The sequence below is a fragment of the Saccharothrix sp. ALI-22-I genome (assembly GCF_001984175.1).
GTDB lineage: Bacteria > Actinomycetota > Actinomycetes > Mycobacteriales > Pseudonocardiaceae > Actinosynnema.
Map to the genome: position 1 here is coordinate 1 of NZ_MTQP01000038.1, position 89,775 is coordinate 89,775.

Genomic DNA, 89,775 nt, shown 5'->3' on the forward strand with positions numbered 1-89,775 from the left:
GTCTTCCCCGCGCGAGCGGGGGTGGTCTGTGAGCTGCACCAGCGCATGCTCGCCGGAGAGACACCGGGGCCGGACGACAAGACCTCGCCTGCGAGCGTTCCTGCTCAGTTGCCCGTGGATGTGCGTGGATTCGTTGGCAGGGACGCCGAACTCGCGGAGCTCGACAACCTGTTGTCCACCGGGGAGGCCGCGGTGATCTCGGCTGTGGCCGGAACCGCCGGCGTGGGCAAGACGGCGCTGGCCGTGCGGTGGGCGCACCGGGTGCGAGAACGGTTCCCCGACGGCCAGCTGTATGTCGACCTGCGCGGATATGGTCCCGACCAGCCGGTCTCGCCGGAAGACGCGCTGGCCGGGTTTCTGCGCGCGCTGGACTTGGAGGGCGCGGCGATTCCGCAGGACCTCGCCGAACGCGCCGCGCGGTTTCGCACACTGGTCGCCCGAAGCCGGATGTTGATCCTGCTGGACAACGCCCGCACGGTGGAGCAACTGCGGCCCTTGTTGCCCGGTGGCTCGTCGTGCTTCGTGGTGGTGACCAGCCGGGACGCGTTGGCCGGCCTCGTCGCTCGTGAGGGCGCCCACCGGCTCGACCTCGATCGGCTGCCGAGCGAGGACGCCCACCGTCTGCTCCGCGAGCTGCTCGGCGACCGGGTGGACGCCGAGCCGGGAGCCGCCCGGGCGCTGGTGGAGCGGTGCGCCCGGCTACCCCTGGCCTTGCGGATCACTGCCGAGCTGATCCGGTCACGGCCCACCCGCGGCCTCAGCGAGTTCGTCGACGAGCTTTCCGGCCAGCAGGGTGCGCTCGATCTGCTGGATGCCGACGGTGATCCGCATACCGCCGTGCGCGCAGTGTTCTCCTGGTCGTATCGGCGGCTGGACGCTGTGGCTGCCAGGGTGTTCCGGCTGCTCGGCCTGCACCCCGGGCACGACGCGGACGACCACGCGGCTGCGGCCCTGGCGGGGGTCAGCCTGCGAGAGACGCGCCGGGCGTTGGACATGCTGCGGCGGGCGCATCTCGTCGATCAGATTTCCGACGGCCGTTACCAGCCCCACGACCTGCTGCGGGCGTATACGGGCGCGGTGAACCGCTAGGTGAACACGGTGAACCACAACGCGCCACGCGAGGCGACCGCGGACATGACGTTGACCCGCAGCCGTTTCCCGGTCACCCGCACGATCGGCGGCCTGCCCTCGGGCGCCCACGAACGACCGGGCGGGGGCGGTGTCGGAGCGCAGTCCGCATTGGTCGACCCACGCGATCACCGCACCCTCGGACCTCGTCCGGGCCTCGATCGCCGGATAGTCCTCGTCCAGCCAGGCCCGCACCGCGGCGGGCTGCTGCTCGTAGGCCCGCCGCGCGGGGCGCTGCGGGGTGAACCCGTGCCGACGCAGCCACAACCCGACGCCCTGCTCGGTCATGACGACCCCGACGAGCAGCCGGATCAGTTGGACCACGGCTGGCGGGTCCACAACGGGCCGCCGATCGGCAGTCCTCCGGGGTGTGGTCGGCTATCGCCGCGAACAGGGTGCCCCGATCCTCTCCGCTGATCAGTTCGGCAGGGCCGGGGCGTCCCGTGCGGGTCGCCAGGCCGTCGCGACCGTCCCGTCGGTAGGCGCGCCATCAGGTGCCCACCGAGCGTTCGGAGACCCCGAACACCTCCGCGGCCTGCCGGTAGCCCTCGACCCGACCGGCCTCCAACGCCGCCACCACCCGCAACCGCAGCACCTCGCGCTCCGCAGGCGACAACCGGTGCGCACCCCCGACCTCGATCACGAGTGATCAACCTATAGGAAGACGATCACTTTCGACTCAATAACAAAGTCCTAGTAGTGCTTCAGTACCATCTGTGCGGGACTCCTGTCGACCCGGACCAGGATCGAAGTGGCTGGTGCCCAACGTCCGGGGGGCAAGTCCCAGGGGCCGCATTTCTGCGTATTGTGGTTACGGCATTCGGGTCTGATGCGCACTTCATTGGGTGTCGGACGGTCGTGGTGAAGGCAGGATCGCCCCGTGGCCCAGGAACCACCTTTCGCTCCGGAGAGCGGGAAGTCCGTCGACGGCTCGGTCGATCCGAGTGGCGCCGCCCTCGGCCGGAACCGTGCCGATGCCGCTGACGGGCAGCGCGACGTCGGGCAGTATGGGGTGGCCTCCGGCTCGGGAACGATCGTGCAGGCCGGTCGGGATGCCTGGGTGCATGTGGGTGATGTGAATCTGCAGACCGGTGTGCCAGTGCGGACCCGGTACCGGTTCCAGGTGAAGCAGGTGGCTCCGCCGGAATTGATCGGACGGGAAGCGGAGTTGGCTGAGCTGACGACGTTCTGTACGGATCCGTCGACGGCCGGTTCCTACCTGTGGTTGCGTGCGGGGCCGTGGGCGGGCAAGTCAGCGTTGATGTCGTGGTTCGTGCTCCATCCGCCACCAGGGGTGCAGGTGGTGTCGTTCTTCGTCACCGCGAGCCTGGCAGACCAGTCCGATCGAACCGCGTTCATCGACAACGTCTTGGAGCAGCTGCTCGCCATGCTCGGCGAGGACTTGCCGCCGCTGTTGACCGCCGCGACGAGGGAGTCCCACCTACTCGGCCTGTTGGCACAGGCCGCCACCCTGTGCCAGGAACGCGGCGAGCATTTTGTGTTGGCGGTGGACGGGCTGGACGAGGACCGCGGTGTCGATGGATCACCCGATGCCCACAGCATCGCCGCACTGCTACCGCGAACCGGGGTTCGGGTCATCGTGGCCGGTCGCCCGGATCCGGATCTTCCCGACGACGTGCCACCTGATCACCCTCTGTACCGATCGTCGATCGTCAGACACCTGTCCACGTCCCCAAAGGCCAGAGCCGTGCGCGATGTCATGATCAGGGAACTGAAACACCTCATACGCGGTACCTCGACCCAGCAAGACCTGCTCGGGTTCATGACCGCCGCCGCCGGTGGTCTGGCCGTGCGTGATCTCGCAGAGTTGGCCGCCACGTCGGACTGGCATGTGGAGGACGAACTTCGTACTACCGCCGGACGTAGTTTTTCACGTCGACCGGGTACACCCCCGGTGTATGTCCTGGCCCATGACCAGCTCTACTCCGTCGCCTCCGAGATGCTCGGCCCGCGACTGGACCACTACCGTGAACGCCTCCACATCTGGGCCGACAGCTACCGTGTGCGCCAGTGGCCGTCGGACACCCCGCGTTACCTCGTCCACGGTTATGCCGCGACCCTCACCGCGATCGGTGACGTGCCCCGCGCCCTCGAATACGTCACCGATCCTCGCCGGCACGACCTCGTCTCGGCTTCGACCGGTCACGACCACATCGTGCTGGACGAGATCAAGGCCGTCCAGAGAGTACTGCTGCGTCAGCAGGAGCCGGATCTGGTGGCCTTGGCCAGACTCGCGGTTCACCGCACGAGCCTGTACTCGCGCAACGATTGGATCCCTGCTCACCTTCCGTCCGTATGGGCGATGGTTGGCCGGCTCGACCATGCAGAAGCGCTCCTGAACGTGATCGGTGACCTCGTTGTACGCAGCCGGGCGTTGACGGCCGCAGCTGTGGAATTCCACCGGGCGGGCGAGCAGCAACGAGCGGCCCGCCTTCTGGACGAGGCCGAGGACCTGGCCAAATCCTTCAACCAGTGGTGGGGTTCGTGGCCGTACGCCGAACTCGCGGAAGCCGCGATGCGGATCAAAGACTACGAACGAACCAGACGGGCCGTAGATGCCATCAAGCATCCGGAGGAACGTGCCGAGGCATGCGCGTCGCTCGCGCACGTGGCGCTCGACGACCTGGAACACGACGATGCCTCGAATTGGTACACCGAAGCAGAGGAGACGCTGAAACAGGTAGGCGGTCGTGCGGATGTGACCGCAATCGCCAAGGTGGCGGCCGCCGCGGCCAGTCTGGGGCACTCGTCGAGAGCGACGGACCTCGCCGACGGCATCCTCACCGAGGACTCGCCGGTCGCACCGGATATAGCAGATATCGCGGATCGGTTTCTTGACCTCCCGTCCGTCGACCGAACCGTGTCCGACCACGACAAGGCCAAGGCCGCCAATGCGCTCGCAGGTGCCGGACTCAGCGACGTAGCGCGCGCTGTCACTGCCACGATCAGCGATGTCGACGGCCAGGAGTACAGCCTGCTCGACGTCACCCGAGCCCTCGCCACCCTGGACCTCGACAAGGCAGAGGAATTGGCGCGGACCGCAAGCGATGTCAAGTACCTGTCAGCGCGGCTCGCGGCCGTCGCCGTCGCCGCGGGCAGAAACGGCGATCCGTCACGAGCCTCACGGTTGGTCGACGAGGTCGACGAGACGCTGGAAGAACTCCCTCAGGGCCAATGGCGAAGGTTCACCATCATGGCGATCGCCGTCGCCAAGGCAGATGCCGGCGCCATCGAAGAAGCCGAATCGATGGTGCGATCCCACATGTTGCCGTCCGAAGACATCACCGGGGCTCTCTCCGTCGCGGTCGCACTCGTTCGCCGCCACGAGATCGAGCGGGCGTCACATCTTGTCACGTTGACCGAGGATGCGGCACGACCGGCATCGACGAGCATCGACGAGAGGCGTTTGCTGCGATGGGTGCAAGTCATGGCCGACTTCGCGGAGTTCGATCGCGCCGAACGGTTGGTCCGGTCGTTCTCCACCGAGGAGGTGCGGTCGGCGGGATCGTCTATCATCACCGAAGGGCTTGCCGTCAACGGGGCCATCGACCGCGCCGAACAGACTCTTCACACGATCGCAGATCCTCGTCTGCAACGGCGCCCACGACTGGAACTAATCCGTATTCTGCTGGCGCAGGCACAAGACAACCGAGCGACCCAACTCGCCAGAACGGCCGAGACCTCAAACGACCGTGCCGCCGCACTCACCTTCATCGCCACGACGGCCAGAAAGGCAGACCTGCTCGATGAGGTAGTCGGCGTCGCCGACAATATCGCTGAACTCGAAGCACGCATCAAGATCCTGCTGTCCGCACTCCGAGCCGCAGCGGATCTGGGTGACCGCCCTCGGGTCACGGCTCTATGGCACCACATCCGGACAGTCGTCGGGCACACCGGGCGGCGACCGGTCAGAATCGACGGTTCCCGTCGGCTCTTCATGCCCTTGCCCGATCCGCTGCGCACCCTGACCGAAATCGCGGAGTCGGTGGATCGGGAGCCTCGGTTCCCTAATTACGACAACACGCCGGCAGGTCCCGTAGCCGGGCCCGGAGCGCTATGGCTGCAAGAGAATAGCCTCCCGGAACACAAGAAGTTGGCACACAACCTTGCGACCCACGACTGGTTCGACCTGGTCGACGAATTGGTCGAGGTCGAACCGGACGCTTTTCGGGCGATCCTTCTGGAGCTGGACCGACTCGGCGGCAGGGATGCGCTGCACCCATCTTGACCGGCGTAGCCCAAAGCGTGACCGCATGGGACTTCCATAAAGATTCGGACAGTGCTATCTCCGTGACCTGCTGGGGATGTAAAGCGCTCGCACGAACCGTCGCGACACGAACACCCGGACATGCTCTCAACACGCTGAAGCCCTCGTTCTACCAGCGACGATGACTTTTCGAGCGGCACAGGACCGGGCGAGCGTGCCAACGCCCAACTCAAGACCTGGCGCGTCCTGCGCAAGCTACGGTGCTGCCCGTACCGCGCCGGCCGCCTGGCCAAGGCCATCCACGTCCTTCAGAACTACGAGATCGCCGCAGGATGAAAAACGCTCACTGCTGCGCGAAGGGCCACGCACAAAAAAGCGCCCGGCGCCGAGGGGCCTTGATCTGTTTCCAGGACGAGAGCGGGTTCTCCCTACTTCCCGTGGTGAGGGCCACCTGGGCGCCGAGAGGCCGGACCCCGGTGCTGCGGCACCGGTTCTCCTGGAAGCGCATGTCGATGTCCGGCGCGCTCGCCTACCGGCCCGACCGGAGCGAGGCGGTGTTCGTGTTCCAGATCAAGCACGGCAGCTACGACACCGCGTCGCCGATCGGGTTCCCCACCGACCTGCACGACCACCTCGACGGACAGCCCGTGACACTGATCTGAGACGGGCTTCCCTCCCACCGCCCCAAGGCCATGAAGACCTGGCTGGCCACCAACGGCACTGGCTCGTGGTCGAACAACTGCCCGGCTACGCCCACGACCTCAACCCGATGGAACTGGTGTGGGGCAACGTCAAAGCCACCGAGCTGGCCAATCTTTGCCCCGACACCATCGATGAAGCCCACACCGCCGCACAGGCCAGCCTGGAACGCGTCGGCAGCAGCTACCAGCTGTGCTTCAACTTCCTCGACCACACCGGCCTCCGATTATGACAGTCCTCACTCAAATACCGAAAGATCTTTAAGCCAGATACTCACGCGCGGAGCGGATGAACTCGGACCGCGAGATGATGCCGTCGCTGTCGGTGTCCAGCGCGGAGAAGGCGTCCATCGCGTCGGGGGCCTGGATCCGCAAGACGTCCCGCAGGTAGCGGGAGAACTCGCCCTTGGTGATCTCGTCGTCGCCGTCGGCGTCGATGAAATCGAAGATCGCGTGGGCGCCGCCCTCGACCGCGTTGAGGCGGCTGGTGTCTATCGTGGCAAGGCGGGTCGCCGTGGTGAACTGCTCCTTGGTCAGGCTATCCCCGGAGACGCCCGAGTGCCGCAGCAGCTCCAGCCAGTACATCTGGTAGTACGCGCGGAGCGCCCTGGCACGCCGGTCGTCCTCGCTGACGTTGTAGGCCTGCAGGTAGCGGCTGATGAGGGCCTCATAGTCGGCCCACTCGAGCTGGCCGTTCCCGTTAAGGTTTAGCGCGTCGAACGCCATCGCGATCTTAGTCGAGACGAGGTCCTGCGTGGTGCTGTCCATTCGTGATCTCCCTGAGGTCGGTTGGGCACTGCCCAGACACAGACTCAAGGCACGCAGGAACAGCTGCAAGCGCAGTCATTCATCGGTGTTAGATGCTTCACCTGGGCGTGTGACCACCGCTCAAGCAATCGGGTTGGCGGAATCGGGTGATGTCGAGGGCACTCGCCGTGTGCTGGGCAGGACACGGCCGGGTAGACGGCGAGAATTGAGGTTCACCCCGAACGGTGGACAGGGAGCTTACCAGGTTCAGGCAGCCGCTCGGAGTGACTTCTCGTAGTCGCGGGACTAAGCATCCCGAGCACGGAGTGCCGCTGCACACTGTTGTAGAACATGACCCGATTGTCAATCCCGGCAACGAGTTCCGCTCTCGTGGCATAGGGCAGCGCACTTTGGTGATCTTGGCTGGTGAGGGACTTGGGGCCCGCTGATCACGAGGGCAGCCGCCTCGCGATGATCATGTTGTGACGCAAGAAAACCGCGAGGCGGCTGCGACTGCCATCACAGAGGGTGCCCTGGCGGTGTCGAATCTGGCCGGGTTACACGGGCGGTTGAAGCCGTGTTTCCGCAGGGTGGAGCCGTTCCGGCAGGCGGAGAAGTATGTCGCGGCACTGGTCAGCGACCTGCCGCGGAAGAACGGCTGGACCATCGCCGAGCACGCCGGGAACACCACTCCCGATCGCACCCAGCGGTTGGTCAACCACGCGGTCTGGGACCACGACACCGCGATGGGAGTGATCCGCGGATTCGTGGCCGAGCACCTGGCCGGTCAGCCGCTGGTGGTGGCGGCGCTGGACGAGTCCGGGCAGGAGAAAACCGGCGCCGCCACCGCCGGGGTCAAGCGGCAGTACATGGGCTGCGCGGGCCGGATCGCCAACGGGGTCGACACGTCTACTGCTCCTATGCCACTCCGGGCGGGCACGCGCTGGTCGGCGCCCGGATCTACGTTCCCGCCGACCAACTCGACGACCCAGGCCGCCGCGCCGCGCTCGGCATCGGCGACGGGATCGGGTTCCGGACCAAGCCACAGCCAGCCATCGACATCCTGGGCGACATGGTCACCGGCCGGTCGATGCCGTCCTGGTGCGCCGGTGACGAGGTCTACGGCCGCTCCGGCGAACTGCGCACCTTCTGCGAGGACAACGGGATCGGGTACGTACTGCGGGTGGGGTGCGCCTTCCGCGCCGAGTTGGCGGCGGGTGTCAGGCCGCGTGCCGACGCCGCGGTGACACGGTTTCTGACCGCTGCCCGCTCGTGGCAGATCCGCGCAGTTGCCGGGTCCAAGGGCGAACGCCGCTACGCCTGGGCGTGGGTCGCGACTACCGACCACCGACACTTCCTGTTGATCCGCAAGCACCTGGGCACCGGTGAGCTGGCCTATCACTACTACTACGTCCCGCCCAGGCGGCCGGTCACGCTGATGACCTTGGTGCGGGTGGCGTGCCTGCGCTGGCCGGTGGAGGAGGATTTCGGGTTCGGCAAGGACCACTTCGGGCTGGACCATTCCCAGGTCCGGCTCTACACCGCACTGTTGCGGCACATCGTGCTCACCATGGCAGCCCCCGCCGTCTGCGCCGTCACCGCCGGCCAAGCCAAAACCCGGGCACCACAACCAATCCTGCCCACCCGGCCCGATCAGGAACCACCGGTCGACACCGGCCTGATCGCACCGACCGTCGCCGAGATCAAACGGCTGTTCAACCTCGTCACCCGCAAACACCACCCCCAGGACCACCACCTGAAATGGGTCATGTGGAGACGACGCCACCAGGCACGCGCCAGGTGGTACCACTACCGAACCCGACTCCGCCGCAACCAACCAGCGTGATCAACTACAAGTGCGACTGCCCTAGTAGAAGGCAAACCGCAGTCCAAGATGGACGAACGGATCCTCCGACCGTTTGCGGCGCACAGCCGGCCCTTTGGCCCGCAGCCACGCACCGAGCAGATCCGGATCCTCCGGTCGTGAAACCATCACCATGACCACCTTCACATCGACGGACCGGGTATCAACAGGACGATCCACGGCAGAGGCTGTGACGGCGGTCGGGGTGTTCCCACCCGAAAGGACCATCAGATGTCGTTGTCCGCCATGACCACCGAGCAGGGATCACGACGTGCGGCGACCACCGCCGGCACGTGCTCCGGAACGTCCAGGAAGGTACTACGGGATCTGCCGGCGCCGCAGGCTCGACCCCGCCCTGCTGACCGACGCCGAACTCGCGGTAGGTCCGGCCGCGTGGCGCCGCATGGAGGACCCGTCGGCCGGTCGTCCGCGAGTTCCCGCCCAAAGCGTCGATATGCCCCTCTGCCCCCCGCTACCCGGCCACCATCGCCGCCGAGATGACCGACTCCGTGGATTCCTGACCCGGTGCAAACCCTCAACTCGCCGCGGCCATGGCGCGACCACACATCGTAGTGGTGCGAAACGCCGACTGCCAAAGCGACGGTGGAAACGGTTCATCATCGCTCGGCAGTCGCTCCAGCCGCGTCGTGAATATTTGCGCGTGATCGGGTCTCAGCTGGTCGGGCCAGTTCGCCCAGCCACGAACGGACCGCGTTGGCCGTCGAGGCGGCGTGGGTTTCCCCGATGGTGAAGTGGTTCCCAGGGACGTCGACGACCGAGTGCTTCAGGCACCAGGAGGTCCGCCATCGCTCATCGTCCGCGTGGTCCGTGAAACCGTCCATCGGTTCCGAGGCCCGCACGAGCAGCGTGGGAGCAGCGATCGGGCTGGGTCGCCACTCGGTGAACAGGCCCCCGTACCAGGCCATGGCTCCCAGCCTGGTGCCGTCGATGCGCACCAGGTCCCCGTCGCGCATGAACATCTCCCGGATCATGGTGCTCTGCATCGTGGGGTACCACCGGTGGTCGGGCAGGTAGGTGTCGAGCAGCACCACGCCGAGCGGGCCCGCTCCTCTCCTTTCCAGTTCGCTCGCGGTGGCGTGGGCGAGGAAGCCCCCGGACGACGAGCCCAGCACCACGTACGGGTCCGCCGTGGAGCGGCACACCACGTCAGCCAGGGATCGCAGCAGCACGTCCAGGTCGGCGGGCAGGGCCTCCTCTCCGTCGAAGCCCGGCAACGCGATCACGGAGAGGTCCTGTTGATCGCGGAACGGCGCGGCGAGCCGCAGGTACTGGTGAACGCCGCCCAGCGCGGAGAACGCCGCGAAGCAGAGCACGTGCGGGCCTCTCGGCCCGCTCGCGAGGCGGACCGGTTCGGCGATCTGGCCCCGTTCTCCGGGTTGTTCGAACGTCGGTCGCAGCATCGCGGCACCGCGCAGGAGCCCCACGCCGACCTCGATTTTGCCCTGCTCACAAGCCTGTTCGAACAACGCGCGGATCGGGTCAGTCGCAGCCTCACCGGTCACCGGCTCCGGCTCGTCGCCGTCCATCGAGACGATTTCCACGGCCAGGTGGGACGCCAGTGCCTCCGGGGTGCGGTGGTCGAAGGCCAACGTCGGTTGCAGGCGCAGGCCCGTCGCGGTCGCCAGGCGGTTGCGCAGGTCGATCGCCGTGAGCGAGTCCAGGCCGAGCGCGGAGAATGCCGCTCCCGGTGTGACCGCCTCGGCGTCCGCGTGGCCGAGAACGGCTGCGGCCTGGGTCCGAACCAGGTGCAGGAGCGTGGCGTTCCGCTGTTCCGGGTTCTGCTCCTTCAGCCGGGTCGCGATGTCCTCGTCGGGGGCCGGCGCGGTGGTGCGGTTGTCGCGTCGGGGCTGCGAAGTCGCCATGCGGATGGGAAGCACGCACGCCCGGTCCATCCCGCGTGCGGCGTCGAACAGCGCCAGCGCCTGCTGGTTGGACATCGGCAGGACGCCCGCTCGGCTCATCCGCCGCCGGTCGGCGTTGTCCAGATGGCCCGTCATGCCGCTGGCCTGCTCCCACAGGCCCCAGCCCAAGGACTGCGCGGGCAGTCCCCGCGCGCGGCGGTGGTGGGCGAGCGCGTCGAGGAACGCGTTGGCAGCGGCGTAGTTCGCCTGGCCGGCGCTGCCCAGCGCCGCTGCCGCCGAGGAGAACAGGATGAACTCGACCTCGCGGCGTTCCGCGGTCAGTTGGTGCAAGTTCCACGCGGCGTCCACCTTCGCGCGGAGGACGCCCTCGAACCGCTCCGGCGTCAAGGACGTCAGCACACCGTCGTCGAGCACACCCGCCGCGTGGATGACACAGGTCAGCGGCCGGTCGGCCGGTATCTGCCGAACCAGCTCGGAAAGCTGCTGGCGGTTGGCGGCGTCACACGCTGCCAACCGCACCCGCGCGCCCGATCCGGCGAATTCCGCGGCGAACTCCGCCGCGCCGGCGGCATCCGGGCCCTGCCTGCTGACCAGCAGCAGGTCCCGCACGCCGTGCTCGGCCACCAAGTGGCGCGCCACGGTCCTGCCCAACGTCCCCGTGCCACCCGTGATCAGCACGGTGCCCCGCGACAGACCTGCCGCCGAAGCCGCAGGGTCCGGGTCAACGCGCGTGAGTCGAGGTACGAGCACGGCGCCGGCGCGCACCACGAGTTCCGGTTCGTCCGCGCCCACGATCCGGCGCAGCTCCCGACGTGAGTCCTCGGTCGCGTCGATGTCCACCAATCGGAACCGGTCCGGGTGTTCAAGCATCGCCGAACGCACCAGTCCCCACACCGGTGCGTGCGCCAGGTCTGCCACGTCCTCGTCGGGGTGTGCCGCCACCGCGCCGCACGTCACAAACACAAGACGGGACGAGTCGGGGCGCCGCAGCCATGCGCGAACGAGCTCGAAGGCACGGTGCGTCGCTCTGCGCGCGGCCTCGACCACGTCCTCCGGCTCCTCTCCGACGAGGAACGCGACCACGACGTCAGGCGCGTCGGACTCCGGTGTGACGGTGTCGACACCGGACATCCCGGCGAGCAGTGCCACCGGGACCGGGTCGAGCGCGGCCCAGTGCCACGAATCGCGGGCGAGGCCGGTCGCCGGCTCCCATTCCACCAGATGCAGCGGCCGACGCCCGTTCCGGATCATCCCGGCACCAATCGGCCGCAGCACCAGCGAGTCCACGGAGAACACGGGCCTGCCACCCTCGTCCGTCGCGGTCAACGACGCGGAATCGCCGCTCGACGTCAACCGCACCCTCAGCACCGCCGTGTCGCTCGCCGCCAGCGAAACGCCCTGCCAGGAGAACGGCAGCCTCGGCGGGCCGGCCTCCACCCCGAGGGCGATGGCGTGCAGCGCGCCGTCCAGCAACGCCGGGTGCACCCGGAAACCGGTGGTGTCGTCCGCGAGCACCGCCTCGGCGCAGATCTCGTCGCCGCGCCGCCACGCCGCCCGCAAACCCTGGAACGACGCCCCGTACTCCAGACCCGACTCGGCCAGGCGGTCGTAGAGGTCCGCGAGGTCCACGGGTTCCGCACCGGGAGGCGGCCACGGCTCGGACGGGCCGACGGGGTCGACGCCCTCGGACAGGGTTCCCGAGGCATGGCACGTCCACGGCCCGTCGGCCCCGCACGAATGGAAGCGCACCGGGCGCAGGCCCGCGGCGTCGGGCGCGCCCACGGTCGCCTGGATCGCGACGTCGCCGTGCTCGTCCAGCATGAGCGGGGTGTGGACGGTCAGCTCCTCGACCCGGTGGCACCCGACTTCGCCGCCCGCCCGGACCGCCATCTCGAGGAACGCGGTTCCCGGCAGCAAGGTCACCCCGAACACGGCGTGATCGGCGAGCCATGGATGCGCGCGCAGGCTGAGCCGGCCGGTGAGCACGAACTCGTCGGAGCCGGCCACCGGCACGACGGCGGCCAGCAGGGGGTGGTTGGCAGCCGCCAAACCCGCCGACTCCACGTCCCGGGGGGTCGCCGGATCGTCCAGCCAGTAGCGCTGCCGCTGGAAGGCGTAGGTGGGCAGGTCCACGGTGTGGTTGCCGTTCCCCAGCACCGGCCCCCAGTCGACCGTCACACCGTGCACGTGGGCTTCGGCCAAGGACCGGTGGAAGCGGTCGAGACCACCGTCTTCGCGTCGCAGGGATCCGAGCGCGGCACCCTCGAAACCTCGCTCGACCATGCTCTCCTGGATTCCGTGCGTGAGGATCGGTTGCGGGCTGATCTCGGCGAACAACCGGTGGCCAGCGTCGAGCAGGGCGTCGGTGGCGTGCCGGAACCGCACCGTAGAGCGCAGGTTGCGGTACCAGTACTCGGCAGTCAGCTCCCCCGGGTCGATCCGGTCACCGGTCACCGCGGAGTAGAGCGGAATCCGCGCCTGCTGCGGTCGGACACCGGAGGCGGCGTCCAGCACCTGCTGCCGGATCAGCTCGACGTGGGGCGAGTGCGAGGCGTAGTCGACCGCCAGGCGAGTGGTCCGGATCCCCGCCGCGGATAGCTCGGTGAGCCACTCGTCTACGGTGTCGCCGTCTCCCGCAACCACCGTCGACGAAGGACCGTTCACCGCCGCCACCGAGAGCCGCGTGTCGCGCAACCGCGACAGGACTTCGGCGTGGGGCAGCGCGACCGAGGCCATCGCACCGCTCCCGGCCAACTGCCCCAGGGCGCGACTGCGCAGGGCGACGATCCTGGCGGCGTCGTCGAGCGACAGCGCCCCGGCCACGCACGCGGCGGCGAGCTCGCCCTGTGAGTGCCCGACGACGGCGGCGGGCTCCACACCACAGGACCGCCACAGGGCCGCCAATGACACCATCACCGCGAACAGCGCGGGTTGGACGACGTCGACCCGCTCCAGCGACGCGGCACCCGGCGCACCCCGCAGCACGTCGAGCAGGGACCACTCCACATGGGAGCACAGGGCGGCGGCGCAGTCCTGGACGCGCCGCGCGAAGGTTTCCGAACAGGCCAGGAGTTCCCGCGCCATCCCCGGCCACTGGGAACCCTGGCCGGGGAAGACGAAAACCACCTTGGCGTTCGTGGCCGCCACCCCCTGAACCACGTCTGCCGCCGGATCCCCCTGGGCGAGTGCGTCCAGGCCCTGGGCGAGGTCGTTCCCCGTTCCGGCCAGGACCACGGCGCGGTGGGCGAAGTTCGACCGCGTGGTCGCCAGCGACCACCCCACGTCGGACAGGGCGCGCGGCTTCCAGCTCAGGTGTTCCCGCAGCCGCTCCGCCTGCGCCCGCAGGGCCGCGCCTGTCTTCGCCGAGAGCGCGCACGGAACCGCACCGGTCCCCGTCGCCACCGCACTGTCCGGATCGGTCTCCTCGGGTGCCTGTTCCAGGACGAGATGGGCGTTCGTGCCGCTGATGCCGAACGACGACACACCCGCGCGCCGCGGCCGGCCGGTCCGAGGCCAGGGCTGACTGGTGGTCAGCAGCCGCAGGCCGCTCGCCGCCCAGTCCACGTGCGGTGACGGTTCGCCGATGTGCAGGGTTTCCGGCAGCAGGCCGTGCTCGAGTGCCCCCATCATCTTGATGACGCCGCCGACACCGGCCGCGGCCTGCGTATGCCCCAGGTTCGACTTCAGCGAACCGAGCCACAGCAGGCGGTCCTGAGTGCGTCCTCCGCCGTAGACCGCAGCCAGCGCCCGCGCCTCGACGGGATCGCCCAGCGGCGTGCCCGTGCCGTGCGCCTCCACCACGTCCACGTGTTCCGGGGCCAGCCCGGCGCGGGCCAGCGCGCTGCGGATGACCCGCTCTTGGGCGGGCCCGTTCGGCGCGGTCAGCCGGCTGCTCGCGCCGTCCTGGTTCACCGCGGTGCCGCGGATGAGTGCCCGGACGGGGTGCCCGTTGCGCCGGGCGTCGGAGAGCCGCTCCAGCAGGAGGACCCCGACGCCCTCACCCCACCCTGCGCCGTCGGCCGAAGCGGCGAAGGACTTGCAACGACCGTCCGGGGCCAGGCCCCCCTGCCGGCTGAACTCGATGAACACGTTCGGTGACGACATGACCGTGACACCACCGGCCAGCGCGAGCGAGCACTCCGAGCGGCGCAGGGATTCACAGGCCCAGTGGATCGCCACCAGCGAGGACGAGCACGCGGTGTCCACGGTCACCGCAGGCCCCTCCAAACCGAGGGTGAACGCCACGCGACCGGAGGCGAGGCTGCCCGCGCTGCCGTTCCCGAGGTACCCCTCATACCCCTCGGGGGTGCTGGTCAGCCGCGCCGAGTAGTCCTGGTACATGACTCCCGCGAACATCCCCGTCCGGCTGCCACGCAGCTCGGAGGGTGCGATGCGGGCGTGTTCGACCGCCTCCCAGGAGGTTTCCAGCAACAGGCGCTGCTGCGGGTCCATCGCGGTGGCCTCCCGGGGGCTGACGCCGAAGAACTCCGCGTCGAACCGGTCGACGTCGTGGAGGAACCCGCCGCAGTTGGTGTAGCAGGTCCCTTCCCTGTCCGGGTCGGGATCGTAGATCCGTTCCACGTCCCAGCCCCGGTTGACCGGGAACCCCGACACCGCGTCAACGCCCGAGGCGACCAGGTCCCACAGGTCGTCCGGGCACCGCACCTCCCCCGGGTAGCGGCAGGCCGTTCCGATGATGGCGATCGGTTCCCGGTCCCGCTCCTCGATCTCCGCGAGCCGGTGGCGGACCTGGCGCAGGTCGGTCGTGGCGCGCTTGAGGTAGTCCCGCAGCCGCTGTTCGTTGTGCATCCGTGGTGTCCCCGTGGTCCGCTGGTCAGCTTGGCGTTTCGAGTTCGTCGTCGAGAATCCGGAACAGTTCCTCATCGGTGGCGGTGGTGATGTCGGCGGAAGGCTGCTCGTTCGCCGTGCCGCTCCACTCGGCGGTCAGCAGTTGCAGCCGTGCGGTGATCTCGCGGCGCATCCCGTCGTCCGGGTCCGCCGCGGCGAGTGCGGACCGCAGGGCGTCGAGGCAGGCGAGCACCGGGTGCACCGCCTGGAGCCGCGGCACCAGTTCCGCGTGGAGGTGCTCGGTCAGCGCCGCGACCGTGGGGTGGTCGAACAGCACGGTGGGGGACAGTCGGATTCCGGTGGCCCGGGCGATCCGGTTCCGCAGCTCGATCACGGTGAGCGAGTCGAAACCGAGCTCCAGGAAGCCCGTGGCCGGGTCGAACTCCTCCGGTGTGGTGTGGCCGAGCACGGCCGCGGCGTGGTGGGACACGAGCCGCAGGAGCGCTTCCCGTTGCTCCGCCGGGGTTCGCGCACCGAAGTCGTGCCTCAGCCCGTCGTTCGCGGTGCCGCCCGCCCGGAGGGGGCCACCGCGTCCGAGACCCCGCAGCAAGCCGGGTGCCTCGGCCCGGCTCAGCGCCGCGGTGTCGATCCGGATCGGCACGAGGACCGGCTGTGCGCCGGCTCGCGCGTCGTCGAAGAGCTGCGTGCCCTGGTGGTCGGTCAGCGGCAGGACGCCGACGCGGGTGAACCGCCGGCGGTCGGCTTTCCCCAGGTTCCCCGCCATGCCGTCGACCCGTTCCCACCAGCCCCAGGCCAGCGACTGCGCAGGCAGTCCGCGCACGCGCCGGTATCGGGCCAACGCGTCCAGGAACGCGTTCGCCGCCGCGTAGTTGGCCTGTCCCGGACCGCCGAGAACGGCCGACGCGGAGGAGAAGAGCACGAACTCGGCGAGGTCCAGCCCGGCGGTGAGCTCGTGCAGGTGCCACGCGCCGTCGACCTTGGGCACCAGGACGCGTTCGAGTTGCGCCGGGGTGAGCGCTTCCACCACACCGTCCTCGACCACACCGGCGGCGTGCACGACCGCGGTCAACGGCGCGTCCTCCGGGACTCGGCGCAGCGCCTCGGCCAGTGCGTTCCGGTCCGAAACGTCGCAGGCGACGAACTCCACACGTACCCCGAGTGCGGTGAGCTCGTCCCTCAGCTCCGCAGCACCCGGTGCGTCCGCTCCGCGGCGGCCGACCAGCACCAGGCTGCGGACCCCGGACTCCCGGGCCAGGGAACGGACGATCTGCCCGCCGATACCTCCGGTGCCGCCGGTGACGAGCACGGTACCCAGACCGGGCCGCCCCGGTCTGGTCCCCGGCTTCGGTACCCGGCGGAGTTCGGGCACCCGCGCGACTCCGTCACGGATCAGCACCTCGGACTCCCCGGACGCGAGCGCGGACGGCAGCAGTTCCCAGGAGCGGGCGCTCCGGTCGAGATCGACGAGCACGAAGCGGTCCGGGTGCTCCGACCTCGCCGACCGGACCAGACCCCACACCGGCGCGTGCACCAGGTCCGCGACGTCGTCGCCCGCGGCGCCCTGCGTGAGCAGGACCAATCTCGACGCGTCGTACCGTCGGTCGGCCAGGAACCGCTGGACCAGGCCCAGGACGCCGAGCGTTGCCGCACGGGCCGCACCCGCGACGCCGTCCTCTTGGGGGTCGGGTGGGAGGAACGCCAGCACCACGTCCGGTGCGACGCCGGTACCTCTGAGCGAATCCCACGATTCGCACCGCACGCCTGGGATGGTGAACGGGAGCTGTCCCAACACGGCCCACCCCCGCCCGTCCGGCGATGCCCGCATCGCCAGCTCCACCCATCGCGGTTCGGCCAGCACCGCGGAGCCGGTGCCGTTCCCCGCGGTGAACCCGGTCGGTTCCGCCGGGCGCATGATCAGGGACGTCACGGACATCACGGGCTCGCACGAGCCGTCGACGACGTGGACGGAGACGGTGTCGAAATCACCGTCGCGGTGGGGTGTCACGCGAACCCGGAGCACCGACGCGTGTGATCGGTGCAGCGACACTCCGTTCCAGGCGAACGGCAACCGCGCACCCGGCGACGCGTTGGGCACGCACCCCAAGACGTGCAGCGCAGCGTCGAGCAACGCTGGGTGGAGCGCGAACTCACCGGGAGCGGGTTCGACGTCTTCGGGCAAGGCGACCTCGGCGAAGACCTCCGCGCCCGCGCGCCAGGCGGCACGCAGGCCCTGGAACACCGGGCCGTAGTCGAACCCGTGCTCGGCGAGACCTTCGTACAACCCTCCGATCGGGAGCGGGGCCGCACCCTCCGGGGGCCAGGGCCCGCCCCGATCCCGGCGGGGCCCCTCGACCTCGGCCGTCAACGTTCCCGAAGCGTGGCGCACCCACTCCTGCCCGGTGCGACAGGAGTGGACGGCGACGGGGCGCGTTCCGTCCCCGCGCTGCTCGCCCACGCTCACCTGCACCCGAACGGTTTCGGCGTCATCCAGGGCGAGTGGCCTTTCCAAGGTCAGCTCGGTGACTCCTGGACACCCCGTTTCGGCCCCCGCGCGCAGTGCGAGTTCCAGGAACGCGGTCGCGGGGAACACGGGGACACCGGCGAGGGCGTGCTGGGCCAGCCACGGTTGATCCCGCAACGCCACGGCTGAGGTCAGTACCAACCCGCCACCGTCGGGTACCCGGGCGGCCGCGTCCAGCAGCGGGTGGTCGACCGGCTCCAGCCCGAAGTCGGCGGGCTCGCCCCGGCGCTCCGACTCCTCCAGCCAGTAACGCCGGCGCTGGAACGCGTAGGTCGGTAGCTCGGTCCTCCGCTCCCCGCCGAACACCGCGGCCCAGTCGAGGTCGACCCCGCGGACGTGCAGGCGCGCCAACGAGAGCGCCAGCACCCGGCCGTCGCGCTCTCCCGAACGCATCGTGGGCACGAACTCCAGCGCCTCATCCGACTCCGCCCCGCAACGCTCGCCCAAGCCGCACAGCACACCGTCGGGACCGAGTTCGGCGAACGTGGTGACCCCCTGCGCGCGCAGCGTGGTGATGGCGTCGTGGAAGCGGACGGTCCCGCGGACCTGCCTGCCCCAGTAGCGCGGTGAGCTCATCTCCTCGACGGGCAACAGCCGCCCGGTTGTGGACGAAACCACCGGGATGCGCGCCGGCGCCCAGGACAGGCCCTCGACGGCCTGTTCGAGCGCTGCCGCCACCGGGTCCATCCGGGCGGAGTGGAAGGCGTGGGCCGAGCGCAACCAGCGCACCCGATACCCTGCGGCGACCCACCGGTCGACCAGCCCGGTCAGCACGCTCCGTTCGCCCGAGACGACGACGGAGCGGGGACCGTTGACCGCCGCGACCGACACGGCGTTCCGCCCGACCAGGGCCTGCACCTCGTCTTCTGCGGCCTCCACGGCCACCATCGCACCGTCGGTGGGTGTCCGCGCCATCAGCATGCCCCGCGTGACGACCAGCGACGACGCGTCCGCCAGGGACAAGGCACCCGCGACGTGCACGGCGGCGATCTCCCCCACCGAGTGGCCGAGCAGGAAGTCGGGCCTGACACCCCACGACTCCAGCAGCCGGAACATCGCCGTCTGCAGGGCGAACAGGCCCGCCTGGACGTGTGCGGTGCAGGTCATCGGTCCGCCGAAGACGACTTCCCGCAGCGAACGGCCCAGGAGTGGGTCGACGTATGAGCACACCTCGTCGAACGCTTCGGCGAAAACCGGGTGCTCGGCGTGGAGCCCGCTTCCCATGCCCGGCCGCTCCGAACCCTGGCCGGAGAAGAGGAAACCCAGTCGACCCTGGTCCGGGCCGCCTTCGACGAGGTCGGCGCGGGGTTCGCCGTTCTCCAACGCGACCAGTCCCCCGACCAGCTCGGCGCGATCACCCGCCACGACCGCCGCTCGGCAGCCGAAGTGGGTCCTGGTGGCGCCGAGCGAGTACCCGATCCCGGCGATGTCGGAGTCGGGCCGGCTCTCGATGAACGATGCCAGTTCTGACGCCTGGGCGCGCAGGGCCGCCGGGCTCTTCGCCGACAACACGTACGGCGCGTCGCGTGGCATGAGGTCACGCGTTGGCCCCGGCTGTGCGGACGGTGGCGCCTGTTCGAGGACGACGTGCACGTTCGTCCCGCTGACGCCGAAGGAGGAGACAGCGCAGCGCCGTGGCCGCCCGGTTTCCGGCCACGGCCGGTTCCCGGTCAGCAGGCGCACCGCGCCGGAGGACCAGTCGACGTGCGGGGTCGGTTCGTCCGCGTGCAGCGTTCGGGGCAGGATCCCGTTCCGCAGGGCCAGGACCATCTTCATCACCCCGGCGACACCCGCGGCGGACTGCGTGTGCCCCACGTTCGATTTGATGGTGCCCAGCCACAGGGAGTGCTGCGGGTCGCGGCGGCCGTAGCTGTCCAGCAGCGCCTGCGCCTCGATGGGGTCACCCAGCCTGGTGCCCGTGCCGTGGGCTTCGACGGCGTCAACCTGGTCCGGCACAAGGCCGGCGTTGGCGACTGCCTGCTCGATCACGCGCCGCTGCGCGGACCTGTTCGGTGCGGTCAGGCCGTTGCTCGCACCGTCCTGGTTGACCGCGCTGCCGCGCACAACGGCCAGCACCGGGTGTCCGTTGCGCCGGGCTTCCGACAACGGCTCCAGCAACACCAACCCGACTCCTTCGGACCAGGCGGTGCCGTCCGCCGCGGCGGCGAAGGCTTTGCAGCGCCCGTCCGGTGCGAGTCCGCGCTGCCTGCTGAACTCCGTGAACATCCCGGGTTTGGTCATGACGGTAACGCCGCCGGCCAGTGCCAGGGAGCACTCCCCCTGCCGCAGGGCGAGGCACGCCTGGTGTACCGCCAGCAGCGACGACGAACAGGCGGTGTCGAGTGTGATCGACGGCCCTTCCAGGCCGAAGACGTAGGAGATGCGCCCGGAAACGACGCTCAGGGCGGTGCCTGTCACCAGGTAGCCCTCGGATCCGGACACCGCGTCGTGCGCGCCGACGGCGTAGCCGGACGACGCCGCGCCGATGAAGACACCCGTCCGGCTCCCGGAGAGCGCGGGCTGCGCGATGCCCGCGCGTTCGAAGACCTCCCACGCCGTCTCCAACAGCAGGCGCTGCTGGGGGTCCATCGCCGCCGCTTCGCGTGGGGAGATCCTGAAGAACGCGGCGTCGAACTCGTCGATCCCGGACAGGAAACCGCCTTCGCGCGCACAGGTGGTCCCGGGTTTGTCCGGGTCCGGGTCGTAGAGCCCGTCCACATCCCACCCGCGATTGGTCGGGAAGCCGGAGATCGCGTCGCGACCTTCGACGAGCAGCGCCCACAGCTCCTCGGGAGTGCGCACCTCCCCGGGGAGGCGGCACCCCATGGCCACGACGGCGACCGGTTCGGCCTGCGCGGCCTCCAGTTCGCGGATCCGCTGGTGCGCCTCGTCCAGTTCCGCCGTGACGTGCTGGAGGTAGCGGAAGAGCTTGTCCTCGTTTTCCATGGGAAATCACCCGTCACGTCGTCGGGCGCCCGCGTCGAGCGGGAGTCCGTACCGGTCCTCGATGTAGCGGAAGATGTCCTCCTGCGCGGCAGGCGGGCCGTCCGGTCCCACGCGGGTGGTCGGTTCCGGCCTGAGCCGCCTGATGAGGTGCTCCAGCCGCTTCACGACCTCGGGGATCGCCGCCGTCCTGTTCGCAAGCAGGGACTGCTCGAGGTGGTCGATCTCGTCGAGCGCGGTGCCCGGCCGCGGGGCGGCGAAGAGCTCGCCGTCGAGGAACTCGGCCAGCGCCGCGGGAGTGGGGTGGTCGAAGACGAGGGTGATCGGCCAGCGCCGGTCCGTCGTCGCGCCCAGCAGGTTGCGCAGTTCGACTGCGGTGAGCGAGTCGAGACCGAGTTCCCGGAACGGCCGGTACGGCTCGACCGCCTCGGGCGATGGGTGTCCCAGCACGCCGGCCGCATGAGTGCGGACGAGGTGCAGCAGGGCGTCGTGGCGCACAGCAGGTGGGAGGTTCCGCAGTTCCGCCACGGACGTCGTGGGTGTTCCGGCACCGGCACCGGCGGCGTTCCGGCGGGGCGACGGCGGGAGCAGTTCGCGCAGCAGGGGTGCGCCGCCGCCTGCGGCCCGCAACGCGGGGAGGTCCAGAGGCGCCGGGATGAGGAGCGGGTCACCGAGCCGCAGCGAGGTGTCGAACAGGGCGAGCCCGGCTTCGTTCGTCACCAGCCGCGAGCCGCTCGTCCTGATCCGGTAGTGGTCGGTGTCGGAAAGGTGCCCGGTCGATTCGCTCCGCTGCTCCCAGATTCCCCACGCCAGCGATTGCCCCGCCAAACCCCGGGCACGCCGAAACCACGCCAAACCGTCCAAGAACGCGTTCGCCGCCGCGTACACGGCCTGGCCGGCACTGCCCAGCACACTCGCTGCGGAGGAGAACAACACGAACATCTCCAGGTCCAGATCCGCGGTCAGGCGATGCAACCACCACGAGCCGAGGACCTTCGCCCTGAAGACCCGCCCCACGACGTCTGGCGACGCGGACGACACCACACCGTCCTCGACCAGCCCCGCCGCGTGAACCACCCCGCACAACGGCCACTCATCCGGCACGGCGTCCAACAACCGCGCGACGTCCTCCCTGGCACCCACATCGGCCGACACCACACGCACCAGCGCCCCCGACCCCTCCAACTCCCGCACCAGGTCCTCGGCCCCCGGCGCGGCCAAGCCACGCCGGGACGCCAACACCAGGGACCGGACTCCCCGCCGCTCCACAAGGAACCGCGCCACCAGACCGCCCAGCACGCCCGTACCGCCCGTCACCACCACCGTCCCTGTAGACAAAGGGCGGGGCACCGTCAGGATGATCTTGCCCAGGTGCAGCCCCCGGCTCATGTGGCGGAAGGCGTCCCGAGCCCGGCTGATGTTCCAGCTGGCCAGCGGCGCATGGCGGAGCGCGTTCTCTTCGAACAGCGCGAGGACCTCCACGAGTGTCGTGGCGATCCGCTCGGCCGACGCCTCACCGAGGTCAAACGGCCGGTAGGTGATCGACGGATGGCGGGCGACCACCTCGTCGGGATCCCTGATGTCCGTCTTGCCCATCTCCAGGAAGCACCCGCCCTCGGCGAGCAGCGCCATCGACCTGTCGACGAACTCGCCGCTCAACGAGTTCAGGACGCAGTCCACCCCGCGCCCGCCAGTCACGGCGAGGAACCGGTCGGCGAAGCCGGTGTCCCGCGAGGACGCGATGTGCGCGTCGTCCAGCCCCAGGTCACGCAGCGCGTCCCACTTGGCGGGGTGGGCTGTCGCGAAGACTTCCAGCCCGTGGTGTCGGGCCAACTGGACCGCGGCCATCCCCACCCCGCCCGCGGCGGAGTGCACGAGGACCGACTGGCCGGGCCGCAGCCGCGCCAGGTCGTGAAGCGCGTAGGAGGCGGTCAGGAACGCGATCGGCACGGCGGCCCCCTGCGGGAACGACCAGCCCTCGGGCATCCTGGCCAGGGCACGCCGTTCGGCGACCGCCACCGGGGAGAAGCCCGCCGGGAACACGCCGAGAACACGGTCGCCGGGAACGAGGTCGGTGACCTCCGAACCGACCTCCACGACCACGCCGGCCCCCTCCCCACCCAGCATCCGCTCGTCCTGCACCGTCCCGAGTGCCACGACGACATCGCGAAAGTTCAGCCCGGCGGCGCGGACGCGGACGCGGACCTCGTGCGGCCCCAGGATTCGGGCCGCCTCCGGGTGCGGCACGCACGCCAGACCTTCGAGGGTGCCCTTGGCCGTGGCTTCGAGCCGCCACGTCGCGTCGGGCGGGTTGAGCGCCTCGTCTGGCCGGACCGGCTTCAGTCGCGGGCCGTGAGCAGTGCCCCTCCGGATGGCCAGTTGCGGCTCGCCGAACTCGAAGACCGAGCGCAGCGCCGCAGCCGAGTCCTCGCGCCCGTCGACGTCGATCAGGACGAACTGGTCGGGGTGCTCGGACTGCGCGGAACGCACGAACCCCCACGCGGCGGTGTGCGCCGGCCCGGCCAGGCTCTCGTTCTCCGCCACGGCCACCGCGCCACGGCTCACGATCCCCAGCCGACGTGAGGCCAGAGCGGGCTCCGTGACCCAGGTGCGCAGGAGTTCGAGGACTTCGCAGGTAGTCGCGCGTGCCCCGTCACCGATGTCGTCCTGGTCGGCGTCGCGCTCTTGCAGGAAGTACAGCACGGCGTCCGGGACGGGCTCACCGGATTCGATCGCGTGCTTCAACGCCGCCGGATCGGGGAACGCCGTGCCGGGCGCTCCCGCCCCGAGCACCGCGGGGTGGTGCCCAGCCGCGATCCCGTCCCCTCCGGGCAACGCGACCCAGTCCAATCGGAACAGCGAATCCTCGGTCATGGCGTCCCGCGCGCCCAGCCGGCTCGGCTCGACCGGGCGGAAGGACAAGTCACCGATCGACACGACCGGATCACCAGCCTCGTCGAACGCCTCCAACTCCACCGACCGCGCGCCGATCGACCGGACCCGCACTCTCAGAGCGCGCGCCCCACGGGCGTGCAGGACGATGTCTTGCCACGAATGCGGCAGCTGCGGGCCTCCCGCGTAGTCGAGCGCCCCGAGGCCAGCGCAATGCAGCGCCGCGTCGAGCAGGGCGGGGTGCAACAGGTAGCCGTCCACCGGTTCGCCCTCCGGGAGGGCGGCTTCGGCGAACACCTCGTCCCCCCGGCGAAACGCCGCGCGCAGCCCGCGGAAGACCGGGCCGTAGTCCAGTGCCTCGGCGGCCAGCCGGTCGTAAAGCCCGCCGACGTCCACCGCCTCGGCGTCGGCCGGAGGCCACGTCTCCAGCCGCTGCGGTGACGGTGCGCGGGCCGGGGCGATCCTCCCGGAGGCGTGGTGGACCCAGTCGGTGGAGCCGTCGTCGGCGCGCGAGTGGAACACGACCTCCCGCAGGCCGCCGCCCTCCGGGGCGCCGACGGAGAGCTGGACGACGACGGCGCCTTCCTCGGGAGGCGCCAGGGGGGTGTGCAGGACCAGCTCCTCCACGATGCCGCCGACCTCGTCCGCCGCCCGTACCGCCATCTCCACGAACGCGGTGCCCGGGAGCAGGACTGTGCCGGCGATGGAGTGGTCGGCCAGCCAGGGCGGCGATTGCCCCGACAGCGTCGACGTGAACACGACCGCACCGGATGCCGCCAGCGACATGTGCTGCCGGAGCAGGGGGTGCCCCGTGCTGACCATCCCGGCCGCCGTGTGCTCCGGCAATGCGCTGCTCGACCAGTGCGGTTTCCGCTGGAACGCGTAGGTGGGCAGGTCGACGCGCCGCGCGCGTGTTCCCGAGAAGACCCGGTTCCAGTTCACCGGAACGCCGTGCGCGTGCGCCTCGCCCAGCGAGATCAGGAAACGCCTCCAACCGCCTTCACCCCGCCGCAACGAACCCAGGACCGCGACCTCCTCGCCGAGTTGCTCCGCCGTCTCCCGCACCGCAGTGGTCAGCACCGGGTGCGGACTGCTCTCGACGAAAGCGCGGAACCCGTCGGTGAGCAGGGCCCGGACGGCGCGGTCGAAGTGGACGGTGGAGCGCAGGTTCCGGTACCAGTACCCGGCGTCCAACTCGCGGGTGTCCACGGCATCCCCGACCACGGCCGAGTAGAACGGGATCTCCGACCGCGCGGGACGAACGATGCCCAGTGAGGTCACGAGTTCCGCGTGCAGCACTTCGACCAGCGGTGAGTGCGAGGCGTAGTCGACCGGCAGTCTGCGCGGCCGCGCGCCGTCGCCGGAGACCTTCCCCACCAGTTCGGTCAGGGCATCGGCCTCGCCGGACACCACGGTCGACGACGGGCCGTTGACCGCGGCGATCGCCAGCCCGCCGCCCAACAGGCGCTCGACTTCTTCCGGGGGCAGCGCCAGGGACACCATGCCGCCGCTGCCGGCGAGCCGCGCCAGGGCCCGGCTGCGGCGTGCCACCACCGCGGCGGCGTCGGAGAGCGGGAGCGCCCCCGCGACGCACGCCGCCGCGATCTCGCCCTGGGAGTGGCCCACCACGGCCGAGGGAACCACTCCGTGGGAACGCCACAGCTCCGCCAGGGACACCATGACGGCGAACAACGCCGGCTGCACGACATCGACCCGCTCCGTGAGTGGGGCGGTGTCGACACCCCGGACCACGTCGAGCAGTGACCAGTCGACATGGGGCGCGAGCGCGTCGGCGCAGTCACGCATGCGGTCGCGGAAGACCGGCGACGAGTCGAGCAGTTCGGCCGCCATCCCCTCCCACTGGCTCCCCTGTCCCGGAAACACGAACACGCACCGCGAGTCATTCAGCGCCCGCCCGCGCACCAGTGCCGGCGAGGGCGTCCCGGACGCGAGCGCGCGGACGCCGGCGCGCAGATCCTCGACGCCGTCACCGACCACGGCCGCCCGGTGCTCGAACGCGGTCCGGGTAGTGGCCAGCGAGGCGCCGATCCCGGACGCGTGCGCACCGGGGTGGTCTGCCAGAAAGGCATCCAGGCGCTTCGCCTGGTCACGCAACGCTTGCGGGTTCTTCGCGGAGAGCACCCAAGCGGTCGGTCGCCGGCTCTCTCCGACGGCCTCCCACGACGGTTCCTCGGGTGCTTGTTCCAGGATCAGGTGGGCGTTGGTCCCGCTGACCCCGAACGAGGAGACACCTGCCCGGCGCGGATTTCCGGGCGTGTGCCACGGCTCCGCTCCGACGAGCAACCGCACCGTGCCCGACGACCAGTCGACGTGCGGGGTGGGTTCGTCGACGTGCAGCGTCCGCGGCAACACCCCGTGGCGCATCGCCTGCACCATCTTGATCACGCCGCACACCCCGGCCGCCGCCTGGGTGTGCCCGATGTTCGACTTCACCGAACCCAACCACAACGGCGAGCCGGGATCCCGGTCTCGGCCATAGCCGGCCAGGACCGCCGCAGCCTCGATCGGGTCCCCGAGCACGGTCCCGGTTCCGTGGGCCTCCACCGCGTCGACCTGCCCCGGCTCCAGCGCCGCGTTCGCCAGTGCGGCTCGGATGACGCGTTGCTGCGCGGGGCGGCTCGGCGCGGTCAGCCCGTTGCTGGCGCCGTCCTGGTTGACCGCACTGCCGCGGATGACCGCGAGCACGGGGTGCTCGTCGCGGCGGGCGTCGGAGAGCCGCTGGAGCAGCAGCAGACCAGCGCCCTCCGACCACCCGGTGCCATCTGCGGCGGCCGCGAACGCCTTGCAACGGCCGTCCGGGGCCAGCGCCCGCTGCCTGCTGAACTCCACGAACAGGTCCGGGTTCGCCATGACCGAAACCCCGCCGGCCAACGCCAGGGAGCACTCCCCCCGGCGCAGCGCGGCCGCAGCCAGGTGGATCGCCACAAGCGACGACGAGCACGCGGTGTCGATCGTGATCGCTGGACCCTCAAGCCCGAGGACGTAGGCCAGACGCCCGGAGATCACGCTCGTCGCCCCACCAAGGACCCGGTAGCCGTCCACCGCGGCCTGTGCGGCGTAACCGTTGTAGACGGCTCCGACGAACACCCCGGTGTCGCTCCCCCGCAGCACGGACGGGTCGACACCACCACGCTCGACCGCTTCCCAGGCCAGTTCCAGCAGCAGCGACTGCTGCGGGTCCACGGCCAGCGCTTCGCGCGGGGAGAGATCGAAGAAGTCGGCGTCGAAGTCGCCGGCGGCGGTGATGAACCCGCCCTCGCGCACGTAGGAGAAGCCGGGGCGTCCGGGCTCCGGATCGTAGAAGCCCTTCAGGTCCCAGCCGCGGTCCGCCGGGAAACCCGAGATCGCGTCGGTGCCCTCGGCCACCAGTCGCCACAGGTCCTCCGGCGTGGCCACGCCGCCGGGGTAGCGGCACGCCATGCCGACGATCGCGATCGGTTCGGTTGCCCGGTCCTCGTGCTCGTGCAGGCGCCGCCGCGTCTCGTAGAGGTCGGCCGTGGCCTGTTTGAGGAAGTACCTGAGCTTCTCTTCGTTGTTCATCGCAGCTTCGGCTCCACGGGGCGGATGGTCAGGTCAGGAGATCCCGAAGTCCCTGCCGAGCAGGGTGAAGACCTCGTCGTCGGTGGCTGAGTCGAGCTGCGGGGAACCGCCTGCCGGCTGCTTGCCGGTTCCCGTCCAGACCGTGAGCAGCCTCTTGAGCCGGGCAGTGATGGCGGTGTGCCCGTCGTCGTCGGGTGTCAGCTCGGAAAGAGCGGTTTCGAGTTGGTCGAGCCGGCCGAGGACTGCGGTGTGCGCGGCCGGCCGGGCGGCGTCCGGCTCCAACTCCGATCGCAGGTGAGCGGCCAGGTCGCCGGCGGTGGGGTGGTCGAAGACCACGGTGGCCCTCAACCGCACCCCGGTGGTCGCGCTCAGCCGGTTCCGCAGCTCCACGGCCATCATCGAGTCGAACCCCAGGTCGGCGAACGCCTGTTGCGGGTCGACCGCCTCCGCGGTGGGCAGCGCCAGTACCGTGGCCACCTCCGCGCCCACCAGCCGCAGCAGTGTGTGGTATCGCTGGTCGGGCGTCTGGGACGCCAGTCGACGTGCCAAGTCACCCGAGCCGGCCGCACCGATGTCGGCGCGTTCCGCCGAGAGACCGGCATTGGTCCTGATCGGCATCAGGACCGGCTCGTCGATCGCGCGTGCGGCATCGAACAGCCGCAGGCCCTCTTCGGTGGACAAGGGCAGCACGCCCGAGCGCGCGAGCCGCTCGTCGTCGACGCGGGACAGGCGCTCGGTCAACCCGCTCCGCTGCTCCCACAACCCCCACGCCAGCGACTGGCCCGGCAAACCCCGGTAACGCCGGAACCGCGCCAAGCCGTCCAGGAACGCGTTGGCCCCGGCATAGATGCCCTGGCCGCCACTGCCCAGCACACCGGCAGCCGACGAGAAAAACACGAAGAACGCCAGATCCAGTTCCGCGGTCGCCTGGTGCAACCACCACGCGCCCGTCACCTTCGCCCGGAACACCCGCGGCACCACGTCCGGACCAGCCCCGGAGATCACACCGTCCTCGGTCGTTCCCGCCGCGTGGACCACCCCGCGCAACGGCCACCCGGACGGCACGGATGCCACCAGGTCCGCGACCTCTTCCCGCGACCCCACGTCGCACGACACGACCCGCACCCGCGCCCCCGACGACTCCAACGCCACCACCAGGTCGGAAGCACCCGGCGCGTCCGGCCCTCGACGGGACGCCAACACCAACGACCCGACGCCCCACCGCTCCACCAGGAATCGCGCCACGCACGAACCCAGAACGCCCGTGCCACCGGTGACCAGCACCGTTCCACCCGACAGGTCGGTCGACGCGGGAGAGACGGGCGGCGCCACCGGGATCCAACTCGGGACGACGACCTCCTCCCCGCGGACGACGACCTCCTTCTCGCCCGAGGCCACGGCCCGGAAGAGCCCTTCCGGCGCGGTAGTGCCGCTGTCGCGGTCGACGAGCACGAACCGGTCGGGGTGCTCGGCCTGCGCCGACCTGACCAGCCCCCACACCGGCGCGTGCGCCAAGCCCGTTCCCGTGGCTCCGTCGGTGACGACTACCAGGCGCGAGGAGTCCCACCGCGAGTCGCCCAGCCACCACTGCACGAGTTCCAGCACCTCGTGCGCGGCACTGTGCGCGCCCTCGGCGCGATCGTCCTCGGTAGCGGCCGCAACCCCGACGACCACGAACTGCGGGACGTCGGTGCCCGTGTCGACCGCGCGGCACAGCGACGTGCGGTCGGGGTAGTCGGTGCCGCCGACCGCGGTGGCCCAGCCCTCGGGGCAGGAGCCGACGAAGGCCCAGGAGGAGGGTTCGACCACACCGTTGTCGGAGATCGGCACCCAGTCGCACCGGTACAGTTCTCCGCCTGGTTCCTCCGCCTCCCGCGCCTCCCGCTCCACCGGGACACCAGCCCAGTACGGCTGCCGCTGGAAGGCGTAGGTAGGCAGGTCGGCCTCGCGCGCCCCGGTGCCACGGAACACCGCCCGCCAATCCACGCCGACGCCGCGATTGTGCAACTGGGCCACGGCCCGCGCCGTCGTGTGCTCCGCGTCGCGACCCGACCGCATGATCGGGATGAAAGCCGATCGCGTCCGGTCCTCCACGCACTCGGCCCCCATTGCGGACAGCACGCTGTCCGGTCCCAGCTCCATGAACGTGCGCACGCCCTGCGCGCTCAACCACCGGACACCGTCGTAGAACCGCACGGTGTCCCTGGCCTGGCGACACCAGTGGCCCGGCCTGCGCAGCTCCCGCACGCCCACCGGTTCGCCGGTCGTCCCGGAAACGAGCGGGATCGCGGGTTCCGCCACGGACAGATCGGAGGCGACCTCCTCGAAGTCATCCTCCATCAGGTCGACATGCGGAGAGTGGAACGCGTGCGCCGTTGAGAGTCGCCGGTGACGCCACCCCCGAGCGGTGCACCGGTCGACGAGTTCGGCGACGGCGTCCTCGTCCCCTGAGATCACCACCGACGACGGTCCGTTCACGGCGGCGAGGCTCACCCGTTCGTCCAGCAGCGGCAGGACGTCATCGGGAGTCGCGCGCAGCGCGACCATCGCCCCGGCAGGGAGCCGCGCCTGCATGAGGCGTCCCCGCGCGGACACCAGGCGCGCCGCGTCCGTCAGGGACAGGGCGCCCGACACGTGCGCTGCCGCCAGCTCGCCCACCGAGTGCCCTAGCACGAAGTCGGGAACGACACCCCACGACTCCAGCAGGCGGAACGAGCCGACCTCGACGGCGAACAGGGCCGCCTGCGCGAACACCGTCCGCTCCAGCAGGTCACGCGCCTCTCCGAACATCGCTTCTCGCAGGTCCGCCGCGATGTCGGCGTCGAGCGCGCAGACCACTTCGTCCACGGCCGTCGCGAATACGGGGAACGCCGCGTACAACTCGCGTCCCATCCCCGGCCATTCCGCGCCCTGTCCGGGGAAGAGGAAGGCGACACCGCCTTCGACCACGACGTCCTCGTGCACCTCCGGCGCGGACTCGTCGCCGACCAGCGCGGACAGCCCGCGCAGGAAGCAGTCCCGCTTCGTGCCCACCACCGCGGCGCGGTGCTCCAGGCCGGCCCGCGACGAAGCCAGCGACAGCCCGACGTCGGCCAGGTCGAGATCGGGGTTCCCCTCGACGAACGACAGCAGTCGAGCCCCCTGCGCCCGCAGCGCCCGAGGGGTCTTGGCGGACAGGAGCCAGGGCAGGACTGACCGGTTCGAGCGGTCCTCACGCGGGCGTGGATCCTCGTCGGGTGCCTGTTCGAGGATCACGTGGGCGTTCGTACCGCTGATCCCGAACGACGACACACCCGCTCGGCGCGGCCGACCGGTCTGCGGCCACGGCCGGCTGTCGGTCACCAGGCGCACGTGTCCTGCGGACCAGTCGACCTGCCGCGTCGGTTCGCCCAGGTGGATGCTGCGGGGCAGCAGGGCGTGGCGCAGGGCCATCACAGTCTTGACCATCCCGGCTATCCCCGCGGCGGCCTGCGCGTGCCCGATGTTGGACTTCAGCGATCCCAGCCAGAGCGGCTGGTCCGCAGGACGCTGACGGCCGTACGTCGCCAGCACCGCCTGCGCCTCGATCGGATCGCCCAGGGGTGTCCCCGTGCCGTGCCCCTCCACCGCGTCGACCTCGGCCGGCGCGAGTCCCGCGTTCGCTAGTGCCGCCCGGATCACATCCTGCTGGGCGAGCCCGCTGGGCGCGGTGAGGCCGTTCGAGGCGCCGTCCTGGTTCACCGCGGTGCCGCGGACGATCGCGAGCACGGGGTGGCCGTTGCGGCGGGCGTCGGACAAACGCTCCAGCAGGATCGCGCCGGCCCCTTCGGACCAGGCGGTGCCGTCGGCCGTGTCGGCGAAGGACTTGCACCGCCCGTCGGGTGCCAGCCCGCGCTGCCGGCTGAACTCCACGAAGGCCGCGGGGGTCGCCATCACCGCCGCCGAGCCGACGAGGGCGAGCGAGCACTCGCCGCGCCGCAGCGCGTCACCGGCCAGGTGCAGCGCTACCAGGGACGAGGAGCACGCGGTGTCCACCGTGATCGCCGGGCCGACGAGCCCGAAGGTATAGGCGACCCGGCCGGACATCACGCTGCTCGAATTGCCCGTGAGCAGGTGACCTTCCTTCGACTCCCGGTCGCGCCGGACCACCGACCCGTAGTCCTGGTAGGTCGCGCCGACGAAGACGGCCGTGCGGCTGCCGCGCAGGGCGGTGGGGTCGAGACCGGCCCGTTCGAACGCCTCCCACGCGGTCTCCAGCAACAACCGTTGCTGCGGATCCATCGATCGGGCTTCCCTCGGGCTGATGCCGAACAACTCCGGATCGAACATCCCGGCGTCGTGGAGGAAGCCGCCTTCGCGGACATAGCACGTGCCGGGTCGGTCCGGATCGGACGCGTGCAGCCCGGCCAGGTCCCAGCCTCGATCGCGCGGGAACGCGCCGATGACGTCCGCCCCGGACTCGACCACGCGCCACAGGTCCTCAGGCGAGGCGATCCCACCGGGGAAGCGGCACGCCATGGCAACGATCGCGAGCGGGTCCCCGCTGTCGTCGCACCTCGCCGTCCGACGTTGTTCGGCACCTCGGTGTCGCTCCCCTTCAGATCCCAGGAGTGCGTGGCGGAGGTGTTCCGCGAGCGCCGCCGGCGTCGGGTGGTCGAACACGAGGGTCGTGGCGAGCCGCAGCCCGGTGGCCGAGCTGAGCCGGTCGCGCAGTTCGACGGCTCTGAGTGAATCCACGCCGAGGTCCCGGAACGGTCGGGTGTGCGCGATCCCGTCGACGTCGTCGTGCCCCAGCACCGCGGCGGCGATGGTCCGCACCAGCTCCACCAGCACACCGCGCTGCCCGGCGGCTGAGCGATCGGACAGCTCTTCGACGAGCGCGCGGGAACGTGCGGTCCCGGTCGTCGTCGGGGCGGCCAGGAGCCGCCGCGCTCCGGGCAGGTCCGAGATCAGCGGTCGACGGCCTCCGGAGGTGTAGGCGGGCACGAACCGGTCCCAGTCGATGTCGGCGATCGCGACGTGGTCGTCATCCTGCTCGATCGCATGGTGGAGGGCAGCGAGTGCTCGCTGTGGCTCCATTGCAACGACCCCGCGCCGCAGCAGCTCTTCGTCCGCCTCCTCGCCGCCCATGCCACCGCCCGCCCACAGGCCCCACGAGACCGATGTCGCGGTCTCCCCGTGAGCACGCCGCCGTAGCGCGAGCGCATCCAGGTAGGCGTTCGCCGCCGCGTACGCGCCCTGTCCGCCGCCACCCCATACTCCGGCGTTGGAGGAAAACAGGACGAACGCATCGAGGTCTTCGCCGCGCAGCAGCTCGTCGAGCAGCATCGCACCGCCGACCTTGGCGCTCGCGACGCGGGCGAAGTCCGCCACGGTGGTTTCCGACAGGGGTGCGATCCGCAGCGACCCCGCGGTGTGCACCACTGCTCGGAGCCGGGAGTCCCGTTCGCGCAGCTCGTTCAGGAGGTCGGAGAGCGCGGCGCGGTCCCCGACGTCGCAGGCGGCCAGCGTGACCTGGGCACCCGCGCGCTCCAGTTCCGCGCGCAACCGCGCCGCGCCCGGCGCGCCGGCGCCCCGCCGACTCGCGAGGACCAGGTGGTCGGCACCGTGCTCGGCCAGCCATCGCGCCACTCGCGCCCCCAACGCACCGGTACCGCCCGTCACGAGCACGGTGCCTCGTGGCCGCCAGCTTCTTGGCACGCCACGACCGGCGCTCACGAGCCGTCGCGCCCACAGCCCCGACACTCTGACCGCGACCTGGTCCTCCGCACCGGTCACCACCGCGCCCAGCCAACGCATCGCGTCTGGACCGACCATGTCGATCAGGCCACCCCAGAGGTCCGGGTGTTCCAGGGCCGCGACCAGGCCCAAGCCCCAGGTCCCTGCCTGCGCCGGGCTCACCGGGGCGTCGGTTTCCCCGACCTTCACCGCGCCGGACGTCACGCACCACAGCGGGACCTCCAGGCCCGCGTCACCCAGTGCCTGCACCAGGACTGCGGTCCCGGTCAAACCGCGCACCAGCGGGAACGTGTCGTGCGGCTGTTCGTCCAAGGCCAACAACGACACGACGCCGGTCAGGTGCCGCCCGCGGAGTTCCGCGAGTTCTGAGGCCAGGGCCGTCCGCTCGACCTCTCCTGGGTGGACGACCAGTTCGGAGACCTCGTCCGTGTGTGCGCGTACCTGTCGCGCCCACGCGTCGATCCCTTCTCCGGGTGGCCGCACCAAGAGCCACTCCCCGGTCAGGCGCGACTCCCTCGGTCCGGTCACCGGTTTCCAGCCGACGCGGTACCGCCACCGGCCGATGATGTCCTGCTCATGTCGCCGCCTGCGCCAAGTGGACAGCATCGGCAGTGCCCGGTTCAGGGTCTCGCGTTGTTCGGGATCGACACCGAGGGTTTCCGCCACCGCTTCGAGGTCCTCCCGCTCCACCGCGTTCCAGAACGTGGCTTCGGCCGCGTCGCGGTGGGTTGGCGGCGAGTCGGGTTTCACCCAGAAGCGCCGCCGCTGGAATGCGTACGTTGGTAGTGGAGCGGGTCGTGGGTCCATCCCGGCGAAAGCCGGTTCCCAGTCGACCGCGACGCCGTGCACGTGGGCTTCCGCGACGGAGCGGAGGAACCGCCGCCCGGTGCCCTCGTCGCGGCGCAGGGACCCCAGCACGACCACGTTGTCCGCCTGGACGTCCTCGACGGTCTCCTGGATGCCGGTCACGAGCACCGGGTGGGGGCTGACCTCGAGGAAGACGTCGAAACCGTCGTCGAGCAGGCGGCGCACGGTGCGATCGAACCGCACCTCCGAGCGCAGGTTCCGGTACCAGTACCCGGCGTCCAACTCCCCCGTCGCGATCGGCCGTCCCTCGACCGTCGAGTAGAACGATGTCCCGGAGGCCGCCGGGCGGATCCCGGCCAGCACCGCTTCGAGGTTCGCGCGGACGGGTTCGACCTGCGGGGAGTGCGAGGCATAGTCGACCTGGACCCGGTGCGTCCGGACGCCGTCGCGGGCGAGTTGCGCGAGCAGCCGGTCCACCGCGGCGGAGTCTCCGGCGACGACCGTGGACCGGGGACTGTTCACGGCGGCGATCGAGATCCCCTCACCCTGTCCGGCCGCCACGGTCCGCACCTGGTCGGGTGGCAGGGCGATCGACGCCATGGCGCCGCGGCCCACGACCTCGCGCAGTGCCCGGCTGCGCAGCGCGATGACCTTCGCCGCATCCTCCAAGGACAGCGCGCCGGCGACGCAAGCGGCCGCGACCTCTCCCTGCGAGTGCCCGACCACCGCGGCCGGGTGAACCCCGTGGCTCCGCCACATCTCGGCCAGGGACACCATTACCGAGAAGAGCACGGGTTGGACGACGTCGACCCGGTCCAGCGGCGCGGCACCGGGTTCCCCGTCGAGCACGGCGGTCAGCGACCAGTCGACGTGGCGTTCCAGGGCCTGCTCGCAGGCGCGGATGCCCCTGGCGAAGACCGCCGAGTCGCGCATCAGCTCGCGTGCCATCCTCGGCCACTGCGTACCCTGCCCCGGGAAGACGAACACGACCTTGCCCGTGGTGGGGGCGCCGCCGCGCACCACGTTCGCGGACTGCCCGCCGGCCTCGTCCACCTTCGCCAAGGCCCCGATGAACTCGTCGCGACCGCGTGCGATGACCACGGCGCGCCGCTCCAGGGTCCCCCGCCTCGTCGCTAGCGACCAGCCCACGTCGGCCGTGGTCAGCTCCGGATGGGCCTCGACGTGCTCCCGCAGTCGGGCCGCCTGCGCGTGCAACGCGTCGTCGCCGTGCGCGGAGATCGGCCACGGGAGTGCCCGGGGTTCGTCCTCGCACCGATCGGACGCGTTCACGTCGTGCGGGATGTGCTCGATCACGACGTGGGCGTTGGTCCCGCTCATCCCGAACGACGAGACCGCCGCCCGCCGGGGCCGCCCGGTCTCGGGCCACGGCACGGGTTCGGCGGCCAGCCGCATCCGCCCGGCGGACCAGTCGACCGTGGTCAGCGGTTGCGCCACGTGGAGCGTCCTGGGCACGGTGCCGTGCCGCATCGACATCACCGACTTGATCACGCCGGCGATCCCGGCCGCCGCCTGCGTGTGCCCGATGTTCGACTTGAGCGAACCGAGCCACAGCGGCTGTTCCTCCGCACGATTCCGGCCGTAGGCGGCCATCAGGGCTTGGACCTCGACCAAGTCGCCCAGCACCGTCCCGGTGCCGTGCCCTTCCACGGCGTCGATGTCAGCGGGCGACAGGCCGCCGGAGGCCAGGGCGGCCTGGATCACCCTCTGCTGCGACGGACCGTTCGGCGCTGTCAGACCGTTCGACGCCCCGTCCTGGTTCACGGCGCTGCCGCGCACGACCGCCAGCACTTCCCGGCCGTTCCGCCGCGCGTCCGACAGCCGCTCGAGCAGCACCAGGCCGACGCCCTCGGCGAAGCCCGCTCCGTCGGCATTCGCGGAGAACGCCTTGCAGCGGCCGTCCGGCGCCAGCACGCCCTGTCTGCTGAACTCCGACAGCGATTCCGGTGTCGCCATGACGGTGACCCCGCCCGCGAACGCCAACCGGCACTCGTCCTGCCGCAGTGCCTGGCACGCCAGGTGCAGTGCGGACAGCGAGGAGGAGCACGCCGTGTCCAGGGTGAGCGAAGGCCCCTCCAGGCCGTAGGTGTAGGAGAGCCGGCCCGACATGACGCTCGCCGCGTTGCCGGTGGCGAGGAACCCATCGCCCTTCGACTCCTCGTTCACCACGAGGTTGACGTAGTCCTGCCCGTTCGTGCCGATGAACACGCCGGTGCGGCTGCCGCGGAGTGCCGCGGGGTCGATGCCCGCGCGTTCGACGGCTTCCCAGGACACCTCCAGCAGCAACCGCTGCTGAGGGTCCATGGCGACGGCTTCCCGCGGCGAGATCCCGAAGAACGCGGCGTCGAAGCCGTCCACATCGGGCAGGAAGCCGCCGGCATAGCCCTGGGCGCCATCAGGGAAGCGCAGGCCGCGCAGATCCCACCCGCGGTCCGAGGGGGCGGGCGAGATCGCGTCCACGCCCTCGGACACGAGCCGCCACAGGTCCTCCGGCGATGCCACGCCCCCGGGGAACCGGCACGCCATGCCGACGATCGCGATCGGCTCGTCGGGGTCCGCGCGGTCCGGGGAAGCCGGTTCCGTTGCCGTCCCGGTCTGCGCCGCGGCGAGGTGGGCGGCGAGCGCGGCCGGTGTCGGGTGGTCGAACACGAGCGTCACAGGCAGCCCGAGGCCGCCGGCCTCGCGAATCCTGTTGCGGAGGTCCACAGCGGTCAGCGAGGTTATGCCGAGTTCCTTGAAGGTGCTCTCCGATCGCACGGACGCCGCCGACGCGTATCCGAGGACCTCGGCCACCTGGGCGACGACGAAGTCCAGCAGCTTGCGCTCGCGGTCGGCGGATGGGAGCCGGGAGATCTCCGCGAACAGCGACGAGGAACCGGGGTCCTCCGCGGCGCAATCCGGTTGGTGCGTCTCCGGGATCTCGTCGAAGAGGCGGCAACGGCGAAACGTCGTGAACACGGGCAGGAAGCGTTCCCACCGGATGTCGGCGACGGTGGTCGAGGCGTTCAGCCGCGGGAAGATCCGGTCGAGTGCGGCGTGGACCGATCGGGTGGACAGGGCGGGCAGTCCCTGCCGGCTCACCGCTCGCCCCGCAGTGCCCGCCGCGTCCGCCCAGACCCCCCACGCCACGGACGACCCAGCGAGTCCGCGGTGTCGGCGCCGCTCCGCCAACGCGTCGAGGTGTGCGTTCGCGGCAGCGTCCGCGGCGTGGTCCTTGGCCCCCCACACGCCGGTGACCGAGGAGAAGACCACGAAGTCGTCCGCGTCCGGGAACAACGCGTCGAGTTCCGCGGCTTCCTGGGTCCGGTGGGCCACCGCCTCGGCGAAATCATCGAGCGCCAAGCCGACCAAGGGGGTCAGGCACGTGTGCGTGGCCGCGTGGACGACCGTCCGCACCGGCGTCGTCGCCCGGAACCTCACCACCTGCTCCGCGAAGCCGGCGCGATCGGCGGAATCGCGGGTCACCACCGTGACCTGCGGTCCCCGTGCGGTCAGCTCGGCCACCAAGTCTGCGACCTCGCCGTCCCGGTCGCAGGTCAGGACGAGGTGTTCAGCGCCCTGCGCGGCGAACCAGCGGGCGACCTCAGCACCGGCGGCCCCCGCGCCGCCCGTGATGAGGACGCCGCCGGGTCGGCCCGACGACCAGGACCGCCGCACCGCGTCGTCGCGCACCAACCGCCGGGCGAACAGGCCGGACGGGCGCAGGGCGACCTGGTCCTCGCCGCCAGGCGCCGCGAGCACCGCGGCCCAGAGCTCCGGCGGGATCCTCTCCGCGGTGCGGGGCAGGTCGACCAGACCTCCCCACCACTCGTGGTGCTCAAGCGCGGCGACGATCCCAAGACCCCACAACCGGGCGTCCTCCGGATCACCGATCGTCTCCGAGTCGTGCACCGCCACCGCCCCGCTGGTCGCCACCCACAGCGGCACTCGCGCGTCCACGTCGGCGAGCGCCTGGACCAGGGTGAGCGTGAGCGCCGTTCCCGTGGAGAGTGCGGGGTGGCCCGGATGCGGGTCCCGGGCGAAGGACAGCAGCGACAGGATTCCGGCAGGCCGCTCGTCCCGGAACTTGTTCGCCAGGACCGCGGAGAGCTCGGTGCGGTCGGTGCGGGCCCCGTCGAGCACCAAGGCTGTGACGTCCGCTCCGTTCGCGCGCAGCGCGCCTTCGGCCTCGTCCGCCCACTCCCGGGCATCGGCCGCCGATGTCCGCACGACCAACCAGGTGCCGAACAGTCGTTGAGAGCCCGTGCCGACCTCCTTCCAGGTGATCCTGTACCGCGAATCCGCCGGGTCCGGCTCAGGGCGCTCTTCCGGCGTCCCGTCGGTGAGCCAATACCGCTCGTGCTGGAACGGGTAGGTGGGCAGGTCCACGCGGCGCGCCCGCGCACCGTTGAGCGCGGCGTCCCAGTCCACCGGCACACCGTGGACTTGCGCGCGGGACACCGACAGGAGGAACCGAGAGAGTCCGCCGTCGTCCCTGCGGAGCGTCTCCACGACCACGGCGTCGTCGACCCCGTGGTCCTCGGCCGTCTCCTCGATCGCCGCGGTCAGCACCGGGTGCGGGCTGACCTCGACCAGCGCCCGGTGTTCCGCGTCGAGGAGCTTTCGCACCACGTCGTCGAAGCGGACCGTCGACCGGAGGTTCCGGTACCAGTACTCCGGGGTCAACGCGCCGAGGTCGAGCACGTCGCCGGTGACCGCGGAGTAGATCGGCACCCCGGCCGCCGCAGCGCGGACGTCCGCGGTGAGCCGCAGGAGTTCACTGCGGATGCGTTCGACTTGCGGGGAGTGGGAGGCGTAGTCCACCGGGAGCCGTCCGCAGCGGACGCCGTCCTCCGCCAACCGGTGCAGCAGCTGCTCCAACGCGTCCGGGTCGCCGGCGACCACGGTGGCCGTCGGGCCGTTCGCCGCCGCGATCGAAAGGCGCCCGCTCCAACGCTCCAGCAGTCCCGCCAGTCGGGTGGCCGGGAGGGAGACGGCGGCCATCCCGCCGGCTCCGGCCAACTCGGCGAGCGCACGGCTGCGGAGCGCGACCACCTTCGCGGCGTCCTCCAGGGACAGCGCGCCCGCGATGTACGCAGCCGCGATCTCGCCCTGCGAGTGCCCGACCACGGCGTCGGGCTCGACGCCGTGGGAACGCCAGAGCCGTGCCAGGGACACCATCACGGTGAACAAGGCCGGTTGCACCACGTCCACCCGCTCCAGCGACGGCGCGCCCGGAGCCCCGCTCAGCACATCCAGCGGCGACCAGTCCACGTGGGACTCCAGGGCGGAGGCGCAGTCCCGCACGCTGTCGGCGAACGGCGGCGCGGTCGCCAGCAACTCCCTGGCCATCCCGGGCCACTGCGAGCCCTGCCCGGGGAACACGAACGCCACCTTCCGACCCGGCACCGCGATTCCGCGGACGACCCGATCGGACAGCCCGCCGCCATTCAGCACGCTCAAGCCGCGGTCGAGCTCCTCGTGGTCCCTCCCTACCACCACCGCGCGGTGCGCGAAGTCCCCGCGGCGCGCCAGGGAGCAGGCGACGTCGGCCGGGGTCGCATCGGCGTTCTCCGCCACGTGGTGCCGCAGGCGCCCGGCCTGCTGTCGTAGCGCCGCTGCGCTCTTCGCGGAGATCGGCCACGCCACCGCGGCCGGTGCGACCACGGGCTCGTCCCGGTCCTCCGCAGCAGTCGGCCCGGGTTCCTCCAGCAGCACGTGGGCGTTGGTGCCCCCGACCCCGAACGCGGACACTCCGGCCCGGCGCGGTGACCCGGTGCGTTCCCACGGTCGAGCTTCGGTGAGCAACCGCACCGCGCCCGCCGACCAGTCGACGTTGCCGCTGGGCGCGGTCACGTGCAGCGTCCTGGGCATCCGCCCGTAGCGCATGGCCATGAGCACCTTGATGACCCCGGCGACTCCGGCCGCGGCCTGCGTGTGGCCGATGTTCGACTTGACCGACCCCAGCCACAGCGGGTGGTCCGCGGACCGGTTTCTCCCGTAGGTCGCTTGCAGCGCCTGCGCCTCGATCGGATCGCCCAAGACCGTGCCGGTGCCGTGCGCCTCCATCAGGTCGACCTCGTCGGCGGACACCTGGGCGTCGTGAAGGGCGGCACGGATCACTTGCTGCTGCGCCGGGCCGTTCGGCGCGGTGAGCCCGTTGCTGGCGCCGTCCTGGTTCACGGCGGAGCCCCGCACTACGCCCCTGATCGGGTGGCCGAGGCGGCGCGCGTCGGAAAGCCGTTCAAGCAGCAGCACGCCGACCCCTTCGGCGAAACCCGTCCCGTCGGCGCTCGCGGAGAACGCCTTGCACCGGCCGTCCGGTGACAATCCGCGTTGCCTGCTGAACTCGACGAAGACGCCGGGGTTCGCGATGACCGTGACGCCGCCCGCGAAGGCGAGGGAGCACTCCCGGTGTCGCAGAGCCCGAATCGCCAGGTGCAGCGCCACGAGCGAGGAGGAGCAGCCCGTGTCGATGGTCAGCGCCGGGCCCTCCAGGCCGAACGTGTACGAAACGCGACCGGAGAGCACACTGCCGGTGTTCCCTGTGGCGAGGTAGCCCGCCACCTCCTCGGGCGCGCGCCACATCCGCGGCCCGTAGTCCTGGGTCATCGCGCCGACGAACACCCCGGTCGCGCTGCCGGACAGCTCGCACGGGCGGATGCCAGCCCGCTCGACCGCCTCCCAGGAGGTCTCCAGCAGCAGTCGTTGCTGGGGGTCCATGCCGAGCGCTTCGCGCGGCGCGATGTCGAAGAACGCGGCGTCGAACCCGTCCGCTCCGTCGAGGAACCCGCCGTGGCGGGTGTAGGACTTCCCGGTCACGCCGGGGTCGGGGTCGATCAGCCCGTCCAGGTCCCAGCCGCGGTCGCGGGGGAATTCGGAGATCGCGTCGGTCTCCTGTGCGACCAGCCGCCACAGGTCTTCCGGGGTCGCGACCGCTCCGGGGAAGCGACAGGCGATCCCGATGACCGCGATGGGCTCGCTCTCGTGCTCCTCCACCTCGTCCAGGCGCCGGCGGAGTTCACGGGCATCCGCGGTCACGCGCTTGAGGTAGGCCCGCAGCCGGTCCTCGTTCCCCATTCGATGGCCTTTCAACTACTCAGCAGGAACGCGTGGTCGATCACCAGGCGCTAGGACATGCCGAACTCGCGGTCGATGAGGTCGAAGATCTCCGCATCGGTGCTGGAGTCGAGGTCCGCCGGCTCGGGGTCCTCTCCGGTCCGGTCCCACTTCCGGAGCAGCGCCCGCAACCGGGACAGGACGTCCGCGCGGACCCGGTCGTCCGCGGCCCGCGCGAGCGCTTCTTCCAACCTGTCGACCTCCGCGGGTAGGCCGTCGTCGTCCTCTCGCAGGCGCTCGGCGAGCAGTCCGGCGAGCGCGACGGGCGTGGGGTGGTCGAAGACGAGGCTGGGCGGCAACCGCAGGCCGGTGGCCGCCACCAGGCGGTTGCGCAGTTCGACCCCGGTGAGGGAGTCGAAGCCGAGGTTCTTGAACGGCTGCTCGCCGGGCACCTCCCGGGCCGAGCGGTGCCCGAGCACGCCGGCCGCTTCCATGCGGACCAGCCGGAGCAACGCGCGGTCGCGTTCCGGTCCGTGGAGCGCGGTCATCTGCCGACGCCAGTCGGCCGCGCCGGCTGTCCCGGCTTCGCCGGAGGCCCGCGCGCGGAGGATCCCCTGGGTTTCGGGCACCTCCTCCACCAGGCGCGCCACGCGTTCCGCGGTCACCGACTCCAGGAACCGGTTCCAGTCGACGGCGGCGACGATCTCGTGGGCGGCAGTGGTGGCCCGGCGCAGCGCGGACACCGCCTGCGTCGGTGGCATCGCGATCAGGCCCGCACGCCGCAGCCGTTCACCCGCCGCACCGCCGGAGAACCCGTCGCCGTCCCAAACGCCCCAGGCCACCGAGGTCGCCACCAGCCGTTCGGCCCGACGTCGTTCCGCCAAGGCGTCCAGGGCGGCGTTGGCCGCGGAGTAGGCGCCTTGCCCGGGAGCGCCGAGCACGCCCGCCAGCGAGGAGAACAGCACGAAAGCCGACAGGTTCCGGTCGCGGGTGAGCTCGTGCAGGTTCCATGCGCCACCCACCTTCGCCCGCAGGACGGCTGCCAGGTGGTGCGGCGTCACCGCCTCGATGCGGGTTTCGTCGGCAACGCCCGCGGTGTGCACGATCCCGTTCAGCGGCGGGTCAACCGGCAGCGCGTCGAGGAGAGCGGCCAGTTCGGCACGGTCCCCCACATCGCAGGCGGCCACCGTCACCCGGGCACCCGAGCCCTCCAGCTCCGCGCGCAGCCGCGCCGCTCCGGGGGCATCCCCGCCCCGACGGCTCACCAGCACCAGGTGTTCGACGCCCTGCTCCACCAACCACCGCGCCACGCGCGATCCGAGCGCGCCGGTACCGCCGGTCACCAGCACGGTGTCGCGCGGCTCCCAACCCCGAGCGGCACCACCACCGGCACGCACCAACCGCCGCGCCCACAGACCCGACGGACGGGCGGCGACCTGGTCGTCGCCGCACTCCACCACCGCGCCGAGAGCGGCGCTCAGGTCCACATCGCCCGCCACGTCGACGACGCCGCCCCACCGGCCCGGGTGTTCCGCAGCCACTACCGCGCCCAGACCCCAGATCTGCGCCTGCACCGCACTGACCGGGGTGTCCTCGGCACCGGCGCGCACCGCACCCGACGTCACGCACCACAGCGGAGCGCTCAGACCCACGTCGCCCAGCGCCTGCACCAAGGCCACGGTCCCGGCCAACCCGCGCGACACGTCGGGAAACACGAGGTTCGGCCCCTCGTCCAACGCCAACAACGACACGACACCGGACAACTGCGACGCGGAACCGGCGATCGACCGCTCGACGCACGCCGCGAGGTATTCGCGCGTGGCGGTGCGGACGTCCACCTCGCACCGGACGACATCCGCACCGGAGAGGCCCTCTAGGCACCGCGCCACGCGATCGTCTTCGGAGTCCGCCGGGGCGACCACCAGCCACCGGCCCCGCAGCCAGCCGCGCCCGGGTCCGGCGATCCGCTTCCAGGAGACGCGATACCGCCAGTCGTCCACGGTCGTCCCGGCGCGCTCACACCGCCGCCAGGACGCGAGCGCTGGGACCACCTCCCGCAGCGAGTCCGCCGCACCACCGTCCACGCCGACGAGGTCCCGGAGGTGGTCGATGTCACCACGCTCGACCGCCGTCCAGAACTCGTTCTCGCGCTCAGACTCCGGGCGGTCCGGTGGGGGTGCCGGATCGAGCCAGTAGCGCTGCCGCTGGAACGGGTACGTGGGGAGTTCCACCGCCCGCACGCCGTTCCCGGCGAACACCGCGGTCCAGTCGACCCCGGCACCGCGCGTGTGCGCCTCCGCGAGAGAGGCCAGGAAGCGTTCCGCCCCACCGTCCGCACGGCGCAACGTGCCCACCGCGACACAGTCGTCGACTCCGGCGTCGTCGGCGATGTCCGTGATCGCGGTGGTGAGCACGGGGTGCGGGCTCGTCTCGACGAACACGCGGTGCCCGGCGTCGAGGACCCACCGCACGGCACCGGCGAAGTCCACCGCGGACCGCAGGTTCCGATACCAGTACTCGCCGTCGAACGTGCAGGTGTCGAGCGGTCCGCCGATGACACTGGAGTAGAACGGGATCCGGGAGCGTTTCGCCTCGATCCCGGACGCGGCGGCCAGCAGTTGCCCGCGCACCGGTTCGACACCAGGTGAGTGCGAGGCGTAGTCGACCGGGATCCGGTTACTGCGGACGCCGTCGTTGGCCAGTTGCGCCAGCAGCTCCGCCACTGCGTCGTCGTCACCGGCGACCACCGTCGTGGCGGGACCGTTCACCGCCGCCACGGACAGCCTTCCGCGCCATCCCGAAATTCTCGCGGCGAGCTCGTCGCGGGGCACGGCCACCGACGCCATCGCGCCCGAGAGACCGACCAGCGCCCGGCTCCGCAACGCCACCAGGCGGGCGGCGTCGGCAAGCGACAAGGCTCCCGCGACGTGCGCCGCCGCGATCTCCCCCTGCGAATGACCGACGACCGCGTCCGGTTCCACACCGTGCGCGCGCCACAGCGCCGCCATCGAGACCATGACCGAGAACAACACCGGTTGCACGACGTCCACCCGGTCCAGGCCGGGTGCTCCCGGCCTACCGCGCAGCACTTCGAGCAGCGAGAAGTCGACGTGGGGCGCGAGGGCGTCCGCACATGCCTCCAACCGGGCCGCGAACACCTCGGACGTGCCGAGCAGCCCGTGTGCCATCCCCACCCACTGCGACCCCTGGCCGGGGAAGACGAACACCACACCGCCGCACGGGTTCGCCTGTCCCCGGAACAGGTTGGGCGCGGGCAGGTCGTCGACGAGCGCATCCAACCCTCGCAAGAGCTCTTCCCGATTCGCCGAGACCACCACCGCTCGGTGCGGGAAAGTGGTCCGCGTGCTCACCAGGGACCAACCGACGTCAGCGATCCCGAGGTGTCCGTGGCGGCGCACATGCTCCCGGAGCTGGTCAGCCCTGGCCCGCAACGCGGTCTCCGTCTTGGCCGACAACACCCAAGGCACGGGACCCGACCACTCCGCACGAGGTGCCTCGACGCCATGCTCCCGCGGTGCTTCCTCCAGGATGAGGTGCGCGTTGGTGCCGCTGACACCGAACGACGAGACGGCCGCACGGCGCGGCCGATCCCGCTGCGGCCACGGCGTGCCTTCGGTGGCCAGTCGGAGCCCGCGCCCCGACCAGTCCACCAGTGGGGTCGGCTCCGCGGCGTGCAGCGTGGGCGGGATGACGCCATGGCGCATCGCCTGCACCACCTTGATCACGCCGCCGACACCTGCGGCTGCCTGCGAGTGGCCGATGTTCGACTTCAGCGAACCCAACAGCACCGGGTCACCCGCGTCCCGTTCCGCCCCGTAGACCGCCAGCAGGGCCTCCGCCTCCACGGGGTCGCCCAACGCGGTGCCCGTCCCGTGGCCCTCCACCACGTCCACGTCCGCAGCGGACAGCCCCGCGTCCTCCAGCGCCGCCCGGATCACCCGTTCCTGGGCGCGTCCGTTCGGTGCGGTCAGCCGGCTGCTCGCACCGTCCTGGTTCACCGCGCCCCCGCGGACCAGCGCACGCACCGGGTGGCCGTGGCTCCGGGCGTCGGACAACCGCTCCAGCAACAGCACCCCGACTCCCTCGCTCCACGCCGTGCCGTCGGCGGAAGCGGCGAACGACTTGCAGCGGCCGTCCGCGGCCAGCCCTCCCTGCCTGCTGAACTCGACGAACGCGATCGGGCTGGACATCACCATCGACCCGCTCGCCAGCGCCAGCGAGCACTCGCCCCGCCGCAGCGACGCGCACGCCAACTGGATAGCCACCAGCGACGAGGAGCACGCCGAGTCAACGGTGACGGCCGGACCCTCCAGGCCGAAGAAGTACGCGATCCGCCCGGACGCGATGCTCCCGGAGGTGCCGTTGGCCAGGTAGTCCTCGACGTCCTCTGCGGTCCCCTCGGCGTGCGACCCGTAGTCCTGGTACATCACGCCGGCGAACACCCCGGTCCGACTCCTCCGCACCGAGGCCGGATCGATCCCGGCGTGTTCGAACGCCTCCCACGACGTCTCGAGCAGGAGCCGCTGCTGAGGGTCCATCGCCAACGCTTCCCTGGGCGAGATATCGAAGAACGCGGGATCGAACCGATCGACGTCCTCGATGAACCCGCCTTCCCGGACACAGGTCGTCCCACGTCGGCCCGGCCGCGGGTCGTAGAGGCCGGCCAGGTCCCACCCGCGGTCGGCAGGGAACTCCGAGATCGCGTCGACGCCGGACTCGACGAGTCGCCACAGGTCCTCCGGGGAGCGGACACCACCCGGATACCGGCAGGCCATTCCGACGATCGCCACCGGTTCGTGCTCCCTGGAGGTGACCTCGTCCAACTGCTGTCTGGTGCGGTGCAGTTCGGTCACCACCCGCTTGAGGTAGTTCCGCAGCTGGTCCTCCATCACCCGACTCCCAGGAAGGGGTGGGCGGACAACTCCTCCGGGGTGAACGGTGGAGCACTGTCCGGCTCCGGCCGCGGACACCCGCGCACCAGCGCCCAGAGCACCTCGGGCTTGGCCAGCCCGGCGACGGAGCCTGACAACGCGAAGATGTCCGCCACCGCCTGAGCCGTGGGTTCGTGGGACACCGCCGTCGCCATCAGTCGCCGGGACATTCGGAGACGCAGCAGCGCGATCCTGGTGAGCCCGTCCGCCGACACCCCGGGGTAGAGCCGGTCCTGGTCGGTCGCGGCAGCCCAGGCCGGCCGCACTGTGCGGGCCAGCAGCCGCTGCGCACGGCGGCAGGCCCCTGGGCGCAGACCGTGTCGGTCCAGCGTCGACCGCAGTGCCAGGGCGCCTTTCGCGGCGATCGACATCCCGTGCGCGTAGGCCGGGTTAAACGCTCCCAGTGCGTCGCCGACGACCAGGAATCCCTCGGGCCACACCGGCATACGCTCGTAGTAACGGCGCCGGTTCACCGTGGACCGCGACCGGTAGATGGGCCCGTGCGGCTCGGCCGCGTCCATCAGGTCCGCCACGACAGGGTCCGCCACGCTGCGCGCGAATCGCGCGAACCCGGCTTCGTCCGCCGGCGGCTCGGCCCCGCGGGTCCCGGCGAGCGTGATCAGCCAACGACCACCTTCGATGGGCACCAGGACGGTCGACCGGCTCGGCTCGCCCGACCACGGGTCCAACGCGACGGTGACCGCCGGGAACCCGGCCCGTGCCGAGGCGGGAGCCGTGAAGATCCGCGAGGAGTACATCAACCCGCAGTCGATCACCTTCTCCGCCGGTGCGGGCGCGCCGAGAGCGGCCAACCAGTCCAGGGCACCCGATCCGCGCCCGGTGGCGTCCACGACGAGATCGGCCCGCACACCGCCGGTCGCACCGCTCTGCCGGTTCCGAACCAGGACCCCGGTCACCCTTGTGGCGTCACCGATCAGCCCCGTCACCTCGGTGGCGTCGAGGAGGTCGACGCGCGGCTCGTCCAGCACCCGACGCCGGACGTGCCGATCGACGAAGCCACGGCTGCACGTGATCGCGAACTGCCGCTCGGGGAACCGCTGCTGCCAACCCGCGGGCGTGAACGTCACGAAGTCGTTGGGGAAACCGAGCCGGTGTGCGCCCGCGTCTATCAGTGACCGGATCGTCCCTGGGAGCACGGAGTCCAGTGCGCGTGCTCCACCGGCCAGCAGGAAGTGTGCGTGGCGGTGCTGCGGAAGGCCCGCCCGCGCCACCGGGTCTTCACCCAAGGCATCCCGTTCCAGGACCGTGACCCGGTCCACGTACTTGGTCAGCACCTTTGCGGCGAGCATCCCCGCCAACCCGCACCCCAGCACGACGGCACGCGTCGATCGCTGCATCACGAAACACCCTTCTCGGAAACGGAGCCCTGCTCCGGCCTGGCGGTGGTGCCGGGGGGAGTGACGGATTTCTCCGACCCGGTCGCGATCGGCTCCGGTGTCCGGTACCGGGCGCGTTCCGTTGCGGTGCGCCGAGCCCGTTCGCGACGGGTCGAGCGGTTTTCGAACCTGCCGCCACTCCTGCGTCGCACCACTCTCGCCGTGGCACCGTGCTCGGCCGTGCCGCCGAGGAGGACCCGCCGGATCATCGCCCACCGCGCCCCAGCCGCCCGTGTACCCGGTCTTCCTCGCGCAGGAGCCGGCTCGGTGGCGATCACGAGAGCCCAAGCTCCTTGTCGATGAACTCGAAGATCTCCCCGTCGGTGGCGTGCTTGAGCCGCAGGGCAACGGTCTCGCCGGGCGGCGCGGCCGTCGATCCCGCCTCCGCCAACAGCTCTTCCAGCTCCTCGACGAGCCGCTTCCTGGCCCGTTCGTCGACGAGGACCGCGGGCAGCTTGGACCGCACCCGCTCCAGATCGGCGAGCGGCGAGTCGGGCGAGTCGTCCTCGGTCGTGGACAACCGCTCCCGGAGGTGGTCGGCCACCGCCCGGGGAGTTGGGTGGTCGAACAGCAGCGTGGCGGGCAGGCGCAGTTCGGTCACCTCCTCCAATCGGTTCCGGAACTCCAGCGTCGACAGGGAGTCCAGCCCCAGTTCGAGGAACCCCCGGTCGACTTGGACGAGTTGCGAGTCCGGGTATCCGAGGATGCGCGCCACGTGCTCGCGCACCTCCGACAGCAGCACCCTGGTCGGGTCGGCCTCGGCCATCCTCCGCCGCAGGTCACGCGGTGGGCTCGGAGCGCTGCCGTCCGCCGCGGGCCGCGTGGGGGTCCGCACGAGGTCGCGCAGCAAACGCGGAATGGTGCCACCGTCCGCTGCCACCGCGGTGAGGCCGAGGCGCATCGCCAGCAGCACTGCTCCGCCCGCCCCAAGTGCCTCGTCGAGCAGACCGACCGCCTGTTCGGCGGGCATCGGCACCACCCCGTACCCGCGAATCCGTGCGAGGTCGGCCTCCGAGAGCTTGCCCGTCATGCCGCTCGGCGTTTCCCAGAGCCCCCACGCCAACGAGAGCGCAGGTTCGCCGGCTGCCCGCCGCTGCTGGGCGAAGGCATCCATGAACGCGTTCGCGGCGGCGTAGTTGCCCTGGCCGGTGCCGCCGAGCACGCCCGCGATCGACGAGCACAGAATGAACGCTGACAGGTTCCGGTCCCGGGTCAGCTCGTGGAGGATCAGCGTGCCGTCCACCTTCGGGCGCAGGACGCGGTCCACCCGCTCCGGAGTCAGCGCCGTGACGATCCCGTCGTCGAGCACACCCGCCGCGTGGATCACGGCGGTCAGCGGGCGGTCGTCCGGGATCGCGGCCAGCAGTGCGGCCACTGCCCGCCGATCCGCCACGTCGCACGCCACGACCGATGCCCTCGTGCCGAGCGAGTTCAGCTCGGACACCAGGCCCGCGGCTCCTGCGGCGACCGGCCCGCCCCGGCTCACCAGCAGCAGGTGCCGGACGCCGCGCCCGGCGAGGTGGCGGGCCAACGCCTGCCCCACCACCCCGGTACCGCCGGTGATCAGCACGGTGCCGTCCGGGTCCCACGGCGTTCCGCTGCCGGCCGGGGGGACGCGGACCAGCCGGGCGGCACGCGCTTCGCCGGCTCGCAGGACTAGTTGCGGCTCGTCGGTGGCGACCACACCGGGCAGGGCGGCCAGCGAGGCGTCGGAGGTGTCGGCGTCCACGAGCACGAACCGTCCGGGGTTCTCTGACTGGGCCGATCGGACCAGGCCCCACAGCGCGGCGCCTGGCAGGTCAGAGACGGGTTCTTCGCCGGCGGCTCCGGTGGTCAGCAGGACGAGCCGCGTCCGGGAGAGCCGGTGTTCGGAGAGCCAGTTCCGGATCAGCTCCAACCCCTGCACGGCTAGGTGGCGGACTGCGGCGGAGATGGGGAGCCCGGCTTCGGCCCGTGGGGACCACAGCACCATGTCCGGGGCCGGGTGTCCCGCGTCCAGGGCTTCTCGCAGCTCGTCGAAGCGGCCGACTTCCGCCACCTCCGCTTCCGGGCGCAACGCGCCCGCGATACGTGGCTCCGACGGGCCCAGCACGACCCAGCGGTGGCTGACCGCCGAGGCGCGAGGGACGGCGGACCACTCTAGGCGGAAGAGCGAATCACCCGCGCGCACTCCGGCAGCGGGGCGCAGCCGCAACGATTCCACCGCGAGGACGAGGTGTCCCTCGGCGTCGTGCGCGTCGAGCGAGAACTCATGCTCCCCGACCGGCGACAACCGGACGCGGAGCACGTCGACTCCGGTCTTGTGCAGGGACGCGCCGCGCACGGAGAACGGGATCAGCCTTGCGTCACCCATCACGAACGCCACCGCTTGCAGTGCGGCGTCCAACAGGGCGGGGTGGAGGCCGAAGGACCGGGACTGTCCACAGCTCTCTTCTGGCAGCCGTGCCTCGACGAGCACGTCGTCCCCGTCGCACCACACCTTGTCGAGCCCCCGGAACGCCGGTCCGTAGTCGAAACCCCGGTCGACCAGCCGCTCGTAGAACCCGCTGGTGTCCACCGGCACCGCGTGGTCGTCCGGCGCTTGGGCACGCCGGGCGTCGCCTTCCCCGGCAATGAGCACACCCGTCATGTGGCGGGTCCAGCGCAGGTCGCCCTCTGGTTTGGCGTGCAATCGCACCTGTCGGCGATGGGTCTCGTCCTCCGGGCCCACCAGCAGCTGCACCGCGACCGCTCCGCACTCGGGAAGGATCAGGGGTTCTTCGAGGATCAGTTCGTCGACCTGCCGGCAGGCGCACCGCCGCCCGGCCCAGAGGGCTAGTTCGAGGAACGCCGTCGCCGGGAACAGAATCTGCCCGCCCACCACGTGGTCGGCCAGCCAGGGATGGGTGCGAGTCGAGAGCGTGGCGGTGAGCACGACGCTGCCCTCACCCGCGACCTCGGTCGTGGATGCCACGAACGGGTGACCCGTGTCGGCGTGGCGCTCGGGTGCCGCGTCCAACCAGTAACGCCGATGTTGGAACGGGTACGTCGGGAGCACGACCGGCTGGGGACGGTTGTCGGCGAACACCGCGTCCCAGTCCACGGCGGCTCCGCAACCGTACAGGTCGCCGAGGGTCCGGAGGACCTGGTGCCGGTCGTCGGTGCCGGGCCGCAGCGCGGCCAGGAACACGGGGGCGGGCTCCCGCTCCGCGAGGCAGTCCTCGGCCGGCGTGGCCAACCCGCCGTCCGGGCTCAGGTCCAGGTAGCAGCCGACACCCTGGTCGTGGAGCCGGTGCACGCCGTCCTGGAACCGCACCGCGCGGCGCAGGTGGCGGACCCAGTACTCAGGTGAGGCGAGTTCCGCGGCACCGACCTGCTCGCCGGTGACGGACGAGACGACCGGGATCGACGGTGTCGCACAGGTGAGGTCGGCGGCAACCTCGCGGTATCGGTCGACGATTCGGTCAACGTGCGGTGAGTGGAACGCGTGGCTGACGCGCAGTCGTTTGGTCCGGCGGCCTCGCGCGGCCAGCTCCTCCGCCAGACGGTGGACCGCCTCTTCGTCACCGGAGAGCACCGTGGAGGTCGAACTGTTGACCGCCGCGATGTCGACACCGGTGCGACCCGCCAGCAACGGCCGCACCTCCTCCTCCGCGGCCTCGACGGCGACCATCGCACCGTGGGCGGGCATGGTCTGCATCAGGCGACCCCGCGCGGCGACGAGGACGCACGCGTCGGCGAGCGACAACGCACCCGCACAGTGCACCGCGCCGAGCTCGCCCACGGAGTGGCCGAGGAGGAACGCCGGTGTCACTCCCCAGCTCCGGAACAACCGGAAGAGGGCCACCTCGAACGCGAAGATCGCGGGCTGCGCGTGGATCGTCTGGTCGAGGGCGGTGTCGCGGCCGGGGTCCTCCGCTGCCAGAACCATGTCGAGGACGGGCCGTTCGGTGTGCCGGTCGAGCTCCGCGCACACCTCCCGCAACGCCTGGTCGAACGCCGGAAACGCGTCGGCGAGCACCCGACCCATGCCGATCCGTTGCCCGCCCTGCCCGCCGAAGAGGACGGCGATGCCGCCGCGGCGCGCCGCGCGGGCCGTCCCGTGTGCACCGCCGGCCAACGCATCCAGTCCGGTCAGGAACTCCTGCCGGGTGGTTCCGGTCAGCACGGCGCGGTGTTCGAACCTGGAGCGCGTCTTCACGAGTGAATGCGCGATGTCCACGGGCTCGACATCGGGATCCGCTCCGAGGAAGGCGCGAAGCCGGTCGGCCTGCGCGCACAACGCGTCGGCGGTCCGGGCCGACAAGACCCAAGGGACGACGCCGGGGTCCTGCGGGCTCCGCCGCTCCTCTCCGGTTCCCGACCTCGGTGCTTCCTCCAGGATCAGGTGCGCGTTCGTCCCGCTGATGCCGAACGACGACACGCCGGCGCGCCTCGGTCGTTCCCCCGCCGGCCAGTCGACCTGCTCGGCGAGCAGCCTCAGGCTGCCGGACCAATCCACGTGCGGCGTGGGTTCCGCCACGTGCAGGGTGCGCGGCAAGATCTCCCGTTGGAGTGCCATCACCATCTTGATGACACCGGCGACCCCGGAGGCCGACTGCGTGTGGCCGATGTTGGACTTCAGGGAGGCCAGCCACAACGGGCGGTCGCGGTCCTTGCCATAGGTGGCGAGCACGGCGTGGGCCTCGATCGGGTCCCCGAGTTCCGTTCCGGTTCCGTGAGCCTCGACCGCGTCCACGTCCTGCGCACGGAGGCCGGTGTTCGCCAGGGCCTGGCGGATCACCGCTTGTTGCGCCAGACCGTTCGGCGCGGTCAGGCCGTTGCTCGCACCGTCGGAGTTCACCGCCGAGCCGCGGATGAGGGCGAGCACGCGGTGCCCGTGCCGTTGCGCGTCCGACAGCCGCTCCAGCAGGACGAGACCGACGCCTTCCGCCCACCCGGTCCCGTCCGCCCGCGCGCTGAACGCCTTGCAGCGGCCGTCGGGCGCGAGCACTCCCTGCCTGCTGAACTCGGTGAAGGTGTCGAGGGTGGACATCACCGTGGCCCCGCCCGCGAGCGCCATGCGGCATTCGCCTCGGAGCAGCGCCTGTCCGGCCAGGTGCAACGCGACCAGGGAGGACGAGCACGCGGTGTCCACGTTGATCGCCGGCCCCTGCAGTCCGAACCAGTAGGCGATGCGGCCGGCGGCGACGCTGCCCGCGCTCCCCAGCGTGAGGTAACCCTCGAGCCCTTCGGGCGGTGATGAGACGCGGGAGCCGTAGTCGTGGTAGCTGGTTCCCACGAAGACACCGATGTTCTCTCCGCGCAAAGCGTCAATGTCCACGGTGGCGCGCTCGAACGCCTCCCAGGAGGTTTCCAGCAGCAGCCGGTGCTGCGGGTCGATCGCGAGCGCCTCGCGTGGGCTGATCTGGAAGAACTCCGGGTCGAAGTTCGCGGCGTCGTAGAGAAACCCGCCACCGGTCGTGGCGAACGTTCCGGGGCGGGAAAGCTCGGGGTCGTACTTCCCTTCGACGTCCCACCCCCGGTCGCGGGGAAAGTCCGAGATCACGTCGCGGCCTTCGGCGACGAGCTGCCACAGCTCTTCCGGCGAGCGGACTCCGCCGGGGAAGCGGCAGCTCATCGCCACCACCGCGATCGGCTCGTCCCGCGGCGCCGCGGCTTCCGCGGCCTTGACGACCTCTGCGACCTTGACGACCCCGGTGCGCCGGGGTCGCAGCGCACCGGCCAGCTCCGCGGCGGTGGGGTGGTCGAATACCAACGTCACAGGCAGGTCCAGTCCTGTGGTGCGGGCCAGCCCGTCCCGGAAGCGGACCGCTGTCATCGAGTCGAATCCCAGGTCCCGGACAGGGCGGTCGGGGTCGACGTCGTCGGGCCCGGAGTACCCGAGCAGCTCGGCGATCCGGGTTCGCACCAGGTCGAGCAGGAGTCGGTCCTGTTCTGGGCCCGGGAGCTCGCCGACGCGCCGCGCCCAGCCGTTGTCGGCCGGCCCGCCCGCGTGGACCTGTTCACCGGTGAGTTCGGCCAGGATCGCGCCGCGTGCCAGAGAGGCTCGCAACCGGTTCCAGTCGACCTCGGCGGCGATCGTGAACGGCGCATCCTCTCCGAGCGTGCGGCGCAACGCGCCGATGGCCTGTTCAGGCCGCATGGGTGGGATTCCCCGCCGTCGCAGCCGCTGGTCGAGTTCGGCGTCGACCAGACCATCGCCCCACGAGCCCCAGGCGATCGCCGTGGCCGGCAGGCCGATGCCCCGGCGGTGCTGCGCGAGTGCGTCCACACCGGCGTTGGCCGCCGCGTAACTCGCCTGACCGGGCGCGCCGACCGTTCCCGCCAGCGAGGACACGAGCACGAACATCGAGAGGTCGTGATCCCGGGTCAACTCGTGGAGGTGCACCGCCGCACCGAATTTGGGGTCGATCACCTCGGCCGCGCGAGCCGTGTCGAGCGCGTCGACGAGCGCATCGTCCAGCGCGCCGGCGGCGTGGACCACGCCGGTCAGCGGGCTTTCCGGCGGCACCGTCCCCAGCAGTCGTCGGAGGGATTCCCGGTCGGTCACGTCACACGCGGCCACAGTGATCCGGGTTCCCGTCCCGGACAGCTCTTCGACGAGCTCTGCGGCTCCCTCGGTGTCCGGCCCGCGTCGGGTGGCCAACAACAGGTGCTCCGCTCCTTCGCGGGCCAGCCACCGCGCGATGTGTGCGCCCACAGCGCCCAAACCACCGGTGATCAGCACCGTTCCCCGGCCCGGCCGGAATGCTTCGACGTCGGCGGGGACGGCCTCGACCACTCGTGGGACGAGCACCCCGGAGCTGCGGATCGCGCACCGGTCTTCGCCGCTGACCCCGGCCAGCGCCCTGCCAACCTGGTGAAACTCGTGGGGTCCGGCGGATTCCGGCAGGTCGAGCAGACCTCCCCAGCGCGCACCGCACTCCTGGGCGGCCACCTGTCCCAGCCCCCAGGTCAGCGCCTGAGCCGGGCTGGGTGGGGGATCCTCCGGTCCCGTCGACACCGCTCCCCTGGTGCAGCACCACAGCGGCGCGTCGATCCCGACGTCACCGAGCGCCTGGATGAGAGAGACCACCAGCGCGAATCCCCTCGGCACCGCGGTCCCGGGCATCGAGGGGTCGTCCGGTGCCGGCAGGGACACGACCCCGTCCACGGCATCGCCGATCGCGCCCCGGAGCCGTGCCGCCACTGCGGCGCGATCGGGTTCGTCGATGTCGATCCGCTCCACCAGGGCGCCGAGTTCGGCGAGCTCGGCTTGGACAGCCTCGGACCACCCGGTGCCCCGACCGCCTGAGGTCACGACCAACCACCTGCCGGACAAGCGGGCCGGCAGCCCGTCCTGTACCACCCGCCACGCCACGCGGTACCGCCGCGCGCCCGCGCTGCGCCGGTCTGCGAGCCAGTAGCGGCGCTGCTGGAAGGGGTAGGTCGGGAGGTCGACGCAGCGGGGTTCGAGGCCGCTGAACGCCTTGTCCCAGGTCACGGGCACGCCGTGCGCGAAGGCTTCGCCGACTGCGGCCAGCATTCGGTCCGGCCCGCCGTCCCCCCGGCGCAGCGTGTCAACGGTCCACAGCGGTTTTCCGCTCTGCTCAGCGGTTCGCTGGATCGGGAAGGAGAGCACGGGGTGCGGGCTGACCTCCACGAAGACGTCATGCCCGGCGTCGAGCAGGTTCCGCGTCGCCGCGTCGAAGCGCACGCCGCAGCGGAGGTTGTCCACCCAGTACCCGGGCCCCAGTCCGATGGTGTCGAGGTCGCCGCCGGTGACCGTCGACCAGAACGGGATGTCCCCGCTGCGCGGGCGGATGCCGTCGAGAGCGGTGCGGAGGTGCTCGCGGATGGCCTCGACGTGCGACGAATGGGAGGCGTAGTCCACCGGGAGCCGCTTCGCCGACAGACCGCTCTCTAGGCAGCGCGCCACCAGTTCGTCGAGCGCGGGCGCCTCGCCGGAGACGACCACCGAACCGGGGCCGTTGGTCGCGGCCACCTCGATCCGCCCGTCCCACCTCGCCAGGATCTCCGCCACGTCCCCGGGCTCCGCCGAGATCCCGGCCATGCCGCCCTTCCCGGAGAGGTGGGTGCGCAGCAGGCGGCTGCGGATCGCGACGACTTTCGCCGCGTCCTCCAGGGACAGGCCGCCGGCGACGCACGCGGCGGCGATCTCCCCCTGGCTGTGGCCGACGACCGCGGCCGGTTCCACGCCGTACCAGCGCCAGAGTTCGGCCAAGGACACCATCACCGCGAACACCGCCGGCTGCACCACGTCCACGCGGTCCAGCGGCGGTGCGCCCGGCTCACCGCGGAGCACCTCCAACAGCGACCAGTCGGTGAACGGCTCCAACGCGCGCGCGCACTCCTCCACCCGGTCGCGGAAGACCGCAGAGCTGTCGAGGAGGTCGCGAGCCATGCCCGGCCAGTGCGTTCCCTGTCCGGGGAAGACGAACACGACCCGGCGGTCCGTGGCGGGGGCGGTCGGCCCCTCGTGGAGGAGGGTGTCCAGATCCCGGCGGAACTGCGCGGGACTGCTGCCGACGAGCACCGCCCGATGCCGGAACGCGGTCCGGCTCGTCGCCAGGGAGTAGCCGACGTCCACCGGACTCACGTCCGGGGATCGCGAGAGGAAATCCCGGAGCAGGCGGGCGTGCGCCCGGAGGGCGGCGGGCTCCGTCGCCGACAGGACCCACGGCACGACGGCATCGACCTCGCGGCGGGGCCGCGGTGGCTCGGGGGGAGCCTGCTCCAGGATGACGTGTGCGTTGGTCCCGCTGATCCCGAACGCGGAGATTCCCGCGATGCGCGGCCGGCCGCGGTCGGGCCACGCCATCCGCTCGGTGAGCAGGCGCACCGCACCGGAGGACCAGTCGATGTGGGGCGAGGGTTCGTCGACGTGCAGCGTCCGCGGCAGCACACCGTGCTGGAGCGCGAGCACGGTCTTGACGACTCCGGCGAGACCGGCGGCCGCCTGGGTGTGGCCGATGTTGGACTTCAGCGATCCCACCCACAGCGGACGGTCCCGGTCCTGCCCGTAGGTCGCCAAGAGTGCGTGGGCCTCGATGGGGTCGCCGAGCGTGGTGCCGGTGCCGTGGGCTTCCACGACGTCCACCTCGTCCGGCCGAACGCCCGCGTTGGCCAGGGCCTGGCGGATCACCGCCTGTTGCGCCAGGCCGTTCGGCGCGGTCAGCCCGTTGCTCGCACCGTCGGAGTTGACCGCTGAGCCGCGCACCACGGCCAGCACGGGGTGACCGTTGCGCCTCGCCTCGGACAGCCGTTCCAGCAGCACCACGACGGCACCCTCGGCAAGGCCGATGCCGTTGGCGGAGGCGGCGAAAGCTCGGCACCGCCCGTCCGGCGACAAGGCACCTTGCTTGCCGAGTTCCGCCAACGTCATCGGCGCGGAGAGCACGGCCGCGCCTCCGACAAGCGCGAGAGAGCACTCGCCGGTGCGCAGCGACTGGCATGCCTGGTGGAGTGCGACCAGCGAGGATGAGCACGCGGTGTCGGTGGTGATGGAAGGGCCTTGGAAGCCGAAGGTGTAGCTGATGCGTCCCGACAGGATGCTGGTGACCGTCCCGGTCACGAGGTGACCCGCGACCTCGTCCACCGCATCAGCCGGATCGGCGGCGTAGCCCTGGTAGCCGGCACCGACGAAGACGCCCGTCTGGCTCCCGCGCAGTGTCGTCGGGTCCAGCCCGGCCCGTTCGATCGCCTCCCACGAGGTTTCCAGCAGCAGGCGTTGCTGCGGGTCCATCGCCAGCGCTTCCCGGGGACTGATCCCGAAGAAGGCAGCGTCGAACAGCGCTGCGCCGTGCAGGAATCCTCCCGCGTGTGCGATGAGGGCGTCGGGGCGTGCGGGGTCCTGGTCATACCGCGCTCCCCAACCGCGGTCCGTCGGTATTGCCGAGATCATGTCGTCGCCGCGTTCGAGCACCTGCCACAACTGTTCCGGGGTCCGCACGTCCTGCGGCAGGCGGAAGCTCATCGCCACCACCGCGATCGGTTCCTCGGTGCTCACGTGGCCGATGACCTGGCCGGCGTCCTGGGCACCTGCGCTCAGCGTTGCCAGGTGGGAGGCCAGCCTGGCCACGGTGGGGTGGTCGAAGACGGCGGTCACCGGGATTTGCAGGCCGATGGCCTCGGCGAGCCGCGTGCGCAGTCGCACGGTCATCGGTGAGTCCAGCCCGAGGTCGCGCAAGGGGGTACCGGCGTCCACGGACTCCTGGTCCGGGAATCCGAGCACGGCAGCTACCTCGCGGCGAACCACGTGCACGAGCTCACCTGGCTGTGCCGAGGGCACCACCCGAGACGTTCGCCCCGGTGGTCGCTCTCCGCCACCCGCGGCGCGGGCCCTGGGCACGCCGTCGAGCAGCGGACGTGGCCTGGCCACGGTGAACAGCGGCGTGAACGTCTCCCAGTCGACGTCCGCGACCGCGATGCAGGTCTCGCCCCGGTCCAACGCCGCCTGCAGCGCTGCGGTTGCCATTCGCGGGTCCATGTACCCGATTCCGCCGGCGCGGAGTTCGTCCTTGGTTAGCGAGGCTGCCATTCCCGTGCCGTCTGTGGAGTTCCAGATACCCCATGCGATCGAGGTCGCGGGAAGCCCTCTGACTCGACGATTCTCGGCCAACGCGTCCAGATAAGCGTTCGCGGCGGCGTAGGCGCCGTGCGCGCCGCTGCCCCACGCCCCCGAAATCGACGAGAAGAGCACGAACGCGTCGAGTTCGTTGGCGTCGTCGAAGAGCTCGTCCAGGTTCCGCGCCCCGATCAGCTTGGCCCGGACGACCTCGGTCAGCTCGTCCAGGCTTGTTTCCGCGACCGGACCGAGGGCGATGGCACCAGCGGTGTGAACCACCGTGCGCACGGGATCGCCCTGTTCGGCCAGGCGCCGAACGAGCTGGGCCAATTCGCCGCGCTTCGCCACGTCGCACCGTGCATGGGTAACGCGCGCACCCGATGCCGCCAGCTCAGCGCTGAACTCTGTCGCCCCGGGCGTTTCCGCGCCGCGGCGGCTGACCAGCACGAGGTGCCGTGCGCCCTCGCCAACGAGCCAGCGAGCGACGTGCTTCCCAAGACCCCCGTGGCCACCGGTGATCAAAGCGGTCCCCTGTGGACACCACTGGTCGGCCACGCGCACGCCGGTCGACGCGGGAGTCAGCCGGCGGATGAACAGCCCTTCATCGCGGAGCGCGAGTTGGTCTTCGCGCCCGCTGCCGACGAGAGCCCCGAGCAGGCGGGACAGGACCGCGTCCGTCGGCCTCTCCGGGATGTCGACCAGACCGCCCCAGCTCTCGGGTCGCTCCAACCCGAACACGCGTCCGAGTCCCCACACGGCTGCTTGTGTGGGGTGTTCCAGCGAATCGGACGCGACCGCCGCCACTGCTTCCGTGGTGATCAGCCACAGCGGCGCGGTCACGGCGAGATCGCAGATCGCTTGCGCCAAGGCGAGTGTCATCGCCAATCCGCCGGGCAGCTCCGGGTGCACGGGGTGAGGGCTTTCGTCCAGCGCCAGGAACGACACGATCCGGTCGGCGGTCGTTTCCGATCGCAGTCGCCGCCCGATCGATTCCCGGTCGGCCGAGTCGGGGTCCAGTTCCAGGGTGTCGACGTGTCCCATCGCTCCGAGTTCCCGGATGCATCCGGCTATCGCGGGGTGTTCGGCGTGGCCGGCGGGGAAGACCACCAGCCAATTCTCGGGCTGTGTGGGCGCCGGGACGGGGTTGCACGGCTCCCATCTGATGCGGTAGCGCCATGAGTCAACGGTTCGCTGGTCCCGGTCGCGGCGCTGCCACGACGACAGCACGGGAAGTGCAGGACGCATGGCTTCGAGCGATTCGGGGTCGTCCAGGTCCATGATCGCCGACACGGCGTCGAGGTCCTGGCTGCACACGGCGTCCCAGAACGGGCCGTCCGGGGTAGACCGCTGTTCCGACGCGGGCTGTTCCAGCCAGTACCGCCGGCGCTGGAAGGCGTACGTCGGTAGATCCACCCGCACGCCGGTCCCGCTGAACGCGTGATCCCACGTGACGGGTGCACCTCGCACGTGTGCTTCGGCGATCGAGTGCATCATCTGATCGATACCGCCGCGACCGCGCCACAGCGATCCCACCGCGTCCGCTTCGACGCCGGTTTCGTCGCAGATCTCCGTGATCGCCGCAGTCAGCACTGGGTGGGGACTGATCTCCAGGAACAGGTCGTGGCCGGTGCGCAGCAGTTCCCGGGTGGCTCGGTCGAACTCCACGGTATGCCGGAGGTTGCGGATCCAGTAGTCGGCGTTCAACTCTGTGGTGTCCAGTTGGCCGCCGGTGACGGTCGAGTAGAACGGCACCGTCGCCCGCTGCGGGCGAACGTCGCCCAGCACCTGCAGCAGCTGATCCCGGATCGCGTCCACCTGGTTGGAGTGCGAGGCGTAGTCCACCGGAATGCGGTGCGCCCGGATCCCGCCGACTTCGCATTCAGCCTGCACCTCGTCGATGTGCTGCGGGCTGCCAGCGAGGACGACCGAGCGGGGGCCGTTGACCACCGCCACGGACAGCTGTCCCCGGTCCCAGTGCTCTCGAGGCTGATTGACCGCGAGCATCGCGCCGCGGCCGGCGAGGCGGCGCCGGACGAGCCGGCTGCGCAGAGCAACGATCCTGGCCGCTTCGGGAAGGGGCAGGGCACCGGCGACGCAGGCTGCCGCGATCTCGCCTTGGCTGTGGCCGACAACCGCATCCGGTTCGATCCCGTACCCGCGCCACACTTCCGCGAGCGCGACCATCATCGCGAACAACGCCGGCTGCACCACGTCGACGTGCTCCAGTGACGGAGCTCCTTGCGCTCCGCGCAGCACGTCGACCAAGGACCAGTCGACGACCGCTCGCAGCGCCGAGTCGCACTCGTCGATCCGGTCCCTGAAGCCACGGGAGGTCTCCAGCAGGTCCCCGACCATCCTGGGCCACTGGGTTCCCTGCCCAGGGAACACGAACACCACTTGGCGGTGGGGTCGGGCCCTGCCCTCGACCACCGTCCCGGTCACGCCGCCGGCGAGTTCGTCGACGCCCTGGATCAGCTCGTCCGCGCCTCGTCCCAACACCACGGCTCGGTGCGCCAGTGACGCCTTGGCCGTGACCAGGGCCCGGCCGATGTCCGACGGGGACAGTTCGGGATGGGCACGAGCGAAGGTCGACAACCGCTTCGCCTGGTCTCGCAAGGCGTTTCCGGTGGCGGCGGAGACGACCCACGGCACCACCTCGCCATGGGGCTCCGCGTCGGTTACGGGCGTAGCCGGCTCAGATGTCGCTTCGAGGATCGCGTGTGCGTTCGTTCCGCTGATCCCGAACGAGGACACGCCGGCGCGGCGGGGGTACCGGTCCTCCGGCCAAGGCTGAGCTTCGGTCAGCAGCCGCAGCGCCCCCGAGGACCAGTCGACCTGTGGCGTCGGCTCGTTGATGTGCAGTGTCCGCGGCAGGATCCCGTGGCGCATCGCGAGCACCATCTTGATCACACCGATGACGCCCGCCGCCGCCTGGGTGTGTCCCAGGTTGGACTTCACCGATCCCAACCACAGGGGTCGATCCCGGCTACCGCCACCGTAAGTGGCCAGCAGCGCGTTCGCTTCGATCGGGTCGCCCAGCGGTGTGCCGCTTCCGTGGGCCTCCACCGCGTCTACCTCGTTCGCGGACAATCCGGCGTCGGCGAGTGCCTGCCGGATGACCCGCTGTTGGGCGGACCCGCTGGGGGCGGTCAGGCCATTGCTCGCGCCGTCGGAGTTCACCGCCGTGCCGCGGACCACGGCCAGGACCTGGTGCCCGTGGCGCCGGGCATCCGACAGCCGCTCCAGCAGCAGCACACCCACGCCCTCGGCCAGCCCGAAGCCGTCGGCCTGCTCGGCGAACGCCTTGCACCGCCCGTCCGGCGACAACGCGTGCAGGTTGCTGAACTCGACGAACATGCCGAGGCTCGGCATGACAGCCGCACCGCCGACCAGCGCCATCGTGCACTCGCCGTACCGCAGTGCGCGGCAGGCGAGGTGCAGTGCGACCAGCGAGGAGGAACACGCCGTGTCGATCGTGACCGCAGGGCCTTGGAGCCCGAAGGCGTACGCCACCCGACCCGACGCGACGCTGGCCGAGTTACCGGTGAGCACGTGTCCGCAGGTTTCGGCTGACGCATCCGCCAGGCGGGGGCCGTAATCCTGCGCCATGACCCCGGCGAACACGCCGATGCGTTCGCCGTGCGAGGAGGTCGGAGGAATCCCCGCACGCTCGAAGACCTCCCAGGAGGCTTCCAACAACAGGCGCTGCTGCGGGTCCATCGTCACGGCCTCACGCGGGCTGATGCCGAACAGGTCGGCGTCGAACTCGGTGGCGTCGTGGAGAAACCCCGCCGCGCGCTGGTAGTAGCTGCCTGCACGGCCGGGTTCGGGGTGGAAGCGGCCCTCGGTATCCCACCCGCGATCGTGCGGAAACCCCGAGACCGCGTCCGCCTCTGAGACCAACAATTGCCACAGGTCCTCGGGCGATGAGACCCGCCCCGGCAACCGGCAGCTCATCGCGACGATCGCTATCGGTTCTCTCGACGACTCCGGCACCGCTTCTGGAACCGTGGCCCCGCCCGCGTCCGCGGTGCGCAGAGCTTCCACCACGGCCCGGGGCGTGGGGTGGTCGAAGGCCAGCGTCGCGGGCAGGGACAGCCTTGTGGCCTTGGCGAGCCGGTCTCGGAGTTCTACTGCGGATACCGAATCCAAGCCGAGGTCCTGGAACGTCTTGTTCTCCGGCACCGCCGGGGCGTCGGTGGGAAGCAGCGCGGTGACGTGCGTACGCACCAAGGCCCGGAGGACCCGGACCCGTTCAGCCTCGGACGTGCGGTCGGGCTCAGCGGCTCGGTGATCCCGCACCTGCGCCTGGTCCGCTCCGGACGATCCCGGCAATTCCACCCGCCGTGCGCCGGATCCGGCGAAGACGACCTCCCAGTCGGGATCCGCGCCTCGTACGTGGGCTTCAGCCACTGCGGTCAGGAACCGATCCATCCCTCCCCGCCCCCGACGCAGGGTGGGAATCGCGGCGGCGTCCACAGATCCAGCTTCGAAGGTCTCCCGCAGAGCGGAGGTCAACACCGAATGCGGGCTGATCTCCAGGAAGAGCCGGTGACCAGTGGCCAGCAAGGCGCGCACAGCGCCCGCGAAGTGCACCGGCTGGCGCAGGTTCCGGCACCAGTAGGCCGCATCCAGTGCGGAGGTGTCCAGGAACCCCCCGGTCGCCGAAGAGCAGAACGGAACCTCGGAACCCTGCGGCCGGATCGGACCGAGATCGCGGAGAATCCATTCGCGCACGGCGTCGATCTGCGCGGAATGCGCCGCGAGCCCGACCTCGAGACGACGCGCCACCACACCTTCGTCCTGGCAGCGGCCCAGGAAGTCGTGGACCGCGGATCGGTCTCCGGATATCACCGTCGACCGCGGCCCGTTGACGGCCGCCAGATCGAGCCGCCCGCCCCAGCGCGGGAGGAAGGAGAGCACCTCCGCAGCCGGGAGCGAGACGGCCGCCATCTCCCCTTGGCCGACCAGGGTGGCCTGGGCCTTGCTCCACTCCGCCACTGCCCGAGCCCCGTCGTCCAGGGAAAGCCCTCCGGCCACGCAGGCCGCGGCGATCTCACCCACGGAATGTCCCACGACCGCACCTGGCGCCACGCCGCACGCGCGCCACATCTCGGCCAGCGCGACCATCACCGTGAACAGCGCGGGTTGGACGAGGTCCGGGGCTTCCAATTCCTCCTCGCCGTTCAGCACATCGGACAGGGGCCAATCGAGGAACGGCGCGAAAGCGGCGCAGCACTCCTGGACGGTGTTGCGGAACACCGTCGAGGATTCCATCAGCGCGGCGGCCATCCCCGGCCATTGCGATCCTTGGCCCGGAAAGACGAACACCGGCCGCGTACCGCATTCCGCAACGGAGGTGATCACGTCTCCCGACGGCACGCCGTTGGCCAGATCGGCCAGTGCCTGCAGGAAGTCGGCACGTCGACGCCCCAGCACCACCGCGCGGTTGCGCCCGGCAGGAAACGCCGTGGCGAGCGAATACCCGATGTCCACGACCGATCCATCCGCGCAGTCGCCCAGGAGATGCGCTCGGAGACCTTCCGCGTTGTAGCGCAGCGCGGACGGGTTGTTACCCGAAAGAACCCATGGAACCACTGCGGGTTCTGGTTGGTCCGCCAATGTGACACTCCCTCAACTCGGGCACATAACGCACGTTGAACAGTCAGAAGCCACGTCGACGCCACGGTCAGTCCGCGATGAACGAGGTCGGCAGAACACCCGAGGAACGGCTGGTGCACCAGACGCGCCCCGGCGCTTCTAACCTTTCCATAATGTCACTTGTGGCGAGACGACCGCCGCGTCCGTCTCGGCGTCGCGCTCGACCGCGACTCCACAGAGTCGACTCTCATTCCTTGAGTGAATTCCGAGAAAGTCCGGATGACCGCCTCTCCACGAGTCCCAGACTCCTCGCCAGCTATTGCTACAGACTCCGCACTCCTGCAGTTTCCCCGACGAACGCGGCCAGACCCGGAATCCGTTTCAGCGGACATACCCCACCTGATCTACGCCGAATGCGCCGAATGCGCGTCTCACAGACAAGAAGAGTTCCGAGCGGCACACCACTCCGAAGTGTACCCCTTTTGACGGAGCAGACACCGGATCGGATGGGGCTCATGCAAGAATACTGGACCACTTCGACGTACGACCACATTCACATCGGAACGAAGCAGAAGTTGATTCGTCAGGAAATCAAGGAGCTGAAAAGTCGCGCTCCTTGTCCGCTGCGAGAACCGGTCGTTCAGTGTTTTTCTCGTGCTCTGCCACCAACGCCTCCAGGCGTGGGACGATGTCGTGCGGACTGGGTGCCGCCTGGGCCTCTTGGCGGATCGTCGCCGCGTTGGCGGCGAACGACGGCTCAGTGAGCAGTCGGGCCAACTGGTCCCCGACGTGGGCCTCGGTGAGCCGTTCGCGATCAAGGACCAGACCCGCTCCCCGTGCGGCGAGCAGCTCCGCCCTGCGCGGTTCATCCCAGTAGAGCCCCGGGAGTATGAGCTGCGGTACGCCGTTGATCGCTGCGGTTTCCTGCGTCGTCGTGCCGCCGTGGTGGATGATCGCCGAACACGTCCGGAGCAGCTCGTGGAGCGGTACGTAGTCGTGAATCCGAACGTTGCCGGGAAGTGGGCCGATCTCACGTGCCTCGTCAGCGGTCAGAGTAGCGATCACCTCGACGTCGAGCCCGGCCGCGCCGCGCAGCAGGATCTTGACCGCCTTCCGCTCACTGTCGATGAACTCCTCAAGGCTGCCAGCCCCGGCGGCGATGGAACGCCGCGTCAGTCCGAGGCTGACGCAGATACGCGGTTTCGCTGGCGGTTCGTCCAGCCACCTGGGTATCACCGCCGGACCGTTGTACGGCACGAACCGGACCGGGATGTACTCCAATTCCACGGGCAACCGCATCCAGGACGGTATCTGTTCGATGGTCGCCTGCCCCACCGCGACCTCCTCGGCGAAGCCGACACCGAACCGGCCCAACGATCCGGCGAGCACATCCCGCAACCCGTCAGCCCGGTCCTTCGACAGGCGGGACCTGTGCCAGCCGACCAGGTCCATGGCGAACAGCACGCGCACGTGCGGCACGCCGAGGATGTGTGCGACCACGGGACCGGAGTACGCCGCGGCATCCCAGATGACAAGATCGGGCCGCCATTGCGTGCCGAACCACACCAGGTCCTCCAACAAACGGTCATCAATGTGAAGGAGGTGCTTTCCCTTACCCTCGAAGTAATCGCCGGAGCCCACCTGGTCGAAGAGCTCCATGCCCGGCAATCCATCGGCAGGAATTTTCCGGCCATGGGGACTATATCCTGATGTCGCAGCCGCAGCGACGACGTCCACCGGTTCACCGACGGGAACCGCGGTGAGCCCGGCATTGGTGACCATGTCGGCCGCGTCCGGACGAACAGCGACGCGGACATCGTGCCCCGCCACCCGCAAGGCCCAAGCTAACGGAACCAAGTTGTAGAAATGAGAATTCGCCGGGAGCGACGTGAACAGGACGCGCATGGATCTCTCCGAATCAGATCGTATCCGCCACCTCACTGGAGCATACGGACACCAGCGCGCCCGGCATCCCGAAAGCACTTTCGGGTGACGCTGCGACTGCCATCGGGCACGGGTAGGACGATCCCGATAGCGTCGAGTGCGTCGAGGGCCCGTACCCTGCCCGAGCTAGGAGTTCCGAGTCCATGAAAACGTCACTGCGCTCCGCTCCCCTATCGCCCAAAGTGGACGCTGTGACGCCGCGGCACATCGCCCGATCGGCCGCCTGCCGCGATGGCGGGATCACGACTCTCGACACCTTCCGGCAGTGGTTCAGCGACTTGCGGCGGCGGGACTTGACGAACGTGGTGCTCACGGCGCTGGACGACCTCCCGGGCTGGAACACCGATCCACGGACCGGCGACATCGGCCACCGCAGCGGGAAGTTCTTCACCGTCGAAGGGCTGGAGGTGCACGTTCCCGGCGCTCCCGTGGAGTCCTGGAGCCAGCCGATCATCAACCAGCCCGAGATCGGGATTCTCGGCATCCTGATCAGGGATTTCGGCGGGGTCCTGCACTTCCTCATGCAGGCCAAGACCGAGCCGGGCAACCGCAACAGTGTGCAGCTCTCACCCACGGTGCAGGCGACCCGGAGCAACTACACCCGCGTGCACGGGGGTCGGGGAACTCCGTACCTCGACTACTTCCAGAACGCCGGGCAGCACCGGGTGCTGGCGGATGTGCGGCAGTCGGAGCAGGGATCGTGGTTCCGCCACAAGCGCAATCGCAACATGATCGTCGAAGTAACCGAGGAGGTCCCGCTGCTGCCGGGCTTCCATTGGCTCACGCTCGGCCAGATCCACGATTTGTTCGCCGTCGACGACATGGTCAACATGGATGCCCGGACGGTGCTGTCCTGCCTGCCGTTCACCGGTACCGACCCTGTTGAGGTCGGCGACCACGATTTCCGGTCCGCGTTGGCCCGGTCGTGCAACGAGGACGAGGGCAGTCTGCACAGCACCAGGGATGTTCTGAACTGGATCACGGAAACCCGGATGCGCACCGCGCTGGAGGTCACCTCCGTCCCGCTCAACGGTATGCCTCGATGGATTCGCACGTCCGAGAAGATCAGCCATGAAGCCGGCCTATTCTTCGACGTGGTCGGGGTACACGTGCAGGCCTGCGGCCGTGAGGTCGGGCAGTGGTCGCAGCCGATGATCAAACCGCACGGCACGGGAGTCATCGCCTTCCTGGTGACCCGGATCGACGGCGTGCTGCACGCCCTAGTACATGCGCGCGTCGAGCCCGGCTACGTGGACTCCGTCGAGCTGGCGCCGACCGTGCAGTGCGCACCGGCGACCTACGATCACCTGCCAGGCGTTCGGCGACCCCGCTTCCTCGGCGAGGTGCTCGCAGCCCGGCGTGATCAGGTCTGGTTCGACACGACGATGTCCGAGGAGGGCGGGCGGTTCTACCACGCGCGCAACCGCTACCTGGTCGTCGAGGTGGACCTGCGGCCCGAACCTCCCGGGTTCTGCTGGATGACCGTGCGCCAGCTCGTCGAACTCATCCGTCACAGCCACTACGTCAACATCCAGGCGCGGAGCCTCGTCGCCTGCTTGCACAGCTTGCTCGTCGAAGGGACTCACCCAGGTGACTTCGCCTGAGATCGCCGGAGGAAGGCAGGCGACGACCGGTCCAAAAGAGCGAGTGCTCGCGGCGGCACGCGAGTACCACCGCGAACGCGCGCACAGTGAGTTCATCCCAGGGGTGACACCGATCCTGCCGTCCGGGGCAGTACTCAACGAGGACGACCGGGTAGCACTGGTGGACGCCGCGCTGGACCTGCGCATCGCCGCAGGGCCGAACACCCAGCGGTTCGAGAACGCGTTCGCCAGATTCTTCGGACTGCGCAAGGCGCACATGACCAACTCCGGCTCCTCGGCGAACCTGCTGGCTTTGACCGCGCTGACATCGCCACGACTCGACAACGCCCGACTGCGCCCAGGCGGCGAGGTGATCACGGCGGCGGCCGGGTTCCCGACCACCGTCAACCCCATCGTCCAGAACGGGCTCGTCCCCGTCTTCGTCGACGTGGAACTCGGCACGTACAACACCACCCCGGACCGCGTGAAGGCCGCGATCACCGACCGCACCCAGGCGATCATTCTTGCCCACACCCTGGGGAATCCCTTTGCCGCAGCCGAGATCGCCGAGATCGCCCAAGAGCGGGAGCTGTTCCTCATCGAGGACAATTGCGACGCGGTGGGGTCGACCTACCAGGGCCGGTTGACCGGCACGTTCGGTGACTTCGCCACAGTCAGCTTCTACCCGGCTCATCACATCACCAGCGGCGAGGGCGGCTGCGTGCTCACCCGTGACCTGGAACTGGCACGTGTCGTGGAATCTCTGCGGGACTGGGGTCGGGACTGCTGGTGCGAACCGGGGGTCGACAACACGTGCCGGAGGCGGTTCGACTACCAGCTCGGCAGTTTGCCGCACGGTTACGACCACAAGTACACGTTCTCCCATGTCGGATACAACCTGAAGGCGACGGATCTGCAGGGGGCGCTCGCGTTGAGTCAGCTCGGCAGGATCCGCGAGTTCGGCGAAGCCAGGCGGCGCAACTGGCGCCGCTTGCGCGAGGGATTGTCCGGGCTACCGGGCCTGCTGCTACCCGAAGCCACCACAGGCAGCGATCCGAGCTGGTTCGGCTTCCTCATCACCGTCCTGCCGGACGCTGGCTTCACCCGCGGCGAGTTGGTGCAGTTCCTGGAATCACGCCGCATCGGCACCCGGTTGTTGTTCGGCGGCAACATCACGCGCCAGCCGGCCTTCCGAGAAGTTCGGTACCGCGTGGCCGAGGAGCTGACGAACAGCGACGTCATCACCGAGCGGACGTTCTGGATCGGCGTCTACCCGGGCATCACCGACGAGATGGTCGACTACGCCGTCGAGTCGATCGTGGACTTCGTGACCTGACGTGCTGCATGACATCCCCAGGGGAAGCACAATGATCAACCTGCACCAGCCGGACCTCGGCCAGGCCGAACTCGCGGCTGTGGCCGAGGTCTTCGCCGACAGCTGGGCCGGCCATGGCCCGCGAACCCAGGCGTTCGAGGCGAAGTTCGCCGAACATCTGGGAGTCGACGCGGACCACCTGGTGTTCCTCAACTCCGCGACCGCCGCGCTGTTCCTCAGCTGCGAGCTGCTCGGTCTCACCGCGGGTGACGAGGTCGTGCTCCCGTCGAACAGCTTCGTCGCGGCGGCCAACGCCATCGTGCGCAACGGTGGCCAGCCGGTGTTCTGCGATGTCGATCCGCGCACCCTCAACCCGACTCCGGAGGATGTCGCGAAAGTCCTGACGAGGAGGACAAAAGCCGTCGTAGTGCTCCACTACGGAGGCGCTCCCGGCGAGGTTGCAGGGATCTCCGAGCTCTGCCGGGAACGCGGTGTCGTGTTGGTCGAGGACGCAGCCTGCGCCGTCAGCTCCGACGTAAACGGGCGTGCCTGCGGCACCTTCGGCGACCTGGGCGTGTGGAGCTTCGACGCCATGAAGATCCTCGTCACCGCAGACGGGGGGATGCTCTATGCCAGGAACCTCGAGCACGCACGGCGGGCGAGGCGGTTGGCCTACCACGGCCTGGAGAAGGCGAGCGGGTTCGCCGCAGCCCGGGAGTCCGCGCGCTGGTGGGAGGTCGATCTCCAGGAAACCGGTCACAGGTTCATCGGCAACGACCTGGCCGCCGCGCTCGGCACCGTGCAGCTGCGCCGGCTTCCGGACTTTGTGCACAGGCGGCGTGCCATTGCCGCGCAGTACGACCAGTTGCTGTCGGGAGTGCCGGGCGTCACCCTACCTCCCGCCCTGCCGGACGGACACGTTTCGTCCCACTACTTCTACTGGGTCAGGGTGGATGCGGAAATCCGCAACCAAGTCGCTGTGCAACTGCTGGAGCGAGGCGTTTTCACGAGCTTCCGCTATCCGCCGTTGCACAAGGTGCCGCTCTACCGCTCGAACGCAATCCTGCCCGCGACCGAACATGCCTCGCGCAGCACGCTGCTCCTGCCGCTGCACCAAGGCCTCGACGACCACGAAGTGCGCACCGTCGCCGACGAGTTCCGCAAGGCAGTCGAGTACCACCTCTCATAAGGCCATCCGGGCGAAAGGACACCTCCGGTGAGCAACGCGATCGAACGGACGGCCTCGGCCTACAGTCGCGAGCACGCCGACGTCTACGACGTGGTCCACGCCGCGCGCGGCAGGGACTGGGCCGTCGAGGCGGACAACGTCGTGCGGCTTGTGCAGGAGCGGCTTCCAGGAGCACGGTCGCTGCTCGACGTAGCGTGCGGGACAGGCGCGCACCTGGAGCGGATCCGCTTCCTGTTCCCGCACGTCGCCGGACTGGAACTGTCCGACGCGATGCGGGAGATCGCCACACGCAGGCTTCCCGGTGTGCCGATCCACCCTGGTGACATGCGCGACTTCCATCTGGACGAGCAGTTCGACGCCGTCACGTGCATGTGCTTTTCCATCGCGTACATGCAGACACCCGAGGATCTGGGTCGTGCAGCCGCGAGCATGGCGCGTCATCTCGTGCCAGGCGGAGTGGCGGTCGTCGAGCCCTGGTGGTTCTCAGAGCAGTTCCTCGACGGGTACGTCACCGGCTCGGTCGCCGAGCGCAACGGCAGCGTGATCAGTCGCCTGTCGCATTCGGTGCGAGACGGCCGCGCCACTCGCATGACCGTGCGCTACACCGTCGCGGAATCCACCGGAATTCGCGACTTCACCGAGCAGGAGATCCTCTCGCTGTTCACCGAGGACGAGTACCTCGCGGCGTTCGAGCAGGCCGGAATCCGGGCTGAGCACCTGCCTGGCGGACCCAACGGGCGCGGCCTGTTCCTCGGTGTGCGGGACTGACAGCGGGAATCCCGGAAAGCGTCGTGCCCCGGCTGCGGATCGGTGTCCTCGGATGCGCCGACATCGCGCTCCGACGCATCCTGCCGAACCTCGTGCACCTGGACTCGGCGACGCTGGTGGCCGTCAGCAGCCGCCACGCGGACAAGGCCGTAGAGGCGGCATCCCAGTTCGACTGCGCGGCCGTTACCGGTTACGAGGCGCTGCTGGCACGCGACGACATCGACGCCGTCTACATCCCACTCCCACCGGCGATGCACCACCGCTGGATCGTCGAATCACTCACCGCAGGCAAGCACGTCCTGGCGGAAAAACCGCTGTGCGTCACTGCGGCGGAGACGACGGAGGTGGTGGAACTCGCCCGCCGCCACGATCTCGTGCTGGCGGAGAACTTCATGTTTCTGAACCACTCCCAGCACGAGACCGTCCGGAGCTTGGTGCGCGACGGAGTGATCGGCCACGTGCGGTCCTTTTCCAGCGCCTTCGGTATCCCGCCGGTGAACCCGTTGTCGTTTCGCTACTCCCGGAACCTCGGCGGTGGGGCTCTGTTGGACGTGGGCGTGTACCCGCTGCGAGCAGCCCAACTGCACTTCCCTGGCGAGTTCCGAGTCGTCGGAGCCTGCCGCCGGGTGGACGAACGCATCGGAGTGGACGTCGCCGGAGGCGCCCTGTTGTCCGATGCGGATGGTGTCACCGTGCATCTGGAATTCGGGTTCGAGCATGCCTACCGAACGGACTACACGCTGTGGGGAAGCGCGGGGTGCATCAGCGTGCTGAGGGCGTTCACCCCGCCGGAGCACCACCGCCCGACAGTCCGCATCGAAGAGCAGGACCGAGTCACCGAGCTGTCGCTGCCACCGGACAACCAAGTCCGCAACACACTACGCGCGTTCATCGATGCGGCCCTCGGCAGGAAAGAAGCACCATGCGGCGCGTCGATGGTCCGGCACGCCACCCTCGTGGATGATGTTCGCAGGGCAGCCGCCGCGCACGCCGCAGCATATGGATGAGAACGGCTGCAGCCGAAGCCCCGAAAGGGCGCACGGTACTGACCGAGCCGACCGGACGGAACGGCGAAAGCAGGGTCACGGCCCGAGTCGGACTGGGAGCGTCTCCAGCGCGCGAATGGACGTGCTGAAGCGCCACCGGAATTCCTCCGCAGGACGAGTCAACGCCATGTTCGGGAACCGTTCGATCAATTCGCGCAGCGCGATCTGCACCTCCATACGGGCGAGCCGAGCACCCACGCACGCGTGGATTCCGTTGCCGAAGGCCAGATGCTGCGGTTCGCGGGTGATATCGAAGCGATCCGGGTCCGGGTAGCGGTTCGGGTCGCGGTGCGCCGAGCTCACCGCCAGCCAGACCTCCTCCCCTGTCGGGATCTCGACCCCGCCGACCGTCACAGGCTCCTTGGTGTGCCTGAGCACCGCGTGGACATCGGGACCTTCGAACCGAAGGATCTCCTCCACTGCCGAGGACACCAGGCTCGGGTTCGCTCGCAGCGCCGCCCACTGGTCAGGGTGCTGCAACAGCGTGAAAACCCCGTTGCCGACGACGTTCACTGTGGTCTCGAAGCCCGCCACCAACAACACGAACAGCGTCGACACGAGTTCGTTCTCGTCGAGCCGGTCGGTGCCGTCACGCACCTGGATGAGCCAACTGGACAGGTCGTCCGCAGGGGCCCTGCGCTTGCTCGCGATCACCTCGCTCAAGTAGTCAGCGATCTGGTAAGCGGCCTTGCCAGTACTCTCCTCGTCGTTGCTGAAGTACAGGGCGCCGATCCACGCGCGGAGGTCGTCGCAATGCGAGTCGTCGAGTCCGAGCACCTCGCAGAGCACCTGGGCCACGAATGGGTAAGCGAACGCGTCCAACACGTCCACCTCGGGCTTCTCGGCGATCCTGTCGAGGAGCCTCGAGGTGATCACATCGACACGCGAACGCAGAAGCTCGACCCGGCGTGGGGTGAATGCCCAGGTCACCAGCTTGCGCAAGCGCGTGTGCGCCGGCGGATCCAAAGTCAGCATGGTCTCGGCGAGGACCTTCGGATAGGAGCGCTCGAAAGCATCGAGCGACACGCTTTCAAGAGTCTCCTCACGCCGGAAGTCCTTGCTCAGCCGGGAGTCGGCGAACGCTGCACGCGCGTCCGCGTAACGGGTGACCACCCATACCTGCTCGCCAGATGCGGTACGCATGCGCTGGACGGGGGTGGCTTCCCGGATCTCCGCGTACCTGCTGTGCAGGTCCTGCACGAAGTCCTCATCGAAAGTGGGCGTGGTGCGGGCGCTCGACAGTGTCATCGCAACCTCGGGTAATCGTCGGCGGTCGGTCCTGCTACCCGAGTAAACCCCGCTGATCTCCGTCTGTCCCGCCCCGTGCGCCTTTCGGGTCGCTCGATAACCCGAAAGATAGGCTGTGCCGCTCGAAAGTCATCGCTGCTGGTCAAGCGACATGTCTGTACTCGTTGATGAGTCCGCCCAGGATTCGGGTGCGTAGCAGTCTGTGGGTGTCGAGGTCGTGTACGGCGGTGGGGTGCTGTTGGGCCTCGGGTGGTATTGGTCGCGGGCTTGGTTGGGCCGGTGTCGGTTGTAGTGGTCTTCGTAGATCTTGACTTGCCGTGTGATCCTCCCCTGGTTGTACGGAGTCGGGTTACTGGATGATCACTCGTCTCAGTAGCCCGGAGGACAGCCCACGATGCCCAAGCGGTACCCACCCGAGTTCCGGCGCAAGGTGCTCGACCTGGTCGCGTCCGGCCGCCGTGTCGCGCAGGTCTCGGCGGATCTCGACATCAGCGACCAGACAATCCTCATCTGGCGCCGCTAGGAACTCGTCGACACCGGGCAACTGCCCGGGACGAGGGGCCGGTCGGTCCAACTCGCGTCCTCGGGTGTCCACGTCCGGCTATCACGACCGGTGGGCCGCGCGCCCTCGTCGCGGGCGATCCGCATGTCTGCAAGCAGAGAACACACCGAAGCCCCATCCACGCTCCGGCAAGCCTCCGACACCGCCGTAGATGAGTTCGCGGGCGACCTTCACGAGGCTGCGTCCGGCAATTCGCCGGGCGAGGATCCACCGCACGTGCGGCACCACACCAGGACGGGCGCGAACTTCTGCAGTCGGTGCCCCGCCGTGCGTACGCCCGAATCTGCTAACAGCCTGCGTTGACGAGCCGACAGCCATAGGTCGGCCCGGCGGCTTACTGCGGATTTCAGTGTCCGGATTAGACGCTGTCGATTGAAGACCTTGGCCGACGTCTTACAGTGAGGTCACCGCCCATTGTGGACGGTGTGACACTGAAGATCGTCTGTGCTACGTTCTACGTGTGACACGTCCCCACGGCGGACGGGGAACACACAAGATCATCGTCGTCTCGGACACATAATTTGCCCCACGATGTAATTCCAGGTCAGCTGGAAGCTTCGTGGGGCTTTGTGTTTCCCGACGTCGCTCCGAGCCTACCTGTTGGTCGCTGCTCGTGGGGTGTCTGCCGGCATGAGGGCAGGAGCAGTGGGCGGCGTCCGGCCCTTCGTGCCACCTGTCGACGGCGGTCGTGGCGGAGTTCGCCTGACGGTGGGTGTTCGTCTCGCCCCGCCCGGGATGCGTCCCGCGAACGGGTGGCGCCGATGGTGGGGCGGAGCACGGCCTGCCGGTGCCGCCGCTGTGGCACTGAAGGGCGCTTGGGACGGGCCGGTGGCCGGAGAGGCTGGCGCGCGGGGCGGGTTCCACGAGCCGGTGCGTCGACCTGGCCCGCAGGCGTGTCGGGTTGGTCGGCCTCCGAGGCGGTTGCGTAGCTCAGGGCCAGCAGGAGTTGTCCACCTGCCTCTCCACGGTCTTCGCTTCCGGGCAGGTCGTGGACAGGCTGCGGCGTAGGGCGTCTGCGTGGTGTGCGCGCTCGTGGGGTGGTGCCGCGGTCGAGGAGCGTGACGCCGGTGGCGTCGCAGCGGAAGACGAGCCCGAGGTCGTCGACCAGTCGTGCGGCCTGTTCGGGGCCGGGATTGTCGGCGATGCCCGCGGTGGTGAGGTGTGCGGCGATGCGGGCCAGCAGGTGGTCCTCGCGCAGGTAGAGGTTGCCCGGCGCGCCCTCCGGTCGGGTGCGGGCGCTGCTGTGGCCGTGACGGCACCGGTAGGCAGCACGGCCGTGAGAGCGGTGCGAGTCCATCCTCCGCCCACACAACCCACACTGGAGCCTGCCCGCCAAGAGGTAGACGTACTCGCCGCCATCAGCGTCGGCCCGGCGGGCACTCTGTCTGGCGGCCTGGACGGTCTGGGCGGTGACGAAGTCCTGTTCGGACACCAGCGGTGTGTGGACGATGCAGGTCGAGATCGCCCACGCGTGCTGCTCGTTGCGGACGCTGGTCCGGCGCCCGCTCGGCGAGCGGGTGGCGCGGTCGGCGCTGGTGCAGTTCCACACCTGGCGGCCGGTGTAGCGGGGATTGCCCAGGACCTCCACCACCGTGCGCAGCGACCAACCGGAATCGACCCGATGCCCGTCACGCTCCGCGTCCGCACCCGACGGGCTGGGCACGGCCTGCTCGTTGAGATGGCGGGCGATGCCCGCGGCACTGTGCCCGGCCAGACGTAAGGAGAAGATCAGCTTCACCACTGGCGCCGCGGCCGGGTTCGGCACGAGCCGCTGCTGCCGCACCCCGCGCCGCGCCAACGCCCGATTCGGATGCGGCCCCGCGTCGACCAGACGGTAGCCGTAGGGCGGTCTACCGCCGAGGTAGCGGCCCTGCTCGACGGTCTGCATCCGCATGGCGGTGACGACCCGGTGCCGGGAACGCAGCACCTCCGTCTGCGAGCGCATCGCGAGCAACGCCAGCAACGCCTCGTGCGCGGGATTGCCGAACTCCACCGGCCCTTCGGCCTCGGGCAGCCACAGCTGCACCCCGTACCGCTCCAACACCGCCCGTAACTCCCGCACCTGGGCGGTGTCGAGGAACGCGCGCTCGTACTCGCCCACCACCACCGCGTCGACCCGGTCCGCGTTCGCCGCGAGGTAGCGCAGCATCGCCGCGGCCCGAGGCCGCAGATGCCAGGGCACCTGCCGGGAACACCCAGCCTCGAAGTACTCCCCCACGATCCTGCCGTGCCCTCCGGTGAGCCTGCGGGAAACATCCAGCTGCCACGCCCGAGAGGTACGCGGGTCCTGGTGCTCGCGGGTGGAAGCGCGACCGTAGAACAAGAACCGCAGACTCCCGACAGGAGCGGCATCCATCGCCAGGATGCCCGGCGGGATGGCGGCGGCGATCCACTCAGCAAGCGTGTTGGGGCGCGGCGGGGCGAACACCGTCATGGCGCGGTCCTTGACTCGGGACGGGGTGTTGGATGCCGAAGTGACGAGGCATCCACGCCGCGATGACGAGGGATTCCGGAGATACGCCCGGATGGACTAGTCACGCGGAACGACGATCGGCATCCAAGAACGGACGATCGGTAATGCTCAGCAATCTTCGCAAGACTGCTGTTGTGACCGTCGCGGCGGGCGCCGTCGCCGCTCTCGTCGCCGCCCCGGCGCATGCCTCGGTGGCATCGGCCCAGTTGCGGTTCTGCAACAACAAGACCTGGACCGAGTGGGCGGACCTGTCAGCCGAGGCGGACGGCGTCTGAACACCGCCTGGCCGTTGGGCGAATCGCTTACCCGCTCCAGCCGCCGGCGGTCCGGGACGAGGCGCCGTCGGTCGCTCACCAGTCGCGGGTGGTGATCATTTTCTCCACGTCCGCGTCCGTGAACCCGTAGGCCGAGGCGACGAACCCGAACTCCTCGGCGATCGCCTCCCGCGCGACCGTCTCGATTTCACTTCCGGCTGCATCGAACTCCGCTTGGAGCAGGTTGAACTCCTCCGTCGCGGCCTGGGTCAGCACATACAGGGCCGCCGTATCCGACGGCTCCTCGGCCTCGATCCGCTCGCACAGCCGCAACAGGATCGCCCGGCCCTTGTCGACGACGTGATCGGGGAAGTACGAGTCCGCGTACCGGTAGTTTGTTAAGGCGGGATGTAAAGATTCAGTGTATGTCCATTAGCGACGGTGTCGAGCAAGGTCTGCAACTCCGCGGGCGGGGGCCTGTCTGACCACGCTCGCCAGTAGCGCTGAAGCAATCTCCAGGGGGCCAGCCAGCCACGGACTCGCCGTAGAGCGCGTGGCCAGGACGGGCGCAGGATCGTTCTGTCCGCTGTGGACTCCGCGGTGGATCCCCCTCTCTCCCCGGTCCGGTCGTGTGGCCGGGACCGGCCGCTGCCCCACAGGGTCCGGTGCCACCGGTGCCGGATCGGCGAACCAGGTGTTCCAGCAGAAGGCGAACGCACAATTGACCTGTGGGGTGCCAGAACTCTGCATTGGGGCGCTGAGCTGCGGCGGTCATGCATCATGGACGGTAGGGGCATGATCGTGAGGCGTGGCGTTACGACTGCTGTACCTGATCTTCGTTCGACTCGTCGGCCGGCTGGTTCTGCTCGGCCGGTCATCGGCGGCCAAGGACGTGGAGTTGCTGGTGTTGCGCCACGAGGTCGCCGTGCTGCGCCGGACCAACCCTCGCCCGCGGTTGGACCGGGCCGATCGCGCGGTGCTCGCCGCGTTGGTGCGACGCCTACCCGACCGGTTACGGCGACACCGGTCGGTGACGCCGGGCACCGTCCTGCGATGGCACCGACACCTCATCGCGAAGAAGCGGACCTACCCGAACCGCACCGGCCGACCGCCGATCGACGACACCCTCGTGGCGTTGATCGAGCGGATGGTCCAGGAGAACGCCGGGTGGGCCACCGCCGAATCCAAGGCGAACTGCTCAAACTCGGCCACCGAGTAGCCGCCTCAACCGTCCGCCGCGTGCTCAAGCGCCTGCGGGTACCACCCGCGCCCCAGCGCGACACCGACACCTCGTGGCGACGATTCCTACACACCCAGGCCGCGAGCATGTCGACCTGCGACTTCTTCCACGTCGACTGCACGGTCACCCTCAAACGGGTTCACGTGTTCTTCGTGATCGAAGTCGCCACCCGCCACGTCCACATCCTCGGCACCACCACCAACCCCGCCGGAGCCTGGACCACCTGACAAGCCCGCAACCTACTCATGGACCTCGGCGACCGCACCGACGACTTCCGGTTCCTCATCCGAGACCGGGCCGGCCAGTTCACCGCCTCGTTCGACGCGGTCCTCGCCGACGCCGGCATCCAGGTCGTGAAGATCCCACCACGGTGTCCGCGAGCCAACCGCTACCCCGAACGGTTCGCAGGCACCGCCAGACGCGAAGCCACCGACCGACTGCTCATCCTCAACGAACACCACCTGAGAACAGTGCTCGACCACTACGCGGCCCACTACAACCACCGCCGACCCCACCGGGCGTTACAGCTCGCACCACCCGATCGCAGGGCCGGACCGCACGTCGACACGCCGCCGACCCATCCTCGGCGGCCTGATCAACAAGTACGAACCCGCAGCCGCTTAGACCGCATCTCATTTGGGCGTGTTCCAGGCAGGCGATATCGTTGATCAACGATGAGCGATGTGGAGAAGAGGTGCCCGGAGCCGTTGTGGCTGCTGGTGCGCCCGCTGTTGCCGGATGCGCCGCAACGCCACCAGGGCGGAGGTCGACGCCGGCTGGACGACCGCGCGGTACTGGCCGCGATCCTGTACGTGCTGCAGACCGGCTGCGCCTGGTCGGCGCTGCCGACCTCGTTCGGAATCAGCCGCCCCACCGCGCACCGCCGGTTCACCGAGTGGGTCGAGGCGGAGGTCTTCACCCGACTGCACCGGACGCTGCTGGACCTGCTGGGCACCGCCGGGGCGATCGACTGGTCACGCGCGTCGGTGGACAGCATGCACGTCCGCGCGGTCAAAGGGGGGACCTGACCGGGCCCAGTCCGGTGGACCAGGGCAAGCCAGGCTCGAAGATCCACGCGATGAGCGAGCGGGGCGGTATTCCGCTGACGGTGGTCGTCTCCGCGGCCAACCGCAACGACCACCTGGAGTTGGAGCCCGTGGTCGACGCCGTCGGGCCGGTCAGGGGACCGGTCGGGCGGCCTCGTCGTCGGCCGCGCAAGCTGCACGCGGACAAGGGCTATGACTACCCGGTCTGCCGGAAAGGGCCGCGTCGGCGGGGCGCCGTCGCCCGGATCGCCCGCCGGGGCATCGAGTCGGCCAGGCGATTGGGTCGCCACCGGTACGTCATCGAACGGACCCTGGAGTGGGTTTCCCGGTTCCGGCGGCTGGCGCGCCGCTACGAACGCAAGGCCGCCCACTTCACGGCATTCGCCCAGCTCGCCTGCGCGGTGATCTGCTATCGCCGAGCTACCAAGCTGGATCTGCTGACGCACAACAACCCCAAATGAGATGCGGTCTTAACACAGGTCAGAGGCAGAATCCCTACTTCTGGCACCCCACAGCCGCGGTACACGACCTCGACACCCGCAGACCGCTGCGCACCCGCATCCTGGGCGGACTCATCAACGAGTACAGACATGCCGGTTGACCAGCAGCGATGACTTTTCGAGCGGCACAGGTGCAGCGCCTTGCTTCCGAGCATCTCCAGCGGTGATACGTCGTCTGTGCTGTACAGCAGCGTCTGCATGCATAGTTCGAGAGACGCCAGTGCCCACGTTGCTGGCTCGGCCAGGTCGAAAAGCATCGGCCCGGTCTGTCTGTGGAGGACGTCTCCACGCTCGAAGACGTTGAGTTGGTCGCCTCTGGCGTCGGCGTGGATCTCGTGGTTGGCCCAGCTGTAGTGGCCGCGCAGGTGGGCGACCTTGACCAGCTTCTCCAGTTGGGCGAAGTTCGGGCGCCGCAGTCCGCCCACGCCGGAGGCCCAGCCGTAGGACTCCTTGTAGTCGGTGCCGAACCTGGCGGGCGGGTCGCGGGAGGTCGCTCAGTCCCACCACGTGCCGACTTTGGTCAACGCCGAGGCGAACGCCTTCAACGCCGCCGGCCGGGGCACGCCCGAGGGTGTTCCCATAGCCGCGAGGGCCGCCACCTCGTGGACCTGCACGGGGCGCGGGTGCACGGAGACGGTCCGGAGGGCGTCCCTCCACGTCGGGTGGACGGTGTCGAAGTCGATGGCCTCCGGCCACGTCGCGAACGCCTTCGCCAGGCCGGCCAGAGCGGTGCGTCGCGGCGTGGGCGACCACATGTCCACGATGGCCCTCAGCACCCTCGGGACGAGTTCGGGGACCGGCCTCGGGGTGTGGGCGATCTTCTCGACGGCCGCGTCCCGGTCGCGGGCGTCGGTCGGTGTCGTGGCGAGGTCGAGCGCTTCGGCGAGGAGGTCGCGCCGCCGCGCGGCAGGGGCGCGGAGGGCCAGCGACAACAGCAGCGGGACCGCCACGGCGGCGGGCAACTCCCGGACGAACGAGTGCAGGTCGACGATCACCTCGTCCTCGGTCGGCGTCACCCTACTGGTGAGCAGTTTCGCCAGCACGGTCTCGCGCTCGACCGGGTCGGCCTCGTGGAGCGCCTCGACGACCAGCTCCCAGAGGTGGCGGCGGTCGGTGCGTTGCCGCCCGATCATGCCCGCGAGCGCCGCCACCCGGTCCGCCGGGTCGTCGATCGACCGGATCGCGTCCTCCAGCAGGGGCAGGTCGTCGGACCTCACCGTGCCGATCACCTTCAGCAGCACGACGCCGCGCCGCTCGCGGTACTCGGGGGACCGCGCGGCGAGGTGGCGGACAAGCTCCGCTGCCACCCTCGGCCGCCACTCGCGCGGTCCCCAGCGGTACAGGTCGCGCAACCCGTCGAGGTGCGTCGCGACCCGTCGGATCACCCGCGTCGCCAGCCGGTCGCGGCCGGCCGGCGGCGTGCGGGCGAGGACGTGGTGCAACGCGTCGAACGGGATCTCCTTCACCGGATGGGCCAGCGCCGCTTCCAGCAGCCGGGCCGTGAGATCGGCCGGGTACACCCCCTCGACCGCGTTGTGGAGCAGGAACTTCGCATGGCAGTCCAGCCCTCGTGCGTGCTCGACGACCGCCGGGCGGAGGTCCTCCGGCACCTCCGGCGCCAGGCTGAGCAAGCTGTTCACCGACAGGTCCTCCGTCAGCACGACCGGGAGCAGGCGGCGGCGCGCCTCGGAGGGCAGCCGGCCGAACTCGTGCGCGATCGCCGACGGGAGCGAGAAGCTGTCGGCCCGGAAGTCGTAGAAGCGCAGGAAGGGGCGACGGTGGTGTGGCGGCGGGAGCGATCGCGCCTTGCCGACGGCCGCCACGACCTGCTCCGGGGGGAGGTGGCGGATCAGCGCCAGCCACGGCGTCGCGTCCGTGGCGTGCTCCTCCACCAACGAGGTCAGGTCGGCGACGATGTCCTCCGGCAGCCCGGTCGGCAGTGCGGTGAACAGCGCCGTCACCGGGTTGTACTCGTTCGGCCGGAAGACGCGGAGCAAGCTGCGGACCGCGGTGTGCTTGGACTCCTCGCACGACAGCAGCGGCAGGATTCCGCGGAACTTGTTGGCACGGTCCCACTCGTCCGGTAGTTCGCCCACTGTCGTGAACAACGCGTCGTCCAACTCCTTGCCGATCCGGTCCTTCGCGCGCGAGTCCGTGAGGGACCGGAGGACGGCGAGCCGGGCCTCCACGTCGTCGATCGACAGGGCCTCCGCGAGCGCGCGGCGCAGGCACTCCTCCTGCCGGTCCGCGGGCGCGATGTCGGCCACGACCTGGTACGCGGAGACGCGCGTCGCGACGGGTTCGATGGCCGCGCAGACCTCCAGCGCCGGGTCCACCACGGCCGGGTCCAGGCCGGCGCCGATCTTCTTCAGCACCGCCAACGTCTCCGGCTCGGGCAGGAAGTGCCGGCACAGGTCCACGTAGGCCGCTTGCGGTGCGGCCCGGTCGCCGTCGGGCAGGCGTTCGATGGTGTACGCCAGGGCGGCGAGCCGGTCGCGGACGTCGCTGGCGGTCTCCGCGGACCGGAGGGCTTCGCGCAGCAGGTCGCTCCGGGCGGCGCCCGTGTGGCAGCGGGCCAGGAGGGTCAGCACGTGGGCGCGGTCCTCGTGGTCCAACAACTGGGTCTCGTGCAGGACCTCGGCGACCGCCTCGGGCGAAGCCCCGACACCGTCGAACGCGAGCAGGTGTGCCGCGACCCGGGTACGACGGGACGAGTTCTCGACGGACCGCGACAACCGCAGCGCCTGGGCCCGCGCACCCGGTGACAGCGACTCGACCCAGTGGGGCACCAAGGGCTTCGCGCCCAACACCGCGTGCATCCGCGCGAGGAGGACCGGGTCCGTGGACTCGTGGTCCTCCGCGACCCACCGACGGGCCTTGATCAACAGGCTCGCCGCCGCGCGCTGGTCGCCCATCGTGGCCAGCGCTTCCAACGCCCGGCCCCGGTAGTGGAGGCGGTGGTTCGCGAGCGGCACCAGGACGCGGGCGGCGTCGTCGTGGTCGCGGGGCACGGCGTCCGCGATCGGCGAGGCGAGGTCCAGCACGCGGTCGGGATCGGGCGCGTGAGCGGCGAGCGCGCACAGGGCCTTCACCGCATCGACCCGGTTCGGCAGGAGGGCCGCCAGCGAGATCGCCCGTGCCATCGCCTCGTCGGTGAGGAACTCCGCGCACAGGAGCAGGCCGCGCCCGCGTTCCCGATCGTCGGCCACGGCGGTGAGGTCCGACAGCACGGCCTCGGCGAGGTGCGCGCGCTCGGCCCCGGGCAGGCGGGAGCCGACCGCCGCGAGCGCCCAGGCCCGCGACTGCGGCTCCGGCAACGACTCCGCGAGGGCCCGCGCCCGCAGCAGCGAGGGTCCGCTCAGCAGCGGGACGAGGTGCGTGATCACGTAGGCGCGGGACTGCGGGCGGCGCAACGTGGCCGCGATGGCCAGGCACTCGTCCAACCACGCCGCCGGCAGCACGGGCGCGAGCGCGACCACGGCGTCCGCCCGGCGGAACTCCTCGGTCATCCGACGGCAGATCGCCAGCGCCTGCGCCGCCGTCAGCACGCCCTCCCGGACCGCGTCGCCCAGCAGCTCCGGCGGCACCTTGTTGCTGCGGGCCGCGACGCTGCCGCGGGCCAACGCGCCGACGAACATGGTCTCCACGGCCCGTTCGCGCTTGGCCTCGCTTCCGCGGCCCACCTCCACCTCGGCCCGCCGCCAGGCGCGTTCGCAGTCGTTGAGGAAACCGGCGTCGGTGCCATCGATCGCGTGCCAGGCGTCCAACCACGCGGTGTCCAGCAACGCGAACAGGTCCTCGCTCGGCGCGTGCGCGGCCTCCAGGTGGGCGCCGTGGAAGTTCAGGACGTAGGTGGACACCGACGCCGGCTCGCGCGTCCCGGCCCGCAGCTGTGCGAGCGTCCGCCGGCCGTAGTCGAGGAACCGCGAGGTCCACTTCTCCCGCTCGCGCCGCCCCATCATCTCGTGGAAGAACATCGCGAACCGTGGGTGGGAGAACACGAACCCCTGCCGCACGCCGTCGCCGATGACGAACCGCTCGACGTCCTTGAGCAGCCAGGTCAGCGCGAAGCCGGTCGGCGCGTCGGGGTTCAGCTCGGCCAGGTCGTCCACGGTCAGCGGCCCGAGCGCGGAGGCGAGGGCGTCGAGGAAGTCCTGGAGGTCGCGCTGCCGCTCGGCCGGCTGGTGGCCACGTGCCCGCCACACCCGTTCCAGCTCCCGCCGCCACCGGTCGAAGTAGCCGCGCATGCCCTTGTCGATCGACGGCAGCTCCTCGGCGGTCAGCCCGGTGGCGTCGCCGCCGCGCTCGCGCAACTCGTCCACGTAGAGCCGAACCAGCAGCGGGTCGCCCTCGCTGAGGCGGTGCAGCTCGCCGACGAGGTCCACCCGGGTCACCAGGTGCGCCAGCGGGTTGCCCATCGCCAGCAGCACGTCGCTGACCCCGGCCTGGTCGAGCGGCGGCAGCGCGACGCTGTCGGCCAGGGCTGGGCTCGACCAGTTCAACCGGGTGCGCCAGCCGGTCTCGTCGGTGTCGCCGGCGACGAACCGCGCCGAGACCAGCACTCGGACCCCAGGCGGCGGGTTGGCGGGGAACAGGTGCGCGCCGGGCTCCCAGTCCGTCGCCTCGTCCAACCCGTCGAGCACGACCAGCAGCGGCTTGTCCCCGCGGGGTGTGCGCCGGAGGTGGGTGGTGATCTCGGCCTGCCACTGCTCCGCCGTGCGCTCGGCGGTCGTGACGGCGTCGCCGTGGTAGTCGGCCAGGCGGGCGGCCAGGGCGGGCAGGGAGACGCCGGCCTGCGCGGTGCCGAAGCGCAGGCTGATCGGGACGAACACGACGTGCGCGAGCCCGAGGGTGGACACGTGTGCCGCCCACCGGGACAGCAGCGCCGACTTGCCCCGGCCGGCTTCGGCGGTGACCAGCGCGTAGGGCGCGGCGTCGGCGTCGGTCAGCCACGCGGTGAGCTTGGCCAGCTGCGGACCGCGCCCGCCGAACGGCACCGGTTCGCCCGTGCGCCCCAGGTACTCGACGAGGAAGTTCTCGATCCACGCGGCGTAGTCGGCGCCGAGCCCAGCCAGGCCCTCCAGAAGGCGGGGGATGACCTCCGCGCCCGGCGCGAGGCCGAACCGGTCCACCACGTACTGGATCGGCACCGCGTACAGGACGTTGGACGCCTCCGCCTGGCCGCGCCCCTGCCGGTGCGGCACCTGCTCGACCAGGACGCCGACCACCCCGCCCGCCGGCCCGTCCACGACCACGGCGCTGCCCGAGTAGCCCCGGTAGCTGCCCAGCACCTGATCGACCCGCAGTTGCAGCAGCTCGACCGGCGTGCCGCCGCGGTTGACCACCGTGCGCGCCAAGTCCGTGACGGTCCCGGTGAGCCGCGGGTCGTTGCCCAGCGGTTGCGCGGTGACGCGCCAGGACGCGCCCGCCCGGGCCTGGGCGACGACGAACGCCCCGTCCAGCGGGGTGTCGAGGAACAGGACGGCGACGTCGTGCTCCGGGTCGCGCTCGATCCGGGCGACGTGCGCCTGCGCGCCGCGCCGGGGCTGGAACACGACGTCCGCCGGGTCCGCGTCGCGCACGACGTGGTCGGCGGTGACGACCGCGGTGGGCGCGATCGCGAAGCCGCTGCCCACCATCCGCCCGCCGGCCTGCACCCGACCGTCGCTCATCTGCCAAGATTACGACCCGCGCCCGGCGGCGGCAGGGGGCCCGGCGATGTATTCCCCGTTGATGCACAAGGGAGTTCGGCGATGGCGGAGTTGGACGACGAGCCGGTGCTGGTCCAGGTCGTGGACGTGCAGGCCGGGCGGGAGATCGCGTGGGGCTCGAACGCCGCCGCCCGGCTCGGCGACCGGGTGGACGAGATCCGCAAGGCGATCGTTGCGGGCACGCGCGCGGTGTCGGCGGGGTTGTCCGACCTGTCGGTCGCGGAGGAGTGGGAGGTCGGCGAGGTGTCGGCGACCTTCGGCATTACATTGACCGCCGAGGCCGGGGTGCTGCTGTCGCGCGCCGGGGCGGAGGCGACCTTCGAGGTGTCCGTGACCTTCCAGCGCAGCGAGGGCTGACCCGTCTGCGCTTGCCGGACATGAGGGCCGGCCCCGCCCGCTGCTGGAGCCGCAGCGTCAGCCAACACCAACCCGCACGCACTCCCATGCTTGATGAGCGGATGTGTCTGCGTAGCGCATCGCATCCGGCGCGCGCAGCCGGCGCTTGTCCCTCAGTCGGCCTCGGGCGACGGCACGACGTGCTCCGCGTCCCTGACGGAGCGGGGTAGCCCGAGGTTGTCGCCGGTCGCGGCCCAGCTGGCCAGCAGGCGCAGGGCGTCCTGCGTGGGCGATCCGGGCTCGGCGGTGTAGGTGAGAAGGCTCTGGCCGGTGTCGGCGGGCAGGGCCAAGGACTCGAAGGCCAGGTCGAGGTCGCCGACGACGGGATGGTGGACGAGCTTCACACCGCTGGTGTGGATACGGACGTTGTGCGCGGCCCAGCGCCGGCGGAACTCCTCGCTGCGGGTGGAGAGCTGCCCGATCAGGTCCGAGAGGTCCCGGTCGTGAGGATCGCGGCCGGCTTCGGCGCGCAGCAGGGCGACGGTGTCGCTGGCGGCCTTGTCGTAGTCGCGGAAGAACTCGGTCGCGTACGGGTCGAGGAAGACGAACCTGGCGGTGTTAGCCGGTCGAGCGGGGTCGGCGTAGACCGGCGAGTACAGCGCTACCCCGAGGTCGTTGGCGGCCAGGACGTCGAGTCGGCCGTTGACCACGAAGGCAGCTGCGCCGGTCATGGTGTCGAGGAGGCGCTGGACGGTGGGCCGGACCCGCTGACGGGCGGGGCGTTGCCGTGGCGGGCGGGTGCTGCCCGCGGTGCGGAGCAGGTCCTCAAGGTGCGCTCGCTCAGCCTCGTCGAGCTGCAGGGCGTGCGCAAGGCCGTCGATCACGCTGTCGGAGACACCGGTTGCATTGCCGCGCTCGAGCTTGGTCATGTACTCCGGGGAGATCCCGGCCAGGCTTGCGACCTCGGAGCGGCGCAGCCCGGGCACCCGGCGGCGGTCTCCGCCATACACGGGCAGCCCGGCCTGCTCGGGACTGATCCGGGCCCGGCGGGTGGTGAGGAACTCGCGGATCTGGGCGCGGACGTCGCCTCGCACGTCGCGATGGTCGTTCCTCTCTGCCATGCCTCGACTCTACGGGCGGTTCGGGCGGCCTGGGGGTCTCTGTCGGTACCCCTCTCGCAGGGTCTCCCGCCAACCGGTCACGGCTGATTCCGTAATAGACGCCACCGGCGACGACGCGGTGGCCCTACAGGCAGAACCCCATCCCACCCAGACCAGCGATTCAGGAGTTGCACGATGGCAAACAGGCTGCCCCGCAGCACACGGACATTGTCGACCAGGAGGGGTTTGGTCCTTGGTGTCGCCCTGACGAGTCTTGCGACCCCCATCGCATTCGCCAGCAGCGAGAGTTCCGGTTCGGGCACTTCGGTTGCCAATGCGGGCGCCGCCACAAATGCCAATGCGGGCGCTACCGCAAACCAGGCGACGATCACCAGCCTGGCGGACTTCGAAAGGACGGTCCGCGAAGACCGCAGCATCACGCGCAAGGCGGTCACGTTCAAGAACGGGGAACTCGACATGGCCGGCGTGCAGTTCGCGCCGGCCAGGATGAAGCCGGGCAAGAAGTACCCGGCGGTCGTCGTCGTGCATCCGGCCGGCGGAATCAAGGAACAGACCGCAAGTCTTTACGCTTATCGACTGGCGCAGCAGGGTTACATCGCGCTGGCCTATGATGCGTCCCATCAGGGGCAGAGCGAGGGGCAGCCACGTCTGCTCGAAGACCCCGCGAAGCGGGTGGAAGACGTACGCGGCGCGGTCGACTACCTCACTACGCTTCCCGCTGTTGACCGTGAGAAGATCGCAGCTCTCGGCATTTGCGCCAGCGGCGGATACGCGATCAACGCCACGATGACCGACCACCGCGTCAAGGCTGTCGCCGGCGTGGCCGCGTTCAATTACGGTGATGGTCTCCGTCTGGGCTGGCGGGGAGCGGGAACCGCGGAGGAGTTGCGCGCCGGTCTTGAGGATGTCGCTCAGGAGCGCACAGCAGTGGCCAACGGCGCTCAGCCCACGATGCTTCCGTACGTGCCCGACTCGGTCGAGGGTGTCACCGAGCCCGACATGGTGGAAGCCAGCGAGTACTACAGGCAAGCGGACAGGTGGCGGCATGAGAACTCGCCGAACCGTTTCCTGAAGAGCAGCACGGACAAGATCTACGCGTTCGACGCCTTCGACGGTATCGAGACCTTGCTGACACAGCCGCTTCTGTTGATCGCCGGTAGCGAGGCCGGCTCGAAGTGGCACAGCGATCGGGCGTACAAGGAGGCGACGAGCGAAAAGGAACTCTTCGTCGTCCCGGGCGGTACTCACATGAGCATGTACGACAAGGACGTGAACAAGGCGATGCCCAAGCTGCTGGAGTTCTTCGGCAAGCAGCTCAAGCACTCCGCAAACTGACCTCGGTCAACGGAACACCGGCGAGACGATTTCGGTCGTGTTCACCGGTGTTCCGTCGAGGTGTTCCGTGAACCGTCCCGGTGATCTCGATCTGTGGAAAGTTCGGGGACGGGTCGTTCACTTCGCGACTGGCACCCAAGGAAGCCGCCAGCCCGGGCCTCCGACGAGATGATCGCCAGCCACTTTTCCAGGATTCGTTCCGAGGCTGCTCAAGCGTGGCGAAGGTCCGTGCGGGAATTCGTTCCGGGGTGCCCGTGAGGGAGGCTGCAGACCTGGCTTTGGAGTGGCTTTGGAGAGGTTTCAGCACCAGCGCGGCGCGGCCAGGCACCCTCACGAACTGACCAAGCCGACGCCCATCGCGGTTCTGGCCGAGGCGCTGCGCTACTCCCCTCCACCGTCGAGTGTCGCGCCGTCGACGCTGCCACTGCCTACACCCGGTACGTCGGGCGGGTGTCGGGGGTTCCTGTTGGTACCCCTCTCGCAGGGTCTCCCATCTGCCGGACGCGACTGGTTCCGTAGTGGTGCCGCGCCGATGAGGCGGTGGCCCTACAGGCAGAACCCCATCCCATCCAGTACCAGACAGAGGAACAGCACTGCCATGAGCGAGAAGAAGGTTTGGTTCATCACCGGCGCCGGTCGAGGCCTCGGTGTCGACGTCGCCAAGGCGGCCCTGGCTGCCGGCCACGCGGTGGTTGCCACCGCCCGCAACGCCGAGTCCGTCACCCGGGCGATCGGTGAGCGCGACGACCTGCTGGCCGTCGACCTCGACGTCACCGACCCCGCCTCCGCCCAGGTCGCCGTCGCGGCAGGCGTCGAGCGGTTCGGCCGGCTCGACGTGGTGGTCAACAACGCCGGCAACTTCCAGGCCGGGTTCTTCGAGGAGATGACGCCCGAGGCGTTCCGCTCCCAGATCGAGACCACCCTGTTCGGGCCGGTCAACGTCACCCGCGCCGCGCTGCCGCAGCTGCGCGCCCAGCGCTCCGGTCTGGTGATCACGATCTCCTCCACCGCGGGCATTGCCTCCCCGGTGGAGTTCACGACCGCTTACGCGGCGTCCAAGTTCGGTGTCGAGGGCTGGATGGAGGCGTTGACGCCGGAGGTCGCGCCGTTCGGCATCAAGACGATGCTGGTCGAGCCCGGCTTCTTCCGCACCGAGCTCCTCAGCCCGCAGTCCACGCAGTACGCCGAGTCCTCGATCGCGGATTACGCGGAGCGCACGGAGCAGACCATCGAGGCCTGGCGGGGCATGGACGGCAAGCAGGGCGGCGACCCCGCCAAGCTCGCTGACGCCCTCGTCGAGCTCGCTGCCCTCGAACAGCCCCCAGCGCGCTTCGCCGCCGGCGCCGACGCCGTGGCCACCTTCGAACAGAAGGCCAACGCCCTCCTCGCCCAGGCCGAAGCCCACCGCGAGCTGTCCACCAGCCTCGCCCACGCCGACGCCGACACCTGAACCCATCTCGCACCCCTGAAAGGGAAGACAGCAGCCCATGACTTCGAAACTGACCGGAACCGTCGCCCTCGCCACCGAGATCGAGCAGACGGGCGGCTCCGCGCTGGGCCGTGCAGGCTGACATCACCGACCGCACGCAGGCCGGGACAGCGGTCCAGCAGAGCATCGAGCGATTCGGCCGCCTCGGCATCCTGGTCGACAACGCCGGCCTGATGCTCTTGGTCCGGTCGTCGGCGCGGACCCCGACGAGTGGGACAGCATGATCGCCATCAACGCCCGAGGACTGCTCTACACCACCCACGCGGCCCTGCCGCACCTGCTCAAGGCAGCCGAGGACGGCCCTCGTCAGGTCGCCGACATCGTCAACATCAGCTCCATCGCGGCCGCGTGGCGGGAAAGGGATGAAGCGCTCCGGCACATCAGAGCCTCCACCACAACCGGCGCGCTTCATCGATCACCAAGCACAACGACCACCACGCCGCCGCCGCGGTCGGCAGCCGGCCCACACCCCTCAGGAAACCGCCGTATCCATCACCGCCGAGATCGTCGCCCACGCCAACAGGGGCACCGGCCTGCCTCTGTCCCGCCGCACCGGCCCCATCCACCGGCCTGCCGCACACAGCGCCACATGAGATCGCCCGGAAACGGAAACCGAAGAACGGAGTTCTCTGATGCAGCACGTCTGCCAGGGTGGGCTGAACGTCTCCCGGATCGGCCTGGGCGCCATGGGGATGTCCGACTACTACTCCGGTGCGCGCACCGACGACACGGAGTCGATCCGCGCCATCCACCGGGCACTGGACCTGGGCGTCACACATCTCGACACCGCCGAGATCTACGGACCCTTCGCCAATGAAGAGCTGGTCGGCCGGGCCCTCCGAGGCCGCCGCGACCAGGTCGTGCTGGCGACGAAGTTCGGCCTGTTCGCGCACTCCGGCGGCGGACCCTACGTCCTCGACAGCAGCCCGGCGAACGTCCGCACCGCCGTCGAAGGCTCGCTGAAGCGGCTCGGCACCGACCACATCGACCTGTACTACCAACACCGGGTCGACCCCGACACCCCGATCGAGGAGACCGTCGGCACCCTGGCCGAACTGGTCGCCGAGGGCAAGATCCGCCATATCGGCCTCTCCGATGCCGGGGCCCGGACGATTCGCCGCGCCCACGCCGTCCACCCTCATCGACACCGTGCTCGGTAGACGTCTGTACGCACTGGTGTTCCTCGAACACGGGACCCGGCGCCTGCACATCACCGGCGTCACCGCCCGCCCGACACAGGCCTGGACAGTGCAACAGGCCA

Annotated in this window: 33 protein-coding genes and 7 pseudogenes; 23 read left to right on the forward strand and 17 right to left on the reverse strand. The window is 70.2% G+C overall.

Annotated features, from left to right (window positions below; genetic code table 11):
• Window positions 1-1,089: NB-ARC domain-containing protein (locus ALI22I_RS04450; RefSeq protein ID WP_238598079.1), on the forward strand; the 1,089-nt coding region annotated here is incomplete at its 5' end.
• A 225-nt stretch (window positions 1,090-1,314) separates the two neighbouring features.
• Here ALI22I_RS04450 and ALI22I_RS55315 read toward each other — a convergent pair.
• Together ALI22I_RS55315 and ALI22I_RS50385 are read right to left on the reverse strand one after the other, a co-directional pair.
• Window positions 1,315-1,467: pseudogene (locus ALI22I_RS55315) on the reverse strand (helix-turn-helix domain-containing protein); the annotation flags it as partial.
• A 151-nt stretch (window positions 1,468-1,618) separates the two neighbouring features.
• On the reverse strand, window positions 1,619-1,771 hold the full coding sequence (locus tag ALI22I_RS50385) for a hypothetical protein (RefSeq protein WP_179118088.1): 153 nt from the start codon (window positions 1,769-1,771) through the stop codon (window positions 1,619-1,621).
• 237 nt (window positions 1,772-2,008) lie between these two features.
• Here ALI22I_RS50385 and ALI22I_RS04465 point away from each other — a divergent pair, with 237 nt between their 5' ends.
• The 4 genes and pseudogenes from ALI22I_RS04465 to ALI22I_RS52975 all read left to right on the forward strand — a co-directional run bounded on the left by ALI22I_RS04465 (window position 2,009) and on the right by ALI22I_RS52975 (window position 6,287).
• Window positions 2,009-5,377: a hypothetical protein gene (locus tag ALI22I_RS04465; protein ID WP_077004278.1), complete on the forward strand. Its 3,369-nt coding sequence runs from the start codon at window positions 2,009-2,011 to the stop codon at window positions 5,375-5,377.
• Between the two features lie 180 nt (window positions 5,378-5,557).
• Window positions 5,558-5,692 (forward strand): annotated as a pseudogene (locus tag ALI22I_RS48570) (IS5/IS1182 family transposase); the annotation flags it as partial.
• Window positions 5,693-5,796: 104 nt separating this feature from the next.
• Window positions 5,797-6,018, forward strand: a complete 222-nt coding sequence (locus ALI22I_RS52970; RefSeq protein WP_238598080.1) for a hypothetical protein — start codon at window positions 5,797-5,799, stop codon at window positions 6,016-6,018.
• Between the two features lie 65 nt (window positions 6,019-6,083).
• Entirely contained in the window at window positions 6,084-6,287 is a 204-nt protein-coding gene (locus ALI22I_RS52975) for a hypothetical protein (RefSeq protein ID WP_238598082.1), read from the forward strand.
• Window positions 6,288-6,315: 28 nt separating this feature from the next.
• Here ALI22I_RS52975 and ALI22I_RS04480 read toward each other — a convergent pair whose 3' ends face one another.
• Window positions 6,316-6,822, reverse strand: a complete 507-nt coding sequence (locus ALI22I_RS04480) for an EF-hand domain-containing protein (RefSeq protein ID WP_077004279.1) — start codon at window positions 6,820-6,822, stop codon at window positions 6,316-6,318.
• Between the two features lie 569 nt (window positions 6,823-7,391).
• On the opposite strand from ALI22I_RS04480, the pseudogene ALI22I_RS55320 reads away from it, so the two are divergent.
• Window positions 7,392-7,724: pseudogene (locus ALI22I_RS55320) on the forward strand (transposase); the annotation flags it as partial.
• A gap of 35 nt (window positions 7,725-7,759) precedes the next feature.
• The gene (locus tag ALI22I_RS54420; RefSeq protein ID WP_443216892.1) at window positions 7,760-8,647 is read left to right on the forward strand and encodes a transposase; all 888 of its coding nucleotides are present in this window, start codon (window positions 7,760-7,762) and stop codon (window positions 8,645-8,647) included.
• A 635-nt stretch (window positions 8,648-9,282) separates the two neighbouring features.
• Here ALI22I_RS54420 and ALI22I_RS04490 read toward each other — a convergent pair.
• The 8 genes and pseudogenes from ALI22I_RS04490 to ALI22I_RS04530 form a co-directional block, all read right to left on the reverse strand.
• A pseudogene (locus ALI22I_RS04490) lies at window positions 9,283-15,345 on the reverse strand (SDR family NAD(P)-dependent oxidoreductase); the annotation flags it as partial.
• A gap of 37 nt (window positions 15,346-15,382) precedes the next feature.
• Window positions 15,383-20,812: pseudogene (locus tag ALI22I_RS04495) on the reverse strand (SDR family NAD(P)-dependent oxidoreductase); the annotation flags it as partial.
• An 18-nt stretch (window positions 20,813-20,830) separates the two neighbouring features.
• On the reverse strand, window positions 20,831-27,274 hold the full coding sequence (locus ALI22I_RS04500) for a type I polyketide synthase (protein WP_077004282.1): 6,444 nt from the start codon (window positions 27,272-27,274) through the stop codon (window positions 20,831-20,833).
• Between the two features lie 33 nt (window positions 27,275-27,307).
• The gene (locus ALI22I_RS52985; RefSeq protein WP_077004283.1) at window positions 27,308-40,876 is read right to left on the reverse strand and encodes a type I polyketide synthase; all 13,569 of its coding nucleotides are present in this window, start codon (window positions 40,874-40,876) and stop codon (window positions 27,308-27,310) included.
• A 50-nt stretch (window positions 40,877-40,926) separates the two neighbouring features.
• A complete protein-coding gene (locus ALI22I_RS54425) occupies window positions 40,927-45,765 on the reverse strand; it encodes a type I polyketide synthase (RefSeq protein WP_077004284.1) in 4,839 nt (1,612 codons plus the stop codon).
• Window positions 45,765-47,165, reverse strand: a complete 1,401-nt coding sequence (locus ALI22I_RS04515; RefSeq protein WP_077004285.1) for an NAD(P)/FAD-dependent oxidoreductase — start codon at window positions 47,163-47,165, stop codon at window positions 45,765-45,767. Before ALI22I_RS04515 ends, ALI22I_RS54425 begins: the two co-directional genes overlap by 1 nt.
• A gap of 313 nt (window positions 47,166-47,478) precedes the next feature.
• Window positions 47,479-63,249, reverse strand: coding sequence for a type I polyketide synthase (locus tag ALI22I_RS04520; RefSeq protein WP_083751413.1), 15,771 nt, complete (start codon window positions 63,247-63,249; stop codon window positions 47,479-47,481).
• A 696-nt stretch (window positions 63,250-63,945) separates the two neighbouring features.
• Entirely contained in the window at window positions 63,946-65,259 is a 1,314-nt protein-coding gene (locus ALI22I_RS04530) for a nucleotide disphospho-sugar-binding domain-containing protein (RefSeq protein ID WP_077004286.1), read from the reverse strand.
• A 182-nt stretch (window positions 65,260-65,441) separates the two neighbouring features.
• Between ALI22I_RS04530 and ALI22I_RS04535 the strand changes: the two genes are divergently transcribed.
• From ALI22I_RS04535 to ALI22I_RS04555, 5 genes are read left to right on the forward strand one after another with little or no spacing between them, the layout of a single operon-like run.
• Window positions 65,442-66,902, forward strand: a complete 1,461-nt coding sequence (locus ALI22I_RS04535; protein ID WP_077004287.1) for an NDP-hexose 2,3-dehydratase family protein — start codon at window positions 65,442-65,444, stop codon at window positions 66,900-66,902.
• Window positions 66,903-66,945: 43 nt separating this feature from the next.
• A complete protein-coding gene (gene rfbH / locus ALI22I_RS04540) occupies window positions 66,946-68,217 on the forward strand; it encodes a lipopolysaccharide biosynthesis protein RfbH (protein WP_143531958.1) in 1,272 nt (423 codons plus the stop codon).
• 31 nt (window positions 68,218-68,248) lie between these two features.
• Window positions 68,249-69,385 carry a DegT/DnrJ/EryC1/StrS family aminotransferase gene (locus tag ALI22I_RS04545; protein ID WP_077004288.1) on the forward strand — a complete coding sequence of 379 codons (1,137 nt, stop codon included), beginning with the start codon at window positions 68,249-68,251 and terminating at the stop codon, window positions 69,383-69,385.
• A gap of 27 nt (window positions 69,386-69,412) precedes the next feature.
• Complete coding sequence (locus ALI22I_RS04550) at window positions 69,413-70,153, forward strand: class I SAM-dependent methyltransferase (RefSeq protein ID WP_077004289.1); 741 nt, start codon at window positions 69,413-69,415, stop codon at window positions 70,151-70,153.
• 23 nt (window positions 70,154-70,176) lie between these two features.
• Window positions 70,177-71,160, forward strand: coding sequence for a Gfo/Idh/MocA family protein (locus ALI22I_RS04555; RefSeq protein ID WP_202970656.1), 984 nt, complete (start codon window positions 70,177-70,179; stop codon window positions 71,158-71,160).
• A gap of 75 nt (window positions 71,161-71,235) precedes the next feature.
• On the opposite strand, the gene ALI22I_RS04560 is transcribed toward ALI22I_RS04555, so the two are convergent.
• On the reverse strand, window positions 71,236-72,447 hold the full coding sequence (locus ALI22I_RS04560) for a cytochrome P450 family protein (protein WP_077004290.1): 1,212 nt from the start codon (window positions 72,445-72,447) through the stop codon (window positions 71,236-71,238).
• Between the two features lie 394 nt (window positions 72,448-72,841).
• Here ALI22I_RS04560 and ALI22I_RS48575 point away from each other — a divergent pair, with 394 nt between their 5' ends.
• Window positions 72,842-72,970, forward strand: coding sequence for a transposase (locus tag ALI22I_RS48575; RefSeq protein WP_077004291.1), 129 nt, complete (start codon window positions 72,842-72,844; stop codon window positions 72,968-72,970).
• 583 nt (window positions 72,971-73,553) lie between these two features.
• Here the strand turns inward: ALI22I_RS48575 and ALI22I_RS04570 are convergent.
• On the reverse strand, window positions 73,554-75,443 hold the full coding sequence (locus tag ALI22I_RS04570) for a recombinase family protein (protein ID WP_077004292.1): 1,890 nt from the start codon (window positions 75,441-75,443) through the stop codon (window positions 73,554-73,556).
• A gap of 143 nt (window positions 75,444-75,586) precedes the next feature.
• Between ALI22I_RS04570 and ALI22I_RS50390 the strand changes: the two genes are divergently transcribed.
• Entirely contained in the window at window positions 75,587-75,757 is a 171-nt protein-coding gene (locus ALI22I_RS50390) for a hypothetical protein (RefSeq protein WP_179118089.1), read from the forward strand.
• 75 nt (window positions 75,758-75,832) lie between these two features.
• Here the strand turns inward: ALI22I_RS50390 and ALI22I_RS04575 are convergent.
• Window positions 75,833-76,111, reverse strand: a pseudogene (locus ALI22I_RS04575) (DUF5713 family protein); the annotation flags it as partial.
• A 433-nt stretch (window positions 76,112-76,544) separates the two neighbouring features.
• Between ALI22I_RS04575 and ALI22I_RS52005 the strand changes: the two are divergent.
• Window positions 76,545-76,955, forward strand: a complete 411-nt coding sequence (locus tag ALI22I_RS52005) for an integrase (protein ID WP_238598084.1) — start codon at window positions 76,545-76,547, stop codon at window positions 76,953-76,955.
• A 20-nt stretch (window positions 76,956-76,975) separates the two neighbouring features.
• Window positions 76,976-77,203 (forward strand): hypothetical protein, encoded by a 228-nt coding sequence (locus ALI22I_RS53010; RefSeq protein ID WP_238598086.1) that lies wholly within the window; start codon window positions 76,976-76,978, stop codon window positions 77,201-77,203.
• A gap of 12 nt (window positions 77,204-77,215) precedes the next feature.
• Here ALI22I_RS53010 and ALI22I_RS53015 read toward each other — a convergent pair whose 3' ends face one another.
• A complete protein-coding gene (locus ALI22I_RS53015; RefSeq protein WP_238598097.1) occupies window positions 77,216-77,437 on the reverse strand; it encodes a hypothetical protein in 222 nt (73 codons plus the stop codon).
• On the opposite strand from ALI22I_RS53015, the gene ALI22I_RS53020 reads away from it, so the two are divergent.
• On the forward strand, window positions 77,330-77,644 hold the full coding sequence (locus ALI22I_RS53020; RefSeq protein ID WP_238598095.1) for a transposase: 315 nt from the start codon (window positions 77,330-77,332) through the stop codon (window positions 77,642-77,644). The genes ALI22I_RS53015 and ALI22I_RS53020 overlap by 108 nt on opposite strands.
• A gap of 6 nt (window positions 77,645-77,650) precedes the next feature.
• A protein-coding gene (locus tag ALI22I_RS47290) for an IS5 family transposase (protein ID WP_443216891.1) occupies window positions 77,651-78,483 on the forward strand; the annotation gives its coding sequence in 2 pieces (ribosomal slippage) (window positions 77,651-77,992 and window positions 77,995-78,483; 831 coding nt in all).
• A gap of 533 nt (window positions 78,484-79,016) precedes the next feature.
• Here ALI22I_RS47290 and ALI22I_RS04595 read toward each other — a convergent pair.
• Window positions 79,017-84,194: a serine protease gene (locus ALI22I_RS04595; protein WP_077004295.1), complete on the reverse strand. Its 5,178-nt coding sequence runs from the start codon at window positions 84,192-84,194 to the stop codon at window positions 79,017-79,019.
• Window positions 84,195-84,275: 81 nt separating this feature from the next.
• Between ALI22I_RS04595 and ALI22I_RS04600 the strand changes: the two genes are divergently transcribed.
• Complete coding sequence (locus tag ALI22I_RS04600) at window positions 84,276-84,590, forward strand: CU044_2847 family protein (RefSeq protein WP_077004296.1); 315 nt, start codon at window positions 84,276-84,278, stop codon at window positions 84,588-84,590.
• A gap of 152 nt (window positions 84,591-84,742) precedes the next feature.
• On the opposite strand, the gene ALI22I_RS04605 is transcribed toward ALI22I_RS04600, so the two are convergent.
• Window positions 84,743-85,690, reverse strand: a complete 948-nt coding sequence (locus ALI22I_RS04605) for a helix-turn-helix domain-containing protein (RefSeq protein WP_077004297.1) — start codon at window positions 85,688-85,690, stop codon at window positions 84,743-84,745.
• A gap of 225 nt (window positions 85,691-85,915) precedes the next feature.
• Between ALI22I_RS04605 and ALI22I_RS04610 the strand changes: the two genes are divergently transcribed.
• The 4 genes and pseudogenes from ALI22I_RS04610 to ALI22I_RS04630 form a co-directional block, all read left to right on the forward strand.
• A complete protein-coding gene (locus ALI22I_RS04610; RefSeq protein ID WP_202970660.1) occupies window positions 85,916-87,025 on the forward strand; it encodes an alpha/beta hydrolase in 1,110 nt (369 codons plus the stop codon).
• Between the two features lie 598 nt (window positions 87,026-87,623).
• Complete coding sequence (locus ALI22I_RS54430; RefSeq protein ID WP_077004298.1) at window positions 87,624-88,475, forward strand: SDR family oxidoreductase; 852 nt, start codon at window positions 87,624-87,626, stop codon at window positions 88,473-88,475.
• A 110-nt stretch (window positions 88,476-88,585) separates the two neighbouring features.
• Window positions 88,586-88,738 carry an SDR family NAD(P)-dependent oxidoreductase gene (locus tag ALI22I_RS55325; protein ID WP_202970662.1) on the forward strand — a complete coding sequence of 51 codons (153 nt, stop codon included), beginning with the start codon at window positions 88,586-88,588 and terminating at the stop codon, window positions 88,736-88,738.
• A gap of 408 nt (window positions 88,739-89,146) precedes the next feature.
• Window positions 89,147-89,653, forward strand: a pseudogene (locus tag ALI22I_RS04630) (aldo/keto reductase); the annotation flags it as partial.
• Window positions 89,654-89,775 lie beyond the last annotated feature (122 nt).

Coding starts and splice junctions, on each gene's coding strand:
- ALI22I_RS04480 (WP_077004279.1), bottom strand. CDS start 6,822: ATGGACAGCACCACGCAGGACCTCGTCTCGACTAAGATCGCGATGGCG.
- ALI22I_RS04500 (WP_077004282.1), bottom strand. CDS start 27,274: ATGAACAACGAAGAGAAGCTCAGGTACTTCCTCAAACAGGCCACGGCC.
- ALI22I_RS52985 (WP_077004283.1), bottom strand. CDS start 40,876: ATGGGGAACGAGGACCGGCTGCGGGCCTACCTCAAGCGCGTGACCGCG.
- ALI22I_RS54425 (WP_077004284.1), bottom strand. CDS start 45,765: ATGGAGGACCAGCTGCGGAACTACCTCAAGCGGGTGGTGACCGAACTG.
- ALI22I_RS04515 (WP_077004285.1), bottom strand. CDS start 47,165: ATGCAGCGATCGACGCGTGCCGTCGTGCTGGGGTGCGGGTTGGCGGGG.
- ALI22I_RS04530 (WP_077004286.1), bottom strand. CDS start 65,259: ATGCGCGTCCTGTTCACGTCGCTCCCGGCGAATTCTCATTTCTACAAC.
- ALI22I_RS04535 (WP_077004287.1), top strand. CDS start 65,442: ATGAAAACGTCACTGCGCTCCGCTCCCCTATCGCCCAAAGTGGACGCT.
- ALI22I_RS04545 (WP_077004288.1), top strand. CDS start 68,249: ATGATCAACCTGCACCAGCCGGACCTCGGCCAGGCCGAACTCGCGGCT.
- ALI22I_RS04560 (WP_077004290.1), bottom strand. CDS start 72,447: ATGACACTGTCGAGCGCCCGCACCACGCCCACTTTCGATGAGGACTTC.
- ALI22I_RS48575 (WP_077004291.1), top strand. CDS start 72,842: ATGCCCAAGCGGTACCCACCCGAGTTCCGGCGCAAGGTGCTCGACCTG.
- ALI22I_RS04570 (WP_077004292.1), bottom strand. CDS start 75,443: ATGACGGTGTTCGCCCCGCCGCGCCCCAACACGCTTGCTGAGTGGATC.
- ALI22I_RS50390 (WP_179118089.1), top strand. CDS start 75,587: ATGCTCAGCAATCTTCGCAAGACTGCTGTTGTGACCGTCGCGGCGGGC.
- ALI22I_RS04595 (WP_077004295.1), bottom strand. CDS start 84,194: ATGAGCGACGGTCGGGTGCAGGCCGGCGGGCGGATGGTGGGCAGCGGC.
- ALI22I_RS04600 (WP_077004296.1), top strand. CDS start 84,276: ATGGCGGAGTTGGACGACGAGCCGGTGCTGGTCCAGGTCGTGGACGTG.
- ALI22I_RS04605 (WP_077004297.1), bottom strand. CDS start 85,690: ATGGCAGAGAGGAACGACCATCGCGACGTGCGAGGCGACGTCCGCGCC.
- ALI22I_RS54430 (WP_077004298.1), top strand. CDS start 87,624: ATGAGCGAGAAGAAGGTTTGGTTCATCACCGGCGCCGGTCGAGGCCTC.